The 110,454-nt window shown below is 33.7% G+C and carries 126 protein-coding genes and 2 tRNA genes; 72 read left to right on the top strand and 56 right to left on the bottom strand.

The features are described from left to right. The 7 genes from AB671_RS05500 to AB671_RS05530 form a co-directional block, all read right to left on the bottom strand. The coding region (locus AB671_RS05500; protein WP_157444148.1) for a transposase at positions 1-347 on the bottom strand (347 nt) is incomplete at its 3' end. 88 nt (positions 348-435) lie between these two features. Next, positions 436-1,059, bottom strand: a complete 624-nt coding sequence (gene traK / locus AB671_RS05505; protein ID WP_066674568.1) for a conjugative transposon protein TraK — start codon at positions 1,057-1,059, stop codon at positions 436-438. 13 nt (positions 1,060-1,072) lie between these two features. Continuing rightward, positions 1,073-2,065, bottom strand: coding sequence for a conjugative transposon protein TraJ (gene traJ / locus AB671_RS05510; protein WP_066674565.1), 993 nt, complete (start codon positions 2,063-2,065; stop codon positions 1,073-1,075). A gap of 1 nt (position 2,066) precedes the next feature. Continuing rightward, complete coding sequence (locus AB671_RS05515) at positions 2,067-2,684, bottom strand: DUF4141 domain-containing protein (protein ID WP_228390877.1); 618 nt, start codon at positions 2,682-2,684, stop codon at positions 2,067-2,069. 35 nt (positions 2,685-2,719) lie between these two features. Continuing rightward, the gene (locus AB671_RS05520; RefSeq protein WP_066674561.1) at positions 2,720-5,227 is read right to left on the bottom strand and encodes a TraG family conjugative transposon ATPase; all 2,508 of its coding nucleotides are present in this window, start codon (positions 5,225-5,227) and stop codon (positions 2,720-2,722) included. After that, the gene (locus AB671_RS05525) at positions 5,224-5,556 is read right to left on the bottom strand and encodes a DUF4133 domain-containing protein (protein ID WP_066674559.1); all 333 of its coding nucleotides are present in this window, start codon (positions 5,554-5,556) and stop codon (positions 5,224-5,226) included. Before AB671_RS05525 ends, AB671_RS05520 begins: the two co-directional genes overlap by 4 nt. A gap of 10 nt (positions 5,557-5,566) precedes the next feature. Next, on the bottom strand, positions 5,567-5,872 hold the full coding sequence (locus tag AB671_RS05530) for a DUF4134 domain-containing protein (RefSeq protein ID WP_066674556.1): 306 nt from the start codon (positions 5,870-5,872) through the stop codon (positions 5,567-5,569). Positions 5,873-6,042: 170 nt separating this feature from the next. Here AB671_RS05530 and AB671_RS05535 point away from each other — a divergent pair, with 170 nt between their 5' ends. Beyond that, positions 6,043-7,257, top strand: coding sequence for a Shedu immune nuclease family protein (locus AB671_RS05535; protein ID WP_066674549.1), 1,215 nt, complete (start codon positions 6,043-6,045; stop codon positions 7,255-7,257). Between the two features lie 17 nt (positions 7,258-7,274). On the opposite strand, the gene AB671_RS05540 is transcribed toward AB671_RS05535, so the two are convergent. From AB671_RS05540 to AB671_RS05550, 3 genes are read right to left on the bottom strand one after another with little or no spacing between them, the layout of a single operon-like run. After that, complete coding sequence (locus AB671_RS05540; protein WP_066674547.1) at positions 7,275-7,904, bottom strand: conjugal transfer protein TraD; 630 nt, start codon at positions 7,902-7,904, stop codon at positions 7,275-7,277. 2 nt (positions 7,905-7,906) lie between these two features. Further along, positions 7,907-8,344 carry a DUF3408 domain-containing protein gene (locus AB671_RS05545; protein ID WP_066674545.1) on the bottom strand — a complete coding sequence of 146 codons (438 nt, stop codon included), beginning with the start codon at positions 8,342-8,344 and terminating at the stop codon, positions 7,907-7,909. 2 nt (positions 8,345-8,346) lie between these two features. After that, positions 8,347-9,114 carry a ParA family protein gene (locus AB671_RS05550; RefSeq protein WP_066674543.1) on the bottom strand — a complete coding sequence of 256 codons (768 nt, stop codon included), beginning with the start codon at positions 9,112-9,114 and terminating at the stop codon, positions 8,347-8,349. A 698-nt stretch (positions 9,115-9,812) separates the two neighbouring features. On the opposite strand from AB671_RS05550, the gene mobA reads away from it, so the two are divergent. Further along, on the top strand, positions 9,813-10,244 hold the full coding sequence (gene mobA / locus AB671_RS05560; RefSeq protein ID WP_066674537.1) for a conjugal transfer protein MobA: 432 nt from the start codon (positions 9,813-9,815) through the stop codon (positions 10,242-10,244). Positions 10,245-10,250: 6 nt separating this feature from the next. Further along, complete coding sequence (mobB, locus tag AB671_RS05565; protein ID WP_066674535.1) at positions 10,251-11,540, top strand: conjugal transfer protein MobB; 1,290 nt, start codon at positions 10,251-10,253, stop codon at positions 11,538-11,540. A gap of 3 nt (positions 11,541-11,543) precedes the next feature. On the opposite strand, the gene AB671_RS05570 is transcribed toward mobB, so the two are convergent. The 11 genes from AB671_RS05570 to AB671_RS05610 form a co-directional block, all read right to left on the bottom strand. Then, positions 11,544-12,281 carry a hypothetical protein gene (locus AB671_RS05570; protein ID WP_066674533.1) on the bottom strand — a complete coding sequence of 246 codons (738 nt, stop codon included), beginning with the start codon at positions 12,279-12,281 and terminating at the stop codon, positions 11,544-11,546. After that, a complete protein-coding gene (locus tag AB671_RS05575) occupies positions 12,278-12,526 on the bottom strand; it encodes a hypothetical protein (protein WP_066674532.1) in 249 nt (82 codons plus the stop codon). Before AB671_RS05575 ends, AB671_RS05570 begins: the two co-directional genes overlap by 4 nt. Positions 12,527-13,224: 698 nt before the next feature. Continuing rightward, a complete protein-coding gene (locus AB671_RS22725) occupies positions 13,225-13,827 on the bottom strand; it encodes a hypothetical protein (protein WP_228390875.1) in 603 nt (200 codons plus the stop codon). Next, on the bottom strand, positions 13,752-14,051 hold the full coding sequence (locus AB671_RS22730) for a PD-(D/E)XK nuclease family protein (RefSeq protein ID WP_228390876.1): 300 nt from the start codon (positions 14,049-14,051) through the stop codon (positions 13,752-13,754). The genes AB671_RS22725 and AB671_RS22730 overlap by 76 nt, the downstream gene beginning before the upstream one ends. Continuing rightward, the gene (locus AB671_RS22735) at positions 14,048-14,263 is read right to left on the bottom strand and encodes a hypothetical protein (protein ID WP_228390874.1); all 216 of its coding nucleotides are present in this window, start codon (positions 14,261-14,263) and stop codon (positions 14,048-14,050) included. The genes AB671_RS22730 and AB671_RS22735 overlap by 4 nt, the downstream gene beginning before the upstream one ends. A gap of 588 nt (positions 14,264-14,851) precedes the next feature. Beyond that, on the bottom strand, positions 14,852-18,007 hold the full coding sequence (locus AB671_RS05585; RefSeq protein WP_066674529.1) for an AAA family ATPase: 3,156 nt from the start codon (positions 18,005-18,007) through the stop codon (positions 14,852-14,854). Next, positions 17,994-18,545, bottom strand: a complete 552-nt coding sequence (locus AB671_RS05590; protein ID WP_066674518.1) for an ABC-three component system middle component 1 — start codon at positions 18,543-18,545, stop codon at positions 17,994-17,996. Before AB671_RS05590 ends, AB671_RS05585 begins: the two co-directional genes overlap by 14 nt. After that, positions 18,532-19,821 (bottom strand): trypsin-like peptidase domain-containing protein, encoded by a 1,290-nt coding sequence (locus AB671_RS05595; protein ID WP_066674515.1) that lies wholly within the window; start codon positions 19,819-19,821, stop codon positions 18,532-18,534. Before AB671_RS05595 ends, AB671_RS05590 begins: the two co-directional genes overlap by 14 nt. Then, a complete protein-coding gene (locus AB671_RS05600; protein WP_066674512.1) occupies positions 19,818-21,035 on the bottom strand; it encodes an MBL fold metallo-hydrolase in 1,218 nt (405 codons plus the stop codon). Before AB671_RS05600 ends, AB671_RS05595 begins: the two co-directional genes overlap by 4 nt. A gap of 391 nt (positions 21,036-21,426) precedes the next feature. Then, positions 21,427-22,185 carry a DUF2971 domain-containing protein gene (locus AB671_RS05605; protein ID WP_066674509.1) on the bottom strand — a complete coding sequence of 253 codons (759 nt, stop codon included), beginning with the start codon at positions 22,183-22,185 and terminating at the stop codon, positions 21,427-21,429. A gap of 45 nt (positions 22,186-22,230) precedes the next feature. Next, entirely contained in the window at positions 22,231-23,301 is a 1,071-nt protein-coding gene (locus tag AB671_RS05610) for a hypothetical protein (protein WP_157444137.1), read from the bottom strand. A 351-nt stretch (positions 23,302-23,652) separates the two neighbouring features. Here AB671_RS05610 and AB671_RS05615 point away from each other — a divergent pair, with 351 nt between their 5' ends. The 6 genes from AB671_RS05615 (at position 23,653) to AB671_RS05640 (ending at position 30,769) form a co-directional block, all read left to right on the top strand. Further along, a complete protein-coding gene (locus tag AB671_RS05615; protein WP_066674499.1) occupies positions 23,653-23,934 on the top strand; it encodes a helix-turn-helix domain-containing protein in 282 nt (93 codons plus the stop codon). 105 nt (positions 23,935-24,039) lie between these two features. Next, a complete protein-coding gene (locus tag AB671_RS05620; protein ID WP_066674496.1) occupies positions 24,040-25,494 on the top strand; it encodes a DUF3945 domain-containing protein in 1,455 nt (484 codons plus the stop codon). A gap of 51 nt (positions 25,495-25,545) precedes the next feature. Next, positions 25,546-27,663, top strand: coding sequence for a type IA DNA topoisomerase (locus AB671_RS05625; RefSeq protein WP_066674493.1), 2,118 nt, complete (start codon positions 25,546-25,548; stop codon positions 27,661-27,663). Between the two features lie 74 nt (positions 27,664-27,737). Then, the gene (locus AB671_RS05630) at positions 27,738-28,283 is read left to right on the top strand and encodes a DUF4062 domain-containing protein (RefSeq protein ID WP_185114055.1); all 546 of its coding nucleotides are present in this window, start codon (positions 27,738-27,740) and stop codon (positions 28,281-28,283) included. Then, the gene (locus tag AB671_RS05635; RefSeq protein ID WP_066674487.1) at positions 28,273-29,781 is read left to right on the top strand and encodes an ATP-binding protein; all 1,509 of its coding nucleotides are present in this window, start codon (positions 28,273-28,275) and stop codon (positions 29,779-29,781) included. Before AB671_RS05630 ends, AB671_RS05635 begins: the two co-directional genes overlap by 11 nt. Before the next feature lie 151 nt (positions 29,782-29,932). Continuing rightward, on the top strand, positions 29,933-30,769 hold the full coding sequence (locus tag AB671_RS05640) for a hypothetical protein (RefSeq protein ID WP_066674485.1): 837 nt from the start codon (positions 29,933-29,935) through the stop codon (positions 30,767-30,769). A gap of 53 nt (positions 30,770-30,822) precedes the next feature. Here AB671_RS05640 and AB671_RS05645 read toward each other — a convergent pair whose 3' ends face one another. From AB671_RS05645 to AB671_RS05690, 9 genes are all read right to left on the bottom strand, one after another. Next, positions 30,823-31,815 carry a DUF2971 domain-containing protein gene (locus AB671_RS05645; RefSeq protein ID WP_066674482.1) on the bottom strand — a complete coding sequence of 331 codons (993 nt, stop codon included), beginning with the start codon at positions 31,813-31,815 and terminating at the stop codon, positions 30,823-30,825. Between the two features lie 372 nt (positions 31,816-32,187). Continuing rightward, positions 32,188-33,144 (bottom strand): restriction endonuclease, encoded by a 957-nt coding sequence (locus tag AB671_RS05650; RefSeq protein WP_066674480.1) that lies wholly within the window; start codon positions 33,142-33,144, stop codon positions 32,188-32,190. Between the two features lie 61 nt (positions 33,145-33,205). Continuing rightward, positions 33,206-34,537: a hypothetical protein gene (locus tag AB671_RS05655; protein WP_066674477.1), complete on the bottom strand. Its 1,332-nt coding sequence runs from the start codon at positions 34,535-34,537 to the stop codon at positions 33,206-33,208. A 70-nt stretch (positions 34,538-34,607) separates the two neighbouring features. Then, positions 34,608-35,294 carry a HEPN domain-containing protein gene (locus tag AB671_RS05660; RefSeq protein WP_066674474.1) on the bottom strand — a complete coding sequence of 229 codons (687 nt, stop codon included), beginning with the start codon at positions 35,292-35,294 and terminating at the stop codon, positions 34,608-34,610. Between the two features lie 614 nt (positions 35,295-35,908). Further along, positions 35,909-36,811, bottom strand: a complete 903-nt coding sequence (locus AB671_RS05670; RefSeq protein ID WP_066674468.1) for a bacteriophage abortive infection AbiH family protein — start codon at positions 36,809-36,811, stop codon at positions 35,909-35,911. 76 nt (positions 36,812-36,887) lie between these two features. Then, positions 36,888-37,922 carry a hypothetical protein gene (locus tag AB671_RS05675; RefSeq protein ID WP_066674465.1) on the bottom strand — a complete coding sequence of 345 codons (1,035 nt, stop codon included), beginning with the start codon at positions 37,920-37,922 and terminating at the stop codon, positions 36,888-36,890. A 34-nt stretch (positions 37,923-37,956) separates the two neighbouring features. Beyond that, positions 37,957-38,820, bottom strand: a complete 864-nt coding sequence (locus AB671_RS05680; RefSeq protein ID WP_066674463.1) for a hypothetical protein — start codon at positions 38,818-38,820, stop codon at positions 37,957-37,959. A gap of 173 nt (positions 38,821-38,993) precedes the next feature. Further along, on the bottom strand, positions 38,994-39,932 hold the full coding sequence (locus tag AB671_RS05685) for an RES domain-containing protein (RefSeq protein ID WP_066674461.1): 939 nt from the start codon (positions 39,930-39,932) through the stop codon (positions 38,994-38,996). Between the two features lie 46 nt (positions 39,933-39,978). Then, positions 39,979-41,151 (bottom strand): restriction endonuclease, encoded by a 1,173-nt coding sequence (locus AB671_RS05690; protein WP_066674459.1) that lies wholly within the window; start codon positions 41,149-41,151, stop codon positions 39,979-39,981. A gap of 85 nt (positions 41,152-41,236) precedes the next feature. Between AB671_RS05690 and AB671_RS22195 the strand changes: the two genes are divergently transcribed. Continuing rightward, positions 41,237-41,392 (top strand): hypothetical protein, encoded by a 156-nt coding sequence (locus AB671_RS22195; RefSeq protein WP_157444138.1) that lies wholly within the window; start codon positions 41,237-41,239, stop codon positions 41,390-41,392. A 79-nt stretch (positions 41,393-41,471) separates the two neighbouring features. Here AB671_RS22195 and AB671_RS05695 read toward each other — a convergent pair whose 3' ends face one another. Continuing rightward, positions 41,472-41,768 (bottom strand): hypothetical protein, encoded by a 297-nt coding sequence (locus AB671_RS05695; RefSeq protein WP_066674456.1) that lies wholly within the window; start codon positions 41,766-41,768, stop codon positions 41,472-41,474. 652 nt (positions 41,769-42,420) lie between these two features. Between AB671_RS05695 and AB671_RS05705 the strand changes: the two genes are divergently transcribed. From AB671_RS05705 to AB671_RS05715, 3 genes are read left to right on the top strand one after another with little or no spacing between them, the layout of a single operon-like run. Further along, positions 42,421-45,414, top strand: coding sequence for a SusC/RagA family TonB-linked outer membrane protein (locus AB671_RS05705; RefSeq protein ID WP_066674452.1), 2,994 nt, complete (start codon positions 42,421-42,423; stop codon positions 45,412-45,414). Between the two features lie 40 nt (positions 45,415-45,454). Continuing rightward, positions 45,455-46,831 (top strand): RagB/SusD family nutrient uptake outer membrane protein, encoded by a 1,377-nt coding sequence (locus AB671_RS05710; protein WP_066674449.1) that lies wholly within the window; start codon positions 45,455-45,457, stop codon positions 46,829-46,831. Next, on the top strand, positions 46,831-49,323 hold the full coding sequence (locus AB671_RS05715) for an alpha/beta hydrolase family protein (RefSeq protein ID WP_066674445.1): 2,493 nt from the start codon (positions 46,831-46,833) through the stop codon (positions 49,321-49,323). Before AB671_RS05710 ends, AB671_RS05715 begins: the two co-directional genes overlap by 1 nt. Positions 49,324-49,337: 14 nt before the next feature. Here AB671_RS05715 and AB671_RS05720 read toward each other — a convergent pair whose 3' ends face one another. From AB671_RS05720 to AB671_RS05730, 4 genes are read right to left on the bottom strand one after another with little or no spacing between them, the layout of a single operon-like run. Continuing rightward, positions 49,338-49,613 (bottom strand): DUF6520 family protein, encoded by a 276-nt coding sequence (locus tag AB671_RS05720; protein WP_066674442.1) that lies wholly within the window; start codon positions 49,611-49,613, stop codon positions 49,338-49,340. 21 nt (positions 49,614-49,634) lie between these two features. After that, complete coding sequence (locus tag AB671_RS05725) at positions 49,635-51,152, bottom strand: MauE/DoxX family redox-associated membrane protein (protein ID WP_066674440.1); 1,518 nt, start codon at positions 51,150-51,152, stop codon at positions 49,635-49,637. 25 nt (positions 51,153-51,177) lie between these two features. Beyond that, positions 51,178-51,342 carry a hypothetical protein gene (locus AB671_RS22455; protein ID WP_164463443.1) on the bottom strand — a complete coding sequence of 55 codons (165 nt, stop codon included), beginning with the start codon at positions 51,340-51,342 and terminating at the stop codon, positions 51,178-51,180. Positions 51,343-51,352: 10 nt separating this feature from the next. Next, entirely contained in the window at positions 51,353-51,595 is a 243-nt protein-coding gene (locus AB671_RS05730) for a hypothetical protein (protein ID WP_066674437.1), read from the bottom strand. A gap of 276 nt (positions 51,596-51,871) precedes the next feature. Here AB671_RS05730 and AB671_RS05735 point away from each other — a divergent pair, with 276 nt between their 5' ends. Further along, positions 51,872-53,584 carry a helix-turn-helix domain-containing protein gene (locus AB671_RS05735; RefSeq protein WP_066674434.1) on the top strand — a complete coding sequence of 571 codons (1,713 nt, stop codon included), beginning with the start codon at positions 51,872-51,874 and terminating at the stop codon, positions 53,582-53,584. 46 nt (positions 53,585-53,630) lie between these two features. Then, positions 53,631-54,476: an RteC domain-containing protein gene (locus tag AB671_RS05740; protein WP_066674431.1), complete on the top strand. Its 846-nt coding sequence runs from the start codon at positions 53,631-53,633 to the stop codon at positions 54,474-54,476. A 63-nt stretch (positions 54,477-54,539) separates the two neighbouring features. Here AB671_RS05740 and mobC read toward each other — a convergent pair whose 3' ends face one another. Next, positions 54,540-56,534 carry a conjugal transfer protein MobC gene (gene mobC / locus AB671_RS05745; RefSeq protein WP_066674430.1) on the bottom strand — a complete coding sequence of 665 codons (1,995 nt, stop codon included), beginning with the start codon at positions 56,532-56,534 and terminating at the stop codon, positions 54,540-54,542. 828 nt (positions 56,535-57,362) lie between these two features. Here mobC and AB671_RS22200 point away from each other — a divergent pair. Further along, complete coding sequence (locus tag AB671_RS22200; RefSeq protein ID WP_157444139.1) at positions 57,363-57,524, top strand: DUF2624 family protein; 162 nt, start codon at positions 57,363-57,365, stop codon at positions 57,522-57,524. An 18-nt stretch (positions 57,525-57,542) separates the two neighbouring features. Next, the gene (locus AB671_RS05750) at positions 57,543-59,114 is read left to right on the top strand and encodes a recombinase family protein (protein WP_066674429.1); all 1,572 of its coding nucleotides are present in this window, start codon (positions 57,543-57,545) and stop codon (positions 59,112-59,114) included. A gap of 140 nt (positions 59,115-59,254) precedes the next feature. On the opposite strand, the gene AB671_RS05755 is transcribed toward AB671_RS05750, so the two are convergent. The 7 genes from AB671_RS05755 to AB671_RS22205 all read right to left on the bottom strand — a co-directional run bounded on the left by AB671_RS05755 (position 59,255) and on the right by AB671_RS22205 (position 63,128). Further along, positions 59,255-59,563, bottom strand: coding sequence for a hypothetical protein (locus AB671_RS05755; protein ID WP_066674428.1), 309 nt, complete (start codon positions 59,561-59,563; stop codon positions 59,255-59,257). 251 nt (positions 59,564-59,814) lie between these two features. Next, positions 59,815-60,447, bottom strand: a complete 633-nt coding sequence (locus AB671_RS05760) for a DUF4760 domain-containing protein (RefSeq protein ID WP_066674422.1) — start codon at positions 60,445-60,447, stop codon at positions 59,815-59,817. 102 nt (positions 60,448-60,549) lie between these two features. Continuing rightward, positions 60,550-61,128 (bottom strand): hypothetical protein, encoded by a 579-nt coding sequence (locus AB671_RS05765; RefSeq protein ID WP_066674419.1) that lies wholly within the window; start codon positions 61,126-61,128, stop codon positions 60,550-60,552. A 42-nt stretch (positions 61,129-61,170) separates the two neighbouring features. Continuing rightward, positions 61,171-61,707, bottom strand: coding sequence for a hypothetical protein (locus tag AB671_RS05770; protein ID WP_157444140.1), 537 nt, complete (start codon positions 61,705-61,707; stop codon positions 61,171-61,173). A gap of 3 nt (positions 61,708-61,710) precedes the next feature. Continuing rightward, positions 61,711-62,154, bottom strand: a complete 444-nt coding sequence (locus AB671_RS05775; RefSeq protein WP_066674410.1) for a hypothetical protein — start codon at positions 62,152-62,154, stop codon at positions 61,711-61,713. A gap of 282 nt (positions 62,155-62,436) precedes the next feature. After that, positions 62,437-62,964, bottom strand: a complete 528-nt coding sequence (locus AB671_RS05785) for a hypothetical protein (RefSeq protein ID WP_066674405.1) — start codon at positions 62,962-62,964, stop codon at positions 62,437-62,439. Further along, a complete protein-coding gene (locus AB671_RS22205; RefSeq protein ID WP_157444141.1) occupies positions 62,961-63,128 on the bottom strand; it encodes a hypothetical protein in 168 nt (55 codons plus the stop codon). The genes AB671_RS05785 and AB671_RS22205 overlap by 4 nt, the downstream gene beginning before the upstream one ends. A 247-nt stretch (positions 63,129-63,375) precedes the next feature. Between AB671_RS22205 and AB671_RS05790 the strand changes: the two genes are divergently transcribed. From AB671_RS05790 to AB671_RS05800, 3 genes are read left to right on the top strand one after another with little or no spacing between them, the layout of a single operon-like run. Continuing rightward, on the top strand, positions 63,376-63,672 hold the full coding sequence (locus AB671_RS05790; RefSeq protein ID WP_157444142.1) for a hypothetical protein: 297 nt from the start codon (positions 63,376-63,378) through the stop codon (positions 63,670-63,672). Beyond that, positions 63,632-64,174 (top strand): hypothetical protein, encoded by a 543-nt coding sequence (locus AB671_RS05795; protein ID WP_157444143.1) that lies wholly within the window; start codon positions 63,632-63,634, stop codon positions 64,172-64,174. The genes AB671_RS05790 and AB671_RS05795 overlap by 41 nt, the downstream gene beginning before the upstream one ends. Position 64,175: 1 nt before the next feature. Beyond that, positions 64,176-64,418, top strand: coding sequence for a hypothetical protein (locus AB671_RS05800; protein WP_157444144.1), 243 nt, complete (start codon positions 64,176-64,178; stop codon positions 64,416-64,418). A gap of 11 nt (positions 64,419-64,429) precedes the next feature. Here the strand turns inward: AB671_RS05800 and AB671_RS05805 are convergent, their stop codons facing one another. Beyond that, a complete protein-coding gene (locus AB671_RS05805; protein WP_066674397.1) occupies positions 64,430-64,885 on the bottom strand; it encodes a hypothetical protein in 456 nt (151 codons plus the stop codon). A gap of 151 nt (positions 64,886-65,036) precedes the next feature. Between AB671_RS05805 and AB671_RS05810 the strand changes: the two genes are divergently transcribed. From AB671_RS05810 to AB671_RS05945, 29 genes are all read left to right on the top strand, one after another. Then, positions 65,037-65,306 (top strand): hypothetical protein, encoded by a 270-nt coding sequence (locus AB671_RS05810; RefSeq protein ID WP_066674395.1) that lies wholly within the window; start codon positions 65,037-65,039, stop codon positions 65,304-65,306. Beyond that, positions 65,303-65,521 (top strand): hypothetical protein, encoded by a 219-nt coding sequence (locus AB671_RS05815; RefSeq protein ID WP_066674393.1) that lies wholly within the window; start codon positions 65,303-65,305, stop codon positions 65,519-65,521. Before AB671_RS05810 ends, AB671_RS05815 begins: the two co-directional genes overlap by 4 nt. Next, positions 65,518-65,754, top strand: coding sequence for a hypothetical protein (locus AB671_RS05820; RefSeq protein WP_066674391.1), 237 nt, complete (start codon positions 65,518-65,520; stop codon positions 65,752-65,754). Before AB671_RS05815 ends, AB671_RS05820 begins: the two co-directional genes overlap by 4 nt. Positions 65,755-65,765: 11 nt before the next feature. Then, on the top strand, positions 65,766-65,948 hold the full coding sequence (locus AB671_RS22210; RefSeq protein ID WP_123873352.1) for a hypothetical protein: 183 nt from the start codon (positions 65,766-65,768) through the stop codon (positions 65,946-65,948). Further along, positions 65,932-66,075: a hypothetical protein gene (locus AB671_RS22215; protein ID WP_157444145.1), complete on the top strand. Its 144-nt coding sequence runs from the start codon at positions 65,932-65,934 to the stop codon at positions 66,073-66,075. The genes AB671_RS22210 and AB671_RS22215 overlap by 17 nt, the downstream gene beginning before the upstream one ends. Beyond that, positions 66,062-66,316 (top strand): hypothetical protein, encoded by a 255-nt coding sequence (locus AB671_RS05825; protein WP_066674389.1) that lies wholly within the window; start codon positions 66,062-66,064, stop codon positions 66,314-66,316. Before AB671_RS22215 ends, AB671_RS05825 begins: the two co-directional genes overlap by 14 nt. Before the next feature lie 10 nt (positions 66,317-66,326). After that, positions 66,327-68,336: an AAA family ATPase gene (locus tag AB671_RS05830; RefSeq protein WP_066674388.1), complete on the top strand. Its 2,010-nt coding sequence runs from the start codon at positions 66,327-66,329 to the stop codon at positions 68,334-68,336. Positions 68,337-68,355: 19 nt separating this feature from the next. After that, a complete protein-coding gene (locus AB671_RS05835; RefSeq protein ID WP_066674386.1) occupies positions 68,356-69,390 on the top strand; it encodes a recombinase RecT in 1,035 nt (344 codons plus the stop codon). Continuing rightward, a complete protein-coding gene (locus tag AB671_RS05840) occupies positions 69,390-70,127 on the top strand; it encodes an MBL fold metallo-hydrolase (RefSeq protein WP_066674384.1) in 738 nt (245 codons plus the stop codon). The genes AB671_RS05835 and AB671_RS05840 overlap by 1 nt, the downstream gene beginning before the upstream one ends. 2 nt (positions 70,128-70,129) lie before the next feature. Next, positions 70,130-70,690, top strand: a complete 561-nt coding sequence (locus AB671_RS05845) for a hypothetical protein (protein WP_066674382.1) — start codon at positions 70,130-70,132, stop codon at positions 70,688-70,690. Positions 70,691-70,695: 5 nt separating this feature from the next. Next, positions 70,696-71,142, top strand: coding sequence for a hypothetical protein (locus tag AB671_RS05850; protein ID WP_066674379.1), 447 nt, complete (start codon positions 70,696-70,698; stop codon positions 71,140-71,142). A 6-nt stretch (positions 71,143-71,148) separates the two neighbouring features. Next, a complete protein-coding gene (locus AB671_RS05855; protein ID WP_066674371.1) occupies positions 71,149-71,415 on the top strand; it encodes a hypothetical protein in 267 nt (88 codons plus the stop codon). Positions 71,416-71,490: 75 nt separating this feature from the next. Further along, positions 71,491-71,760 carry a hypothetical protein gene (locus AB671_RS05860; RefSeq protein ID WP_066764747.1) on the top strand — a complete coding sequence of 90 codons (270 nt, stop codon included), beginning with the start codon at positions 71,491-71,493 and terminating at the stop codon, positions 71,758-71,760. Positions 71,761-71,772: 12 nt separating this feature from the next. Next, complete coding sequence (locus AB671_RS22985) at positions 71,773-72,039, top strand: HNH endonuclease (RefSeq protein ID WP_066674367.1); 267 nt, start codon at positions 71,773-71,775, stop codon at positions 72,037-72,039. Then, positions 72,029-72,247, top strand: coding sequence for a hypothetical protein (locus AB671_RS05870; RefSeq protein ID WP_066674364.1), 219 nt, complete (start codon positions 72,029-72,031; stop codon positions 72,245-72,247). The genes AB671_RS22985 and AB671_RS05870 overlap by 11 nt, the downstream gene beginning before the upstream one ends. 7 nt (positions 72,248-72,254) lie before the next feature. Next, positions 72,255-73,157, top strand: a complete 903-nt coding sequence (locus AB671_RS05875) for a hypothetical protein (protein ID WP_066674362.1) — start codon at positions 72,255-72,257, stop codon at positions 73,155-73,157. Continuing rightward, positions 73,157-74,653, top strand: a complete 1,497-nt coding sequence (locus AB671_RS05880; protein WP_066674360.1) for a replicative DNA helicase — start codon at positions 73,157-73,159, stop codon at positions 74,651-74,653. Before AB671_RS05875 ends, AB671_RS05880 begins: the two co-directional genes overlap by 1 nt. A 164-nt stretch (positions 74,654-74,817) precedes the next feature. Continuing rightward, complete coding sequence (locus tag AB671_RS05885) at positions 74,818-75,237, top strand: hypothetical protein (RefSeq protein WP_066674359.1); 420 nt, start codon at positions 74,818-74,820, stop codon at positions 75,235-75,237. 838 nt (positions 75,238-76,075) lie between these two features. Further along, positions 76,076-76,339 (top strand): hypothetical protein, encoded by a 264-nt coding sequence (locus AB671_RS05890; protein WP_066674356.1) that lies wholly within the window; start codon positions 76,076-76,078, stop codon positions 76,337-76,339. Between the two features lie 87 nt (positions 76,340-76,426). Next, on the top strand, positions 76,427-76,759 hold the full coding sequence (locus tag AB671_RS05895) for a helix-turn-helix domain-containing protein (protein ID WP_066674353.1): 333 nt from the start codon (positions 76,427-76,429) through the stop codon (positions 76,757-76,759). Positions 76,760-77,491: 732 nt separating this feature from the next. Next, positions 77,492-77,564: transfer RNA gene (locus tag AB671_RS05905), tRNA-Phe, on the top strand. Positions 77,565-77,695: 131 nt separating this feature from the next. Beyond that, complete coding sequence (locus AB671_RS05910; RefSeq protein ID WP_066674348.1) at positions 77,696-78,181, top strand: hypothetical protein; 486 nt, start codon at positions 77,696-77,698, stop codon at positions 78,179-78,181. A gap of 51 nt (positions 78,182-78,232) precedes the next feature. Beyond that, positions 78,233-78,311: transfer RNA gene (locus AB671_RS05915), tRNA-OTHER, on the top strand. A 169-nt stretch (positions 78,312-78,480) separates the two neighbouring features. Further along, positions 78,481-79,260, top strand: coding sequence for a DNA-packaging protein (locus tag AB671_RS22740; protein WP_228390873.1), 780 nt, complete (start codon positions 78,481-78,483; stop codon positions 79,258-79,260). 2 nt (positions 79,261-79,262) lie between these two features. After that, entirely contained in the window at positions 79,263-79,763 is a 501-nt protein-coding gene (locus tag AB671_RS05925; RefSeq protein ID WP_066674344.1) for a DNA N-6-adenine-methyltransferase, read from the top strand. Between the two features lie 102 nt (positions 79,764-79,865). Continuing rightward, on the top strand, positions 79,866-81,326 hold the full coding sequence (locus AB671_RS05930; protein ID WP_082987244.1) for a hypothetical protein: 1,461 nt from the start codon (positions 79,866-79,868) through the stop codon (positions 81,324-81,326). A gap of 9 nt (positions 81,327-81,335) precedes the next feature. Then, complete coding sequence (locus AB671_RS05935) at positions 81,336-81,527, top strand: hypothetical protein (protein ID WP_066674339.1); 192 nt, start codon at positions 81,336-81,338, stop codon at positions 81,525-81,527. Between the two features lie 5 nt (positions 81,528-81,532). Then, positions 81,533-82,945, top strand: coding sequence for a phage portal protein (locus tag AB671_RS05940; protein ID WP_066674337.1), 1,413 nt, complete (start codon positions 81,533-81,535; stop codon positions 82,943-82,945). Between the two features lie 4 nt (positions 82,946-82,949). Then, entirely contained in the window at positions 82,950-84,002 is a 1,053-nt protein-coding gene (locus AB671_RS05945) for a hypothetical protein (RefSeq protein WP_066674335.1), read from the top strand. A 12-nt stretch (positions 84,003-84,014) separates the two neighbouring features. Here AB671_RS05945 and AB671_RS05950 read toward each other — a convergent pair whose 3' ends face one another. The 7 genes from AB671_RS05950 to AB671_RS05980 are packed head-to-tail and all read right to left on the bottom strand — an operon-like array spanning position 84,015 to position 86,427. Further along, complete coding sequence (locus AB671_RS05950; RefSeq protein WP_066674334.1) at positions 84,015-84,386, bottom strand: hypothetical protein; 372 nt, start codon at positions 84,384-84,386, stop codon at positions 84,015-84,017. Continuing rightward, positions 84,386-84,814, bottom strand: a complete 429-nt coding sequence (locus tag AB671_RS05955) for a hypothetical protein (RefSeq protein WP_066674332.1) — start codon at positions 84,812-84,814, stop codon at positions 84,386-84,388. Before AB671_RS05955 ends, AB671_RS05950 begins: the two co-directional genes overlap by 1 nt. A 3-nt stretch (positions 84,815-84,817) precedes the next feature. Beyond that, on the bottom strand, positions 84,818-85,264 hold the full coding sequence (locus AB671_RS05960) for a tape measure protein (protein ID WP_066674330.1): 447 nt from the start codon (positions 85,262-85,264) through the stop codon (positions 84,818-84,820). A gap of 7 nt (positions 85,265-85,271) precedes the next feature. Continuing rightward, on the bottom strand, positions 85,272-85,493 hold the full coding sequence (locus tag AB671_RS05965; RefSeq protein WP_066674328.1) for a hypothetical protein: 222 nt from the start codon (positions 85,491-85,493) through the stop codon (positions 85,272-85,274). Next, entirely contained in the window at positions 85,475-85,792 is a 318-nt protein-coding gene (locus AB671_RS05970; protein ID WP_066674325.1) for a hypothetical protein, read from the bottom strand. The genes AB671_RS05965 and AB671_RS05970 overlap by 19 nt, the downstream gene beginning before the upstream one ends. A 24-nt stretch (positions 85,793-85,816) precedes the next feature. Next, positions 85,817-86,206 carry a hypothetical protein gene (locus AB671_RS05975; RefSeq protein WP_066674324.1) on the bottom strand — a complete coding sequence of 130 codons (390 nt, stop codon included), beginning with the start codon at positions 86,204-86,206 and terminating at the stop codon, positions 85,817-85,819. Continuing rightward, positions 86,203-86,427, bottom strand: coding sequence for a hypothetical protein (locus AB671_RS05980; protein ID WP_066674322.1), 225 nt, complete (start codon positions 86,425-86,427; stop codon positions 86,203-86,205). The genes AB671_RS05975 and AB671_RS05980 overlap by 4 nt, the downstream gene beginning before the upstream one ends. 262 nt (positions 86,428-86,689) lie before the next feature. On the opposite strand from AB671_RS05980, the gene AB671_RS05985 reads away from it, so the two are divergent. Next, positions 86,690-87,178 (top strand): hypothetical protein, encoded by a 489-nt coding sequence (locus AB671_RS05985; RefSeq protein WP_066674320.1) that lies wholly within the window; start codon positions 86,690-86,692, stop codon positions 87,176-87,178. 10 nt (positions 87,179-87,188) lie between these two features. Here AB671_RS05985 and AB671_RS05990 read toward each other — a convergent pair whose 3' ends face one another. The 3 genes from AB671_RS05990 to AB671_RS06000 all read right to left on the bottom strand — a co-directional run bounded on the left by AB671_RS05990 (position 87,189) and on the right by AB671_RS06000 (position 88,230). Then, a complete protein-coding gene (locus tag AB671_RS05990; protein ID WP_066674317.1) occupies positions 87,189-87,596 on the bottom strand; it encodes a hypothetical protein in 408 nt (135 codons plus the stop codon). Between the two features lie 83 nt (positions 87,597-87,679). Continuing rightward, on the bottom strand, positions 87,680-87,934 hold the full coding sequence (locus AB671_RS05995; protein WP_066674315.1) for a hypothetical protein: 255 nt from the start codon (positions 87,932-87,934) through the stop codon (positions 87,680-87,682). Between the two features lie 8 nt (positions 87,935-87,942). Next, complete coding sequence (locus AB671_RS06000; RefSeq protein WP_066674313.1) at positions 87,943-88,230, bottom strand: DUF3850 domain-containing protein; 288 nt, start codon at positions 88,228-88,230, stop codon at positions 87,943-87,945. A gap of 210 nt (positions 88,231-88,440) precedes the next feature. On the opposite strand from AB671_RS06000, the gene AB671_RS06005 reads away from it, so the two are divergent. The 18 genes from AB671_RS06005 to AB671_RS06090 all read left to right on the top strand — a co-directional run bounded on the left by AB671_RS06005 (position 88,441) and on the right by AB671_RS06090 (position 106,418). After that, on the top strand, positions 88,441-89,049 hold the full coding sequence (locus AB671_RS06005) for a hypothetical protein (protein WP_066674312.1): 609 nt from the start codon (positions 88,441-88,443) through the stop codon (positions 89,047-89,049). A gap of 29 nt (positions 89,050-89,078) precedes the next feature. After that, complete coding sequence (locus AB671_RS06010) at positions 89,079-89,450, top strand: hypothetical protein (protein WP_066674306.1); 372 nt, start codon at positions 89,079-89,081, stop codon at positions 89,448-89,450. Between the two features lie 20 nt (positions 89,451-89,470). Continuing rightward, on the top strand, positions 89,471-90,577 hold the full coding sequence (locus tag AB671_RS06015; RefSeq protein ID WP_066674304.1) for a major capsid protein: 1,107 nt from the start codon (positions 89,471-89,473) through the stop codon (positions 90,575-90,577). A 4-nt stretch (positions 90,578-90,581) separates the two neighbouring features. Next, positions 90,582-90,908, top strand: a complete 327-nt coding sequence (locus tag AB671_RS06020) for a DUF6706 family protein (RefSeq protein ID WP_123873349.1) — start codon at positions 90,582-90,584, stop codon at positions 90,906-90,908. Next, positions 90,905-91,228, top strand: a complete 324-nt coding sequence (locus AB671_RS06025; RefSeq protein ID WP_066674300.1) for a hypothetical protein — start codon at positions 90,905-90,907, stop codon at positions 91,226-91,228. The genes AB671_RS06020 and AB671_RS06025 overlap by 4 nt, the downstream gene beginning before the upstream one ends. Beyond that, positions 91,219-91,695 (top strand): hypothetical protein, encoded by a 477-nt coding sequence (locus AB671_RS06030; RefSeq protein ID WP_066674298.1) that lies wholly within the window; start codon positions 91,219-91,221, stop codon positions 91,693-91,695. Before AB671_RS06025 ends, AB671_RS06030 begins: the two co-directional genes overlap by 10 nt. Then, positions 91,692-92,090 (top strand): hypothetical protein, encoded by a 399-nt coding sequence (locus AB671_RS06035; RefSeq protein WP_066674296.1) that lies wholly within the window; start codon positions 91,692-91,694, stop codon positions 92,088-92,090. Before AB671_RS06030 ends, AB671_RS06035 begins: the two co-directional genes overlap by 4 nt. Before the next feature lie 19 nt (positions 92,091-92,109). Continuing rightward, positions 92,110-92,610, top strand: a complete 501-nt coding sequence (locus AB671_RS06040; RefSeq protein WP_066674295.1) for a hypothetical protein — start codon at positions 92,110-92,112, stop codon at positions 92,608-92,610. A 59-nt stretch (positions 92,611-92,669) separates the two neighbouring features. Then, positions 92,670-93,200, top strand: coding sequence for a hypothetical protein (locus AB671_RS06045; RefSeq protein WP_066674292.1), 531 nt, complete (start codon positions 92,670-92,672; stop codon positions 93,198-93,200). After that, positions 93,197-93,406 carry a hypothetical protein gene (locus tag AB671_RS06050; RefSeq protein ID WP_066674290.1) on the top strand — a complete coding sequence of 70 codons (210 nt, stop codon included), beginning with the start codon at positions 93,197-93,199 and terminating at the stop codon, positions 93,404-93,406. The genes AB671_RS06045 and AB671_RS06050 overlap by 4 nt, the downstream gene beginning before the upstream one ends. Beyond that, entirely contained in the window at positions 93,406-98,199 is a 4,794-nt protein-coding gene (locus AB671_RS06055) for a tape measure protein (RefSeq protein WP_066674288.1), read from the top strand. The genes AB671_RS06050 and AB671_RS06055 overlap by 1 nt, the downstream gene beginning before the upstream one ends. After that, positions 98,199-98,690, top strand: coding sequence for a hypothetical protein (locus AB671_RS06060; RefSeq protein ID WP_066674274.1), 492 nt, complete (start codon positions 98,199-98,201; stop codon positions 98,688-98,690). Before AB671_RS06055 ends, AB671_RS06060 begins: the two co-directional genes overlap by 1 nt. Continuing rightward, entirely contained in the window at positions 98,687-99,706 is a 1,020-nt protein-coding gene (locus tag AB671_RS06065; protein WP_066674272.1) for a hypothetical protein, read from the top strand. Before AB671_RS06060 ends, AB671_RS06065 begins: the two co-directional genes overlap by 4 nt. 7 nt (positions 99,707-99,713) lie before the next feature. Continuing rightward, positions 99,714-101,948 (top strand): sialate O-acetylesterase, encoded by a 2,235-nt coding sequence (locus AB671_RS06070; RefSeq protein ID WP_066674270.1) that lies wholly within the window; start codon positions 99,714-99,716, stop codon positions 101,946-101,948. A gap of 63 nt (positions 101,949-102,011) precedes the next feature. Beyond that, positions 102,012-104,765, top strand: a complete 2,754-nt coding sequence (locus AB671_RS06075) for a phage tail protein (RefSeq protein WP_066674268.1) — start codon at positions 102,012-102,014, stop codon at positions 104,763-104,765. 51 nt (positions 104,766-104,816) lie between these two features. Beyond that, positions 104,817-105,332 (top strand): hypothetical protein, encoded by a 516-nt coding sequence (locus AB671_RS06080; RefSeq protein ID WP_082987243.1) that lies wholly within the window; start codon positions 104,817-104,819, stop codon positions 105,330-105,332. Then, on the top strand, positions 105,298-105,864 hold the full coding sequence (locus AB671_RS06085) for a hypothetical protein (protein ID WP_157444147.1): 567 nt from the start codon (positions 105,298-105,300) through the stop codon (positions 105,862-105,864). Before AB671_RS06080 ends, AB671_RS06085 begins: the two co-directional genes overlap by 35 nt. After that, positions 105,861-106,418, top strand: coding sequence for an N-acetylmuramidase family protein (locus AB671_RS06090; protein WP_066674258.1), 558 nt, complete (start codon positions 105,861-105,863; stop codon positions 106,416-106,418). The genes AB671_RS06085 and AB671_RS06090 overlap by 4 nt, the downstream gene beginning before the upstream one ends. A gap of 46 nt (positions 106,419-106,464) precedes the next feature. On the opposite strand, the gene AB671_RS06095 is transcribed toward AB671_RS06090, so the two are convergent. Further along, positions 106,465-106,989: a hypothetical protein gene (locus AB671_RS06095; protein ID WP_066674256.1), complete on the bottom strand. Its 525-nt coding sequence runs from the start codon at positions 106,987-106,989 to the stop codon at positions 106,465-106,467. Between the two features lie 389 nt (positions 106,990-107,378). Here AB671_RS06095 and AB671_RS06100 point away from each other — a divergent pair, with 389 nt between their 5' ends. From AB671_RS06100 to AB671_RS06115, 4 genes are read left to right on the top strand one after another with little or no spacing between them, the layout of a single operon-like run. Then, positions 107,379-107,849, top strand: a complete 471-nt coding sequence (locus AB671_RS06100; RefSeq protein ID WP_066674252.1) for a LexA family protein — start codon at positions 107,379-107,381, stop codon at positions 107,847-107,849. Next, on the top strand, positions 107,846-109,102 hold the full coding sequence (locus AB671_RS06105; RefSeq protein WP_066674250.1) for a Y-family DNA polymerase: 1,257 nt from the start codon (positions 107,846-107,848) through the stop codon (positions 109,100-109,102). The genes AB671_RS06100 and AB671_RS06105 overlap by 4 nt, the downstream gene beginning before the upstream one ends. Positions 109,103-109,146: 44 nt before the next feature. Next, complete coding sequence (locus AB671_RS06110; protein WP_066674247.1) at positions 109,147-109,773, top strand: SOS response-associated peptidase family protein; 627 nt, start codon at positions 109,147-109,149, stop codon at positions 109,771-109,773. A 1-nt stretch (position 109,774) separates the two neighbouring features. Then, positions 109,775-110,140 carry a hypothetical protein gene (locus AB671_RS06115; RefSeq protein ID WP_066674244.1) on the top strand — a complete coding sequence of 122 codons (366 nt, stop codon included), beginning with the start codon at positions 109,775-109,777 and terminating at the stop codon, positions 110,138-110,140. A 9-nt stretch (positions 110,141-110,149) separates the two neighbouring features. On the opposite strand, the gene AB671_RS06120 is transcribed toward AB671_RS06115, so the two are convergent. Continuing rightward, complete coding sequence (locus AB671_RS06120) at positions 110,150-110,365, bottom strand: hypothetical protein (protein ID WP_066674241.1); 216 nt, start codon at positions 110,363-110,365, stop codon at positions 110,150-110,152. Between the last annotated feature and the right edge of the window lie 89 nt (positions 110,366-110,454).

Genomic DNA, 110,454 nt, shown 5'->3' on the forward strand with positions numbered 1-110,454 from the left:
CCTACCGATTCTCCTCCTGTTTTACTTCGGGTATGGCTTCCATCCAATTGGACACTGGAAAGATCTAATTTCCTTTTATTATTTTGAAGAAGAGAAATCCAAATTCTTTTGAAAGAACCGTCCTTACACCATTTATTGAAATAATAATAGACTAATTGCCAGCTTATTGTTTCTTTTGAAAAATATTCTTTGAGGCTTAATTCCCGCCATTGGCAGCCTGTTTTCAATCGTTTTATAATGAGTTTAAAGATTTTTCCTAAATCAAATCTCGTGGAAAACCCTCGTTTGCCTTTGCTTAAATGAGGTAAAATCCATTTTTCCAGTTTATCTTTGCTTATGAGTTCCAGATTTTAGTTCTTTTTTTTTGCAACTCTAAATTGCTAATTTTCTGGAAACTCTTTTTCTAAATAAGTTTAGACAAGTTCAATGTAAATTTTAGCGGTTAACAGTTTCGATATCTTTATTTTCAATAACATTGAATTTTTCCATCGTAAATCCTTGCGGATTATTGTCAGACCTTACAGAGTTGACAAGCATACAGCTGGTAATTAAACTTCTCTTGGTCAGATTGCTGGATCTGTAGATAAACTGCTTTGCGAATGTCTGGACCTGATACGGATAGCTGTCAAAGTTGGCAGAAACACTGTCTATCTCAATTCTCTGTTGGATATTCCCTGAAATAATTCTGTTGTAATATCCTTTTTCTGAAAGGTCTTTGTAATAATTAAAAGCAGACTGGTCAGCTAAATTGAATGCTCTTTTTACATTGCTTTCAATCGCATTTTTATCCGGTGCAATCGTGAAGAAAAGTTCATGAAAACGTCTGACATGCTCTCTTGCTTCGACAGGTCTGTTAAGAGACATGTCCTGAGATAAGGCAACCATCAATGATTTGCCGTTATCTAAAACATAAATTTTCTGACGCTGTTCTTCAGCAAACTCGTAAGATTTGTATACAACAACCCCTACAACTCCGAAACATAACAGGGCAAAAATAAAAGTGAATAATCTGATTTGCCTGAAACTGGTTTCGATATTTTTTAAGATTTTAAATTCCATTTTTTTGTTTTAATTATTTTAATAACCTTCCTGAAATATTTCCTGTTGCTGAACCGGCAGCAGCTCCTGCAATGTTTCCGGACTTTGATGCGGTCTGATTGACATTCCGCATAAAGTTTCCTGCACCTCCCGCCTGAATAACCCAGCCTGTTACGGTTGGAACGGTGAAGTAACCTATGATTCCGATAATCATGTAGATGATGTAGACGGTGTTGGACGTATCCGGAATAAAATTAGGATCAGCGAGCATCTCTATGTCCCGTTCCAAAATCAACGTCTGTATTTTTGCAAGGATAGCGCTGAAAATATCAGCAACAGGTAACCATAAATACACACTGATGTATCTGGTCAACCATTGCGTGAGTGTTGATTGAAATCCATCCCAAACTGATATGGCAAAGGCAATTGGGCCGAGTATGGACAGAACAATTAAGAAAAAGGTTCTGATGGTATCAATAACCAGTGCTGCTGCCTGAAAGAGAATTTCCAGAAATTCTCTAAAGCCGTCTCTGATTTGTTTTTTAACTTCAAACATCTGCCTTTCCATATACATTCCTGACATCGTCACCAGATCTGATGGAGACCATCCCAGTTCTTCCAGTTTTTTATCAAACTCATCATCTGATATCAGATAGGCCATTTCAGGATTTCTGAGCATGGCTTCTCTTTCCAATAAATCCTTTTTCTGCTGAAGTTCATTCATATCTAAAACCTGATCCTCCAACATGGAATGACTGCCTTGAACAACGGGGCTTAAAACCCCGTTGATACTTCCTAAAACCAATGTTGAAAAAAACATAATACAAATTCCGATGGCAAATGGTCTCAACATAGGAAACAGATCAATGGGTTCAGCACGGCTTAGTGCCTGCCAAACTTTAATGGCTACATAAAAAAGTGCTCCCAATCCCGCAACGCCCTTTGCGACTGCTGCCATATCTGCACACATCGGCATCATCTCATCATAGACGGTTCTTAAAACTTCGTGTAAGTTTGTAGGCTCCATCTTACCAGTATTTTTGATTCGACGTTCCGTAAAGATTAAGCACCCGTTGGGTGTTGTTCTGCTTCTTGGCTCTCAGGTAACTGACAGAAATATTCTTGTTCGTGTAGTAGCGAACCAGATTGTGATAATCTTTAACAGCCTTGTATACTTTATCAATGATATCCATTCTTTCTTTATCATTTAATGAAAGACTGCTGGTATTGACAATCTGTTTAAGCTCTTTTAAAAGTTCTGTACTTTCATTCAGTAATGTTGAATAGCCGTTCGCAATAGCAGTCAGTTCCTGAGCATTAAAGTTGGGATCATTCAACATTTTCCCGAAATTGTTCACATACATTTCGGAAACATCGCCAACCAGTAATACAGTCTGCTGAACTTTTCTTGCATCCTTGACGAGATTGTTCACAGCTTTAAGTTTATCATAATATTCCTTACCTTGTTCGTAGACTTTCTTGACTTCATTGAAGTTTTTGACCACATTGGAAACTGTATTGGATGTTTGAACAATTTCATTGGCTGAATTCAAAATTCCTGAAGCCAGATTGGCTGGGTCTGTCACTACAAACTGTGCTTTTGCTGTGGAGGTCGACGCCACCGCCGTAACCATCATCGTGGTCATGATTAAATTTTTCATTGTTATAAAATTTTAAATGATTAATTTTCTTTTGTCGATTTGATTCGCTTTAGCGAAATCCTCTTGATCGCATGCTCGACATTGCCATCCAGTTCGGAAGCCAGATTCATGACTTCCATTTTTTCGGTTTCTTCGGTCGTGTATGCTAAGTATTCTTCAGTGGAAACTTCGGTAGCGTAAACCGCTGAATGCGTTCCTCCCAATCCAATCCAGACTTCTTTGTAGAGCCTTCTCGGATCATTGTTCATATTGATGGAAAGTACCTGAGCTTTTTCTTTATCCGTTAAGCCCAGCATCGCCTGGATATCATCAAATTTGTTCATGTACTTTCGCTGATCCAGTAAAATCTTACAGTCGGAATTGTTGATGATACTTTCTTTGACAATCGGAGACTGGATAATATCATCTACTTCCTGGGTAACTACGATGGCTTCGCCGAAGAATTTTCTGACGGTCTTGAACAGATATTTGATGTATTCCGCCATGCCTTCTTTGGCAATAGCTTTCCAGGCTTCTTCGATGAGAATCAGTTTTCTGATTCCTTTGAGTCTTCGCATTTTGTTGATAAAGACCTCCATGATAATGATGGTCACAATAGGAAATAGGATTTTGTGGTCTTTGATTGCATCGATCTCAAATACAATAAACCTTTTGGATAAAAGATCAAGCTGCTTGTCTGAATTGAGCAGATAATCATATTCGCCTCCTTTGTAATAAGGCTCTAAAACATTAAGAAAGTTCGCAATGTCAAAATCCTTTTCTCTGACTTTCTTTTTTTCAAGGACAGATCGATAATCTTCTTTTACAAATTCGTAAAAACCGTTAAATGAAGGATAGTCATTGTTATTTTTAATCTTTTCGATATATCCGCTCACTGCGTTGGACAACGCAACTTCCTCTGATCTTGTGGGCGGTTCGTCATCTCTTTTCCATAGAGTTAGGATTAAGGTTTTAATACTTTCTCTTTTTTCAATATCGAAGATGCCATCATCGGTGTAAAAGGGATTAAAGGCAATCGGATTGTTTTCCGTATAAGTAAAGTAAACGCCGTCTTCGCCTTTGGTTTTACCTTTAATTAATTCGCAGAGCCCTTGATATGAATTTCCGGTATCAACCAATAAGACATGAGCTCCCTGTTCATAATACTGCCTGACCATATGGTTGGTAAAGAATGATTTTCCGCTTCCGGAAGGTCCGAGAATAAACTTGTTCCGATTCGTAATAATTCCCTGTTTCATTGGAAGATCGGAGATATCCAAATGAATAGGTTTTCCTGTCAATCTATCTGCCATCTTGATTCCAAATGGAGAAGGTGAATTCTGGTAATTGGTTTCTTGCGTGAAAAAGCATAATGCGGGTTCTATGAACGTATAGAAACTTTCTTCTGCAGGAAAATCTGCTGCATTGCCAGGAATACCAGACCAATATAAAGTCGCTGTATCTGTTGTGTTATGGCGGGGCTTACATTCCATAAGGGACAACGCACTTCCTGTATCATTTTTCAATTCCTTTAATTCCACGGGATTATCAGACCAAGACATCACATTGAAATGAGCACGGATGGATTGCAGTCCATACGAATGAGCTTCATTCAGGTATTTTGTAATCCATTCTTTATTGATCTGATTGGCTCTGCTGTATCGTGCCAGCGAGTGCATATTCCTTGCAGACTTCTCAAATTTTGCCAGGTTTTCTGCGCTGTTGTCGATAAACAGATACTGATTATAAATGTGATTGCAATTGAGGAGCAGTCCCACCGGAGATGCAAATGACAATAAACAGTCGCTTCTGTCTGTGCTTAGTTTTTCATAACGGCTGTGAGAAGAGACGGTTCCCGGTAAATCGTCCGTATCAGAAAGCGTATGCAGACTGATACGATTATTGCCGACTCTCATTTCTTCTGCTCCTAAATGTAAATCCTGAAGGGAAGGGTTAACGTCTCGGGATAAAGTAAGGTATTGTTCAAGTAATCCCGATTGTTTTTCTGTTCCGGTAATCTCATTCTCCGTCATCCGTTCCAAATGAACATAACCACTGTCATTCATGATTCTTTCAAACTGATCGACGGTTTCCATAAATCTGCCCATCAGCTCCTTATCCCTGATTTCCTTTGGAATAAGCTTTCCTTTGCAGAGCGATGAGAAATTACTCTGCATTCTCATTCTTTCTTTGCTTGTTTTGGTAAGAAAGAGGTAGCAATAATGATTCAAAAATGGACGCTCATTAAAATGCCTTTCAAACGATTTGGATAAAAAGCTTTGATCGTCTTTCGATAGGTCAGGATGATAATTTTCTTTGATGAACCAATCCTGCTTATGAACAATCGTGAAGTCAGGCAAGGTTTTAATGGCTTTAAACCAAGCGGAATGAATGGCTTCATATTCAGAGGAAGCAACGGTAAACAATTCCGGAAGGCTTACTTTAAAACAAACCGTAACATCAGCATCTTTTGATATAATACAGCTTTCTTCTACTGCCAGCAGGGGAAACTTACTTTCCAAAGTAGCGGCTTTCGATTGATTTCTCATGCTGCAGCTTTTTTGGAGTTGGATTTTAGATATCTGAAGATGGACTTTCGGCTGATGATGTATTGAGGATGCTTTTTGTTTGCACCCAGTTTCATCAATCCGTGTTCTCCATATTTTCTGTTGAGGGAGAAAGTCTGCCAGATCAGTAAGCTGGCACTTATACCTCCTGATCCCAAACAGAAATAGGTACTGACTCCTGCCATGTACATAATCATCACCACAATCAAAAGACTTAGCAGACCGCCAGCGAAAATGAAGAGGTACTGCGCTTTTAATCCTTTGAACTCTACGGTTCTTCCGATTCCTTTATTGATGTTATAGGTATTCATAACTTTGATTTTAAAGGAAGAATGAACGGAGAATAGTGGCTGCAACAATTAGGAAGATACAGGCTCCGAACCAGCTTGCAGCGGTTTTGCTGGTGTCAGGGTCGCCACTGCTGAATTTGTTGTACACTTTTACTCCTCCAATGAGTCCGACGACGGCTCCGATAGCATAGATAAGCTGGGTTGCAGGCTCAAAATAGGAGGTGACCATTTGAGTGGCTTCGTTGATTCCGGCAGTGCCGTTTCCCTGAGCGGATAGATTGATGCTCAGGAGTAAAGCGACTGTTGAAGTCAGAAGCTTTTTTCTTTGTTTTTCCATAATGTAAACAGATTAAATTGTTAGCATAACCCACAGTATGTGGGCTTTGGAGACAAAGGTGTAGGGAAGGGGGATTATTTTTATGAATATTGCAGTACGAGGAATGATTTGGCTTTACTTGCGTATTTTGAATCTTTAAATTACCTAAATTCGTCCTGAAGTATTATACCATGGAAACAATAAAAATTATAAAAACTGAAAAATATTTAGTTTTAAAGTATGAAGGTGAGCAGATCAATGATGATTGGGTACGTAATGCTCTTAAAGAAGAAGGTGAGGTTACAATTAAAAGATTTTATTTTGAAGTTTGTGATTTATTATATGAACATGATTTTGATGATAAAAATAATGATGAAGATGCCGAAGTTCTTCCTGTAGAATTTATATTAGCAGAACGAGACGGAGATTATTACAGAATTAAGAAAAAAGTTTTTTCACTAAATAATCACTTTTATTTTCATAGTTCGTTAAAGCTTACAAGAAAGCACTTTATAGCAGAAACAAAAATATCAATACTCAAATCTATTGATTCTTTAGTTACAGAAAATATTAGAATTGGCGGAAGTCAGGAAAGTCAAGAAATATTCATGCCTTTTGAAATGTATGAAGACATGATAAAAAATTTCCCCACAACTCACGAGAAATATTTATACTCGCAAGCTAGAGTAGCTTCTATTATAAAAAACTATTTCAATTCTACCACGGATGCAGAACATAAATTTGAAAAATATCTAAACAATAAAAGTACTATAACAGGAACAAATCTTACAAAAGTTTTTAAAAAGTATGAATTAGTTAAGTACGAAACAATATATGATAAATTGACTTCAATGTTAAACAATGAAGTAGGATACAGTGAAGATCAATGGCAAAATGAAATTCTACAAATAATTTTACTACTATACCCTAAATACATTTTTGCAACTAAAACAGTTTATGTACCTATTGACGGGAATAAAAAAAAGTTTTTAGATTTTATTTTAATTGATAGTAATGGGAATGTAGATGTTATTGAAATAAAAAAACCTTTTTCTAAGGTAATTATGACGGAAAATCTGTATAGAAATAATCATACACCACACAGAGACTTAATAGGAACCGTTATGCAAGTTGAAAAATATCTTTACCATCTTAGCAGATATGGAGCTAGAGGAGAAAGAACTCTAACACAAAAATATAGCAGTGAGCTTCCTGAAAATTTAAGCATTAAGATTACCAATCCAAAAGGATTTATCATTATGGGTAGATCTAAAAATTTAAAGAATGGGCAACTTGCTGATTTCGAAATTGTGAAAAGACAGTACAAGAATGTTATTGACATTATTACTTATGACGATTTATTACAACGCCTAAAATTTACAATTACTCAGATTAAAAAACTCTAAAATGTTGTTCGGCATGTTCAGATAAATCTTTCAATATCAAAATCTTTATAATCGCTCTCCAGAAAAAAAGAAGAATCAGAATTGTTTTCTGAAGAAAGGCTTCTGTCTAATAGCTCAGCAATTTTGATGGAAGCCCCTTCAATAGAATTTTCTAATAAATTGAATAATTCGGTTCCCTGTATTTTTTGAATAATATTTGCCGCTGTTTCCTTTTGAGATAATTCTGAATTTTGATCTTTCAGAAATGCCTCCACGGTATTTAATTCTTCGAAGGTTACCCCTGTGGCTAAACCGTTATCATTATCGAAAATTTGATATTGACTCCATTCTTCTTCCATTTCCTCAAAATCTGGAGTACTTCTGAAAACATCATCTAATTCTTCCTGCGGAATTTGAATATCAACTGTTTTATCGTTGATTTCTTCTTCAAAATTAGAAGTTCTATACTTTTGTTTTTCAATACGGGACTCTACGTCGTTGTTTGGCAACGTCTGGCTTTTTGCAGATTGAGACAGTCCCATAATACTTGAAGGTGGTTTGGTATTTTCAGACGTCAATTCTTTTTCTGATCTTTTTTGAAAGACCATTTTTTCTTTCATCATCAATACAATGATAATCAGAAGGCAGACTAATATTAAAATTTCCATAATTAAAAAAGGGGTTTAAAATGTTCATTGAAGTCCGAAGTAATAGCTTCCTCAAATAGTTCAAAATGATGTTCAAGAATATTATCCAGATAAGCATAAAGAGGAATTTCATCCTTTCCTATAACCTGAATGATTCGGGATAATCTTTCATGAAATTCTTTGCGGATGTAAATGGTTTTGTCTCCTCGTTTTTTCATCGAATGGCTGACAAGAAATTGTTGACCATAGCTCTCCATATTTTTCAGCTTTGAACTCTTTTTTTGATTTTGGACAGCTTTTTTTTCAAGAACAATCTTTTCATTAATTTCTGAGTTTTGAATCCCTGACTTATCAGTTTCAAGAATCTCCAAACCTTCTTTTTTTACACCATCGACCATCATGTTCATCATCAGTTCTTCGTTAATATCTGGAGTAATGTTTTTCTTGATTTTTTTTTCCATAACTAGATTTGAATGATTTTTAAAAACTCAATGAGGAAAAGGTCAAACCTGCAGGCTTTCAGTAAATTTTCATCCGCAGGTAGCAAAGTGGACCGGAAAACTGTTTTTGAATTTTCTTCACTTTCTTTCCTGAAACGGGTAGAATTTTTAATATGACTATCCATTAAATTTAAACCCAGTTGGTGGATCAAGTCATTGTAAATGTTATACAAAGGCGTACTCTCTCTGCCATCGACCTGATTCCAGAATAAATGGATACTTTTAAGGGATGTTTCTCCTTTTTTCATAATAACATCCTGTAAAAGTTGGCTAAAGACTAGTGTGCTTTCCATAACCAACCGGTCTGCTGTGATGGGTGTAAAAATATGATGCATTCCTGCCAAAGCTTTTAGGATTCCCGGAGTATTAACGGTTCCCGGAAGATCAAAAAAGATGATATCAATAGGAATAGGTGATGTTTCTGAAAATTCGTGTGCAGCTTCTAAAATATGATCTGCCTTATATTGCAGAATGGGATAAGCTTTTTTGTTGATGGTTGTAAATTGCTTGTAAGCCAGTTTTTTTAAGTGCAGATTTTCCATAACCATAGCGAGATCACGGGTTTTCATTTTCATTAAACTGTGTTGTGGAAAGTCTGCATCGAATACAGCAATAGTATAACCCAGTCGATAATGTAAGATGCTCGCTAAAAGAGTCGTAAAGGTACTTTTTCCTACACCTCCTTTTTGTGATGAAAAAGCAATAAATAAAGGTTGTTTTTTGGTGTCCATATTTTAAAAATTAAGATTTAAAAATTATTAATTTCATTTTTTAAGCTTGATTTCCAGCTTTCATGCATTCAGTCTTATACTCACTTTAACTGTCAGTCAGTTATGAAAGCGATCATGATTTCTGAGCTTCAGTTAATCTGAGAATCAATATTTCTTGATTGCAGGATTGCTGGTTTCTTAATCTGCTAGTATTCTGGACGGCGTGATTGAATTCCGGCTGTCTTTCTATAATTTCAGGATTCCTGCTTTGTTGATTACCAGAATGTTTGCAATCCGGAATTCTTTCTATTCAACTGTCATGATTGCTGGACTGCTTTATTGCATTCTTTAGCAAAGAACTCATCATTTTCTTTCACTTTCATTAAAGTGGTTGTGTTTGACTGTGAAAGGTTGGATTTGCGTAATCTTCCAGTAGATTGTTTGCTGTTCACTATGTTTTACTTTGTAAAGCAATAACATATAAAATATAACATGAGTCCTTCAAATGAAATTTTTGAGATAAGTGATAAAAGCATAAAGCTTTCTAAGATGGTTATAATGGTCTGTCCTGATGATAGATTTTGGTGTTCGAAAGAACACAGCAAGTTGTGTTTTGAGTGCCTCATAACTGTTTTTTGTGCCTCAAAACAACTTGCTCTTGCAGAGGGCTGGAAAAAACTTCCGAAGTCAGTTTTTTTATGAATTAAACTTAAAATGGAATGGAACAGAAAAAAAATGTAAAACAAAATAAGGGTGGGAGAAATCCTAAGATTAATCCGAGTATCCACCGTCATGTTTTTCGGTTGACTGATGATGAAAATGCTCAATTATTAAGTCTTTTTGAAGCTTCCGGAATGAGCAATAAAGCCAAATTTATTATTTCATTATTGTTCAATAAGGAAATTAAGACAGTGAATATTGATAAAGGAACATCTGATTTTTACATGAGGCTGACCTCTCTTTTTGGGCAGTTTCGTGCCGTTGGTGTAAATTATAATCAGGTTGTTAAACTGTTATACAGCCGTTTTACTGAGAAAAAAGCAGCCGCATTTCTATACAAATTAGAAAAACAAACTGTTGAAGTAGCTAATCTTTGCAAGAAAATTATCGATTTAACTGAAGAATTTAATCAAAATCATCTTCAAAAATGAATTAGTATGATTGCTAAAATTGGAAGAGGAAGTAATTTGTTTGGAGCTTTAGCATACAATCAGCTGAAAGTTGACAATGAAAATGGGGAAATATTATTGATGAACAAAATGATTGAAACGAAAGATGGAAATTATACCGTTGCCCAATTAGTAAAATCCTTTGAACCCTATTTAATTGCCAATAAGAATACAGAGAAAACAACATTGCATATTTCTCTTAACCCAGATCCTAAAGACAAAGTTTCAGATGAAGATTTTGTGCAAATTGCTCAGGAATATATGAACGCAATGGGTTTTGGTGAACAGCCGTTCGTGGTGTTTAAGCATACAGATATCAGCCGTACCCATATTCACATTGTAAGTATTGGGGTTGATGAAATGGGGAAGAAAATATCGGACAAGTTTGAAAAAAAAAAATCCATGAAAATTTGCCGTGAAATTGAAAGAAAATATCGTCTTTCCAACGTTGCAGATAAAAAGCTTACTCAAAAAGAACAGATTTTCAGTCCCGTAGATTATCAGGAAGGAAATATTAAAAGTCAAATGGCTTCTGTAATTCGGAATATTTCGAATCATTATCAATTCCAGACGATGGGAGAGTATAATGCTTTACTTTCATTGTATAACATTAGCTCCGAGAAAGTGAATAAAATAGAGAATGGAATTTTGAAGAATGGACTCTTATATTTTGCTTTAAATGATAAGGGCGAGAAAGTAAGTCAACCTTTTAAGGCTTCTTTATTTGGTAAGGATGCCGGATTAAGGGCTTTGGATAGTCATTTTTTGAATTCGAAGAACAAACTTAAATTAAGCTCTGTTCATGAGACTTTAAAAGCCGCTTTAAAATTGGTAATGGATACACAACCAAATGAATCTGAATTTAAAAGTAAACTGCAGGATATGGGAATCAGTACCGTAGTCCGACGTAATGCATCCGGAAGAATCTACGGAATCACTTTTATCGATCATCAGTCTAAGTCAGTTTGTAATGGTTCTAGGCTGGGGAAGGAGTTTTCCGCCAATACTTTTCATCAATATTGGAATAGGGGAGTTGAATCGAAAGAAGAAGTGAACAGTAAACATGAAAAATATAATATAAATAATGGCAATTCTGAAATTTTACAATCTGAAAAACCTCACGAATTATTTAATTTTTTACATCAAGATTCGAATTCTCTAATAGAGGGATTTGGTAGTATCATACCTGAAATTTTGGGTGAAGACTATGAAGAATTGGATTTTGAGAATCGAATGAAAAGGAAAAGTAAGAAAAATAACAGGAGATTTAGAGGATAAGTTTTATTCTCTGTTAATAAGATATTTTAAGAACCAATTGGGAATATGATCTTCATCAACATGTAAAGTAATGATTTGATTTTCCATTTCAGCAATCATATTCATTTGGTCAGAATTGTCAAACAAATAGGCTTTATCAACCAATTGCATGGCAGGATAAAGATTTTCAAGAGTTTTAATATATCTTTCTTTAATGCTTAAATCGGGTACCGCATGTCCTCCTTTTACTACCCGGTTATTTACTCTCGAAACATTTACATCAGGATCGTCAATGCACACAAAATAAAGATAAGTTTTGTAATTCAGCTCCTTTGCTAATTTTAATTCATAGAGTTTAGAAGGATGACTCATGACAGATTCGAAAGAAAATGATCTATTGTCTAACATTAGATGCTTTCTTATAAAAGAGGATATAAGTCCAGCAGAATAACTGTTTTTGTTTTTTGAAATATCTAAAATTACATTTTCTGAAATTTTGATTTCAAGAGAAAATCCTTTAGTTTTTGCTTTTTCAATTAAGGTTATTGAATTAGGTTCTGTAAGAAAACTATCTAAATCAGTTTGTGTGAGATCGAGGTTAAAAGAAGATAGATCTAAAAATTTTTTTTCTGAAATTTCTGATTCAATATTATCTGAATTGACAAATAATCCTGGATTGAATTTATTCTTAATGAATTCTGAAAATAAAGTAGATTTTCCAGAGCCATTAGGACCACAGAATATGCGAAGTCTTTTGGTCATAAATGTATTTTACTTCCTTTCTTTAGACCTGTTTTTTCTGAAACCACTTTAGAAATTATCCCTACCTCCTTGGTTTTATCACCTTCGATACGGTAGATTTTACCATCTCTGATTACCTCATACGAAATACCTAAAGCTCTTGAAATTCTCTGAGAATTTTCCGAAGCTCTTCTTGCAGATCGTAAAAGACTTCTGGTAGTACTTTGCAATATTCGTTTCGTTCTTTGTTTTCTTCTGTCTGACATTATTGAATAAATTGTACTTACGAATATACGAAATATTCTTTAAGAGATAATTTTGATGATTTACAAAGGTTTTGATGTAATGAAATTTTTTAAATAATTCATTTTTTTAGAACAGATATGTGTTCTTCAATGCTTCTTTCCATACGGAGAATTAATCTCTACGGCCTTATCACATAAAAGGTAGGTGAAGTACGACTTTTCGCCGGTCTTCTCATCCTCAAAAACTTCACTGTCCCATGTTATCGTCAGTTGCCAGCTGTCCCACATTCTCATTGTATGAACATAAGTCAAGTCGACGAAAAGGAAAATATATCACGTTAAGGATACATTCTTTCACATATAAGAATATAATAAATTAAGCTATTTAATCTAACTTTCTTACAGCGTTTTTCTCTAAAAAATAATTATGAAATTAATTTTTATCACCGGTCAGTATTTATTTTGTATTTAGCTCGTTAAAAAACATATATTTAGAGAAAACAAAACTAACGATTAAAATTAAGGCAATCTCAATAAAATCTTAATGGGGTACTGTATCCTATTTTTTTCCTTTATACATTATTTAGCTAAATTATAGTTTTTGTGAACACTAAATATTAGTTCTTCTTTTTTCTTCACGATGGTATCACGGAAACAAACATACCGCTGAAAAGCTAGCAAGGTTACGTTCAACGGGCATTCATTGAAAGAACGAAAGCTTAGTTATAATATGCCGTTTTATTCGGTTCTTCAATTATTTTTCTTAAGAAACTTACATAATCCGTCAATGTTTTTATGATGGTCTCTTTATCTATTGTTTGGTTGTCTGCACCTAACCAATTTTGCCTGTCAACAATAGCAACTGTCATATAATTTCCGTTTCCAAATCTGTTTGGTCGTCTAATATGTTCAAAGCCGAATTTTTCAGCTTGGTTTAGTATCCAGTTATGTAATTGATTTCGGATTTCGCCACGTTTAATATCTTCAGGCATTTCAAGTTCATCTGGGTCAGTTGAAATTTTGAAACATAATTTCCCCTCTTCAAGTTGTATATAAGCGGGATAAATGTTCCAACAATCCCAATTTAAAACAGCGTTCCAAAAACCACCGCTTGGATTATTTACGTAATTCCAACTTACGATTTCAATTTCTTTTTCGAGGAACTGAAAAAATCCTTGCCAATCATCACCGTTCCATTCTTTAATGAATTTGTTTTCAAATTCATTGTTTGATTTTTCAATTCTTTTCAATCTTTCGTAAAAGTCTGTAAAAACATCGTTGTCAATATCTTTAAATTCATCAAATAAATTGATGAAATCCAACCTACTGAAAATTGCAAAGCCTTGTTTTTGATATGAACTAAGCCACTTTGACTTTCATTCCCTGTCTTTAGATAAATGCAAATTGGCTTTTCATAGTTGTTGTTTTCGCACCATTTTTCAGCGTTTTCTTTATAACGAGCTAATTGGTTTGAATGATGTGATGAATAAGTTTTGTCTTCAATTATAATTAAATACTTGTCGTTGACTTCTGCCCAAACATCTATGTTTTCCCATTGTCTTCCGCTTCTACTTTAGTAATTTGGTCGTCAAATGAAATTAATTGCTTTTTTATAAGCTGTTTTGCAAATACTTTTCCACAACCATTAAGTTTTGGGTCAGCTGATTGATATTGTGCGTCAGCAAATTGCAAAAGCCATGTTATAAAAGCATCTTGATTTAGTTCTTTTGTTGCAATGTCAAAAATATTTGGCTTCATTTACTTTATTATTTTAATTATTCTCATAAGATATTAAGTGCAGATTCATAGTGACATATTCCTTACAGAAATAAGGCATTAAGTATTATTTGGGAAGACTAAATTCAATCGTTTTTTGAGATTAAATTTTATTTTCTGCAGCCAAAAACTAGAAGTGAGATCACTCTGATCAGTTGGTCATTTTTTTTGATATTGAATGTTTATCCAAAGATGATTTTCCAAGCAATATATTGACCTATCATCTTGTGAGATTTAATTGATTATTATTAACTTTTAAGCTTACCGAAATGGCATTAAAATAATATTCCGCTTTGCAAGAAAGATTATGAATAATAGCTATTAGAGAAATTACTCAAATTAGGAGGTGAACCTTCTTTTATGCCATTCTTATATCGCTTTGTTTGCATCTTAAAAGTGTTAACCTTAATAAACAAATTACACTGCTAATTAACGTCTATAAATAGATCTCTGATCCTCAAAGATTTTAATTAGCAATAGTACCGGTGAAACCGCAACATAACCTTCTCTGATTATAATAAAGTATCATTCCAAATAGAATTTTCATATTCTCTATAAACCACCTATTAATTATTTAACATGAGTCGCTTTACCAAAACTTTGAATTTCGTAATAACGAACGTTAAAAGCATCTGACGGCATTTTATTTCGCATAAGTTTGTAGAAATTTTCGTCATGTGAAGAAATTACAATTTGCCTGTTATACTTAGTTATCATTGTTCGAATAAGATCAATAAAGGAGAGTATGTTAATATCACTTAGGTTTTGAATCGGATCGTCCATGAAAATGGTATCTATCTCATCATTTCGTGTTTCAAATGCTTTGGCCAAAAATATACTCAAAGATAAAACGTTTAGCTGACCAGCGCTTAAATATAAAGAAGGATCTAATTCTTCGTCATTACTGATAGCTTTAATATTCAAAATAGGTCCTTTTTCGGTAACTTTAGGACTAATTTTTATTTGGTTAAGATTTGGGTGAGGCTCAATCCTAGAATATATCTGATTAATCACCTCTTGATTAAAGTATTTATTGATTTCCCCATTAATGTAAGTTTCAGAAGTTTTTCTTGCCTCTATGACTTTGTCGAGTGAATCGTCTAATGGTTTAATCTGCAATTCCCATTTCTCCAAATCTTTTTCCAGTGTATTTTTCAAAACATTCTTTTCTATAACCTTCAGGCTTACTGCCAAATTCTCAAGATCTTTAACTTCTATAATCAGATTTTGATGGTAGAGTTTAAGTATCTCTAATTCATTACGGAAAAATTCTTCTGACGGCTCCCCGTCTTGTGAAAACTGTTTGAACTGATTGATATAAGTTGAAGTCTTTTGCTGAATATCATTGATTTCGTTGTTCTTGACTATTTTTAAGCCAGGAATTTCTGCCTCATTGTACTGAATGGAAAATGAACTGATATTGTGTCGAATCTCTGCGATTTTCGCTTCATTTTCCAATTTTTCGTTTTGTGCCTTGGTCAACTGATGTGTAATCTCATCTAACCTACGCTGCAATTCTATTTGATGAAAACTATCACTCGGTAAATTTAATTCTTTCACTAATTGCTCAGCTTCAACCAAAAGTCGGTCAGCACGAGAAATTGCGATATTGTTTTCAGCAGTTGAAATCCTATTTTTTAAGATCGAAATATCATTTTCAATAGAAGAGATTTTTTGAGATCTATATTTTACAACATTTTCTAGTCTTAAAAATCTTAGTCTAATTTTAGATAGTTTTGACTTCATTTCTGATTTAATAGTTTCAAAGTCTAATGGGGTATTTAAGTCATCAACAGTAGTTTCAGGTCTAAGTTGTAATAAACTTAGATTTACAGATCGAGTTGAATTCTGCAGAGCACTTTGTACATTAGTTATTTCACTTGAAGTTTTGTCCCTCTCAATTTGCAATTTCGATATTTCCGTGTTGCAAAGTTCAATTTCTTGATTGATAAAAGTTAAAAACTTCTGATCAAGTGCACCGATTTTTTCTTTGATCAATATTTCGTCCGACTTTGCTATATCTAGTTGCGACTTTAATGTAACAGTTATTGTTTTAGAAGTCTTTTGTTCCTCAATTTTTGCTAATAGATTAGAAACTTCATTAAAATCTGTTGCGCATAGTGGACAGTGGTTAATGTCTGTTTTCCTAACGTAATCCTCTCCCCATTCAATAACTCTGTCAAAAATTTCGTCCAAATTCGCACTATTATCAAGATCATTCTGTAACTTGTCAATATTAATCTTGTTGGCAAGTAAATGTTTAACCAGCTCGTTTCTTATTGTAAAGTCATAGGAAAGTTTTTCTTTGTCCTGAACTGGCAATGATTCAAATCCTTTGCTTTCAGCAATTGATTGTAGCAATTGACGAGAAGAAAGTTTTAAAGATAAAGCAGATTCTTTTTCTGAAAGTTGCTCATTTAGTTCTTTAATTTTAGCTCTCCTTTTTTCAGCATCTGTATTCCAAAATCTGTAGTTTTCCAGCTCTGTATCCCATTCTTTTAATTTACGATCAAGTGCATCACGTTGCTGCTCCCATTCTTCTAAAGTTGATTGCAGAACAAGATTTGATGATTTTGAAGTTTGTAATTGATACAGGTGTTTATCGATATCCCGACGGAAATCATGAAGGACATTTTGTTGCTGAGTAATATTTTTATAAATAGTATCAACTTCGCTGACCAGCGATAATAAACGAGTTATTTTTTGACTAGAATTGGAAATAATTAAAAAATTTGCTTCCATAGAATTTCCTGAAGCATTGTAAGTATTAAGGTCGGTATACAATTTCTCCAACTCAGAAAGCTTATTGAAATCTTCATTTAAGATGGGATGGCTTTTTAGCCATATATGATACTCTGGCATTGCCTTTTGGAGAGCTTCCAGCATAGAAATTTGTGCAAAAGCTCGTTGTTCGATGAGTTTCGCTCTTTCGATATAGGTTTGTGTGGTACTTAAAATCACTTGGTAAGTCTCTCTATTGACATTAGATGCCAAAGCCTCCATTTTAAACTCTGTTGAAGTTTTTTCAGTTAGTTCCTGAATTGCAGCATTAATTGGTCCAATTTGATCTCCGGCATTTAAAAAATCCTTAATTTGTTTCTTTGCATTATCTATATTTGAGATGATTTCACTCTTTTCAATAGTCAACATGTTCTGATAACTGTCTATCTTTTTGAGAATGGAAAGAGCACTTTCACCTTCTGGCCAAAAATTTTGCAATTGAAAAAATCTTTCATCAGGTTTAGTATGGCGTAAAAATTCATCTATTTGATCCTGAGTCAAAATATTAGTTTTAACCAACCGATCGAGAACATCTTGCGCATAATCAGAATTTAAGCTACTGACCGTCCGGTAATCATATTTGTATTCAAAATTTTTAGCTTTTCGCTCGGTGGCTGTTCGTTCAATTACTTTGTCGTCTGTAGTTAGAATTTTCACTGAACCGCTTTTCCCATTTTTATAACCTTGCCTATTTGTAAGCAAGATTTTATCCCCACTTGAATAGTCTCTACGATTAATTTCCTGACCGAGTACATCCGATTCAAAGCGCCTGAGTTTACTAGCATAGCACCACTCAACTGCATCAAAGAACGACGTTTTGCCGAAGCCGTTCGGTGCATAAATTACCATTAGATTTGAAATCGATTCATCATTAACGAAGCTAAACTCCTGTTCTTCGTTATAAATTCGAAAATCATTAATTTTAATATTTTTAATTTTGCTCATCGCTTAGAAATTTAATGAGTTGTTTTAAATTTTCTCTAGTATTCATTGCATCTATCTTTTCAATAGCAGCTGCAACTTCAGGATGGCTAGCAATCATTAATTCTTCAAGCCTATCAATCGACAACTGTCTTTCAGGAATATCAATATCAATAAGTGTTTTACTTATTATGCTATTAACGTATTCATCAGTAATTTCATCGTCTCCTGTTGAACAAACCATTTTTCTGGCTGAAAACTTGTCTTGAAGAATTATCTGTTTAAGTTCTTGAGGTACGAACTCTTTCACTAAATACAAAATATAAAGGTTCCAACGCTCAGCAGGATTTTGAAGTGTTCTACTTTGGAAACTTATGGCTACATGATCACGCAATTCCTTGTAGTTCTCTTCAAGATCCTTCACAGTTTCGTAAATTGTTGAAAATACATATAGATGTATAGTTCCTGATAATGTCTTCCAACAATCCGTACCAGATGAACTAAAGTAATCATCAAATTTTGCTAATTCGTCTATTATTTGTTGTGATTTAACTAATTGCATCATTAAATATTTTAGTAAGATTTTGGGTCGCCTCTGCGATGGTTGTGCTAGCTGCGATACCTAACGCCAATTGTGAAAAACTTAAAACTCCATAATCAATATTGCCAGCAATATTTAAACCGGCGTCTGACTGGCTATAAATGTCAAAAACGATGTTTTTTTTGTCTTCCTTTGTGAAAGGGTGTAAACCAAACAACGTTTTATGTGAGTGAAAAATATGACAATGGTTATTTTGTAAAGTCCCAGCAATAGATTTATCTAATAGATGCTGTTTAGCTATAGAGAAATATTGAGCCTCTTCAGTAAAGAAAAATTTCAGAGTTAATTGAATATCTTGAACTATTTTTGTTTCGACACCCTCGATAAATTTTGACACCTCTGTGTTTGGGAGAGAAATATATACAGCATTGATATCACCATATTCTCCTTTCAGCATTTGTACGTAACTTAAAAACTCTAACCACGCTTTCCACAACTCATTATTTACGTCAACTTGATTTTTAAGAAATTGAATTATCTTATTCAATGAGCCATCCAGTTCTGGAGTCATTAATTTACCATGTAAAATACTCGCTATTGCCTGAGGAGAAGTCTTCTTAGCTACTTGTTTGGCAAAAGCTATCCCAATTGATTTTAAGGGTTCTTCTGCGTAATCAAATGCTTTGGGCATATAAACTGAAAAATCATCTAATTGATCATCAATAACTGATATACCATTTTTCTTTAAAAAGTTTTCTGCTTTTTTTATACTTACCGAGCATAAGTTGTTTACATCTTTATATCGTAACACTGATGTTATTTCCTGCCTTGCATTTATTACTCCTGAGCCTGAAAATCCGCTATATTCATTGCCCAACTTGATTCCTGGGGTTTCTAATACGAGGTCGTGAGTGTGCTTTACAGATATGATATCAAAAATGGTTCCTTCCAATTTACTACCCACTACTAACCCTTCCTTAGTGGCCGGAAATCCAAATGCGGACCATTCAGCCTTTAATAAGGGCTCCTCACTACATAAAATAACAATATGTTTTGAAATATACTCGTCTGTAATCAAAATAGCAAGATCATTTTCTTTACAATGGTCTTTAACAGAAACTACAATCTTATTCTTTTGACGATTTTCTACATGAAATTTTTTGTCCATAAAGTCCTCAACAGCATGTAGAGATGTTACCAACATATTTTCCTCTGCGAAGAAAGCGGTACCTACAGGAAATCCTTCATTATCCAAGACTTTCCATGTACAATTCTGTAAATTTTTAATATCTATCATGGCAACTTTAATTCGTTGGAAACTTCAGCAGTATAATTAAATTCCTTCATTAAGTCTTCATCAAAGATCCGAGCAAGATGTTTAGGGAAATAATTGAAAATTAATTTCCTGTTAGTAATAGTTCCACGTAAAGGCCGGTGAATAATAAATGCAATTGTTTCAATGTCAGGATGCATATGAGAAGGATGCCTTCCATTTGTTGAAATAAGATAATTAGCACTATCGATTAATTCATATAATTCTTTTGGATTGTTTCCAAAGCTTCCATGGTGGCTAACTTTTATTGCATCAAAAAAAAGACAAGGCTGATCAGGATACAGACTTTTTAGTTGTTCCATCACAGGTTCTGCATGTGCATCAGCAAGCATTAGTATTTTTTTTCCATCTGCATTTAAAATAAATGATATAGAGCTTCCATTTCCGACCCGTTTGTCTGGTTTATATTCTGATTTAATTAATTTAATGCCCTCTGACGTTATTGGCTTTCTAATTGAGCCTTTAATAACGCCACTATAAGTCTCAATATCTTTAGCACTAAGCGATTTTATAAACAATTCAAAAGCATCATCAACAAAATGCGTATCTGCAACTTTTATACCTTGTGCTTTTAGAGCTTTTTTAAACTCGTTATCAATGGATTCCAGTTGCTGCTTATTAGGCCCAACTAAAGTAATCGACACGTTATCGTTTACAAAGATTGTTGTGGCATGTTCAATGCAAACGGCGTTGCCATTAAAGTCCTCATTCCATGAGTAATTTTGTGAGAGTAATTCCTTACCTAATTTTGAAGCTTGTTTTGCACCAATTTCAGTTTGCTTTTTGGTAGTGTCAACTTTTTGCGAAGCAATAAAATTCCTTAGTAAGTTTAGCTGATTCTCATCCGGTACTGGAAGTTTCTTCTTTTCAAATTGCAGGTGTTTGTATGCATTAAGCCATACCTGATCTATCTCAATTATTTTAGGTCTTTGTGCTGATCCATTTTCTTTGATGAATTTTGCGGCACTATTAATATGATCATCATCATAGTGAGTAATTATAAAACGATGAAGCTTTTTTCCTGCCTTATGATACTTATTTAGTATAGGAAGAATTTCTGACTCAAAATTAAATCCACAGTCAATCAATATATTAGTATTAATTTTTTTTCCTTCATCAAAAGCATCGATAAGGATAGTGTCGCCATAGAGAACAGGTAATAAATGTACTGTGAGCATTAAATGGTTATTAGATGATCATAAATATATAATTATTTTTGCATTTTGAAATACGTTAAAGGGTAATTTTTATTCTTAATCAAGAAGATATTTATAGTACATTACCATCACTTCGTTTAAGTTTGAGACCAATAAACTAAAACTTATCTCATCTAAAAGTTGTTTCAGTAAATTTACAATTGATTAGTATATTTCAATGAAATGTGATCAACCAATACTTAATACAAGTACATAATCAAAGGTAAACTATATATAAAAACTCATAATACGGATTCCCGTAATATGAGTTTTCAGTATTATTTTCAAAATTTATACTATTTTTTACTTGACATTTCTCGGATTTCCTCATCCGTGTGATTGTCCAGAATTTTAGCATACCCGTAACTGTCTGTCAAAAAGTATCATATAAAGTAGATTTATTTATTTTTCCATTATAACCAGCAGATCTGAATATGTTTGAATATAAATCTTTTTGATTTTCATTAATTCTGGGATCTAATAAAATTTCTTCAATAAAGTCATTTGGATCTATTGGAAGTTTAACAAATTTCCTTTCACCATCTTTATTGAAATCATCTTCTGTTTGACCTCTTTTTTGAATGATTACCCTTACCTCATGCTCATGGCTAAATTCATTTCTTTTGATAAATAATGAATCGAAAGCTATCTTTGCGTCTGGTAGGGCTAAACACGAATACTGATGAATCACATTTTGCATTTTATTTTTTGAAAAATACGCCACAGGTGCAATGGCCTTACGCCAAGTATCAAATCGGTCTTTCAATAGTGTTTCTGAATCAAATACCGCTTTGGCAAGTTTTGAAATTTTCGTTTTAATAATGACGGACTGTTTTGTCGGTGAATAGATTCGCCATATAGCGTCTGTTTCTTTTTTCATTGTCCAACATTGCCCATAGAGGGAATCCGTAAATGAGCCCAAAGATGTGTAATGCGAGCCAAATCTTATCTTTGTTTTGAATAAAAAATTCTCGTAGGGATCTTCCCACATTTTAGTTCTTACCAAGACTATGTTTTTCAGTGACAGCATTTCTAAAAGCCTTTCAAAATGAATGCATCTGTAAATTGGCGTATTGTAATTTTTACTAATAATTGATTGAGGAAAATTTCCCATTTTTATATCACTTTTCATCTTTTTTATTGATGTTTAATTGTTTTATTAGAATGAAATTCCAAATTACAAATTCGAATTTTTAGGACTTAAAGGTAAAGTATGTGCAGATTCTAAAAATGCTTTTAACTTGACAGGAATATATTTATTATAGAAGTTTTCATTCATCAACCAATTATCTGATACATATAATAAAGATGATAAGATAAAGTTTAATGTCGAATCTATATCTAATCTATCCAGTAGTTTTTTAAGAACGCCGAAATTTTCATTTTTTGTCGTAAAAATTAACTTAGTACTTTCTTTAAATGGGTGAATAATTACGCAAGCCATGTTATTAAATTCTAAATCCTCATTCTTAATTGTCAGATTACCCAGATAGCAAAAGAAAATAGGAATCACTTTATCTATTTCAATGGTGTGAGAACTTAAATTTTCATCCTTATTTAATTCAATGTCCTTCCAGGCCAGTCTTTTAAATATTAAAGTTTCTTTAATTGTCTTCTTCCTTTTCTTTAAAAATTGGTCGAAATCGTTATGTCTAGGATCTGTAAAATGAAGATCCTTTAATTCAATATTCAAAGCCTTAAATAAACTTCGGTATTTTCCATTTGTGGATCTCTCGAATTTTTCATGCCTTTTCTTAATAAGTTCATTGATAGAATTTTCTGTTTTTTTTAATACAATTTCCCAATAGACATTATGATAACAAATTGCTTTATAGATTAATGTTCGTAGCTCATGTTCATAATCAAGTTGTTCTTTTTTTTCATATTCGAACATATTCTCGTGGGTTTCACAAAATCCAGGAAATGTTAGGGCTTTATTTATTCCAATTTTACTGATCTTTATTTTTTTCTTATCGAGATCGGATGCAGGATAAATAAAATGTCCATTATGTGAATTTTTTCTAAGAATTGATTCTTGAAATAAATGTGATTTTACTGCTTTTTTTCTACAATATTTTACAGAACATTTTCTGTTTTCAGAAAATGAATGCAAATAGACTTTGCTGCTATATACTAGTTCTTTTATCTCTGATTCATTTAACTCCATAGAACTATATTCTCTATACGCTTCATCAAATATTGTATTAAAAAGAAGCAATGCTTCTTCAAACGAAACTTTTTCTGACATTACTATCATTTGTTGATTTAGATCACTGTTAAATTATATTTTTATAAACAAATCTACTGTTAAAGAAGTTCTGTATCTATTATTAATATTAACTCAAAGATAAAAACAAATAGCTATTTGAAAAGTGCTAAAAGCCTTTGTTTTAAAATTTATGATAACTAATAAGTTTGTTTTTTTTGAACCTTTTTAAGTATTTTATTCCTATTTCAAAAATTTGATTACCAAAAATATTTTCGGTACTACGAAAAGGTAGTGATTTTATATGATTCACGTTAGTCAATTTTACAAAAACAAAAATGATCAGCTTATCAATTCAAATATTATCTGATCATTCAATTAAAATTGATTGTTATGAATATCGAAAGAACAGAATTTATTGCGTGGATGGAGAGAATCTTAGAAAGATTCGACATTCTTAAAGAACAAATCATATCTAACCAAGCGAAATACATTGAGATTGACGGAGAGGTACTGCTTGATAATCAGGATGTACTGCAACTCTTAAAAATAAGTTCACGATCATTACAGCGTTACCGTACTGATAAAAAACTCCCTTACTATACCATCAGTGGAAAATTGTACTACAAACTTTCTGATGTTCATCAACTGATTAGAGAAAGTCTGCGCAAATGAATGATGTTAAGTTCAACACCATCCACTTCCAAACAGATATGTTGACTGCCAACCTTTAACCATCTTTCAATCTAGCTTTTATTTTCACTTCTATAAATAAATGCAATGGAAGAAGATATAAAGCCTCAGGAAGTCAGCCATCTTAAACCCGTATCTGATACTTTATTGGTTCTTAATATCAATACCAATACTGTGGAAATGGTTAAGGGAGTGGATAAAGACGGCAATCTGCAAAAGTTACCTCCCGAAGAAAAAAAAGATAATGAACAATTAATTCGTGTTGATAAACATGGAGATGTTTTCTCCAATTTCTTTTCCAATTTCTACAGGCAGTTAAAAAATCCTTCTCATTTCAATTTTTTCAAAGTGTCCGAATATGATGCTGTCAACACGGCAAAAGAGCTCCAGCAGTATATTGATCAGGCGTCACCTGCAGAATTGGAGAAACTAAAAGAGTATATCGTTTCAACAAAAAATAACAACAATATAAAAAACAGCAATACAATGGAACAAACCAACAAAGACAATCAGGAATACCGTTTTCAACCGGAACAGATCGACTGGAAAACGATGGAAAAATTCGGCCTCAATCAGGAAAAACTGGAAAAGATGAATGCCTTAGATCCTTTACTGAGGGGTTTTAAAACCAATAATTTGGTTCCCATCACCATTAATCTGGGAACTGCTGTAAGCAGGATGGATGTAAGATTATCATTACAAACTGCCGATAACGGAGAAGTTGCCGTTCACCTGCACGGAATCCGTAAAGAACCTAATCTCAATCTGAAATTTCTCGGTCATGAGTTCTCTGAAGAGGATAAAAAGAACCTAAGAGAGTCAGGAAACATGGGTAGGGTAGTCAATCTAGTGAATCCAAAGACCGATGAAATCATCCCTTCAATCATCAGCCGTGACCGTCTGACCAATGAGCTCGTCGCTTACAAAACAGAGTATATGAAAATCCCTGATGAGATTAAAGGTTTCAAGCTCGATGAACATCAGCAACAGATATTATCTGAAGGCAAACCTCTTTATCTCGAAGGCATGACCTCAAAAAAAGGAGAATTGTTCAATGCTACCGTTCAGTTCAATGCAGACAAGCGTTATGTAGAATTTTTATTCAACAATAATCAGTCACAGCAACTGACTCAACCGAAGAATCAATCCGGTCAGACGTTTCAGAACAAAGATGGGGAAGCACCTAAAGTTTTCAGAGGACATGAACTGGATGATAAAAAATATGAAAAATTCAAAGCAGGAGAAACAGTGTATGTAGATGGATTAGCAGACGGCAAAGGCAAAGCTTACCAAGGCTATATTACTTTCAACAAAGAAACCTCCAAAACAGATTTTTCTTTTACCAATCCCAACAAACTTAAAGAAAAATCTCAACCTTCAGAAGACAATAAAACCCAGAAGGCAGTCAATTCTGATGGTAAAACAAATGAGGCTACTAAGAATCTTAAAGAACCTTTACAGCCCAAGCAACAGCAACCGGCTAACAAACAGCAGGAAGATCAGCAGAATAAGCCTGCTAAATCTAAAGGACGCAAAATGTAGCTACCAACAATCCATATCACATCAATATCAATAAATAAACAAATCCAAAATATGAAAGCAATCATTGTAGAAAAACCCAGTGTTGCGAGAGAAATCGCCCAAATATTACACGTAAATGAAAGAAAAGACGGCTATCTCAAAGGTAACGGCTATTATGTAACCTGGGCATTGGGTCATTTGGTGTCATTGGGAATGCCGGAAGATTATGGTATAAGAGGCTTTGAACAAGCCTCTTTACCGATCTTTCCAAACCCATTTATAGTAATCCCAAGAAAAATCAAAAAAGCAAGTTATTATCAGCCCGATCCATCCGCTTTAAAACAGTTGAAAGTAATACAATATGTTATAAACCAATGTACAAGTATTATCGTTGCTACCGATGCTGGAAGGGAAGGCGAACTGATTTTCCGATATATCTACGATTATCTGAAATGCAAAAAGCCTTTTGTAAGGCTTTGGATTAGTTCATTGACTGAAAGAGCCATTCGTGAAGGTTTTGAAAAATTGCAACCCGGCTCAGATTTCGACGGATTGTATCGGTCTGCTAAAGCAAGAAGCGAAGCAGACTGGCTTGTCGGAATCAATGCCAGCCAATCATTGAGCATTGCTGCTAACAAAGATGTCTATTCTTTGGGAAGGGTTCAGACACCTACACTTTCTCTTATCTGTAAAAGATTTGAAGACCATCAAAATTTCACGCAAAAGAAATATTGGCAAATCCGGCTAAAACATCGAAAGGATTATTTGGATTTTACAAGTCTTTCCAATCAGCAGTGGGATGATAAGAAGGCAACAGAGCAAATTCAAAAATCCATAGAAAGGGAGGGAAGGGCGACTGTAGAAGATGTATCAGTCAGTAGTGTAAAAGAACCAGCTCCATTGCTTTTTGATTTGACGGAACTCCAAAAAGAAGCCAATAGAAAGCTTGGATTGTCTGCTGATGAAGTCTTGCAGACTGCGCAAAGCCTTTACGAAAAGAAATTTATTACCTATCCAAGAACCGGGAGCAAATATATTCCCCAAGATCTTTGGGCAGAAATCCCGGAATTGATTAGAATATTGAAGCAAACTGATCCATTCAAATCAGCCATCACTACGCTAAAATTCGGAAACTTCAACAAACGTATCGTCAACGATCTGAAAGTAACAGATCATCACGGTCTTTTACCCACAACAAAAATTCCATCCGCTTTAACAGCCAGTGAAAAATCTATTTATCAGATGATTGTATACCGATTATTAGAATCATTGTCGGAGCACTGTTCCAAACAAATTACTCATGTAACAATCAAAGTCCATCACTATGAGTTCAGTATAAAAGGTTCAAAAATACTCATTAAAGGATGGCGTGCTATCAAAGGTATATTGTCTGATGATACTCATCCAAACCAGACTCATAATTCCGACAATGATACAAAACTCTTGCTTTTGGAACTTCCGGAGTTCAAAAAAGGAGAGGAACTAAAAATCTCAAAAACAGAACTGCTGGAAAAACAGACCTATCCTCCAAAACTCTTTACGGAAGCAGATCTTTTATCTGCCATGGAAAATGCAGGAAGACATATCGAAGACAAGGAACAGCAAAAAGCCTTAGCCAGTATCGGAATCGGCACTCCTGCAACTAGAGCTTCGATTATTGAAATATTGATCAACAGAAATTATATCACAAGAAAAAATAAAACACTGATTCCTACCAACAAAGGCTTACAGGTCTATCATCTAGTAAAAGACAAGAAAATTGCCAATGTCCAGATGACCGCAGAGTGGGAGATGGCATTTAATCAAATCGAAAAAAATGAACTCGATCCAAAACAATTCATTAATAATATTAAAGATTATACCGCAGAAATTACCAAAGAACTTTTATCGCTAAATATCCCCCAAAAAAATATTCCCGAACTCAAATGCCCTAAATGTCAAAAGCACAACCTTATCATCAAAGAGAAAATCGTTAAATGCCCAGATGAACAGTGTAATTGGATTCTCTTTAGAATGATATGCGGAGTACAACTCAGTATTAAAGATCTTACGTTATTATTAACTCAAAACAAAACATCATTAATCAAAAACATGAAGAGTAAAAACGGTAAAAATTTTAATGCCTATATTGTTTTGAAAGATGATCTAACTACGTCTTTTGAATTCATAAATCCAATTTTAAAGAAATAATATAGAATTAACTTATATTTGTTACAAACTAATATTATCGGTTACATATGCCCACCAAACCTAAGATCAAAATAATGTTATCTTCTACTGTGCATGGTAGTCAACATATTATTGAATCAATATATGCTACGTTGGTACGTTTTGGATACCAGGTTCTTTGTTCGCATATGGGAACTGTTTATCCAAAACCAGGTCTGTCTCCTGAAGAATCTTGTTTAGCCGCTGTAGAAGAGTGCGATTTTTTTTTCGGAATTATTTTCCCACATTACGGATCAGGAATTACTCATAAAGAGTTTGCTAAAGCAGTCGAGCTAAATAAACCAAGAGGTTTTTTAGCTCATTCTCATATTCCGTTTTTAAGAACTTTACTTAGAAAAGTTATGTATGATGAACATGGAAATAGAACAGAGTTCAAATTAGATAAAACTACTGTTTTAGATAGTTTAGAAGTTATAGAAATGTATAATTTAGCTATAGGACATGGGCTTCCTTTACAAAATAGATTGTGGACACAGGAGTTTAGTAAGTATGAATTAGATGGAAGTCCGTTTATTAAGACTTTATTTGAAGATTACCCAAGATTTGAAAAAGATTTAAATGAATTGAAAAATGGAAAATAGTAATCTTAAAAATTTAGTTCAAAAAGGAGAGAATGATACCTTGGCATTTCTTGAAGATTTAGATTTAAATCAGATAGCTATAACTCTTTCTAGTCTATTAAATCATAAAGGAGGAAATTTAATTGTCGGAGTTACTGATTCAGGTAAACTTAAAGGTATTTCAAATCAATACAATCTTAGTGATATTAAGTCTTTTCTAATAAATACAATTATCCCGGAAAGTCCTATTGAAGTTTTCGAAGAATTATTCAATGGTAATTCATTTTTAATATTTAAAGTTTGGGAAGGAACAAGACAGCCTTATATATTTAATGGTGATATCTATTACAGAAAAGGAAAATATACCAGTAAAGCAGACTCTAAAGAGCTTTCAGCATTAATACATGACCGCCAGAAAAGTGAACTTCATTGGGAGAGACAGGCTTCTTTAGGTTTTGAATGGGAAGATTTAGATCATAAAGGTATACAGTCAGTAATGAATGATGCTAAAGTAAACAATAGAAGCAGTTATCAGGGAGAGGATGAATTAGAATTTTTAAGCCATTACGGTTTATTTAATAATGGATCCTTTTCTAATGCATGTATTGTACTTTTTTCCAAAAACCCTGGGCAGTTTTTACCGCAAACCCGAGTACGCTTAACTGAATATCCAAGTAATAAAACTGGAGACAGCTTAGTAAGAGATGAGCTACTAGAAGGAAATTTATTTGTTATCAGAGAAAAGTTAGAAAAGTTTGTTTCTGGTATGGGAACAAAAAGTATATTCTCACATGAAGAATGGAGACGTTTTGATTTTCAATATCCTGAAAAGGCATTACAAGAAGGTATTATAAATGCCTTAATTCACAGAGATTATAGTAGGTTTAACAGTCATCTGACAATTTCAATTTATCCGGATTCTTTTGTAATTGCAAATAGTGGTAATCTACCTGAAGATATGAAGGTTTCTGATTTAAAGAAAAATCACCGTTCATTTCCAGCAAATCCAGATATCGCACAAATTGTATTTTTATTGGGTTATATTGATAAGTTAGGACGTGGAACAGTTAAAATAATTGAAGAATGTAAAGCTTCAGGGCTTAGAGAACCTAAATGGACTAATAAAAGCAATGAGGTTGTATTAACTTTTTACGGTCCTGTTGCTAATACTGGTAACGAGTCAGAAGATAGAGCTAATAATAGTAAGGATGCTTATGTTATTAATGATGCTGTAGATGATGCAGTAAATGATGCAGTAAATGATGCAGTAAATGATGCGGTAAATGATGCAGTAAAGACTAGATTAAAACATACAGTTAAACTTATGTATACCGAAAACTCAGTTACTCTAAAAGATCTGGTTTCCCGCTTTAACAGCTCCAGAGCAACAATTCAAAGAGATCTTCTATTATTAAACGCAGGTAATTTAATTACAAGAATAGGCTCAGATAAATATAGAGAATATACTTTAAATGATGCACTAAAAAAACAATTTGATGCGGTAAGAAATAATAATTGATGCACTTAATTTGATTCTAAGCATGAAAAAAAAGATTTGACTTTTTAAAAAAAATAACATAACTTTGGCTTCAGAATTACATATATGTAATTCTGAAGCCGTGTTAATTGTATTTAATGGTTAAGTCGTTGATAGTTAATTAATTATATTTATGGTTAAAGATTTAGAATATTATTTACCCACAATGGAATTCTATATTTCTAAGATCATTATCCCGGTAATCAATGATAGTGAACTCAATGATGTCATTTCTGTGATTAAAGACAGTAGAGGTTTAAAAAGTCGCAAGAGGGAAGAAGTAAAGGATTTTGTTATTAATAAATTTGTTAAAGAAAAAATTTTAGGAACTCCTAATCTATATTGTTTCAGCACTGATGTGGATATTTTAGAAATATATTCGGCTGTCTCCAGAATTTCTTTTTTCAGCTACCAAACTTCATTATACATTCATTCATTAGTAGAAGAACTTTCATATGATATTTTTATGGTCAAAGAAAGGAAGCCTTATGACCAGCAATCAGAAAATGTGTTGACACAGCATTCAATAGATGCATCATTTAAAAAAGATCCAAGATTAGCAACAAATAAGAGAGTGCTAAAAGGTCATCAAATCAATATTATTACCGGGCAGTTTCAAGATAATATAGGAGTCAAGAAATCTCAACAATATTTTATTGCTGATCTAGAAAGAACATTAATAGATTGCACAGTCCGTCCATTTTATGCAGGAGGGTCACACAGTGTGCTAAAAGCCTTTGAATCAGCAAAAGGAAAGCTTAATACAGAAGTATTGTTTGAGTATTATTCAAAAATGAATTTTACTTACCCATATCATCAGGCCTTAGGATACTATCTGGAACAATCAGGATATGAGGAAAGTCAATTCGAACCCTTTTTAGAGTATGAGCAGGAATTTGATTTCTATCTGGAGTATAACATGAAGAAAAAATCATATGACAAGAAATGGCGTATCTATTATCCAGTCTAAAAAAATACAATGGTAAAATCTGACATTATCAAAAGCTTTAAACCAAGCTTTCACTATATTCGATAAGGAATCTTTGATTTTTTAATTATTACATTTTCATATTCCAATTTTTTCAATAATCCTTGCAATGATGCCTTTGTAAGATCAAAATCTAGAGAGGGACCCACAATAATTTCCTTAATGGGAAGTTTTTTATTGATAAACGTATGCTCAACCGTATCGCCACTTTCTGCAATACGTTTTTTGTATTCTGAATATTTATTTTGCAGAATTACATAGGGTACCAGCATTGTTTCAGTAGCTCTGTAAAGTACTTCATCATCACCATGTTTAACAAAATTTCCATCAATACTATATTCCAGCCTGAATTCTTTTTCTTCTTCAAAGCCATCACTCTTATAACTGGATACTATTCTATGCAGGAAATCAATGATTGAAAGTCTTGCAAGTCTTTCATAACCATAATCACTCCAGTCAAACCTATCTTTTATCTGTTCATAGTTTTCAATAATAATCTTAATAATATCTTCTATAGTTTTCAGTTGCTTTTGATTATTGTATAAAACCGGTGAGCCTTTTAGTGGCTGCTCAATTGAGTCTTCGAGGCTGTGTAAATCGAATCCAATAGAAATTCCCTTTCCTTGATTTGCATAAGCTCTCCATTGACTTAGCATATCACCTTCTTTCGAAAAACAAGTTACGAAACGTTCCGTTTTATAAAAATCTTCAATTTTTTCCTTAACCTCATTCAAAATTGAATCTGAATAATTTTCAAGCTGTAATTTATCAATAACTTTCAAAACCTGTTCAACTCCGAATTTAAACTCTTTTTTATCGTTCAAATAATTCAAATTAGTACAAAAGAGTGATTGAGACTGAATAATTGCGCTGAAGCTCGGTAAAGAGGCATAATGATAAACGATTCTACCAAGAGGTTCATTGGTATTAAGATTTTCTTCTTTAAAAGCATATTTCAGAATGATGTTGGCAAGGTCATGTTCAAAATTTCTCCATAATCCACTTGTCATTTTGGTTTTGTTATCCATAGATTTTTTTCTCTAATTTCTAAAATGTTACACTATAAAATTAAGAAAATTAAAGCCATTATCAATAATAGAGTGCGAATTTTCCCACATCAATTTTACTAAATATTCTTATAAAAATTCCATCTTTGACTGAATTAATGTATTATAAAACTAAATTTTAATTTTCAGATCAATACATTTATTGTAATAATTATTATATTAGAATTAAAATGTTTACAGTGAACATTCACCTTGTATTAAATCTAAAATTCTTAATAAATCAACGAGATGTTCAGCTTTTGTTCTGTTGGATATTTGAAAAAGATTTATTTGTTTAGTTGATATTTACTCGTGAACTAGTAATCAATGAAAAATCTTTGTAAATCGAAAATTTTAAAAGGTCTTTTCAAAAAGTATTTGTTCCAGATCTTCCAAGGGAGTCCAGATTCCGGATTTTACTTTTAAATAAGTTTTACAGAGTGAGACAATCTTATCTTCAGTCCCAAATCTGATTTTTTTTCTTTCTAATTCGGTTAAACCTTCGAAAGCATTGACACTGAAGCCGAAAGTCGATAACAATAATCCGCTTTCCTGCGTTTCATTACAAATTACTTTCAAAAATTCTTTTACATACTTTTGACCCAGCTTCTGGGACTTCCAATGTTTAATTTCAACCAAGTACCTTTTTGCAATTCCTCTTTTGTTTATTTGTAGAATCAGATCTTTCCCACCATCTTTGCTCGAAGGTGTCAGCTTTACCTCAAATGCTAAGCCTTCAAAAACTTCTGCAATCATTTTTTCTAATTCTCTCCATTCTACTTTCAAAAGAAAGTTAGAATCTTCAGCAATTTTCTCAATAAATGTTTTGCTTAGAATTTTAATAATATCTTCATAATCCCGCGTATCATTCTCAGTTTCTATTTCTATTTTAGATGTCCAAGACTTAAGGTCATCTAAGGTTAACAGTTCTACTTTTAATGGATCTGAAATATTTACAAAACGGTAACACGAATTTGAAAATCCTGCAGGAGCGAACATTATAAGACGATCGTAAGGATAGTTGAAAGCAAACGAGACTCTCTCATGAACTCGTTCCTCTCTAACATTTTTATCAGTGTTCTGGAGAGAAATACATATTCTGTCACGTGAATTCTCTTTGAAACACATAAAGTCGAAGTTACTTCTATCAGTGCTTGGATTAAGAATAGTTTTAAAACCATCGTTGGCTAAAAGCTTTGAAATAACCTGATGAAATGTAAAGCAAATTTCACGGTCATCCTTCGGGCTTGTTATAGAATTCTCTAAAACAAGAATGTCGCGAACAAGTTGATCTTTTACGGTGGGTGTCATAAATAACGTCTATTGCCAATTTTAAAAATAAGTAAGATTTACACAATTATAATATTAAAATTTAAAAATCACAATCCAGCATTTCGATTTTATGAAAAAATAAAGAATCCATATATCTCCATATACCTCCGGGTTGACCGTAAACCATATTCTCACGTTGCTCGCTCTGGTAAAGCATTCTTAAAAGTATTTCTTTGCAATACTCAATATTATTAAATGATACCATCACTTTCACAACGACTTGTGCAATTGCAGGCGCCTGATGTTCAACCGATAATATTTCGAAAGTTTTCAGGTTTTTTGTTTCAAAAACTTTTCGAATTCTTCCGGCTTCTTTACCGATATTAAAATCATCAGAAAATAAAAATATCTGTTTTGCCATCAGACCATAATTTTTATTCAGCCAGTTGGTTAAAAATAGTACAGCATCACGCTCTGGGGTAAATTCTGCATAATCTTCAATTATTCCATTTGAGGGGAAATCGACATTTAACATAGGGTTTCTAGATTTCCAATAATCCATATATTTGTCAGTTTCAGCACGTTTTTCTTTTTGAATTCTATAGTTAATAGTAGTGTTTTTCAAGTCTGAAAATGCCTCTCTAAGAGTAGTTTTCTTAGTTTCTTTTGGTGGTTTTTTTTTATTTTTTTGTAAAGCTTTAGCCCAATCATTAATAGCGAATAATGTTAGCCATGCTTTACCTGCAACATATTTATTAGCATAAGAAAGGTCTCTCCCGTGCAATATTCCATTACGGTAGGGGAAAAATATTTCTTCAGTAGTTGTTGCCTTTCGTGTGACATTTAAAATATCTCTAAGCTTGCTGAGACCTGAACTATGTGCCGCTATAGAATCCCAGGCGGTCAAATCTGTGTTTTCAGCAAAAAAACCTTTACTTTTACTGAGATCATTGACAGTACCATCAATAATCATCAGTAGTAGGGGAATAGCTGAGTGAAATCTTTTGGCTTTAGTATCTTCGTAGGCTGCATTAATCAAACTATTACGGATTTTAAACTCAGGAACACCATAAGTTGCTTTCACTAACCATTGCATTTCCTGAGTAGTGTAATGATCGGCAAGTTTCTCTTCAGCCGCTTTAATATTATCAGCTTTTGCTAAACTAATGCATTCTAATATAAGATTGTGATTACCAGATTCATGAGCAATCCAACCTAATTCGCTGAAGTAATGATTGAATTGGTCAGGACTTTTAGAAATTTCTTCAAACTGCTTTTCAATATCATCAAAATATTTCAGGTCATGCAAAATTCCTTTCGCTGTTGAACTGAAAGGAGCTAAAAATGATGCAATTTTCTTAATTGGCTTTACTCCCTTTAAATTATTTCTGAACTCTTCAAATGACGAATTATCTTCAATTTTATCACTCATGATATAAAAGTAATTTTACTTAAAATGAATTTACAAAATATGGTAGACGCTCTAAAATTTTACCTAAATTTCAATTTTTCCAATTTATATTTTCTATCTGTGATAAACATATAGCTAACGACTTAATGAAAATATCTAATTTTAAAACGATAGGATTAGTCTCAGAAAAATAATCTACAGGATTTTCAATTTTTTCGCTGTTATACCTGTAACTATCTAGCTTATACTTTGAGCAGAGACATGAATTTAAGAATAGCATTCTGATAATAACAGCACCGACATTTAGTTGATTAAAAAATTCCTTTGCCATTTTATTATAATAACTGTTTTCTTCAATTGTTGATATGATGTCTTTTTGAGGGAAATCTTTATCAGCAATATATATGCGAAGATTCTGAAAATACGACAAGTTAAAATCCAGTTCGTACAGATTTTGAGTACTTTGCTCAATTTCTAATAAAGTTTTATTAACTAGTTGCTCGTCAGTTAATTTTTTTATTAAGGATACAAATTCAGTAAGCTCTTCGTTGTGAAAAACCTTTTCCACCTCATCTAATATCTTAAAAACTTTAATGGGTTCATGTCCTATTTTCTTTAAAGCATTATTGTCAATTATGCCTATCTGCAAGCCCAAATATTTCACTGCCTTTTCTACAGCCTGATGATAAAAATATATAGCATTATGGAATATCTGTAGTTGAAACAGTAATTCTGCACTTTTTAAATCGACTGTGGCTAATTTTATTAAGTCATTCATAATTAAACTTTATGGGAGATTTTAAATATATAATTACAAAATAAAGGCTTAAGTATGCAGTGTATTTGCGTAGTTTTAAAGTTTATTATAATTTACAGAAAAATAGTGATGTAATTGTCAAATATGACAAAATTGTTGATTTGTATCGGTAGAGATATAGTTTTGTTTCTATAATCTTCGGGTTTCTTAAATTAAGATTTTATTATCACATTATTTTATTTGATCTCAAACAGCATTTCCCTTAACGTCTACTGTTTCAGATTTAATGCTACAGATCAGTGTGTAAAGATTATCTATTAAATTATTAATATCGAACTCTGCTTGTAAAGATATTCCAAACGTTAGCCAACTTTGATTTAATAACTTTGGACTTTCACTGGTAAATAATTTCATTATTTCAGTAGATTTTTCAACTATCATATTCATCAGAGTAAGAAACATTACTTTTGATAATGAGTTCAAGCAAATGATCAGAATGTTGTTGATAGAGTTGATCTAACTTTAAAATTTAATTGACTTTTAGATTGATTTGTCAGAAAGGTTTTGAACTTGGAAACTTTGTAAATTTTCCCACTGAAAGTATATTCCATAATAATCAGTAATTTGAATATTTGCTATAACACATCATAGTCAGACATTTTGAAAAATTCTATTCTGCTTTCATCAATTCCAATCTTTTTAAGACTCTTAAGAAAGGTTGTTTTATCGTCATTACTGTAATAACTGACTTTCCATTGTACTGTTTCAATGCAGTGTTTTTTTATCAATCTAAAGTAAGGCATATCGATAGAATTAAGAGAATGTCCTAATATTATAATCTCATTGATGTCTTTTAGGCTTTTAAAGAAGCTTTCATGTATGTGAATAGTATCTTTTACTGGTTTTTTCAATCCAAAAAAAGGTTGTTGAGCATTAGCTTCTGAATCTGAAAACGGAGTTCTGGTGCTTTCACCATTTTCATCAAAGAGGGGTTGTGACTTTAAGTTTTTGTTGTGACCGAATATCATGCTTCCCTGATCATTTTCAACATCACCGTGGATATGAAGTATTTTGTCACTTGGGATTTGATAGACTTCCTCCAGTGTCATAGTGTAATTAAAGGTAAGGAAAACAGAGGTTTCTTCTAAATCAAGTTTTCTTTTGGTTGATTCGAGATTGAGATCAATCAACCAATCTTCGAATGCCTCTCTGATTTTATTCACTAAAATTTCTGTCTCCTCTTCCAGTTCATCTTCAAGACCAAACAATGAACTTGGGTTGAAATTCTCGTGCAGTACATCAATATTATTTATTTCAGCAAAGAAAGCTTTCCAATTGAATGTGCCTAAATCATATTCAAAGTTTGACCACAAATATTTCTTATCAGAGTTTTGTTTTGTAGTTAAGGTAAAATATTCTTCAAAAATATTTTCTAAATCTTGATTATTTTCAATAACAAATAAGTGAAAATCACTATAGGTAGTTGGTAAATTGTGATATCTATCGAATCCGTTTCCTATAATATAAAGTGTATTCATATATTAATTTTTAATCAGGTATTTGTAAAGCTAAGTAATGTAAACACACTGTGCAATACTAGATGGATTCTTTACATTACTCAACCGTCCCAGTCATATTTTTTTCAAAAAGGTAAATACCTTGTTTTTGTTCTAAAAATTCACGAACGAAATATGTAATTCTTACAATCTCTTTTACATGATAGGGTGCATTGCCAGGAACTTCAAACTGAGCAATCTGGTCGTTATAATTATTCATTTCGCTTCGAAAATTTAATATCCCAGCTTTTTTATCCTTTTTTCTGTAAGGACTTACAAAACTTAAATTTAATGTTTGAACTAAATTCCAAGAATTTTCAATTTTCTTTTTATTAAAATCTTTGTGCTTAAAATACAGATTAGTAAACAACACCATATCAACATTACTATACTTATCTTTACTCTGAAAAGAGTCCTTAGTAAACAATCCTTGGGACGCATAAAGATAGCCAACCCAGCTTTGCATATCTGCTGGATCATCACAACCTACAAGTAAAATATTGATTTCATTTTCGTCTGAATCAGGATTAAATTTCTGATGAGCAGACTCTAAAAAATCCTTAAGATTATTGTCCATATTTTTCAGTATTTTGTGTGGTTTTAGTGGCTCTCCTTTATTGGTCGATCCTTCATCAATAGAATTTGAAATAAACCCCATCACACCTATCATATTATCAAATCTACCTGATGACAGATATTTATAATAATCAGATTTTTGCACCTTTTCCTTATCTTCGAAAGTAGCGCACTTAACTTCTACATTATAAGTAAAGCCATGAGATTTAAATTGAACATCGATATCCTTTTTATTTTCAGGATTCACTTTTACTTCAACCTTAAAATCTTCTTTTTCACAAAAATAAGTTGCTACGGACAACTCGCAAGCTGACTGAATAAAAGCTTTTTCATCAAATTTCGCTTTGTTCAGCTGCATTTTATCATCCCAAAGTATTTTAAAATCTTTAGAAGACATGTAGTTTTTAACTTTTGAGACGGATTCCATAAATTCATCAAAATAATTATTGCCGGAATCTTTGGCAATTTGCAAATAGTGATTGTCTGAAAGCTTCAGAGTATTAAATTTTTCAATCATGTAGTTATTAGTTTATTTTGGAAATGTTTAATAATTATAAAAGGTTTTCAATGTTACGAGATACATCCGCAAATTTTCTAATATCCTTATTAAAAACCTCAATAAGTTTAGAAGTAATGGAATCCATATCCAGATAAGCAGAATTTATTTGGTTTGCCAATAAATTGACATTATTCGCTTTTTCACTTTTTTCAATGAATGGAAAAATATTTTGGGCTAGAGGACGTATATGATTTTCCACCAAAAACTTTCTACTTTTTAATGAGGTTGGTTGATCTCCCACAAAATTGAACACCTCTCTATCTTGATGAAGTTCGTTTACCCAGTTAGAATAAAAATCTTTATATCGCTCCTCTTCATGTTCATCCGTTATGCTCGAAAAAAACACGTTTGAACGAAGAAGTTGCCAAGTAGAATAAATTTGCTCTTTATCCAAATATCTTTGTCGAAAGAAATTCAGTTCATTAGTAAAATAATTTTGATAGGTACCAAAGAAATCCGAATCAATTAAAAACTGTTCAAGAACTGGAATTTTAGCAGTGTCATTTTTTGTAATATGTCTTTTAAGATCAACTAAATTGATCTTGTCGATAATATTATTATTTAATGAGGTTGGAATAACTGGATTTTTAAAATCGCCACTTTGTAAACTGGCTACAAAATCCTGTAGATTTTCTATAGTGGCTTTAACAGCTTGATTTAAATTCGGAAGCGAGTTGATAAAAAAATCAAATGCATCTTGAGCAGCATCTCTTCTTTGTTTAAAATATAATATAAAAGCGACGCTGAAACCAACTAGTCCAATGATTATAGTAGAAATTCCAATAAATATAGTCCATTGGTCTAAATTAAAATTCCAATTTTTACAAAGAACATAGTATGTATTTGTAGTATTCATAGTTAAAGTTTTTAGGGATAAAAAATAATAAAATAAAAGCACTTTTTGATTATCAATACAATGGATGTGAAAATTTATTATAGTATTAATCGATAATTAGTTTTTGCAACAGAATTTTCAAGTAGCTTTAACAGACGTAATTGCTCACATCATTGCACTACCATTTAAAGGGATTAACAATAATTTTTTAATTCATCTAGAGAATTTAGTTTAATCTGTTTTAAACACTCTAACTGATGATTATTAGGAAGGTCAATTAAATCAAACTCATCTTCATTATTATTAAGTTCTATCACAGCATCATTACCGACTACAGCATGATCTTTATGCTTATATAAGGAACATTCGCCCGCAACCACGAGCTTAAGTTTTTTAGTAGCTTCTGGAGTAATTGCAATGTTAAATCCTTGACCATTCACTCTAACACTTGGATAGAAAATGCCATCAAATCCCTGTTTTATGGCAATCTCTGAAAAAATTGCGGAAATCATATAGTCATAATCAGCAGAAATATTTTCTTTTGAGAATTGCTTTGCTAAAAATGTCTGAATTTTTAAAGACTTTTGAATAATGTCAGGTACTTTATTCAAAATCTCTTGTGGAATATTTTGAGTAGCTGAATTATAAGAATATACAAGTTCTCGGGTATAACTACTTTCTTCAAAATAATTATCTTCATGAATAATTGACAATAGCTTTAAATCCTCAACAACTTGCCATTTTCCAAATGAAATTTTTTTGTACAGACTAGAAGATTTATCTCTTAGTTGCGGAATAGATTCAGTTACTCCTATAATTCTCAGATTGTCAAGTTCTCCAGGTTCGGGTTTATCCGGTACAGCCGTTGCATAGAACATTGTCTGATATGGGGTACTCGCCCTTTGATACGTTTTATTAAATTTCTGAGGTTTGTAAGAAAAGTCACCTTTTGTTCTGTATCTGATGTCCTCAGATTCATGGGGACGGGCTCTCATTACAATTTTTCCAGCATGGAAATTAACTTGCATAGAACAAATGATTCCGATTTGACTTAAGAGGTATTTTATTTCTTTTTCAGGATAAGTAGAAAGATCCAAACTCTGAAGGTCTTCTATAATTTTTTCTATTTGCATTGCTTATTAGTTTTTTGATATTTACTTTTTAGTAATTTAAATTTAGTTAATCAGGTTTTGCTGTAATGCCATCTTTAGATTCTAAAATGATTCTATATAAATCTGATGGTATATCTGGATAATCCATACTAGGACGATCTAAATCATTTTTGAAGATATTTACTAATTTGCGGGCGTTTTCTAAATCTTTCCTTTCTGGTCTGTTTAAAGTATCTTCTAAAAATTTATAGTATAGATCAACTTCTTTAATTAGTTCCTTAATATCGTGTTCTTTAGCGAATCTATAAATATATTTCCAGATTAAAAGACCATTAATAGCAATCTGGAAATTATCAATCCATATAAAAGAGTCATAGATTAGGTTATAAGCAAGATGAACGCCTGTTTTTCCATTTTCAACTAATCTTTCTGAATCATAATCTCTCGAGCTAGGAAAATATGTGTAAACTAAAGAATTAATTTCTTCGGAAACTTTTATGCTCTCGGAGCTTCTAATGGATTGAGATACAGAATACAAAAAATCTAGTACTGAATGAGCTATTTCTTCGTTTCTGTGTTTATAAAATTTGAGTAATTTCTTGAGTAATTTAATTTTTTTCTTTATAGATTTACTATTGAACTTGTCTTCTATTTTATCAATTTTCAAAATGATCAGCGCAGTTTTAACAACAGCTAAGTTAGTCTCATAATCGAAGGTTGTCTTAGAAAAATCATTTTTAATATTTAACTGCCTGTATTTATCATAAGAATTTGGAAAAAAATTTGCAATTATCGCTGCAGATTGGTTCATCGTAAGTAGCTCACTTGAAATTCTTGCATTGTCATAAATAATATATTTAAAACCTTTACTATTATTTTTTAGACTTTGGAGTTTATTCGATAGTCCTGAAGAAGCAATTGTAGAGTAAAATCCTATGAAGCCATCACAATCAAATTTCTTTACTCTGTCAGAAATATCTGGTTCATCGGTATCAGTAACCGATCTGTTTGAATGCGCTTTATGCTTGCAACTCACTAGCCACATTGTTTCAGATGTTCCGCTAAAACCTTTTTGTATTTCCTTGACCAACAAATCTTTTTTCCCGTCGGGACCTCTATCAGGTCTTTGGACTATTTCAAAACCTTTTGCTTCTAAAAATGCACATGCGAATTGTTCAAAAAAATCTTGGTATTTACCACCTTTATTTGACGGTGGAATATCAGCAAAATTAACGATCATGAATAAAATTTGTATTTCAAATATACAAATTTATCACATCCTCTAGATATCTGTGATTTTTACTATATTTACAAAAACCACAAATATGAAAACACTAAAAATCTACAGCGCAATTGCAACAATCTTAATCATTACTTTGTCTGTACTACTTTATCAAAGCTATACAAAGCTCGACACTTCTAAGGAAACATTAAAACAAAAGGAGATAGCATTGCAACAAAAAGCTAATCTATTAAAATAAACAGAAGAGGTTTTACAACAATGTTCTGATAGGTATTATAATGAAATTACCAAATAATGTAAAATCTGAAGTTTAGATTCTAATCTGGAATATTGATGCCTTTGGCATTTTCGAATTCTTTAAAGAACTGTTCTAAGGAATATTGCTCATGTCTAAGAACATTATAAATAGTTGACATGGGAATATTATAACCTTCCGGTAATTTTAGTTTAGAAATTGTAGACGACGTTATTCCACAAAGCTTAGCATATTCATTTTGTGAAATGACTTCGCCTTTTTGGTTATGATACTCACGTAGGAATTTACTTTCGATAAAATTACACAGGTGCTTATTCACAAGTGCATTCTTATTGTTTAAAACTTCTTTATCTAGCATCAAATCTTAATCTAGATCAAAAAAATAAAATAATATAAAAAATACTGTTCGCTAAAGCGAATGATTTGCTTTTTTTTATTATATTTGGAAATGTTTACTTATTAAAGTAAATTTGCGATACTTCAAAGAAATTAATGAAGCTATTGCTTAGAATCTCGACTTGAAAACTGGTACTTTAAAAGCAGCGAGAGGATAAGTTTGCGGCTCACGACCTAGGCGTGGGTCTCTTCCTCTTATCTGTTGCACGGTATACCAGTACCTCAAGTCGGATAATGTAGAGTTCCATGCCGTCTTTTTTCAATGCTGTTCGCTCATTTCTACATTACAATCTAAGCCCTGCTTACAAAATAGTATCATGCACGATACAATAGGAGGGTACAACCTATTGAGGCAATAAAATGCCAACTTGGGACACAGATTTCATTCATATTAAATTCTTTCCGGTGCCTTGCGGTCACTGCTTGCAGAACCTCACCAGTCCTTTTTCATACCGAAGGGCATCAGGAAAGTCTTTACATTATCCACGTGAATCAACAACAGCAAAATTAAAATCAGAAGAAAAAAAAGAAAAAGCCCCTTCCCATACAGTTTGACGACATAGGGAAAGAGCTGAAATCAGTTATTTAATTAAATTAAAAACCTTTACAAATCTATGAAAAAATCCTATTACAATATAGGAGGTATTTTCTTTGGCCTTATGCTGACAACAGTAAGCATCAATATACAGGCTCAAAAACGCGCCATTTCCGGTACGGTCACTTCATCAGATAAACCCCTTGCAGGAGTTGTAATCTCTCAGGAAGGCAGTGATCAGGTAACACTTACCGGCAATAACGGAACCTACCGACTGGAGGTTAATACAGAAAATCCCATCCTATTGTTCAGACATCCTGATTATGCAGAAGTAAAAATTACAGCAAATAATCAGACCGTCGTAAATGTCAGCTTAGAACAAAAAGTAAAGGGAATCGAAGAAGTTATTCTCAACGCAGGCTACTACAAGGTTCGAGATAAAGAAAGAACCGGTAGTATCGCCAAAGTTTCAGCAAAAGATATAGAAAATCAGCCTGTTACCAATGTACTTGCCAGTGCCCAGGGTCGAATGGCAGGAGTAAGCATTACCCAAAACTCAGGAACTCCCGGAGCAGGTTTTGATATTCAGATACGAGGCAGAAACAGTCTTCGCACACGTGCGAATTCGGATACCGACGGAAACCAACCCCTATATATAGTGGATGGTGTTCCGATTGGAGGAAGTGTTACCTCAAGATATGGAGCCGGAATTTTACCGAATGCCGATATCAATCCTTTAAATGCAATCAGCCCCAACGATATTGAAAGTTTTGAAATTCTCAAGGATGCTGATGCCACCGCCATCTACGGTTCGCGTGGAGCAAATGGAGTAGTACTCATTACCACCAAAAGAGGAAAGAGAGGAAATGTTAAACTTTCCCTGAATTCTTCTTATGCTCTGAGTCAGACTTTATCCAACCTCAAGATGATGAACACAGAACAGTATATTGCCATGAGAAAACAGGCTTTTGCCAATGACAATATTTCTGTGTATCCTGCCAATGCCTATGATGTGAACGGTGTTTGGGACAGCAACCGTTATACTGACTGGAGGAAAGAACTGATCGGTAATTTTGCCACTCTGTCCAACACACAGCTTTCATTAAGCGGAGGAAGTGAAACCACAAGTTTTCTGGTAAGTTTAGGACACATGGAACAGACTACTGTATTCGGTCAGGATTTCAGGTACAGAACCAATACGGTTTCCGGAAATATCAGCCACCGCTCTCAGGACAGAAAATTCAGTTTTAATTCATCCAGTTTATTTTCATCTTTAGATAATAATCTGATCAATTCTGATATCACAAGGAATGCGTACAGTCTTTCTCCTAATGCACCCGCCTTATATGATGCCAATGGAAATCTGAATTGGGAAAACAATACGTTTACCAATCCCGTTGCCGCTTATGAGAATTCATATTCCAATGATAATCTTCAGTTGATGAATAATATGAGTGCGGAATATGAAGCATTTGAAAATGTCAGGATTAAGGTTAATGGAGGATTTAACTATAATACCCTTGAAGAATGGTCTTTACGCCCAAGTACAGCCTTTAATCCTTCCACAGGAGCAACTTCGCTTAATTCACAGTCTTCCAAAAGCAACATGAACCGTTTTTCTATGGTCGTCGAACCACAGATCACCTGGCTGTTTAAAAAAGGAAAACATCAGCTGGATATTTTGGTGGGAGGAACTTATCAGAGAGATACCAACGGATCAGGTGCTATTCAGGGAACCGGTTATGAAAGCAATGCCTTTATCAATAATATCGGAGCGGCACAGACCAAGGTCATTCTGGATCATATCACCACAGAATACCGATATGCAGCATTTTTCGGAAGGGTTAATTATCAGTTTGATAAAAAATATATTGTCAACATTACCGGTAGACGGGATGGAAGCAGCAGATTCGGAAGCAATAACAAGTTTGCCAATTTCGGTGCGGTAGGAGCAGCATGGCTGTTTTCAGAAGAGAATTTCTTGAAAGATAGTTCATGGTTGAGTTTCGGAAAACTGCGAGGAAGTTTTGGTTCCTCAGGTAGTGATAATATCGGAGATTATCAGTATCTGAATACATTCGCAACATCAACACTGATTTATAACGGAACATCAGGACTCAGCCCAACCAAATTATTCAATCCTGATTTCAGTTGGGAAAGAACAGTGAAAATGGAAGCGGCTCTTGAACTGGGATTGTTCAAAAACAGACTGAACCTTACGGCGGCATATTACAGAAACCGCTCCGGAAATCAGTTGGTAGGCTACCAGCTTCCTGCAGTTACAGGGTTCAGTTCGGTTTTAGCGAACTTGGATGCGGTTATTCAGAATACAGGCTTTGAATTTGAATTGAGGGCAGATGTTCTGAAATCTGAAAACTTCTCGTGGAACAGTTCTTTTAATATAACATTTCCTCAGAACAAACTGATTTCATTTCCAGATCTTGAAGGTTCTACCTATGCCAACAACTATATTGTTGGAGAACCCATTTCAATCATTAAACTGTATCAATTAACGGGTGTAAATCCCGCTACAGGATTATACAGCTTTACGGATTTCAATGGTGACGGAAGAATCTCATCATCGGACGATCGCCAGATTGTGGAAAATATAGGTCAACGGTTTTTTGGAGGATTCAACAATGAACTGAGATACAGAAACTGGAACTTATCTTTCCTTTTGCAGTTTGTAAAACAACAGAGCCGAAATTACAACTCAATTATATCATCAACGGGTATTATGACCAATCTTCCAGTGGAAGCGCTCAATGTTTGGTCTCCTCAAAATCCAAACGGACTTTATATGCCGTACCGATCTGTGAATTCATCTTCTAACATTCTTTTTCAGACCAGTACAGCCAGTGTATCTGACGGATCGTTTATACGCTTGAAAAATGTTCAGATTAATTATACCATTCCTATGCGCTCATCAGTATTTCGGGAAGCTAAAGTCTACTTTCAGGGACAGAATCTTCTGACATGGACGAAATATTTTGGAATTGATCCTGAATTTACATCCGTAGGTTTCTTACCACCTCTACGGACTTACTCATTGGGAGTACAGCTGACCCTTTAATTAAATGATCTTGAATTTGAATTATTAAAACAAAAAGAAAATGACAACAAATATTAATAAAATAACAGCAATAGCAGTGCTTTGCGTCCTGACTATACTGATGTCGTGCGAAAAAATGCTGGAAGTTGAGCTTCCGGAAAATCAGATGCTGTCTGAAACAGTGTTTCAGGATGCCCAAACCGCTAATTCAGTACTTTCGGGATTGTATGCCGGACTTTGGGAGGCTTCCCCGATTGCAGGAGATCAGAGCGGCAGAATTCTGAGTCTTTACACCGATGATCTGACGTACTACGCAGTCAACGCAACCAACGGGCTTCCCGAGATTTCTAACAACACATTGATAGACACCAATCAATTCGTAAGCTCAATATGGTCTGCAGCCTATCAGAAAATATATGTAAGCAATTCCATTATCGAAGGACTTGATAGCTCCAGTTCTATAGCAGCTGCTGAAAAAAACAGAATGACAGGGGAAGCTTTGACCATCCGTTCTTTGCTCTTTTTTTATCTGCAGCAAATTTATGGTGATATCCCGTATCCCGTTACCACTAATTATCAGATCAATCAATCCATTGCGAAGACAAATTCTGAGGAGGTTTTACAGCGAATTGAATCAGACCTTAAAGAAGCAGTGGAACTGTTACCGGATCAATACCGTTCTGCAGAAAGGATTTTCATTAATAAAAAAACGGCTCAACTGATGCTTGCAAAAGTTCAGATGCAAAGATCAAAATATGCTGAAGCTGAAACTACTTTAAAAGCAGTCATTCAAAGTCCTCTGTACCAATTTCAGAATGATATTACAAAAGTTTTTCTAAAATCAGGAACTCACATAATCTGGCAACTCAAACCAAAGAACAGTGGTGATCCTGTCAGAGAAGCTACCCTCTATTATTTTGCCAATGTTGCACCTTCTTCTATGTCCCTGTCTCCATCTCTTGTCAGTTCATTCCAGACAGGTGATCTTCGTAAACAGTATTGGATGGCACCTGTTACCGTAGCAGGAACGACCTGGTATCGTGCAGAAAAATATAAAGCAAGATCTGCTAATACAACGGAAAACTCTATCGTTTTCCGACTGGAAGAGGCTTATCTTCTTTTAGCTGAATCTTTGGCTAAACAAAATAAGACTGCGGAAGCGCTTCCTTACATCAATCCTATAAGACAGAGGGCAGTTCAACCCCTTTTGACAAGTTCAGTTTCACAGAACATTCTCCTAGATGAAATTCTGAAAGAAAACAGAAAAGAGTTTTTTACGGAAATGGGTCACCGGTTTATAGATCTGAAAAGAGCGGGGCAGTTGAATATTTTGCAAACGACTAAGCCAAATTGGAAGGACTTTCATAAAGTTTGGCCTCTGCCGCAGAAGGAACTGTTAATGAACTCCAATATGAACCCTCAAAATACAGGATACTAATGAGAACCGTTTGTCTTTTATTATGGCTTTTCTCAGGTATCCTGATCAAAGCACAGAAAACTGATGCCGAAATGGATCAATGGATGTCTCGTTTTTCAACAGCAATAGGTGGCTTGCAGGTAACAGTTGATCAACGGTTTGCCTCAGTAACGAAATATTACAGGAAGAATTCAGATACAATTCTGATTTTTGATACAAAATCAGAGAAAAAGATTGTAGATACTCTGCTAAAAAAAAGCAAAGTAACATTTCTGAATAACACTCTTTTATTTGCCGTAGGTAACAATACAGCAGAACTGATAGAGCTGCCGTCAAAAAAGAGCAAGAAGTTTGATCAAATAATTAGTGGAGAAATTCTGTCAGTATCAAAACAGGTGGTTCTCCTTGATTATGCTAAAAGTATCAATATCTATGACTATAAGGGAAAACTTCTGCATTCTTCAAAAGGAGTGCAGGATCTTATTTCGGATGGGGACGGCAGAGTATATCTGGTTTATAAAAATGGTAGCACCTCTGAAATTGCTGTATGGAATGGTAAAACTGTAAAAACGATACATACAACGAGCAATGGTATTAAATCAATAAAGTACCTGCCATCAAAAAAGTTCATTTCATTGACAGAAGAATATCGGAAAGCAGATGATTTAGAATTAAGTATTTCTTTAATCCGAACATCCGATAATTATTTCTTTAAGAAGAAGGAAATAAGTTCCGGTGGATTTGAATCAGTTAAAATATCTGAGGTTCATGATTCAGATAAGTTCCTGATTGATTTTCAGCATATCCAGCAACCACAGAAAGATAAAATGGTTGAGGTATGGTATAGTGGAGATAAACGGCTACGGGACAAAAAAGACGGAACAAAGCATCATCGGTACTTACACTGGAACATTTCAAAAGATGAGATCATAGAAATACCGGCAGATCGTTTTTCTGATTATATCGGGATGAACGATGCCCGCTACCTTTGGGCATATCATACGGACGAAGAATTCACCTACACAGGGTATCGGAGTTTTAATGTATTCAGATATGATACACATAGTGATAAGGCTGAACGTATCTTTGACAATGTCGAAGAATTGGTCATGAGTGAGAACCGCAGATTTACACTTGCATACCGTATTGACAAAAAAATGTGGATCTTATATGACCATTTTCTTAATAAGACAAAAGACATTGAGACTACTGAAAAGCTTAGCAATCCTGTGATGATGTCTGATCAGGCAGCCTTATTTGAATGTGCAGACGGGTTGTTCAGATATGATCTGATAAAAGGCAGTTCAAAAAAAATTATTGTTTCAAAAAATTCAAAAGTGACCTTTCATAATTTACTCGGAAACATGATCTATCATTTAAGTAATTTTAAATTTGTCGAAAGAAGTGCCGATGCAACGAAACCTTTAATATTACAAGTAAAAAGAACAGATCATAATGATAACGGCTATTTCACATTTCTGAACGGAATGATAAAGAATATAATTCCTTATGCTCCCAACAGAATAAAAGACTTTAAATATTACAAAAAGAAAAACAAAATATTTACTGTAGAGGAAAATTTTAATGTACCCGCTAGTTTGTATTTAAGTGAAAAAGGTGATCCCGAAAAAAAATTATTGTACCGTACAAATTTGCATGATCAAAAAGCAAAGCTTATCAAACAGGATATTCTATCTTATAAAAATAGCGCAGGAACTTCTTTAAAAGGAATTCTTACTTATCCTGTAGATTTTGATCCCTCAAAAAAATATCCTGTCGTCGTTTATATTTACAGTTTACTTTCCGGAAGTGCGGATAAGTACATTTACCCTGACTGGGGTAATACTGGTTTTAACAAACGTATCCTTTTGGAGAACGGCTACTTTGTTTTTCAGCCTGATATCGTATACGATAAAAGAGGAACAGGTATATCTGCTCTGGATTGTGTGAACAGCGGTTTGGATGAAATTGTAAATCATCGAAATGTGGATGCATCCCGTTTAGGGTTGACCGGTCATTCTTTAGGAGGATACGAAACCAATTTCATTGCAACACATTCCAAACGCTTTGCAGCATACGTTTCAGGTTCCTCATTGGGGGATATTCCTCATTTTTACTTTTCGTTCAGCGATTTTTTTAATGTTGCCAACTATATGCGGTTTGAAAACGGTCAGTTTGAAATGGCATTTCCATATGCTGCTAATAAAGACCTGTATTTCCATAACAATCCGATTAATTATGTTGAAAATGTGAGTGCACCGGTCTTGATATGGGCAGGAAAAAAGGATACTAATACTCCTTTGGATCAGCCTATGAGTTTCTTTATGGGATTGTTGCGAAATGATAAGATGGCTGTGGCTTTACTGTATGATAAGCAGGAGCACTCTTTAAAGGATGATTCTGAGGAAATCAAAGACCTTAATAATAAGGTAATGGATTGGTGGAATTATTTTTTAAAAAAAGAGGAAAATATTGACTGGATTAGTCAGGAAATGAAAAGGGACGCTCAATAGCGTCCCTCATCTTTCTATTGTGGAATCTGATAAAGTTCACTTCCACACATAGTACCGGACCCTTCACTATGAAGGTCAGTAGTACCATCAACTTCCCATTTACAGACAATGCCAGTATTAACATCACTACACTGTTGCTCAGCATTTTGACATTGGAACTGTCCTCCTCCTACGCTCACAATTCTGTAAGCAGGTACTAAAGCTTTGTTACTCTTTTTTGCTAGGTTGGTAGCAAGTGCTGACCCTGTGCCCACTAATACTAGGACAACAGGAAAAAGAAATTTTTTCATAATAAAGAAATTTGATTGTGCCTACTCTTGGATACGGTTTTCGGCTACCCCGTTTTTAAAATATTTTATCAAAGAATTTGTCAGGCGGTACTGAATGAGCTGATTTCCGGCAATGACGTATAAGTGCTTATCGGTAACTGTAAAATCTGACATCTCTGAATCTTTGTAATGATCAATGTAAATACTTCCGATATATTCCTGCTTATTGATGTTGTAAACATCAATTGTTCTGCTTTCCTTCCATCTTTTGACGTGTTCATGCTGGCCTCTTAAGTAGGCAGGATTAAATAAAAGTCCGTTGAAAATTTTCGCATTCCCATTGACAAGCAATGCTGGTTTAGACATTTTAAATCTTCCATCGGATAGGGGAGTTACCTTGATCTGGGCAATAGTTGTTGTATCAATAGTTGATAACCTCCGTTGAAGTTCCATTGTGGAATCCATCACCAGAAACTGATTACGGTATGCATGGATGTAAGTCACTTGAGCTGATTTTGGATTTGAAGAAAGATAACCGTCCGAATCAAATACCCCATCTGATTGTTTTTCCAGAAGTTGTGGAAATAACTGCACCTCATTTTTCCCATTTCTTCCAATCTTCAATACACCAAGTGTAAGATTTTTAGTTGTTGATGACAGTGCTCTGATTGCCATTCTGTTACTGTTGATAATTTCTATCTGACTGAAAAAAGCATCCTTATAACTGATGACTTCCGTTTCAGGACGGCCTAACTGCCCTCTTGATATTACAGGCACTGTACCGTCGTATATAAAATAATTGTTACCATAGACTTTAACCTCAATCTTTCTATATGGATATTTTTTAAGATCCAGATCCATTTTTAAATTGGGACGTTTTTTAAGCGATGAGTCAACAGTCAGTAGATTTTGTGGCATGGTTCTGTTTCCAAGATATACCTTTTGATTATCAGATCCTGCAAAATAGTACGTGTTGTTTTCGAGAGCAATACTTTTTGTTTTTAGAACAGGATGCATTAAAAACCTTCGTGTAAAATTATTTTCCTTCTTAATCACATAGTCTGATCTTAAAAATAAAAAAAGAATAAGGACAGCACTTAGAATATTGGAAGTTACGAGTGATAGAATAACAGTTTTACGTGGATATTCTTTCTTTGTATATAAAAAGACAGCTACAATTCCCAGCACTACAGCACTGATATTAAAAATAAGGTGTTCTGTCCATCCCAGCTTTTCCAAAATACCTCCGCATGAACAGGGAACGAAATCACTATAATTTAAAATTAAATAGATGTAGACCGTAAACGCTGTCATCAATGCGGTTGATGAATGTAATCCCAAGAGAAATGTTTTCGGAAAAATCAGCATCAGTACGATGAGCAGTTCTGCAATAATTACTGCATATGATACAAATCCTGCATAAGCACTTAACAATGGTGACTGTCCGATCTGAACCTGGAAATTCTCAAAATCCATCATTTTACTTATACTTGCATAAATAAACAAAAGAATAAAAAAGTAGGAGATTCCGGTTACGATAAAACGAGTTGATTTTTTCATGTTTTCATATGTTATGGATTAGCATTTAGGAAAGCAACAGTTTCCAACAGGTTTTTCTTCCACAGTATGCAGGCATTACTTCTCCTTTCATAATGGTAATTGTAGTTTTAAAATTCCCCATACTTTCCCAAATGCCGCTCGCCGGACATGGTAAGCCTGTGGCAATTGATATGTAGGTATGAGGAATCATAGGTCATATTTTATTTGTTATTTTTATTTATCTGCCGCCAATTGTCACCATCTCTTACAGGTTCATCGGGTTCATCAGGCGGATCGGGATCTAAGATTTGTCCAGATCTTGCAGAATCATTTCGCATCGTAGCGTTATTACTTACAATTTCTGATGTTACACGATCTGAAGTCACGTCTTCATCTCGCTGAACACAGTTTTGTAGAAAAACTGTACATGTCACTAAGCTTAAAATTGGGATAAACTTTTTCATTTTAATAATTTAATTTGGTTATCCCGGCCGGATTATATTAGAATTCTGATGTCAAAATTATAGGGCTGGCGACCAAAAAAAAACTGTTCTGAGGTGCGATTTTAAAATTGAGACGTCTCAATTTTAAAATTGATACAAGCACAAAAACACCGTGGATGCTTATCAATCAGTAAAATGTGAGGTTTGGGTGTTTGAGGATCTTCATTTCTCCACAACCTGATTTATTTAAACACAAAATGTCTATTTTTGAAATGGTGAGGTTCTTAAAATAAGCATATGAAAAAGTACAGTTGCTTTCTCGTTCTGTTTTCTCTTCTATCACATCTACTATTTTCGCAGCAAAAAGAAGAAAACACTTACAGGGAAATCAGAAAAGGCTATGAAAAAATGGCTATCGACGACATTGATGCAATGCCGCAGGTAAGACATTATATTCAAAAAGCAATAAAAGAGAAAAATTTCCGCAAATTGATTCAGGGCTATCGTGATGCAAGGCAGTTTGATCTTCAAAACAAGATGAAGTACGCTGATAGTGCTATTCAAGTCAGTTTAAAACATGGATCTTCCGATGATATTAGTAAAGATTATTTGAGTAAGGGAATTATATATTACTTCTATCAGAAAAAATATAAGTTGGCTTTAGATGAATATCTAAAGGCCTATAAATATTCAAAGGGATCAGAAGATCAGTATAACAATTATAAAGTAATTTACCATCTGGGCATTGTAAAAGCGCACTTAGGATATTACGACGAAGCACTGGAGCATTTTAAGGAGTGCCTCACTTTCTACAGTTCAGATCACGCAGAAAACTTGCATGCCAATGAAAAGTTCAATTACAAAAGGGCGTATCTGAACAGCCTTCATCAAACGACAGTTATAAACAGATATCTGAAAAATTTTGAAAAGAGTGACAGCTTAAGTAAAATTGGATATGAAATGACTAAAAACAACAAAGACTTCAGTTTGGAAAATAGCTATTTTTTGAAATGTATGGGCATTGTTGAATTTCAGAATAAAGATTATGAAAAGTCAGAAAGATCCCTCAATGAGGCTCTTCCTATATTGCTGAAAAGAAAAGATTTTGCATGGTCTTCGGTTGTTTATTACTACTTAGGTAAAATAAATGAAGCGCAAAATGATTCTGATCATGCGATACTTAATTACCGCGAAATTGATTCAATTTTCCATAAACATCAGGTCATACTGCCCGAAGTAGTGACAAGTTATAGTTATCTCATCGGATATTACAAAAATAAAGATATCCAAAAGCAATTATATTATACCAATCAACTGCTCAGAGCGGATAGTCTTTTAACGAAAGATTTTTCTTACCTCTCATCTACACTTCATAAAGATTATGACAGAAGAACTTTGATCGATGAGAAAGAGCAAATTTTGAGATCCGGAAATAAAAAAATAATGATAGCACAGATTCTTATATTTTCTGGTTTTATAATAATCATTTTTTTCACTGTACGCTTTTTCAGAGACCGGAAGATTAAAAGAAAATATGAAACTCTTCAAAAAAGGATTGCTGACGGAACCTATTACTTGAAGGATGTGGTGAAGGATATTGTGGAGGAAGATCCTGAAGGGTATCTAAGAAAAACATCCATCAGCCCTCAAATGACATTGGAAATAAGAGATAAGCTGAAGAAGTTTGAAGATGAACTGCAGTTTAAAAAGAAAGGTTTAACTCAAAAAAGTATTGCTGTAAAACTGGGAACCAATTCTCATTATCTGTCGGTTTATATCAATGAAAATAAGGGTATGAATTTTAATAAGTACATGGCAGAATTGAGAATCAATTATATCACAAACCTTCTTAATACCAATCATAAATTTTTGAATTACACGATTGAAGCATTAGCTGAAGAATGCGGAATTGCAGCAAGACAGAATTTCTCAAATCTGTTTTTTGAAATCAATGGAATTCGTCCGACTGATTATATCAAAAACAGGAAAAAAGAGCTCGGGTTGTCGTAAATAAGTCTTTGATAGAGGAATTTTTGTAAATTCCTAAAAAAAGGACATGGAGACAAAAACAATTTTTAGAAAAACTACACAGCTTCTCGAAAATTTAGAACTTAAAATCAACGAAGTTAATGACGACTCTGATAATATAATAAGGATTTCAGAAATCTCATTAGGCATCATCGATGAATTTGTTCGAAAATTAAAAGAGATGATCATTCCGCACGAGTTTGAAAGTGTAGCCGAAGAAGTATACTTTTTCAAAAAACTAAAACCTACTTTTATATCTAAATATATTTACTATTCATCAGTACTGGAAATAGAATCACAAAAACCAAAAGCGGGAAATAAAATATTGAAAAAGTACTACGAAGCAGAACAGGAAAAACTTAAAGTATTTTACTCAAATCATTCAGAGTTTTACAGTTATTTCACCAGGGATGCAACATATTTAGATCATAAAGTGTTTGTGCGAAATTCGTATGATTTAAAGATGAAATTATCTTTGGGGTTATACAATTTTGACAACAATTTCACAACCTCTCACGATCAGATTATATCTCAATTTGTTGCTTATGAGCAGTTAGATCAATACCTCAAGATTCAAATTGAAAATCTTTCTGAGAATTCTGCAACTAAAATTGTATCTCCATTAAACTGGTCTGCTTCAAAAGTGGGACTCATTGAACTGACCTATGCCTTGTACAAGATGAAATGTTTTAATGGAGGAAATATTGAGCTCAGTGAAGTTATTAAATTTGTGGAAAAATCTTTTGATATGGATCTGGGCAATTTTCATAAAACTATTTTTGAAATCAAGAACAGAAAACAAGGACCAACTAAGTTTCTTCAATTAATAAATGATAATTTGAATCAACATTTTATCAATATAGATAATGAATAGTTTAGATTCTTAAAGGTCTCAGAGATTAATATACCGATGAGACCTTTATACTAAATTTAGCAGTCATTTTACTAAATGCTGCAAAGTAGGATCGTTTTTAATTCGGTCCATTTCACAAACGATGATACTTAGAATATCGGCTTTTACTTTTTTGTAATTATCATCTATTACTTTTTTCATGCAGTCATTCCCATTTTCATCTTGAAAAGACAGAATTTCAGGAATTTTTAGATAATTTTTTATTTCATTTTCTACTTTAGCGTTATCTACAACAATTTCTGAATGAAAAATTTTCTGTTCGATTCTTTCATCAAAATTATCAGACACAGCCCCTACGAAAAATCCCTGAGTTAATGTTGAAATCTTTGAAGCTGGAATCAAGCTATCCAATTGGGTAGAAATGGAAGTTGAAGTGTCATTACGGTTTATAGATATACTTTGCCTTTTCTGCAAGACCTTGCCAAATCTTTCTGATAAAGTTTTTGCCGTTTCACCAACAACCTGTCCGCTAAAAATATTTCCTACTGTATTCTGAATTACTTTACTTTCTTTATCTCCATAATCTCTGCTTAGCTGTGAAAAGTCCTGAAATCCTAAACACACAGAAACTTTGTTACTTCGTGCTGTAGCGATTAAATTATCTAAACCTCTAAAATATATTGTAGGTAATTCGTCTATGATGACAGAACTTTTTAACTGACCTTTTTTATTAATAAGTTTTACAATTCTTGAGTTGTATAAACCTAAAGCAGCAGAGTAGATGTTTTGACGGTCGGGATTATTTCCTACGCATAAAATCTTTGGTTCCTTGGGATTATTGATGTCTAAAGAAAAATCATCTCCAGTCATAACCCAGTAGAGTTGTGGAGAAATCATTCTTGATAAAGGAATTTTTGCAGAAGCGATTTGCCCCTGCAATTGATCTTGTGCACCTCCCTGCCAAGCATCCATAAAAGGAGAAAGGTAGTTTTCTAATTCTGAGTAAGAGGTTAAAATAGTAAATACATCTTCATATTTTTTATTAAGAAGTTCTATTGCATGGGGAAACGTGCAATATTTACCATGTTCATATATTTTTAGAAACCAAATGATAGCTGCTAAAAGAATGATGGGGCTTTCTACGAAGAAGTCTCCCTGTTTCTGAATCCAGCTTCTGTTGAGATTAAGCATGATTGTATAAGCAGCCTCATACGCATCCGAAATATCCGTCATGAAATCGGGATTAAGAGGATTGCAGCGATGACTTTTACGGGGATCATCAAAATTGATAATATAGAATTTTGGTTTGATCTGATAATCTTTGGAGTTATTTAAAAGATGATTATAAGCGATGGTTGACAGGTCGTCAAACTTAAAATCATAAATATACATTGCAAAACCTTTCTCAATATGCTGTTTGATATAGTTGTTTACCACAGCATAAGATTTTCCTGAACCGGGTGTTCCGAGAACGATTGTTGCTCGGAAGGGATTTACTACATTAATAAAACCATTATTCCATTTTCCTTCGTAGTAAAATTTAGTGTGAAGATTCACAGAATACTCATTGTTCATCAGTTTTGTTTCCTGCATAAAGCTTTCATTTTCATTATTGAAAACATCTCTCATTAGATTTGTTCTTAGAAGACGGCTGATCCAAATACCACTAACCATTAGACAGACATATCCGACAGAAGTCGTTAATATGTAGAAATGGATTGAATATCTAACATGAGAATTTAATAATGTATTATTAAAAAAGAAAAGTATTAGTCCAACTACCATCGTAGTATTAATCTTTCTCCAAGTAATTTTTTCGTTTTTAACACCTTTAGTTCCCAAACAACTGAGAGCAAGTAAAGTGAGTGAAAAAACTTTTGTAAATAAAGGATGAGAAAATAGTCCTGCGTTTTTTTGAAAATTTGATAGAATTCTATTAAGTATATTTAAAACCAATCCACGTTCAAGAAAAAAGGAATAGCAAAACCAATAAAAATGCATTAAGACTAGCATAATACTAACTGCCCTCATAAACCCCATGATTTTAGCTAGACCTCTTAAATCATCTTCACCTTGCATAACACTATATTTTAATTATCGTTCACTAAAATAATCCGTCGCCTGAAGGCTTTTTTCTATTGTCTTTCGTTGGCTCTCATTTTCCAGCTCAATCACTGAAATAAATTCGAAGGCATAGTTTTTCGGTCTGAGAAAAAACCTTAATAGTAAGTGTTTTGTTTAATCATAAAAAGAAAGTTTTTTAGATAGTTTTAAAATCGAAGAACTGCAGTTTTTATTCTGTTTTTTGTGGCATAACGAGGCTAATTATTGACGTTGAGCGCCATTTTTCATAACTGATTTACTGACCTAATAAATTACAAATGTTGAGCATAAAGTTCTCAATTGATCATTGTGAAAACAGAAAAGTGAGAAAAAAAAGAAGGATAATTGAAGAGTCCAGTGATTTGTTACGCATGATCATAGCTTAAAAGCGAATCAAATTTAATTATTTCAGCATCGCTTTACAATTTTGCTACCTATCAGTAAAACAACATTTTAAAAATTAGGTCATGAGAATTTTAGCATTCGATTGATTATTTGTAATTTGGTTGAATCTAAGAATGATGAATTTCTTCGCAACATTTCTTGTTGCCACTATAAAAATAATTTTAACGAAATCAATATATTGTTATTATAACAGATTAAGTTAGAATCTCTACTGATGCATTTGCGGGAGATTATTGCTTTCAGAAACTGCATCTTTTGAGTAAATGATTTAAAGTGCCTTGTAAAAGTACGAGTTTGAAATTCAAGAGTAAAAGCATATCTAGGCCAACTGTATCATTTAAATACATTAATTAATCGTAATTGGATAAGCCGAATATTTTTATTTAAAAAATTTCGGTCATGGAAAAGAATATTGAAATTAAGAATATAACCATTAATGAGGTTATCAAAATATTTAAAGAAGAGGAGGGGGTTGAATTGACAATTCAGGAAGCGGAACAAATTGTAGAATTTCTAAAAATGCTTTTAACAATTACCGTAAAGCGTTTTTTAGATGAATAATATTTTAAGATTGTAGAGATGAAAAAAGCTGATTTATACATTCGTGTTTCAACCGATGAGCAGGCAGATAAAGGGTATTCTCAAAGAGATCAGGAGGAGCGATTGAGACGTTATTGTGAAAATAATAGTATCCATGTCGGACAGGTCATTTATGAAGATTATTCAGCTAAGACCTTCAACAGGCCTGAGTGGGTCAAACTCTTAGATACGCTTAAGAAAAAGAGCTCCAGAACAAATCTATTGCTATTCACAAAATGGGATCGTTTTAGCAGAAACGCCGGCGACGCCTATCAAATGATTAATATCCTGAAAAAGCTTAATGTTGATCCGCAAGCCATTGAACAACCTTTGGATCTTTCAATTCCTGAGAACAAGATGATGCTGGCAATCTATCTTGCTGCACCGGAAGTTGAAAACGACAGACGTGCCTTGAATACCTACTATGGAATGCGTCGTGCTAGAAAAGAAGGAAGATTGATGGGAAGGGCGCCCTATGGATATGTCAATAAGATCACTGAGAATGGGAAGAAGTATGTCACTCAAAAAGAGCCTGAGGCTTCCAATATGACATGGGCATTTAATGAAATGGCGAAAGGCGTTTACTCAGCCAGCCAGATCATGGATATGATGAACAAACGGGAAGGGAAAACTGTAAAAGTCAGTGCTTTTCTTGCCGGCTTAAGGAATACTGCATATTGTGGAAAAATTTATGTAGAACAATACAACGACGAAGAGGCTCATTTTGTTCCAAGTATTCATGAACCTTTGATCAATGAGGAATTATTCGAAAAGGTTCAAAATATAATGGATGGCAATGCAAACCTTGCAAGACCCAATGTAAAAGTATTGTCTGACGATAATCTTCCCCTGAGAGGATTTCTAGTATGTCCGGAATGTGGTCATTTAATAACCGGTAGTGCATCTACAGGACACTCTAAGAAATATTATTACTACCATTGTCAGTCACCATGCGGATATCGTTATAAAGCAGAAATTATTAACAATAAATTCTTGGAGTTACTGCAAGCATTAGAGATGAAGGATTCCATTAAAAAATATTTGAGAAGGGTTTTGAAACAAAATTTTGAGAAGTTTATCGATAATCCTCAACATCAAAGAAAAAAGATATTACTTGAAATTGATGGGCTGAATAACAGGTTAAAGTTGGCAAGAAACAAACTGTTGGAAGATGTGATTGATAATGAGGAATACTTGGAAATTAAGACTGATTGCAAGGACAAAATTGAAAAGTTAGAAAGCAACCTGACCAAAGTAAAAGATAAAAACAAAATAGATTTTCCGAAACTACTTGACCATGCATTATCGAACGTTGTAGATCTTGCTAAAGTCTTTAGTAGTGGGGATATCACATTAAAACGTCAAATAATTAGTTCGATATTCCCTGAAAAATTGGAATTTTTTGAAAATCATTATCGAACTATTAGACCCAACGTTTTGATGTCTTATATCTATCAGATTAACAATGAGTTACGAACTAAAAAAAACCGGAAAAATAGTGAATTATCACCTCTTTCCGGTCTTGTACCCAGGACCGGGATCGAACCGGTACTCCTAAGAACTGGTGTTTGAGACCAATAGGTTGAGTAAGTTAATTCTTTAATGTGCAGTAAATCAATTTGTTATAATTTACACATAGGTTGTTTTACCTGTTTTTTTATATATTTTTCCACTTTTCCTTACACGGATGTGACAAGCTCAAACAATGGTCATTACTTCATTTTTCCTTCCCCAGTCAATAGCCATTTAGCGGAGTAACCATATTTCTTCACCAAAATACTAAAGTATTCAACCTTGATATTACGATGTGGTTCTTTGATTACCTTTTCTAGATTTCTCCCGTCAATTCCATTTGCTTTACAAAAATTAGTAAAATCAGTTTCTAATTGACGAGCAACAATATCAAATACAGCAGCAAAGAATCTTCTGTGGTGAGGGTATTCTTCAGGAATATTTTCTGCCTGAATTTGGCGTTTTGTTTTTTCGCTATATCTCCCGGTATTAATCTTTTTTTCTTCCATTGAATTGTAACTGTAATCAGTTTACAAAGATAAATAAAAGTTTTATGTACGTTGGAACTATATATAAAAGAAAAAACCTCCTTAGTTGGAGGTTTTAAATATTGTTAATAATTGTTTTGCCTTTTTTAAGACTAGATACCATCGTAGTCTCTTTTAATTGTGTTTGTCATATCTATTTAATTTAAATTGTGTTACAACTTTTTTATTACTTTTTTTATGATATTTTTGAATGCTCAAATATATACAAAAATTTAGGATTTTTCATCATCAATCCATTTTTTTGCAAGTTTTTCAAAGTTTATCCAACTTTTAGGAGCTTCTTCTTGCCTGAAATTAATATAATGTTGAAGCTTCACATAATATCTTCCAAATAGCTTGCCAAATAACCTTTTTACAATTTCATCATCAAGATCGCCCACTAAAACCATTGCAGAAATACTTTCAAAATAATTAAGAGTTATTGCTAATGCTTGCCTTTGTTTAATATTCTTTGGATCGTCAATAAATAATGAAAATTTTGAAATATTTTGAGATTGTAAATTGTCATTTTGGTCACGAATGAGACACCGAAGGTGTTCGTTAATTTCCATCATTGTTGGCCTTCTAAAGTCTGCACAAATATCATACGTATATTTAGAAAGATTCTGCTTGTTGCTTTCTTCTTGTGTTCTAATTTGATTTTCAAGATTGTGAATATGATAAATCAAAGTTAAAAACGCCAACATTGCTAAAGTGATTTTGGCGGTGTAGTCCAGGGAAGACGCAAAACTCCAATTTGCAATAAAATGAAAACCTAAAAAAACAAAGCAGAAAATTACTGCCAGTCCTATTAATAGAATCCATACCAATTTAATAGAATATTTCTTGTTGAATAAGCCTTTCATGTATTAGTTTTCAGCAAATATAAAAAATTGTTTTAAATATAAAATAAGGTTTACCGTAATAGAGTAGTAGGTGCAGTGGTTTATTGAAAAATTAGCTAAAGACTATTTATATTTATTACTTACTCTTTTAATTGCTTCAGAAGTGGTAATAAGATTTCCGTTTAAATCTGAAGTAATTTTTAAAGTATCTTCCTGTATGGTCGCATTTTTTTTCTTGATTTTTACAAACACCTTATTTAACAGATAGATTGGTTTTATTGTATCAAGTTTTGGCAGTCTTTCTGTTATTTTTTGAACTTTTAATAGTAGGTATTGAGCAGAATCAAGATGAATTTGGCTTTTCTCCTTGGCATCCTTAAAGACATATGAGTCTTCTTTTTCACCCATATTTATACTTTTATATAGATTAGCTTTTTCTTGTTGTAGCTTTACTATTTCCAAATTAATATTTATGTCTTTTTTTAGATGTTCATGATACATTAATGACTCATCGAGCTCAGTAAGACTATCTGAATTTATAAATTTAATAGATTGTATTTCACCTCCATCCTTACTGTTTTTTAATTCTTCATTAATATAAGTTCGCGTATTGTCCGTGATTAGATTTTCTAGCCTTTCCTTTTTAGTTTTGCAGCTAAATATTAGAAACAGTATAATTAAGAAGCAGATATTTGTTTTCATATTACCAGTCTTTATAGCCTTCGTATTCTTTTTAAAGTATTTTTACTTGGTAGTTAGTTTATCTAATCTTGATTTCCATTTAACATATTGCTGAGGTTGTTTTCGAATAAGAATTTTACACATTTTTATTTCTTCTCTTGTCTGAAGGGTTTTACTGTAAAGAATAACAAGTCTTTCTTCGGGGCAAAAATTTCCTACTGTAGCATATAAACATTCCTCATATAAAGAGATAGCAGCATAGATATTTGATTTCTCTAGAGACTTAGCTGTTTTCATTTTTAAAGTAACGTCGTTAAAAGCGATTTGAAATTCCCTACCTATCTTTTCTTGTTCAGCTATTTTTTGATCAAGGAGTTGAATATCATCCTCGATTGATTTTGAAAATTGTTTTTTTGTTACAACTTTCTTTTTTGCTTTATTATTTAGATTATTGGAATTATGATTATTTTTCAATTCAGTTACTCTTTTCTGGATTCTAATATCCATTTCATTATTAGATGAATTACTAGATGCATAACGAATTACTACGAACAAAATCGCTATCGATATAATAATAGAAAAGATTATTATTAACGTCATTTTTTATTCTTTGTCATATCTTTGATCATAACCGCTTTCAAAAACAATAGCTTGATTTCCTGTGAGATCTTTTAAAATTATTGTTCTGTATTTATTCACTCCTGAAACCTGATAAGTCAATGTTAAATATGCGTTGTTTGTTTTTGTTGCAGGAGTTATAGAATATGTTCCATTTTGTAATTCGTTTGAGACCTCGTGTTTGAATGAGTATTTATTGTCAGTTGTAAAAGTGTAATATCCCTTGTATATATCTCCGTTATATGACCAACAATTACAAGATGGTGATTTGTGACCCCAATAATTCCACTTACCAAGCATTTGAGACTTGACATATTCTGCATTTTCAAAATTATTCATCGATACTTCTGTTTCATCTTCTTTATTTGAACAACTTGAAACTGATATAACTGATAATGCCAGGGTAGTAATTAGTAAGAATTTCTTCATATTTTAATTTATTTCCAACGTATTATGTACGTACGATTGGTAGTTTTCATATCTTTGTATGAATGTTATAGTTTATATATTATGAAAGTTATTAAATCGATTATTAAATACTTTGAACCTCTTTACGGAATTGATATCGAGTCAATTTCCATTGGTGAAGCTAGAAAGTTGAATCACATAGCAAATAAGCGGAGTATGTACTTAACTTGTTCTGCTTTAGTCATTAGTATAATTGTTATTATTGTAAAGCTTATTCAGATTAAGTTTTAAGCACAAATTTTATTATTTATATTTGTTTTCCGCTCCCTTTAAAACCTCTTTTGCAAGGACAATATTTCCTGATAAATCGGTAGTGACTTTGAGGGTGTCTTTTTCGACTGTAGCGTTTTTTAATCGAATTTGTGTGTAAAATATTGTTTGTAAATAAATAGGTCTTATTGAATCATATTTAGCGAAATTTCTAATTATATCGCTTGCTTTTTGAGCATAGTACGTTGAAGAGTCTAAAGAAATTTTTGAGCTTATATTATCATTTCCTTCATTTAATTCAGCTAATCGTAAGTTGAGTTTACTTCGGTTGGTGAGGTATGAAACGTACATTAAAGCTTCATGAAGCTCTGAAATAGTATCTGTCTTGATAAATTTCAAGCTATCTATACTTTCGTATTCATTATCTTTTAAAATTTCTGAAGCTAAGAAGATTTCTGTGTTTTGCTTAATCTTATTACGTAATTTATCTGACTCCTTATTACAACTCGTTACTATGGTAAATATTGTAAAACTAGTTAAAATAAATAAAATTTTTCTCATTTTTCGTTTTTTTCGTCAATTATTTTTTTAGCCAAAATTTCCAAATAGTAGTTAGTTTGCTTTAGCGCATCTTTCATAGCGGTTCTTACAATGTAATAAGTAATTGTACTTCCGATAATTAACCCAAATATCCACGCTCCTAATAGCGGTCCCGAATTGTCCATAATAAGATTTTATTTTTTTTCTCCAACGTATATGATACGTTAGTTTAATTTTATTTATATATTTGTAATCGCAAATGTAATAATACAAGTTTAATTCTATTTATGGGTATCCGTAAAAATACGGAAAGTTTAAATATTTGATAAGAATAATTCTTTTATTTTTGAAATATTTATATATTACAGCCGAATTTTACACGTATGTTTTTGCAAATAAGTACTTTTGTTCGAATTTAAAATTGATAATTCGATGAAAACAAAAGTACTATTTATTGGCGCAATTTGCGCTTTGAGTGTAATTTCTTGTTCGCCTGATAGGGAAGAGCAATTAAATGAAAATCCAGAATCTGCAAGGAAATTGGATGTGAAAAAACTAAAAATTAATAACCGAGACCAAGGTCAAGAAAATAAAATTGAAAGTGATACAATCAAAGGTTTTACACCTTATGCTTCACCTTTGAATAGCACAAACCCAGACTTTGGCACAGACCCAGAACCAGATCCAAATGAAGGAGGAGATCCTAAAAACTTACCACCAAGAAAGTAGAATTAAAAAATCTATTTCAACCTTTATTGGTTCGACACTTATAATAGTGTCGACCATTTTACCTTGTTTAGATCGGATTTTAGTATGGAGATATCCTGAGCTTGATGTTTTAACTGATAGCCGAGGTGTATTAATCAGCAGTAATATATGGATTGGATCGGTTTATTTATCTCCCGTACTTATAATTACTTCATATTTTTTTAAAATTAATCCAAAACTATTATTTTATCCACTATTGGTATTTTTTTATAGTGCGATCGTTTATTACTCTCCTATATTTGGATATGATGTTAAATTTCTAAAATTAAATAGCTGGCTTGCGCTTTTGTTATCTGCTGCATCAGCTTTTGCTTACATTTTAGTATTTACTCATATGAAATGGTTGAAACTGGAAGAAAACGCCAATGAGGTGATGGTTGAAGATTTTAGAAATGAATACACAAAACTTGTAATTGAGAACGAAAGTTTGAAAAAAAAACAAAATACACTTGAAAAAAATTAATATGAATGATCCCGAATATTTGATATTGAAAAAAATGCTTGAAAAAAATAGGCGTTTGTTTCAGACCCAGGTAATTGATTTTATTGAGTATATAGACAATCACCTTATGATAATGGAAAGAATGAAAAAATCAATTATTAAATTTGAATCGTCTGATTTTAATTTTCTTGCAGCTATAGATACTGAAGAATGTATCGATAAATTTCGAAAAGGAATCATGATTGTTAAAGTAAATTTAAATTAAAAAGGAAATCATTATTTGATTTCCTTTTTTTTATCTATTGTATTTAATTTCATGTAATCGAATACCGGCTTTAAATACTCCTCGACAAATTCGATTATTTTAGCTGTATTTTGGTTGTACATATTTGTTTGTTCATGAAGTTGATTTCGTAGTGAATTTACCTCATGAAGCAAAAGAACCATTTGATCTCCTATGGGTAGATTTTTAAAATTTTGAACGTTTAAGTTATCGCTATTTTGATTTTCCACAACAGTTGTGTAACTTTTTCCACCTTCATATTCATTTTTTACATACTCATAAATTGAAGAAACCGTTTTCCTAGATGGTTTTTTAGTATCCCCATCTATAATTTTCTGAATTCCAACACTAGAGAATCCTGTGTTTTTAGCTATTTCATAAGCTGTTAAACTATGTTTTTCAATCTTTTTTAGCAATTCGCTAAGACTTACTTCTTCTTGAGTACCCATAATTTTTACAATTGATTATCAATATGTTATAGTTTAGTTATATAAAAGTTGTATTAATTATTTGCATAAGTTACATAACAGTTATATATTTGTATCATAGTTACAACGAAATAACTATAAAAACAGTTCAAAAATACAAATAATTAAGCATATGATAAATATCGGAGCAACTATTCCACAAGAAATCTCTGAGTATCTCAGAGAATTCACCCACAAAGATGAATGGGGTGACGTGGCAAATATAGTAAACTGCAGCCCCTCTACAGTTAGAGATGTTTTGTATAGAAGAAACAGTGTTTCTGAGAAAAGCCTTGAAGCTTTGAAATATTTGTTTCCAATTGCCACTAAAAATGCAGATCAAAAGATTAAAAGCGCCAGAAACTGTAAAAAGGCTGTAAAAGAAATCCTAGACTGCGTATGAAACCAAACTTAAAAACAGCAGATCCATTTAAAGGAATGGGAGGTTTTGAAAAGCAATTTGTCTTTGATTCATTTCTCTTCGTAATGAAGGAAACAACAGACAGAGAAACCGCTGATAGAATGCTTTACAACGCTTACACTTTGAAAGCCACGAACTATCACGAGATCGAGCAAGAATATCACAGAAAATTTCCATCAGAAAATAAAATATCATGAGCAGAACACTGGAGAAAGCAGTTCACGCACTTAGAGTAAAGCAATGGAGAGTAGAAGTTCAACAAAGAAATGCCAATGCACAAGTCTGGGAGCAGATAGAACAATTAGAGAAACAAATAGCACAAGAGAATAGCGGAGTGGATGCCGCGCAAAATCTTTCTCCAAATGTTCAGCTATTGTTAGCACAAGCGGCAAAACGCCGAGGATGGGATAAAGCACCAAAACAAACTTAAAACTCAATCAAATGAAAAACTTTTTAAACTTCCTTCTTGTTCTCAATACAGTCTATGTTTTAGCCTGTTCTGAAAACCAAAACATCACGGTCTTTTTACTTCCGGCTTGTGTGTATTTAGTGGTTGGATTTCTAAGAATCTATCACAAAGAATTTTCCAACTTCATAAAATATGGCCATGAACATCAGAATTGAAAACATCGGAGGGATATGGTTCGTTAATGCGAAACGAATTGGATATGACACTTTAACTCACGCAGAATTAACCGCTGTAAATGAGTTTATCAAAGAGATTAAGGATTTGCAAAATGAAAAACTTTAAGAATTTACAAACTAAACTGACAATGGCAGGTTTAAACCACGGGAAAAGCTTCAAAAGGTTTAAAGAAGAAAAATTTCCTAATGAAGAAGGAGTTTTCTACAGTGAAGTTTCAAAAAAATGGGTTGTTAGAATGGAAAATAAGAGCATCAATAAAACTAAATATCCATTTGTATCTGTAGCTCAATTTGAAACTGAAATCGAAGCAAATAAAAAATATCAAGACATAAAAAAACAATTTTAAAACTATAAAGATGAACAATGTACAATTAAAAAGACTATCCGTATTAAACTTCAAGGGTCTTAGAAATCTAAGTATTGATTTCGACAATAACACGAATATCTTCGGTGATAATGGGACCGGAAAAACCACAATTTTCGACAGTATTTTATGGCTTTTATTCGGTAAAGACTCAACAGACAGAAAAGATTTCGAATTGAAAACTTTGGATTCTGAAAACAATGTGATTCCAAAAATCGACCATGAAGTTGAAGGCGATTTCCTTGTAAACTCAGAACTTGTAAGGTTGAAAAGAGTTTTCCGTGAGAAATGGGTAAAAACCAAAGGGGCTTTAGAATCTGAATTTTCAGGTAATGAAACTTTATACTATTGGAATGATGTTCCGATGTCTCAGAAGCAATATAACGAGAAAGTAGGCGAAATTATCGATGAAATAGTTTTCAAGCTCATTACTTCGCCATCGGCTTTTAATTCTTTGAAATGGCAGGATAGAAGAGATGTTTTAGTGAAAATTGCTGGTGAGGTTTCAGATGCTGATTTAGCGGAAGGAAATGAAGAATACATCGCTTTAGTTGCTCAATTGACTAACAAATCTCTGGAAGAATTTAAAAAACAGATTGCTGCAACAATCAAAAAAGCGAAGGATGATATAAAAATGATTCCTACGAGAATCGATGAGGTGGAAAGAAGTAAGCCAGAAGCGGTAAATGCTGAGGAAATCAATGCTGAAATTAAAGCAAAAGAATCTCAGATTGAAAACATCGAGAATCAATTACTTGATAAATCTAAAGCTTTTGATGAGGTTATCAACCAGAGAAATGCTAATCAGGATGAGATTTTCAAACTTGCACGAAAAGTAAATACAATTGTTTTTGAAATTGCTGAAAGAGCTAAAAACGAAGCTAATTCCGGAGATTCTAAAGCAGATCAAATTCTAAAGCAGATCAACGATAAAAAATCGAATGAACTTCAACCTGCAGAACAAAAGATCGTAAGATTAAAATCTGAAAAATCAACCCTAGAAAACAACACATCTAATTATGAAAAATCTATCAAAGAGAAAAGAGAGTTGTGGGAAGTTGAAAACGCTAAGAATTTTATTTTCTCAGAAGATAATGCAGTGTGTCCATGCTGTGAAAGAGCGCTTGATGCGTCTACGATAGAAAATCAGAAAGCTGAATTACAGACTAAATTCAATACGAATAAGAAAAGTATTCTTGATGGTATCAATGCAGATGGAAAAGCTATTTCTGAAAAGAAAAATAATGCAGTTGCTGAATTATCAGAAGTTAATTTAAGAATAGAAAGCGGTGAAAATTTTATTGCTTCTGTAAAAGAATCTATCACTGGATTGCAAAGTGATTTTGAATCTGCGAAAACTAATTCCGAAACTAAAGTTTCAGTAGAAGATTTAATCGAAAAATATACCGCTGAAAACACTGAATTACCTGATTTGAAATCTCAAATAGCAACTTTAGAAGCTAAGGTTTTTGAACTTCCTGATGCAAACGCAAACAATGATCTACGAACTCAAAAACAAACTATCAATTCTGAAATTCAAGTTTTAAGAGATTCTTTAAAAGCTAATGATCAGATTAATGCTGCAGACGTTCGTATTAAAGAACTTCAAAAAGAAGAATCGATGCTTGCTCAATCAATCGCTGACGTTGAAAAAACTCAGTATGTAATCGAAAACTTCATCAAGTTGAAGATCGATACAATCGAAGATAGAATTAACGAGAAATTCTCATTCGTAAAATTCAGATTGTTTAAAACTCAAATCAATGGAGGTGTTGAAGAATGCTGTGATGCTCTTATAAATGGGGTGCCTTTCACTGACGCAAACACGGCTTCTAAAATCAATGCGGGTATTGATATTATAAATTCCCTGTGTGAGTTCTACAATGTTTCTGCGCCTATCATTATCGACAACAGAGAATCAGTTGTAAAGCTTATCGACAGTCCTTCACAAATCATCAACCTTTTCGTATCACCGGAAGATAAAAAATTAAGAATAGCATAATCTTTAAAACTATAATAAAATGTCAGAAAACAACACACAATTAGAAAAAGCTCCTGAAAATACATCTTTAGCAAATCAGGAAAAAACATTATCACCATCTGAGAAATTCACTCAGACAGTTTTGAAAGAGTTTCATAATCCTGGAAGCGAGCCTTTGGAATTAACAAACTTCCAAAGAAAGCTTATTAATAATTACTTCATAAAGCTTGATAGTGTTTTGATCGACAGTGAAGTTAAAAGAATGTCAAAATCAGAACAATATAGAGATCCATTAGCATTTGCATGGGGTAATGTGAATCTGAGAAAACTTTCCAGAGATGTAGTCGCTTATTCAATGATTGGATTAGATCCTTTACAAAAGAATCACATCAATCCAATTCCTTACAAAAACGGCAAAACCAATAAATATGATATCACTTTTATTGAAGGTTTTAATGGACTTGAGATCAAAGCGAAAAAATACGGATTTGATGCTCCGGATGAGGTTCTTTTTGAGTTGAAATATTCTACTGATAAATTCAAATCATTTAAGAAAAACATCAATAATAAAATCGAGAGCTATGATTTTGAAATCATTGACGACTTCAACAGAGGGGAATTACAGGGTGGTTTTTATTACATGATGTATGAGAACAAAGAGAAAAATAAGCTTGTAGTTCTGAACAGAGAGCAGATTGAAAAAAGAATCCCAGAGTATGCTTCTGCTGAGTTTTGGGGAGGTGAGAAAGATGAATATCAGAATGGTAAAAAAACCGGAAAGAAAATCAAGGTCGAAGGTTGGGAAGAGGAAATGTTCATGAAAACTTTAAAGCGTCACTGTTGGAATTCAATTAATATCGATTCTCAGAAAATTGACGATTATTTGATGCAGATAATCACTAATGAAAATGATAAAGTTCCGACTGAAGTTGCTGAAAAAATATCTCAGCACGCCAACAAAGAAGAAATAGGATTTGAAAATATTTCTGATGTTGATTATGAGGAAGTGAAAAATGTTGTGGAGGTTTCCGCTGAGGAAGTTAGAGAATTTGCAAACGAAGGACCATCTTTCTGATGAAGCTGAAAGTAATTGGTTCTGGGAGTAAAGGCAATGCATACCTCCTCGAAAATGAGGAGGAAGCATTACTCATCGAGTGCGGAGTGAATATCATGGATATTAAAAAAGCTATCGATTTCAAAGTGAATAAAATCACGGCTTGTTTAGTTACGCACGAGCACGGCGATCATGCAAAGAGTATCAATGAAGTTTTGGGATCAGGAATTAATGTTTATGCTACTGCAGGAACTTTTCAAAACTCAGCTTCAAAGAACACAGTAAGCTCCAGAAAGGTTGTGATTCCGCAAAAAGGACAATTCAAAGTCGGAAACTTCAACGTGATTTCCTTTCCTACGATACATGATGTTGCTGAGCCTTGCGGATTCTTAATCAATCACAAAGATTGCGGAACGGTGCTATTTCTTACTGATACGGTTTATTGTCCTTACACCTTCAAAGGTCTGAATAATATCATTATCGAAGCTAATTACGATGCTGATATCATCAATGAAAAGTTAGGAGATAAAAAGTTTTTGAGAGATAGAATTTACAACTCTCATATGAGTATCGAGACGTGTATGGATTTTCTACTCGCAAATGATCTTTCACAGGTAAACAACATCGTTTTGATTCATTTATCTGACAGCAACTCACATGAGATAAACTTCGCAAAGAAAGTCTCAGGAATCACAGGAAAAGAAGTTCACACCGCAAACGGCGGAATGACAATAGAATTTAATAAAACACCTTTTTAATTATGGAAACCACTGAAAAAAAAATAATAATGTACGACAGCCCAAAAGCCGCCACTTATCAAACAAATGTAGAGGGGTGGGTGAGTAGTGATGGTAGATTTTGGGGTAAAGGAGAGCATAATGAACATATGGCAAGATATACAGGTTCTACTCACAGAAAGTGTGAATGTGGTGCCATCATCGAAACAAGAAGTTATTTAAGTTGTGAATCATGTAGGAAAAAAAAGCAATTAGAAAACTACAATAAGCTTACTTACAAGGCTTATGATGGAAGTCCGGTAGTAACCGCTTTTGATGATCAATATTTTTTTAACGAAGATGATCTGAATGCTTATTTACTTGAAAATAATCTCGATTCTATTTCACTTTTATTCTGTGAGGAAAACAATTGGTTTAAAATCGAAGGTGATTATTGGGCTGATATTATGCCTGAAAATTCAGATGGCGAACTTCCAGATAATTTGCAAAAAGCGTTGGATGAACTTAATAAAGTTATTTCAGAATTACCTCCATGCTCTTACACTTCCGGAAAAATTAGAACTTTTTACAGTGTAAAAAAGTAAAGACTATGATTTTCGACTTATCCAACCCAACCATGAAACAGAGAGCTATCAGGAGAATTAAACATCTCTTTGAGAAAAATGCAAAGATTGAGGTTTTGGAAAAGAAGAAAAACAGAACCTACTCGCAGAATAATTATCTGCATTTAATTTTAAGTCAATACGCTTTAGAATATGGAGATACGCTCGCTGAAATTAAACTGGAACACTTCAAAAAGAAAGTTAATCCGGATATCTTCAAAACGACACATGTAAACTTTGTAACCGGAGAAGAAAGAGAAGATTGGAGAAGTTCAGCAAATTTAAATACAGAAGAGTTTTCGCTTGCCACTGAGAGATTCAGAAACTACTCAGCTCAGACTTTAGGACTTTACCTTCCGGAACCTAAAGATCTTATCCACCTGGAAGAAATAAAAAACAAAATCGAAGAACACGAGAATCAAATTTATTTGTAAAAAACTATGAGAAAATTCAAAAAACGAATAAACATTGAAAATGCCACTTGCTTCAAATTAGAGTACCAAGATGGCTCTGGTGAATTGAAGGAAAAAGAGTTTTCATCTTACAAGTTAATGGAGCAGTTCCATAATCGACAAGAGGCATTCTTATATCAGGATCTCCGTCGGTTTGCAAAAGTAGGAGATAAATGGTACCGGTTTTTAAAACTTCGTTCACCTTTTGTTTTTCAGGAAGAATTAGAATTTATAAACAAAACATTCACTGAATAAGTGAATCTAAAAATCTTCAAAACTATAGAATTGAATAAAATTGACATCAAAAAATAACAGTCAAAATATACTAAAATGATACAAGTAATTAAATATAAATGTTGCGGGAATATTTTCGCTGCTTGTTGTGAGCCTGAATGCTATACAGATATGGATTGGTTAAAAGAATTGAAAAAATATGTTGAGCGAGGTAATAAAGTTGAAATGATTCCGAATGGTGGCGTTCTTCAGTTTAAAAGATGTGAATGCGAGAAGGAAAGTAAAAGCAAAGAACAGCAAAAGGTTATTGAAAGTCTCTTTGACGATGAAGTTTTAGTGCTTGACAGTATAGATCAGACAAATTAAAAACTGTCTTAAATGGAAAAGCATACGAAAGTATACACTGAGTATTTTCCTTCTCATTCGGGGTTCTACCACTGTGAAATATGCCATTGTCAAGCAACCGAGATTCATCACATAATTCGGAGATCAGAATTCGGCAGCAAAACAAAAGATCAGCAAGATAAAATTGAGAATCTTATCGCACTGTGTAGAACCTGCCATGAGAAAGCGCACGCAAATATTTTCACCAAAGAGTTTTTAAATGAAACTCATCAAAAAACAATGAAAATCTATGAAAGTTAAAGAATTAGATATCGATCAGGAAGTAATTATCAATGTTACGCCTTACAAATACAAAGGCATTAAGAAGGTTAACTTCACAGGAATAGGAAAGATTCAGAAGATCGTTTTTGAGACGAATTTAGGCAATCGGTACGATTACAAGTATTTTGATCTTCCGGTCGGAAATAAGGAGCTAAAAGAGGTTGATGGAAAGTTGGAATTGAAATAAATTAGATATGAATGTTTATGATTTATCCCGTGTATTTTGGGATTACGCTTTCGAAAATCCTGATAAGATTAAACCTAATCATATTGCTATGTATTTCTTCGCTATAGAGCATTGTAATCGTCTTGGTTGGAAAGAAAAATTTGGATTCCCGGCAAGTATGGTGATGGAAGCGATTAGTATCAAATCATACAATACATACATTAAAACTTTAAATGAGTTGGTTGAAATAGGATTTATTGAAATGATTGAAAAATCAAAAAATCAATACTCTGCAAATATAATTGCCTTATCAAAAAATAACAACGCAAATAACAACGCACTTGACAAAGCGTTAATTAAGCACAGTACAAAGCAAGTTGAAAGCACTATACAAAGCACTAGTGAAAGCACTGTACAAAGCATTGATAGTATAGATAAACCAATTTACCAATATACAAATACACAATCCGTAGTAGGAGAAACCGATTCGGATTTGCAGAAGATCTCTGATTTCAAAAACTTCCTTAAAACTCAAAAACCAATTCAGATGGATCGCTTGAAAATGGCTCACAACTTTTCTGACGATCAGATGAATTTAAAAATCGATGAATTTGTTGAAAAGAAAGTTTCATGGAGTGATGATAATTGGCTAAGTGAAGGTGATCTCTCAAAAAACTTTGAATTCTGGCTTGCTAAAAATCCTAAACTACCTTTCACGGGATTTACGAAATGGACCAAAGAGGAATTTTTCAAGGACATCCAAAGCGTAAGCGGAGGTCAGCAGATTTCAAAAGCAACGTTGCAAGAATTCTTTGATCACTACCGAGAGCCAACACCGACCGGAGAAATGTTGTTTCAGAGCATGAAGGCTTGGGACACACGATCGAGATTGAAAAAATGGTTAAACAACAAAAAACAATTTGCTAAATAATGGCACAAAAAGAAACTTTAACCTCACTAATTTCAGGGGATTTTGCAAAAGAAATGGCTTTATCTACCGGAAGAATACCGCCAAACGCTATTGATTTTGAAAGGTTGGTGATTGGTACCGCTTTGATTGAAAAATCAGCGATTGAGAAGATTAAAAAACGTTTTGCGGGGAAAGATGAGGTTTTCTACGACCCAAGACATCAGGCAATTTTTAAAGCTATGATCGATTTGCAATCGAAAGATTATCCGGTAGACATCATGACGGTTATTCAGGAGCTGAGAAGAACTGAGAAGCTGAGCAATGCAGGAGGTGACCAATACGTGATTGAGTTGACAATGGGAGTAAGTTCGGGAGCTCATTTGGATTATCACCTGATGATGGTTTTACAGAAGTATCTCGCTCGAAAAATGATTGCTAATTGCTCTCATGCCATTGATGTTCTTTACCGAGAGTCAACGGATATATTCGAGGAAATCGATGCTCACATCGGAAGAATGAACGAAATCGAGGAGGTTATAGCTCAGCAAAAGGAAGATAAAACTTCGTTGCAACTCCATCAGGAATTAATTGAGCAGCAGAAATTGAAAGTTATCCCTGGAATTCCGAGTAAGCACAAATCTGTTGAGAGTAAGTTGAGAGGTTGGAGAGATGGAGATATGATCGTGATAGCAGGAAGACCGGCAATGGGGAAAACAACCTTCGTTTTGGATGATGTTTTCCATGCAGCGAAAAAAGGTCATCCGGTTGCTTTCTTCTCACTGGAAATGAGTGCAGGTCAGCTTCACACGAAAATGGTAAGTAATGAAACCGAAATCGGTGGGAATGCATTCCGGGATATGAGTTTATCAGATTTGGAAATGCAGAAGCTTTATGAAACATCAACATTCGATAATCTACCATTTCACATCATTGAAAATACGAATAATCTCAACCAGATACTTGCTAAAGCAAGATTGCTGAAAAAAGAGAAGGGGGTTAAAATGATTGTGATTGATTACCTGCAGTTGATTGAAATTTCAGACAGCAAAGGGAAAAGTGATAATTCGGTAGTATCGGTTATCTCAAGAAAATTAAAGCTTCTTGCTTTAGAGCTTCAGGTGCCGGTGATTGTTTTATCACAACTTTCAAGAGAAGTTGAAAAAAGACCAGGAAAAAGACCTCAGCTTTCAGATTTACGAGATTCGGGGGCAATCGAACAAGATGCTGATGTTGTAGGATTTCTTTTCCGTCCGGAATATTACAAGATTGATACTTGGGATAATGACCCCGATGGAGAAGAAACGAGTACGAAGAATGAAGCGGAGTTTATGTGTGCGAAGTTCAGAAACGGAAGCATATTCGAGTCGAGATTGAGTTTCAGAGGTGATATTTCGAAATTCTTTGATACGGGTACTGATTTCGGTGGGTATGAAAACCCTTTACCATTTTCGACACCTGCACAGGCTTTTGATGCTCCAGAAAATTTAGATGATGACAATGATGGATTTAGATTTTAAGATATGGAAAACACTATAAAAATTTTAAAGTCAGTTTTGAAAATCAAGAATAAAGCTTTGTATTTCTTCAAACGAAATCCTACATCTGAAAGCTTTGAGATTCGAAGGAAGTATGAAACTGAAATAATTGAGATAGAAAAAGCAATTGAAATTTTGAAGAGAGTATGACTTGGAGCAAATCACTTCTCCAAAAATTGGAAAAAGAGGGGAGAATAAAGAAAGTGGATTTTCCTAAAGAACCAGAAAAGAAGATTGTTATCCCGAAAGAAATCGGACCGTATAAACTTCACATCATCTCGGTTCTGAAAAAATCAGGATTAGAGTTTCAGGAAGAATTCAGATTTGATGAGATCCGAAAGTTCAGGTTTGATTGGGCTATTGAAAAATATAGAATTGCGATTGAGTACGAGGGAATCTTCTCCGAAAAATCAGGACATACAACAATATCAGGTTACACGAAGGATGTCACGAAATACAATCTCGCAACAAAATTAGGATGGCAGATTTTACGATACACCGCCGATAATTACCTGGAAATAGAAAACGATTTAAAACTATTAATTGAGAAAAATTATGACATATGATTACTTAAGATTCAGAGATATTACCTAAATATGTTTAAATATTTTAAAAGCTCCGTATGGCTTATGAATACAATGAATATGTTTAATTTAGCAATATTTTAACAATAAGTTATCCACAAAAAAGTATATTTTATTTTGGAAAGTATTAATTTTGAAAAAGAAAACCACCCCTTATCAGAGGTGGATTAAATTAAAAAAATAATTCTTTTATTGATTGACAAATACCTAATAGTAGGGCAAGTAAGTTAATACAAAATAAAATTATTTTAACAATTTTTTCATTTGGAGTTTTTGTCGGTTCCATGAATTATAGATTAAATTGTTAATACTTAGGGCTTGGGTTAAAAAGTATTACGAGTACTTATTTTCCTGAGCCTTTCTTCTACAAAGATAAATAAGGTAGACTGATTTTAAAAGGGGTAAAGAGTAATTGACTGGCTTTTAAGCCTATTAGTTATCCACATTAACATGAAACTCCCTTTGCTATTGGACAATGGAAACATCTATAACAAAATCTTAAATTAACACACGATTTTAACTAAACGCTTGTTCGTATTTATTTAGTGTTTAGTTCTTTAAGTGTTAAACGGTTTGTTTTTTTTAGATATTTTCTAATCTTGTGACTGTCATAATTATATAAAATCTACTATTTTGTTTTTTTTATTTTCTAAACTGTTAGTAATTAAGGATCATACTGAATCCAAATATTCTCTTCGATTTATACATTATTAAACTAATGTTAAAACTTAACAGAATGAAAAAATATTTCTTTCCATACGGAAGCCTGTAATCATATCCAATCTTAAAAAACAATTTTAAAACATTAGAAATAAAATCAATGGAAAGTAACAAATTCAACTTCTACCAATTTTTAGAAGAAAACGGATACGAGAAGGAAGTAATCCGTGAAAGGTCTGGAGAAACCTTTTGTACAAACTACCAGAAAAACATCGCTCCTGAAACCTGGAATGCTATCACAATTCATAAAAACAAGACCTTTTCAGCTGCTTCTCCTTCTTTGGGATTGGTTTATAAAGAGCGTGAACAACCTTCAACAGCGGAAGAGGCTAGGGTTATTCTTGATGTAATTGAAAAAGAATAAAAAAATTTAAAATTCCCAACGTATTATGTACGTATGAAAGAAAATAATTATTATATTTGTTATCTAAATCAAAGTATTGATTTGTAGATGAGTAAAGATGTTCTTTTAAAAGTTTGTAAAATAGTTTCTGATGAGATGGGGGTAACTCCTAAGGTGCTTAGAAGCCAGTCTAGGAAACAACAATTAGTGTTCGGAAGAATGATTTTCGTAATCATTTGTAGAAATAAGTTTAATATCAAAACTAATGATATTGCTGATTACTTCGAGTTAACTATTGGAAGCATTTACGCTTATTTGAAAAACTGTACGATTGAACTTAAACACAATGCAGTATTCAGAAAAGATTATGAATCGATTCTGGAAAGGATAAATAAAAATAAAGCACTTACGAAAGGAGTAAAATCCAATCAGCGCAGGTGAAAGTGCTTTTTATTTTCTTATGAACTTCTATGAATAAAAGTATAAGCCTTCTGGATATATGTATTTACTTTTTCAGCTGATTCGGTTGACCAGAAAGATTTATCATTTGATAAAAATATTTGACAGCCTTCATCAACCGGAACTACATAGATAATATGTTCGGTATTTAAGTAAACTATTTGATCGCTTTGTAATTGAATTTTAATTGTCATTAGTTATGGTTTACATGTTTAAATCAAATTTAATAATTTTTTTTCATATAGATATTTTGTGGTCAGTTCTCTGCTGAGATTGTGAATTGCTTTTATGATTATTGTAGAGAACTGTTTTTAAAAGAAATCGTGGCGGAAAGTGGTAGTAAGGTCGAAAGGCAACTAAAACACAAGGTAGACGCCCCTCTTGGTTGAGCGGTAATAAGATTCAGGTTCGAATCCTGACGATTTCACAAACATTTTAAAGAGCGCTGTTCCCAAATAAAAACAGGTCGACCACCTGGAGAATTGTACAAGCTTAGAGTTTGGGAATAGCCATAGCGGGGTGTCTGGGTTTAGGAAGTGAAAATAATAAGCTTCAAAGGTTCGACTCCTTTATCATCCACATAATCCCCTGATTAAGGATTGAGAGGTAATAAACAGGTAAAAGCCCTCCCGATGTGCGACCGGTTATTGTATTCAAGGCGAAATGAAAAGCAAGCACATATTGTAGCCTGACTGATAGGAAAGACTATCAAATGGAAATGTAGCTCAGTTGGTAGAGCGGTAGATTGAAGCTCTACGCGTCGGAAGTTCGAATCTTTCCTTTTCCACGATTCTCATGTTTAATTGAGTTTTCATGGTTATAGTTTTTACCCGGCTGACTATCGTCGGTCGGGTTTTTTAATTCTAGCGTAAGCCGAAAAGCTCATAGAGTAGGCAATATTTATAAAATAAACTTTAAATGAAAAAGCTATTTACTTTAGCATTAATCGGAGTTTTCTCCACATTATTAACTTCTTGCAGCAATACTGGAACTGCGGATTCGTTCCCAGAAGAAACTAACCAAATTAAGCAAAGCGAAATGAAAGCTTCGGCTAAGGAATCAGGCTCAGCTTCTTTGGAAGAGGCTATTTTAGTGACTTCAAAAGATGAAAATCTTGTTGCGATTAACCATGAAACACTTCAATTAGTTCATAGGGGCGAATTATTAAAAGAATCAGATTTTGAGAACAATATTGTTTTGAATCCTGAAATTGAAAGAAAAGTTAAAACAGTTTGTAAAGCAACCGACTCAAATGGTTACACTGTTTCGATTGTTCATGTTTATGATAATCACTACTCAGGATATCAATTAGTAACCACTTCGCCAAGAGGTTTTTCATCAAGTTCAAGTATAAACTATTTTCCAACAGATTGCTTATCTGTATGGTCAATGGGATGGTTTTAATAAAATAATAAAGAATATAATCAGCTTGCAAATGTGAGCTGATTTTTAAAAGAGCTGTTGATGTAATTGGTAAACATATTCCTCAGACAAACGGGGTTAATTTTTGAAGGTTCGAATCCTTTATAGCTCACAAACATAGTACACGTTGTATTGTTGAAGTTCAGCATAAACCTTGCACCTCAACTCGAAGGTTGGTTAAAACACAGAGATATTGCCATCAGGGAACTTCGTAAAAATAATTACTGATAAATATCTCACGAGCGAGTTTCAATGCGAGAGTTTGAATTTTTAATAAAATAATGCAAAAGAAACCAACTTCTAAAATACCTATTAAAAAACCAACCACTCCAAAAAAAGCAGTGGTTAAAACTGTTAAGGCAGCAACGGAAAAAACCGCACCTGCAAATGATTCTACACCGAAAAGAACTACAAGAGCAACGACAATTAAAAGCAAGGTGGAAACAACGGTTAAAGCTCCCGTAAAACCTACGACACGAAAACCTGCTGCAAAAAAGACTACAACTAAAACTCTGGCAAAGAAACCAACAGCTCGAAAGACTACTCCCGCAAAACCTGCTGAGGTTGAAGTGAAGACGAATCCGGGAAACTTTCCAAAAGGAAATCAATTCTGGATGAACAGGGCTAAGCATGGAAGAGATAAACTCTTTGGAACTCCAGTGTTGTTATGGGAAGCTGCTTGCGAATATTTCAGATGGGTTGAAGAAAATCCTTTGTATGAAACAAAGGTCTTTAATTATCAGGGCACTATCGTTACAGAAAAAGTTCCAATCATGCGAGCGATGACGCTGGCGGGGCTTTGTTTCTATCTAAATTGCAACGAAGCTTACTTCCGACAGTTCGAAAAAGACAAAGAAGAGTCTGGCGATTATTCTACGGTCATCACTGATATCAGGACGGTTATCTACCGTCAAAAGTTCGAAGGTGCTGCCGGAAACTTACTAAATGCCAACATTATCTCAAGGGATTTAGGCCTTGCTGATAAGAAAGATATCTCCAGCAATGGCCAAACTCTATCATTTACTAATTTCTTAATACAATCTTCCGAAGAGGAAGAATAACCATGAAAGATAAAAAAAGTGGAATAGGATCGCATCATTCAGCAAACATGAAAAAAGATGAATGGTTAACTCCTCCTGATGTTATCGAAGCATTAGGACGATTTGACTTAGATCCTTGCTCCCCAATTAATAAACCATGGGCGACTGCCAAAAATCATTTTTCAATTAAAGATGATGGACTTTCGCAAATCTGGTCTGGCAGAGTTTGGTGTAATCCCCCTTATGGTCTTGAAGCTGCTAGATGGTTAAATAAACTTAAAAATCATAAAGATGGTATTGCTTTAATTTTTGCCAGAACTGAAACTAAAATGTTTTTTGATCACGTCTGGAATGATGCTGATGCTTTGTTGTTTATTGAAGGTCGTTTATACTTTCATCATGTCGACGGATCAAGAGCAAAAGCAAATTCTGGTGCTCCGTCTGTTTTAATAGCATACGGAAAGAGCAATGCAGAAATACTTAAAAACTGCAAAATAAAAGGTAAATATATTCAACTTTCGTAACCTATGAGCAAAGACCTCCATCAAAAAGCGTTAAACAAATTCACCGAATGGCGTGCGCCGGGCGGATGGAATAAGTTTGCTTATGATGTATTGCTTGCAAGGATGGACCCTGAACAGCAAGCAATTATTGATTCCGTTCAAATGAATCCGAGAACCTCGGTGATGTCGGGAACTTCGAGAGGAAAAGATTTTTTAAGTGCTGTTGCCGCTATGTGCTTCATGTACTTAACGCCAAGATGGAAGAACGGAAAACTAATCCACAATACTAAAGTTGCAATGACTGCTCCGACAGGTAGACAGGTAAATAACATTATGCAACCGGAAATCTCAAGACTTTACAACAATGCTTTAAGCCAAGGAATTGATTTACCTGGTAGATTGGTCGGGAATGATATTCGTACCGATTGGGATGAGTGGTTTTTGACAGGATTTAAAGCCGATGACAATGCAACGGAAGCATGGACGGGATTTCACGCTGTAAATACTATGTTTGTTGTTACTGAAGCCACGGGTATATCAGAAACAACCTTCAACGCTATTGAAGGTAACTTGCAAGGTAATTCCAGAATGCTGATTGTTTTTAATCCAAACGTCTCAACCGGTTATGCGGCAAAATCTCAGAAGGGAGAAAGATGGAGTAAATTCAGTTTAAATTCTTTGAACGCTGTTAATGTTGTTCAAAAGAAAATGATTATTCCCGGGCAAGTTGACTACGAATGGATTGTTGATAAACTAAACGAATGGTGTACGATAATCTCAAAGAATGATATCCTGATTGAAGAGGATGATTTCGAGTTTGAGGGAATCTGGTACCGACCAAATGATTTATGCCGAGCAAAGATTCTCGGTAAGTTCCCGAAAGTATCTGAAGAAGCGCTTATACCTCAGCAATGGGTAGAATTAGCAAATAAACGCTGGACTGAATACCAAAAACTAAACACTAAAACCCATAAAAAGAAACATAATCTTATCCTTGGAAGCGATATTGCCGGGATGGGGCGTGATAATACCGTAGACTGTTACCGGTATGGAAATTATGTTGAGAAATTCACTACAAAGCATTCTGATGGTAAAGCCAATCATATGGAAGAGGCGGGAAAAATTGCTAATACTCTTCGTATTGATCCGAAAGCGGTTGCGTCTATTGATACCATCGGAGAAGGTGCTGGGGTTTATTCGAGGTTGGTAGAGCTTGGTCTTGAGAAGCGTGTTATTTCCTGTAAGTATTCCGCCAAGCCTGAGTTCCGTGGTCGTAAACTTAAAGACAGTACTGAACAGTACGAATTCCTAAACATGAGAGCGTTTTTGTTCTGGTCCGTTCGTGAGTGGTTGGACCCGAAAAACAACAACGATGCTATGCTTCCGCCTTCCGAATCTTTCCTTGAAGAAGCTACGGAAATCAAATGGTTTTTCCGGTCAGATGGTAAGATTCAAATGGAAAAAAAAGAAGATATAAAACTAAGATTGAAGCGTTCGACTGATGAGTTTGACGCTTTAGCAAATACTTTCCATCCTATTTCTCCTGTAATGAGTGCAGAGGGATTGAGTGGGATTTTGTGGTAAAAAAAACTTATGAAAACAATAGTGAAACACTCGAGAACTAAATCAGCTTGGAATGTTGTAAGTACAACTATAGGAACTAAATATAAAATTGCTGTTGTTCCATATATCCTGACTGACGATGAAATAACACAAACAAAAGAGAAGAATGAAGCTTTAGAACATGCTGAATTTATCTCTAAATGTTTTAACAAAAAGATATAGTCCTCATGAACATAGCAGAAATAACAGAAAAAGCTTCACCAGCGGAACAAATCGAAGTTCTAAAGGTTGACCGCTCGACAAAACCAAAAATCGAAGATCTAAAAAAAGAATGGAAGGTTTCGGAGCACCGAACTATTCAAGATAAAACCTTCCTTCCGGATAAAGAGATTAAAAACGAAAAAGGAGAGGTTCAAAGAACTAAACCCGTAAATAGAATTGCAATTCCAGTTCAGAAATACATCGTAAACAGTGCTGTTTCATTTGGTTTTGGTAACCCTGTTACGATTAAAAGTAATGCCGAGGAAGGTAGCCAGGAAGAGGTTGTCGAAAAAGCTATTGAAAGGATATTGTTCGAAAATAAAGCCAATATCAAAAACAGACAGATAGCAAGGGAGCTTTACAGATCAACCGAAATCGCTGAGTATTGGTATTATCAGAAAGTAGATACTCATGAAGATTATGGTTTTCCATGTAACTTCAGAATTAAATTGAAGCTCTTTGTTCCTTGGAAAAATGATGTTCTTTATCCGATGTTTGACGAGTTTGACAACATGGTTGCGTTCTCTCGGGCTTTCACTTTGATTGACAAAGAAAGAAACACGATCGAATACTTCGAAACTTACACAGATACCGAAGTAAGACGATTTAAAAAAGCAGATGCGGGATGGATTGATGAGGTTATCGAAGGAGCAGGGAAGAATGTCATCGGAAAAATCCCTGTTGTTTATGCTTCTCAGGAAGAAACAGAGTATGAAGACGTAAAATACGATATTGAACGTTTGGAGCTTTTGTTTTCCCGTCATGCTGAGATTAATGATTATCATGCAGCGCCAGTAACATTCATTACTGGCACAGTCACATCTTTACCACAGGCCGGGGAAGCAAATAAAGCTATTATGGGAGACATAGGTTCTGATATGAAGGTTATTTCTTGGGAAGCGGCTCCGGAATCTGTAAGATTAGAGATTGAAACAAGGCTCGAAAACATACATAAATTCACTAAAACACCTGATTTGTTTAGACAGGTTAAAGGAATGTCTCAAGTAAGCGGAATCATGCTTAAAATGCTGTTTATGGATGCTCACTTGAAAGTAATGGAGAAGAATGAAATTTGGGAGGAATATTTCCAGAGACGTTTTAATATTCTGAAGTCTTATGTTGGTAATCTTTTAAATTTAAAATTAGCTGATGCAACAAACAATCTGGAACTTGAACCGGTAATTAAGCCTTACATGATTCAAGACACGAAAGAATGGGTTGAAACGCTTATGACGGCCAACGGAAACAAGCCTTTAGTTTCTCAGGAATATTCTGCTGAACTTGCGCAATTGGCGCCGAAAGAAGATTGGTTAATTCTTGAAGCTGAGCAGGAGAAAGCGAAAACTGAGAGTGTGTTTAATAATCCTGTAGAGTTGTAAAATAATGGCTGATCTTCACGATGATATTTTTGATAATACTCACTTCGAAAGAGGTGAGTATAACGTTCGTAGGATAAAAAGTTTTTATCAAAAACTCATCGAAGATATTGTAAAGCTTATCTCCCTCGGTCAAATAGATACAACAAAACTATTTTCATTTAAAGACTATCCGCAGCTAAAGCCACAAGTAGATAAACTTTTCGAAGGCTTTACGAAAAACGTTTCAGCGGAAATGTTCAACCAATTCGAACAGAGTTGGAAGTATGGAGAGAAAAAACAATCAGCTTTAGTCAATGAAATAGCGTCAAAAATCAATCTTCCTAAAGAAAAGGTGAAAGAATACCTAAATCCGAATTCGGATGCTTTAAAAGCGTTTCAAAATCGTAAGATAGACGGGTTGAGGTTATCTGATAAGATTTGGAAATTATCTGATCAGTTTAAAAAAGAAATTGAGCTGGGTTTGGATATCGGAATCGGGGAGGGGAAATCAGCATCCAAACTTGCAAGAGAATTAAAAGCAAACCTTACGGATCCTGATCGACTCTTTCGAAGAGTTAGAGATAAACACGGAAATTTAGTATTATCAAAAAATGCAAAAGCTTATAAACCCGGACAAGGAGTTTATCGATCTTCTTACAAGAATGCTGAACGATTAACCAGGACGGAAAACAATATTGCTTATCACGAAGCTAACTTTCAAAAGATGCAGCAGTTTGATTTTGTGAAGGGAATCAGAATTAAATTATCAAACAATCCTAATCATTGCCCGTTTTGTGAAGCGATGGCGGGGGAATATCCAAAGGACTTTAAGTTTTGGGGATGGCATCCACAGTGCAGATGTACTGTTATCACCATTTTAAAAACTTGGGCGGAAATGGAAAAGGATAATGAGAGAATTTTCGCTGGATTAAAACCTTTAGAACCTGCAGATGCAATTACAAAACTTCCGCCTCAATTTACATCTTGGGTTTCGGAGAACAAGCAGAAGATTCAAAATGCTAAATCCAAGCCTTATTTCATACTGAATAATCAAGAAAAAGTTAGCCATCTGTTGTAGATGGGTTACTTTTTAAATTTTATAAAGCATCTCACCTACCCATTTCATAAATACGTTTTGTAAAGTATGAATTTTTAAAGTGTGTTCTAAAAAATGTTCCTGAAGCTCATCTTTATCATCGTAAACGGAAAGATATTCTGCTTTAAATTTATGAATTAGAATTTCAAATTTATAATTCTTAGTATTAAGCCTATAATATGATGTATCTACGGTTTCAACTTCTTTTGAAAAGCCAAAATTAATTAACCATTCATCAGTAATGTTTATAGGTTTTAAATCTTTACTCTCATAAATTTTTAACTTGCTAATAGTTTCGTCATCAACTAAAATAGCTTTATTATAAATTGAAACATAGTTACCAATGAAGATTTCTTTAATGTCCATTATTTGTTTTCCTTCAAAGTTAACTCTTTTCCTGTAAGTGAGAAATATAAATTTTGTAGCTGGTGAACATATTCAATATTTGGTAAATCGTGATGATTGCCACCATCTCTCCAATCTTCATTTTGTTCTAGTCTCCACTCATTCTTATCAAATGTTAGGTGTGAATCGATGTTTTCTAAATACAAACCTATTAATTCAACATTTCCGTGGTATTTTAAATTAATATTTTTAAACCCGAATTTAATCAACCATTCTTCTGTTAAAGGAATGGGATGTATATTATGATATTGAACTTCGCCTATATCTGTTATCGATCTTTGATTTGAAAGAAATAATCCGTGCATTTTTATTTCTTCAACTATATATATCACAGTTCCGTCGATTGAAGTGCTTACGAAATTACCGATTCTTAATTCTTTACTTTCCATGGATTAAATTTTTTCAAAATTTTCTTTATAATATTTTTCTGCTGAATAATCATCAAGACCTTTATTTTCAGAATCAACCCATCCGGCATTGTATGCTTTCATAATAATCTGTTTCAAAGCTTCCTTGTATTGATATCCCCATGTTTGCGATTGCTTCTTTTTTAGCTCATAAAACATTCCACCCTCATTAGTAAGATATAGGAAAACGGCTCCAAAATGCTTAAAATCAATTTCACCATTTTGAACCATTAACTGAATTTCGGTTGTGGTTTTGCCGTATAAAGCAGCAAGCTCTCTAACCATAGGTATTCCTATTTCTGTCAATTGACGAAGGTCATCACCTTGTATTATGCCTTTTGATTTTACATTATCGTAAACTAATTTTATTTTTTCCGCAGAAACAGATAAGCCAATGGCTATATCTTCTATTCTTGATTCTATATTTTCCATTTAAATTCTATTTATTATTCAAAACCTCTTCTTTCTTCACTACACAAAACTTCGTTCTATATTCATCACCTGGATTAAGACTTTGCTGATATAAAGTCTGTCGAGCTACTCCAATTTGTTCAGTAGTGAACATATTGTAAATAGCCGTTATAGAGCTGAAAAAGAAATCGGCTTTACCTTCTGTCGGTTCGTGGAGTTTAACGTGGTAGATTACTCTGTTTCGTTGCATGATTTTAAAGGATGCATTATTAATGCTCCATTACTGAAAACATTACTTTGAATTATTGCGACAAAATTTCTTGCAGATACTTTTTTATCTTTTATAAGTTGTAAAATTTCAGAAATATTCTCAGTTCCTTTCAGTTTTTTCAATTCTAAATCTATTGGAAAACCGAGATGTAATAATCTATCAAAATCCTCCATATCCATGAAGTTCTTTTCATTTATCTGCTCTTGAACTTTTACGAATTCTGTTTTATCTAATAAGCCATTTTCGCAAATTAATGTTATGTATTGATCTAAATTCATTTTATTTATTTTATTGTAAATATACTAAACTTCGCTCACCCATTTAAGTAAACAGTTTCCGGAAAAGCTTTCTATCCTAAAAACCATCAATCTATTTTCATCAAAAACAGTAAGAAATAAACCGTTTAAATCGCCTTTGATTTCAATGTAAGCGAATTGCAATCCTCTGTCGTTAGAACCGGAGCAAACAGTTTGATAATTGAAATTTTCGGGCAGTTCCTGATTCCTGATAATCTTCTCTATAATAGCAGTTTCATTATCATTTGCTATTTGCAAATTATTTCCTCCTTCCGAACCTTTTTTAGAGTCGAAATTAACCTTTATTTGATGCTGAGGTTGGAAGTGTTCAGATTCTCTTTCATCCGTGCAAGATGTGAAAAGAATTAATGTAAGTAAAATTAGTATAGTCTTCATGATATTGTTAGATTGATGTCTAGTGCTAAGTAAAAAAAGTGTTGAGTATTGATTTCTCTTCCTTCTTTAGCTGTGAATATTATTTTATTGTTGAAATATGATTTTCTTTCTATTTTGATGTCGTAAAGCTTTCGCAAACCTATCCCTGAAGAGTTGTATTTTAAAGCCCTGACAACCTCAAGTATTAAGTTTGGTTGTCCTTCAATTTTAAATTCTTTCATGCTATAAAATTAAGTTGATGTTATTGTTTTTCATTGCGGTTTTCCGTAGCCGAGGATAAAAAATTGTTGAATAAAATGATTTTCATATTTATGTGAAAAATTATTTAAAATGTATAATATAGAATTTTATCAATTTATTGGAGGGGTTTTAATTGGTTTGTCAGTTGGTTTTGTTGTCGGGAAATTTTCCAAGAATAAGAGACAGTAAGATGTCGGCTTAAATTTTTGATTTATTTTTTATATTTGAACAAATCTAATTTCCATGTCTGATAATATTGAATATTTTAAAGCATCTCTCCCAATTGCAGCACTTATAGGGGTTGTTGTAGGCGCATTCCTGAACTCACGATTACAGAGAAAAGATAAACTTCAAGAACACCTTTTTACTTATAAAGTAAAGTCTTACATGGAAATTGCTAGGATCATTACCGAAACCATAAGAAGAATGGAAAAGATCAGAAGCTCTTATTATTCCAGAAAAGATGGAGAAAGTTTTTACGAGGTATATAATAACTTAGTTGATACAATATCGGAACAATCGCTTTTTATAAGTTCAAGAACAAAATCAGATTTAGATGAATTGTTAAAATCTTTACATAAAGTTTATGACAGCGAACTATTTAGAGAGGATTATGATGTTCGTATTGTTCATTATATATCATCAATATACGAATGTAGACAATTCCTCCAAAAACTTCAAAATGATATTGGCTATGAAAAGAAACCTTTAATCACTCGTAAAATTAAGTGAGCAGTATAGTTTACTCAGACTTTAATTTAATCCAGCCGTATTCCTGCAATTTTCTAACTGATAAACCATTCCAGCTTGTCGCAAATCCTAATTGTCTTAGGCCGTCTATATCAACAGCAAACAAACATCCTTTGTCTTTTTTAGAATTGTAATATTTTTTAAAAGAATCAATATCTGACCATCCCAACTCTTGAACATCTTCAGCTGTAATTAATGAAATTGGTTTGAGTTCTAATGCAGTATGCTCCGTTACTGGAATCCAGCCATCACATTCAATCCCTTTTAAACTTACAGAAACTAAAGTTGTGTGAATGATGTCGTTTCCGTTTTCGGACCTGAAACAATCTGAATCAATAATCATGTTTTGCCCTAAATGTTGAGCGTAAAATTTCAATCTGTTTTCTTTTGTATTTTCCATATCGTTTACCTTTTTTGAACATGTGCATAAATTGCACGAGTTAGTGTATTAAAATGTTTATTTTAGTTCCAATTCCTCAAAAATTAAAGGAGTACAATGTTTTCTTCTATGTTAATCTCTGATTGCTTAACATAAGATGTTTCATTTTCAATTATGCTGGTTTTTTCACTCGCTTTCTCCAAAGAAGCCTGAGAACATTCCTTTGCGTACATTTTTACGAGTTCGTCTATTCTTTCATTTGCGTGTTTGAAGTTTGCAGTATCAAACCAAAGTTCTTTCCAAGAATCAAATCCTTGCTGAACTGCATATTTTTCTTTCAGCTCTTCTAATCTGCTCATAATAGTATTTAAAAATCGTTTATAAATTCAGAATCCCCGTAAATAGCGCCATTCGGGAAATATCCAAACACTACATATCCATCTTTCAAACCTGCTTCAAAATCACGTAAAACATAGGAAATAGAACCATCAATCAATCTGCCTGTATAATCAGGCTTTTCTTTATCCCATTCTCTCAATGTAATTGTATCACCAGAAGCGAAATCTCTATCATTAAATCTTACTTCAAACTTCTTCTTTCCGGAAATAGCAGGTTCAAAGAATTGAGTTTCTAATTTTAAATCGTGGTGTTTCATCTTTGTTTTTATTTAAGGGTTTGCGTGACTCTTATTCATTCTGTAACTATTTAATTATTGATAAAAAAGATGATAAAATCACGGTCTTTTATTTATTTAATCCATTGAAATAATACACATATCAATATTTCAACACGACAAATATACAAATTTCCAACGTATTAAATACGTTTGAAAGCATTATTTTTGATTCATTAAAATGAAATCAAAATGATTAACCCAATCGTAAAAAAACATTTCCTAAAAAATGGGCTTTCCGAAAAGGCATTACAGGGATTATCTGATTCTATTACGGGTTCTCTTGGAGAAAACGCAACTGATGAAGAAATAACTGCTCAATGTGTGGTTTTCGAACCGCTTGCTAAAACTTTTCAATCAGAGATTGATGCGAGAGTGACAGCAGCAACTAAGAAGAAAGAACAAGGTGGAAATTCTGGTGAAGGGGCAGCAGATGAACCTAAACCAGAGGAAGGTAAAACAACTGATCCTATGCTTTTGGCAATTCAAAAACTTACAGAGACTGTACAGGGTTTGAAAACTGAAAAAGCAGTCGAAACAAACAATCAAAAAGTAGTTGCAGGACTTAAAGCTTTGAAAATGACAGATAAGGAAATCGACTCTGTTATGCTCGGAAGAAGCTTTGAAAATGACGAGGGAATTGAAGAGTTTGTTACTAAACAAGGAGAGTTTTACTCCGAAATTTTACAAAACAGAACGGAAGCTGAAGCCGGAGAAGGATATAAGCCCGCAAGTTCGGTTGGGAATCAGACTGAAGCTCAAAAGAAGGCAGACATTGAAGCTTTCAATAAGTCATTCTAAGAGCATTAATCAATCTTAACAATAACAAAATGGGATATTTAGATATTACCTCAAAAACAGGAACGAGAACGATTCCGATTTTCCAGAAGATTCTGGAAACTGCACGAGGTGGTTTTTCATTAGACATGACAGGGTTAACAGTAGGTGAGACAATTTCCGCTGGTACACCTATGACGTTTGATGAAGCTACTAGAAAAGCAAAGAAAGCAACCCTAACAGGGGATGAACCTGACGAGGTGTCAGATGCTAAAGGTCTTTTGAAAAATGATGTAATCATTGAAGATGCTGCTCCTGTAGATGTTGTTCTGAGAGGAACGGTTTACGCAAGAAGAGTTACACCTTCAATTGACCAAGCTCATAGAGATGTCTTACCTCTAATTATTTTCTCTGAATCTCGATAATCTCTTAAAAATTAAACAAAATGGCTAAAGAAGCATCAGTTTTTGGAAGTGTCGCTGATCAAGAGACAACCCAAATCATGATCGATACAAGGCTTGAGAAATTCAATCAGCCTTGGTATTCAAAATATTTCTCATTTGCCCTGCCGCAAATCTCATTAACCTACACAACAGTATTGGGTAATTCAACAATTACTCCTGCTGCATCTTTCGTAACTCGTGACGGTGAAACTCCATTGAGAAGCCGTGAGACTTTACAGTCTTTGACAGGTAAAATCCCACCAATTAAGGTAATGAGAGACTTGGATGAAGAGAAATACAGAAACTACATGGTTCTTCAGGACATGAAGGCTATTAAAGACAACGAAAAAAAGAACCAAGCTTTAAAATTGATTTGGGATGACTTGAAATACGTTACTGAAGCAGTTGATAAAAGACTTGACTATACCGTTGCAGAGGCAATTTCTACAGGAACAATTACGATTACCGCAGACAATAACCCCGACGGTATTGTGGTTGGTACTATTGAATTGGAAATGCCTACTGGGAATAAAATCAACGCATCTGTTGATTGGAGCGATACCGTAAATTCAAAACCAATTACAGATATCACCAATTTGGTAAATGGTGCTTATAGTAAAGGTAAAACATTTGCTAAAATGTTGATTGATAATACCGCTTTTCTTCAGTTCATGCAGTCTAAAGAAGTAAAAGAAACAGTAGGAACATTTTTCGGACTTTCGGCAGCAGCAAGAAATTCTCAAACAGCTCCATTGACTTCTGATAGAATCAACGAGTATATGACAGCTGCAAAGCTTCCTGTTTTCGAAATTGTTGACATCCGTGTTCCAATCGAAAAAGATGGAAACGTCTCAATTTTACAACCTTTCAAAGCTGCGAATATCGCATTTATTCCTGAAGGTAATTTGGGAGAAATCAAAAATGCTTTAGCGATGGAAGAAATGAAACCTGTTGAGCATGTTACCTACAATAAAAAAGGTAGAACACTTATTTCTAAGTGGTCAGCAAATGAGCCTTGGGGTGAGTGGACTAAAGCGGAATTGAACGCATTCCCGGTAGTTGATACTATCAAGTATATCTACTTACTGAGTACAACCGGAGATTTCTAAGAATATGTCAGTAACAAACAAGGAATATTTCCAAAGTAAGCTTAGACGATTGTCTATCACTATGAGTGATGCAGATCTGGACGTTTTTTTTGCTTCTAAGCAAATCGACGGTGCTTTTGATTTGACAAAACCCGATGATATGGATAAGCTTTTCACGGAAATAATCCTTGAGTTATTGATAACTCCCGATATATCTGAAGATGATTATTCAGTCAAATATGACCGAAAAGCTTTAGAAAGCTGGTATGCTATGGAATGTATCAGATTAGGAATCGAAGATCTTTTAAAAAAAGGCAAAGTTCAAGTTAAGGACATAAGCTATTTAGCATGACACAATATCCCCACGATTTGTATGTGGTAAGCAATACTGAAGGCGGAACGGATCCGGAAACAGGTTTTCCAATTCCTTCCGAACCTACGGAGGTTTTTCACTGTAAATGTAGAGAAAGAGCAGCAGGACCAGGAAATATCATTGCAAAAGAATCTGGTGAAGTTGTGAATTATTCTTCAAAAGTGGTGATGCCGAATGGAACTGCAAAAATTCCAGCAAATACTAAGATTATCATCAAAAATGGAGATGAAGTCATTCTTTCTGGTGATGTAATAAGATTTTCAGATGCTCCTCAATTACACTGTAGATTATGGGTATAGAAGCTAATTTCAAAATGTCTGAAATCAACTCATATCTGCAAGGCAAGGTTAAAATGCTAGACGAGTTGATGATTAGAAATCTCAATTTTCTCGGTATGGAGTGTGTAAATCTTGCAAAAAGCTTAGACACTTATACAGATAGAACCGGAAATCTTAGAAACTCAATCGGGTATATAATTGTAAAACACGGAAATGTTATTTCGTCAAAATTCGAAGCCGGGCAAAGAGGACCTGAATTCGATTCGAAAGAAGTTCCCGGAGAAAGAGTAGGAGAAAATTTCGCTAAAGAAATTGCTAAAAACTTTCAGGTTGGATATGCGCTTATAGTTGTTGCAGGAATGGAATACGCAAGTTATATCGAGGATGTTAAACACCTGGATGTTATTGCACCAGCAAAAAGCTTAGCAGATGTCAGAATTAAGCAAGTCGCACAAAGTATTGTCAATTCAATGAGAAAAGCACAATGATAACATCTTTTGAATTAAAATCTATCGCATACGGAATTGTCGCTTCGAGTCAATTTAAAACCATCATGACAGGTGATGTTTATATTGATCAGAGACCTTTCGATTCTACGAAAAATGATGTTGTTATCGGAGCTTTACTTGTTCCTGACTTGGTTTTATATCCTTCTACAATTCTGATAAACATTTACGCAAGCGATTTAAAATCCGGAACATCTTACAGACCCGATTTAGCAACGCTTAATAATGCTACAAAATTACTAATGCCTTTTTTCGATGAAATTTATTTACCAAATAAAAAAACATACATCGAAATCGAGTCTCAGCGTGATTATAAAGTCGATGGAAAGAATGAATGGGTTTCCGTCATCAGACTTAAAACAAGAACAATTCAATAACAATTAATCAAAAATAAAAATGGCTTGGACATTCGGTGTAAAAAAAATTCTATCAGGCGACAAAGCTGTCGATGGAGGTATGGGAACCGTGCTTACAGAGCACGATGAACACTTGAAAGGTACGGTAGTTCTTGAAACTACTGACGAAACTATTAACTGGGTTGAAACTGAAGAGAAAGGGAAGAGACTGGCGCTCAGTCAAAATGACGCTGAAACTACTTTGACTTTTGAAATTGCAAACCCTTCATTAGCGACTATGGCTTTCTATCTGGGGGGTACAGTTGAGGAAGTAGGAGGTAAAGATACTTATTCACCTCCAGCAGTTAAAGATATTATTGAGAAATCAGTAACACTTGAAACTAAAGTAGGTTACGACATTGATATTCCGAACGGGAAAGTTATGGCAACTCCACTTGGTGGAACTGTCGGAACTGATGGTGTTATGACAATGAAAGTCGTAATCACTGTTCAAGCTCCTGAAAAAGCGGGTGTTGAAGGTATTACTTTCAGAGAGAAATAGTATTAAAAACTAATTAAAATGCAATCCGTCTGCATTCTGTAGACGGATTTTTTCAAAATATGGAAAATCCTGAAGATTCAATATTCAAAGAATTTATTGCAGAAAATACTTTCGCAATCGAAGCTGAAGAAAAGGAAGCGGATCTGCTTATAGAACACGGTTTTAAGATCAATATTGGAAAACGTGAATTCCATATTAAACCCTTGCATTTTGGAACAATCACTCAAGCAAACAAATATGCTGTAAAACTCAAGGTAAATCTTCTTTCAGATGATAATTCATCGGTTTTCAAAGAAATGGAGAAGAATATAGATCCTCTCATGCGCTTTATAGCAGTTAGTATTCTTCATGATTACTGGAAAGTAAAATTATTTACTGGTTTACTTTCAAAGTATCTCAAGTGGAAATTGAATCCACAAATAGCATTAAAGATGAGTATTGCAATACTCCAGATGTACGACATCAAAAATTTTATAACCTCTATCAGAATAATAGGACAGATGACGATAACAAGTCCGAAGGAGACGAGTCTGGTAGATGGGAAAACACCGGTCTCAAATCTATCTACGGAACTGCAGGATTTGCAATGAAAACATTAAACATTTCCTACAAAGAATTAATGTGGGGAATTCCGTGGGGAACCATTCTACGAATGTTATCTGACTTACCGAGTCAAAAATACGTAGACAATAAATCAGAAGGCAAGCCGAACGAAGAAGTGAAAGAATTAACACCTCAGAATACTTCAGACTTCGCAAAACATATTCAAGAGCTTAATAAGCGAAATATAAAATAATGAATCAGGGAGCTTTACATTTCGATGCACTTTTATCCGTTAATAATTTTGATGCCGGTATCACTCGTATCAAAAATAGCATTCGTGAAGCTTCCGGAGTTGCAAAAAGAGAAGCTGAATCAATGGATTCGGCTTTCCGTAATTTAGGTACCGCCATCGGTGGTTACTTTTCCGCTCAAACACTATTCTCATTTACAAAAGAGCTTATCAATGTAAGAGGTGAATTCCAGAAAACGGAAATTGCATTTTCTACAATGCTTGGAAGTGCTGATAAGGCTAAGGTATTGATGGGGCAAATGGTTGATCTGGCTGCTAAAACTCCGTTTTCTTTAAAAGATGTATCTGTAGGTGCGAAACAACTTCTTGCATTCCAGGTTCCTGCGAAAGACCTTTTAGATACTTTAACTAGGATCGGAAACATTTCCGCAGGGGTTTCAGTTCCTATTGATAGAATTATTCTTGCATATGGTCAGGTAAAAGCTGCCGGAAGATTAATGGGTACGGAAATGCGTCAGTTCACCGAAGCTGGTATTCCAATGTATGCTGAATTAGCCAAGGTTCTAAAAACTGATGAGACAGCTATCAAAGGTATGATTGAGGCTGGCAAGGTAGGTTTTAAAGATGTTGAGCAGGTAATCAAAAATCTGACAAGCGAGGGAGGAATGTTTTTCGAATTAATGGAAAAACAGTCTACCTCAATGTCTGGAAGAGTTTCGAATCTTGGCGATCAATGGGATCAAATGCTAAACAAAATTGGTCAAGCTAATGAAGGTATTCTTTACGACGGTATTGATGGATTAACACATTTAGTTGAGCATTATCAAGAGTTATTCGAAATAATAAAAACTCTTGTATTGTCGTATGGAGCATATAAAGCAGCTATAATGGTCACTTCAGCTGCTCAATCAGTAGCGAATAAAACATTAGCAACGGAAATAGGGTATTTATCTTTTTCGCAAAGGATGAAACTCGGCCGTGCAATAGTTACGCAAAGACAAACTGCTGCAACTCTTGCTGAAGCCCAAGCTGAAAGAGCTGCTTTAACGACTAAATACGCAACGCTTCAAGCTGAGGTTTCTTCATTAGCTGTGAAAAAGCAAAAAGCAATTGCTTTAGCTATCGAAAAAGCACAAGCTTTAGGAAATGCTCAGGTTCAACTTGCTTTAGCTAAAGCAGAATTAAGATCTGTTCAAGCAAATGGTTCAGCTAGAGAGGTTTTAATTGCTACGAAAAATGTTGAAAAAGCTCAAAACACTGTGCAAGCAGCGCAAGAGAATGCTTCAATAGCTAGAAAGGGAGCTTTAACTACAGCGACTGAATTCCAAACAACACAAACTCAACTTAAAAATACAGCTACAAGTTTATCAGCGGTAACTAATACGGTAGAGACGGCTACTGAGATTGAGCAAACAGCAGCAAAAACGCTTAATACTTTATCAACTCAAAGATTAACATTCGCTCAAACAGCACAAACTCTTGCCATGACGGCAGCGGCAAAAGCTGCATCATTCTTAAATGCAACATTGTTTGCTAATCCGTATGCTTTAGCAACGGCCTTGATTATAGCATTGGGATATGCTATTTATAAATATAATACTGCCTTAACGGTTGCTGAAGAATCGCAGAAAAGAATGAATGACGATGCTAAGAATCAGATTTCAACAATTACTGAACAAGAAGCAAAAATAAAGGCTTTAATTAAAGTTGTTGAAGATCAAACCTCATCAGAAGATACGAAAGCTGCCGCCTATAAAAGAATTGCATTACTAACTAATGGAAGACTTGATCAATTAGATGCAGAGGCTGTAAAAACTGGGAAAGCTACAGGAATGATTCAGAAATATATTGAAATGTTGAAGCTTGAAGCCGAGGCAAAGAGATATGTTAATGAATTAGGAAGGTTAGAAATAGATACTGAAGATTTAAAAAACACTCGAGGAGATTTCGGTCTTGGCGATATGTGGGATGATTTCACAGATTTCGATAGTAGTTTTAACTGGAGTCTAAAAGAAAGAAAAAAGGAGCGTGTAGATAGAACTCTTAAATCTAAGGAAGAAGAAAAAAAAGAAATAAATAAAAAACTAGAAAATCTCGCAAAACGAGGCGTAAATATTACAGAAACAGAAATTACAGAAGATAAATCTCCTGCTAAAAAAGGTTGGGCTCAAAAAATAAAGGCTCAAATCGAGGAACTAGAAGCAGCCGCTGATAGTGCTCCGACTCAAGCTGCATATCAGAAGATTAGAGATAAAATAAAATTGCTTCAGGAATTATTAAATCCTAAAAAAGAAAAACAAGAAGGTCAGTTAGCTGAAATACTTCCTAAAGGATCCATTAAAGAACTTCAACAAAGAGCATCTTTATTACAAGATGCCTATGACACCGCACAAGATGGTATGGTAAAGCTTCGTAAGCTTGATAAATTCGGGAAGGATAAAGATAAGAAAGGTAATCCTTTTTACACTGGTGAGGTTGTTTCTGCGGAAGAAGCAGGAAAACGTCTTGAGGCAATAAATGATGAAATTAATAAAAAGCAATACAAGTCTTTCCAGGAACGAATTGACGAATCAGAACGTCAATGGAATAATTACTATAAAATGTCTGAATTTTATGGTAAGGAAACCGCTGATGCTCAATATAAAGAGTTATTTAATGGTGCTCAAAACTATCTTGAATATTTAGAAAAACAAGAACAGGTTTTAAGAGCAAAACAAACTACCGGACTATTAACAGAAAAGGATAAAAAAGATATTCTTTTTCTTCAGCAAAAAATCTCTGAATTAAACGGCTCTGAAACTCCTTTTGAAAACATCAAACGTGAAATTGATAGTGCATTAAAATCAATTTCTTCTCTTTTTGACCAGCAAGAATTTTTAGAAAAATACACCACCGGATTATTTGAGAAAGAAGGTAATTCGAAACTTTTCCTTGATGTAAATAAATATGCACAGGATTTAAATCGAAACTTATTACAACAGAAAAAAGACTCTTTTACTGAGTTTTTAAAAGAGGAAGAAAATTTCCAAAAAAAACAAACTGATATCATTGCTAAATGGGATGATATTAGGAAGGAATTACAGGAGAAAGCAGATGTGTCTCCCGAAGAAAAAACTAAGTTAAAAGATCGTTCCTATAAATTACAAGGAGAAGAAATATCAGCGCTTTCTTTAAAAAACCTTCAAAAAACCGACTTATGGGTTAAAGCGTTTGGTGACCTAGATCGTGTTGGAACTAAATCTCTTTTAAAGTTGAGAGATGGTTTACTTCAATATTTGGCAGTTAATAAAAATTTAGCTCCTACTGAATTAAAGGCTATTCAAGAGCAAATTTTAAAAATAGAGGAGACTGTTGGAAAAAGAAATCCTTTCGAGGCAATCGGCATAGCTGTTCAAAACTATAAGAAAAAAAGAGAGGAACTGAATGAAGTAGAAAAGAAGTTTGGTAAAAATAGCCAACAGTATAAAGATAAACTCAAAGAATTAGAATTATCATTTGTCGGAATTACGGAAGTTGCTGGGGCTGCAGCAAATGCAATGATTGACATTGTTGTAAATATTGGTGATGCTTTCGGGGGGCTTTCAGACGACTTAAAGCAAACGCTTGCTGAAGTTCAACAGTTGGTTGATGGTATTGTGAATACTGTGGTGGGCTACTTCTCTCAAAATTACGGACAAATGATTTCCGGTATTGTTCAAATTGTTAGCGCTGCCTCTAAATTATTAAATGGGGATAACGATAAAGATCGACATGTAAAATCATGGCAAAGAGCGGTTGATGACTTAAAACTCTCTTACCAACAATTACAGTATGTAATAGAGCAAACTGCTGGCGAAGGGCAAATTGAAAAACAGCGTGAGTTAATTGCAAACCTAAAAGAGCAGCAAAAAATTCTCCTAAACATGAAATCAGAAGAGAATGCAAAGAAGAGCGAAAATCAAGATAAAATTGAAGCATATAGTCAGCAGATAAAAGAAATCAATCAACAAATACAACAGTTAATTGATGATTTTAAAACAAGTGTAACAACTACAAACTTTAAGGATTTATCTGAAAACATAGCAAAAGCTCTGATAGACGCTTTCGGAAAAGGAGAAGATGCCGCAAACTCATTTGAAAAAGTAGTAGATGATGTAATGCGAAATGCCGTTGCTAATGCTTTGAAGATAAAAATATTACAACCAGCAGTAGAAAGCATGGTGGATCAACTATATGCTTCAATGGGGTATGGCAGTTTGTCTGGAGCAACGGCAGAACAAGCTAAGCTATTAAAGGATATGAAAGATCAAATAGCAGAAATAGACAAACAATTACCAACCGCAAGTTCATTTAAAGCAGCCAGTCTCAATGCCACTAAAAAAGATTTATTAGAGAAAATAGCTGTTCTGAATCAGCAAATTGCAGCCAATGTTGTTTCGGGGTCATTTGACGGTTTGACAGAGGCTGAAAGAGAAGCGACAAAAGCTACTGGAAAAACTGCTATGCAGCAATATATGGATGCTCTCAAGCAATATGAGGATTTATTCGGTTCCGCCGCTGAAAACGCTCAAGGTATGAAAGGTGACATCAAAGGAATTACAGAAAAGACCGCCGGAGCACTGGAAGCACAATTTAATGCTGTTCGTATTAATGTCGTTGCAATCCTAAAAATTCACCAGGCTAATCAAAACACCTTCAAAAATCAGCTTAATGTTTTAAGTCAAATTGAAGTTAACACTAAGAAAATGGCTAATGATCTTGCGGATTTAAATTCTAAAATCAAGAAAAACGGAGGCGGTTTAGCCGGTATACCATAATGGAAAATAAAAACATTTTTAAATCGGCTGTTAAGTTGAATTTATGCAGAGAGTGGCAGGAGAAAATGAAAAATGATTCTTCTCTGGAAAGTCTATGTAAAATGTACTTCGCTGGCGACGATTGGAGTATGGAAAACGACTTTCCAAATCTTGAAACTTTAAGAGCTTTCAAAGGTAAATCTGATGTATTTGGAATTCATACAGATTTCATTGGAAGTAATGTAAATGAGTTTGAGGCTGCTTATTTCGGTGATTCTGATGTAAATCTTAATTATAATAAGTACTCAGTAGGTAAACTAATTCTAAGACACAATACGAAGGCGAAAATTCAAACTAAAGACAATGCTGTTCTTTTTATCAATTTACTTGATAATGCTGAGGTAGAAATCGAATGTTTAGACAAAGCTTTGGTAAATGTTTTCTGTTATGGAAATCAAAATTTGAAAAGCATTGGAAATGTAAAAGTACAATCATCAACTTTCAAAAAATGAGTGAGGTAAAGTATTTTGTCAACAATAAAAACTTTCGTGATTTTGAAGTTTATGTTTCTGATTCTATTGGTCTCACTGATGCTTTGGAAAGAAAAAACGTACAGTCTTATGATTGGGCAGAATATCACGGTACCTCTCCGGATTTACGAAACGTAAAATTCAAGGAAAGAAAGATTCAATTAAAATGTTTTGTTGATGGCGAGAATTGGGAAGTGATGAATGCTCGGTTTTTAGATTTTAAAAATCAATTTACCAAAACAGGAACTCAAAGACTCCATATTGTTCCTTTTGAATTTAAAACTTTGGCTTACGAAGTTTACATGCAGGAAGATATTGCCTTGGAGAAAACATTCAGAAAGGGTAGAATGGTGGGTGTGTTTACTATTAACCTTATCGAACCGAACCCGATTAAAACCATTCTAAAAACATCTCTTGATAAGTTTAAACTTTCTTACGAGTCTACAACCGAAACAGAAATATTCTTTGGCGACGGTACGAAGCAGATAGCCAGAGGAAATGTAAACTTCACTAAGAATTACGAATCACCATCTTATGAAAGCTCAGGAATCAATCTGATTTCAGTAAGCGGTGTAAATGCAGATTTCTATGAAGCATACACGATTCCCACCGATGAAACGGCTTTCAGATTTTCAGTTGAAGTGGTTCTTACTGCACCGAAAGATTTGATTTTGGTCGTAATTGGAAGAAATCCAGACAATACCTATCAAGCAGTTGCTCTTTCTGAAATCACAAACGGAAAAACGGGATATAACTCTCTTGAAGCTTTTACTGAACTTAATATGTCTGATTACGGAAAATTCATCTACAAAGTTCTGGATTCCGACGGAAACGAAATCAGCAATCTTACTTACGGAAATGCAAAAGTAGAAACAGCCGAAATAATCGGAGAATGGCAAGATATGATTGGAAAAGAGAAGATAATCATCATCGCCGGAAACATAGAAGAAATTAAAAATTTACAAACCGAAGCGGAAATTCTTTGGGAAAAAATATAGAAAAACAATGGCAGACTTAAATCAAATAACAGTTAACGTAAACGATATTATTCCTCCTGATAACTTTGCGACAGTCGATGCAGGTTCAAAAATTGGCTCTGTGTATACAAAAGAGCAGGACAACGCTTGGAGAAAAGAAGTTGAAGCAGCTACGCAATCGGGAATTAAAGGCGAGGCAATTCCTTCAACAATTCCCACGCCTTGGGCTTCTGGGCAACCAGACTTGTATGAAAAGTATGATGTTAAAGTAGCGGGTACTTTTACAAATTTTAAAGATTCCGGAAATAATTCTATTGTAATATCATCTGGTAATTTAAATGGAAACTTAGTTCAGTTATGGGTGAAAAATGGAGTTACTGAAGTAAACTTAAAAGCAATGCCTCAAGCTAAAAAGAGCATTGTCAATTTCAGTGACATTCCATCGGGCGATTTTCCTCTTCAAAATTCTGGAAGTGAGAAAGTGCAAACCATTAATAATGGTGGTTTATTTCAGCTTAAAGATGGAGAGATTGCTACGATTTTAGATGTGCCTGGGGATAGCTATAAATGGAAATTCTGCGATGGATCCGATAGAATATTTAATGTTAAAAATTGGGGTGTAAATTTAATCACAGGAATTACGTCAGGATACTGGGGAGTTACCAACACCGCTCAGCATAATAGTAGCACTCAGTCAAAGACTAATATGATTACGATTGATTTTACATCATTCGTTTTATCGGGCGTTACAGCAGCACAAATTACAGCCACGGGATCAGCCTTTAACATTCGCTATTATAAAGCTGATGGTACAATGGTATCTACTCTTTATGGTACGGATTTTAATATTCCAAATGCTGTTGCAGGTGGTTGGAGATTCATCCCGCCTGCTGATGCTAAGTTTGTTGCTGCTTCTTTTAATAATGGTATGGCAGCTACAATTGTTTTAAAGACAGGGGAATTTGTTGGTCAAGAAACTGAATATAAGTTTAAGCTAGATTTAATACCTGATGGAACTTTTTTAAAAAAATCTGAAATTATAAATGTTCCAATCGAATTAATAAACCTATTTACCTCTGGATACTTCAACAGCTCTGCAACAAACAAAACTACCATTACTGCATCAAGCTCTATATACAGAACTAATTTCGTAAATGTAGTAAAAGGCAGTAAGTATATAGTTCAAAATATTGGAAATACGACATTGGGCTACAATCCTTTTATCACTTTTTTTGATATAAATGGCGATGTGGTGGGTAGAATAAACGGTAATGCTTTGACTGTTGTTACAGGTGGTTATTCGTTTATAGTTCCGAATGATGATAGAATTATCGAGTGCGTGTTTACGGTAAATGTAAATGAAAGAACATTATCTGTTAAAAAAGGAAATAGCGTGACAGAGGTAAATTACGGATTATTAAAACCTGAATTACTTCCTGAATCAACATCTCCTGTTGTTGATAGTTCGGGAAGTGTTGTGGCTTTGGATTTCTTCAACAGGGGAAATTCACCTTTACAGATTATTACAAAAAAGAAAGCGTTCTTAATCATCGGACAAAGCAATGCGCATGGAAGAGCTGATTCGGTAGAGCAGCCGCAATGGTTCATAGACTCAGGAAGGATTTTGCCTTATGTGAAATTCACAAATTCATCAAATGGTGTTTTCTCTAATTTTAACCTCGCAAGTAACGATATGTTTGCGTTTGATTTAGAATTATTTAAAAAAATAAATACAAAAATTTCTTCTGATTTTTATGCAATAAAACTTGCGGTCGGAGGTACTTCTATTTCGACCTTATCAACTGTTTCTTCGGGATATTGGACGCCAAAATTTGAAGACATACCAACAGGCAAACGAAAACTTTCATTGGAATTTAAAACTATGATATTGAATGCTATTAAAACAGCAGGAACAGAATTTGAAATCGTGGGGGTCTTAATGCATCAGGGAGAAAGTGATAAAGTTGACGTAGATAATTATTACCAAAATTTAAAAAATGTTATATCATTTCTTCGAGGGGTCGTTAATAATCCTACGCTACCTTTTTTCTTGGGCGGAATTTCGACAAAATCAACAGATTGGAGATACGGAGTTGAGAATGCAAAGGTGCGACTTGATACAGAGGATGCATATGTACATTACGTGCCTGTTACTAATGACATTTCTCTTTTGAAATCTGATGTTTTACATTTCAATGCTGCTGGAAATTTGGATTTGGCAAATAGTTTTTTTGACAAGATGGTCACTACCACATTGATTTAAGTTTTAATTCAACTTTATTAATTAATTAATTAATTAATTAATTAATTAATTAATTAATTAAAAATGAACAATATAACATTATATAGAAACAGCTCACCTCTTTTCAATTTAGTTGAAAGAGGGAAGCGTTCTGTTGAATCAGCGGCAATAAGTAGAGCTTTGCTTTCTGATGATACATTAACCATCCGAATGAAATCAAGTTCTGTTTTAGATATAAAAATCAATGACTACTTTGTTCTTTTTGGCTCAATTTACAGGCTGAACGCTTTGCCGAATGTCAATAAAATCAGCGATACAGAACATGAATATGATATTATTGCTGAGGGATTGATGTATGATATGAAGCGTTGCAAGTATTTCAACGCTGACGGAACTGGGCAAAAATTCAATTTAGAATTTCCCTTAATCGGAACTATTGAAACGTTTTTGATTTGCCTTAAAAACAATATGCAGAGGCTTTCTTTGGATTGGGAAATAGGGAATTTTACCAATGGAGAAACCAAGACAATAACTTTTGGTGATGATTCTTGCCTTTCGGCTTTGCAAAAAATTTGCGATGAATTTAAAGTAGATTTTTGGGTAAAAATTGAGAATGATAAGATCGTGATTCATACAGGGGATTTCGGGAGAAAACTACCGCTGACATTCGAATATGGAAAGGGTAAAGGATTGTACGGATTAAACCGCTCAAATGTTGACGACAACGATATTATCAATAGGCTTTACGTTTTAGGTGGTACCGAAAACATTCCCAACGGCTATAGAAACTTCTCAATGAATTTAATGTTACCGACTGCTGATTTTATTGAAGATCAAAGTTTAATTGCAGGATTCGGATTGAAAGAAGGCTCAATCACATTTGATGAGATTTACCCTAAAAGAACTGGAAAGATTTCCGCTTTAGGAGATACAAAATTCAAGTTTGTTGATAGTGGGATGGATTTCGATTTGAATGCAAAAGAAACGGATGGAGTTACCACGAAATACCTGATTGCCGGAACATCGGCAAAAATTCACTTCAATACAGGAAACTTTGCAGGATATGAATTTGAAATAAAAAAAGGCGGCTACAGTCATGCTTCAAAAACTTTCGAGATAATTCCATTCACAAATGATTCTGGCCAGAAGTTCCCAGATGTAGATTCTGAAGCTTTCCAATTTGCTTTAGGTGATGAATATGTGATCTTGGATATCGTCATGCCACAGACTTATATTGATAAGGCTGAAAATGAATTATTGGTAAAAGGACTTGAACAGTTTGAACTTCATAAAAATGCAAAAGTTTCTTATGATTTGGAAGTGGATGAAAACTACATGGAAAAAATAGGTGTCGGAAACTTTGATATAGGCGATTATGTGACTGTTTTTGATTCCGATTTAGGTATTAATAAAATGCTTAGGATAAATTCAACGACTGTAAATTTCATCGAAAATGGAAAATATAATCCATTTAGATACAAAGTTACAATTGCTGATTCTTATGAAATCAATTATGCTTCACAAGTAGTTTTGGACGTGAAAGAAATTAAGAATATTCTTTCGATTACCAGCCTCGGAAATATCAACTATTCAAAGCTTGGATTGAAAACTACTCAGGAACTTCAAAATCTCGCTTTTGATACTGATGGTTATTTCTGGCCGGAAAACATCAAACCCGAATCCATTGAAACTAATATGCTTTCTGTTGGGGCAAAATCCCAGCAGGTAAGTTGTTCAGTAGTTTTTGAATTAATGGTTGACGGAAATAAAAACAAAGTCAAAGCAAATGCAGGTGTGATCTATTCGCAAACTTTCGATAAGACTTGGAATATTGCAGAAAACAACGTCGTTCTTTCCGATGATGAATATCGATATGTTTATGCTGTTTGTTCAAAAACAGGAACAGATGCGATAATCGAATTTACTCAAGAACAAATAAAATTCGATGATAATGTTAATGATTTTTATTTTTTATTAGGTCTTTTACATCCTGTTTTTGAAGGGCAAAGAGTCCTTTCCATTAATATCGGAACTACTACGATAAACGGAGGTCTTATTCGTACAGGAATCATTTCTTCGTTGGATATGCAGACTTACTTCAATTTAGATACCGGAGAAATAAAAGGTAAAATCAAGTTTCTAAATGGCTCTGATGGATTTACTTCTATTGATGGCGGATTACTAATGTCTCAAATTATTGAGGTTGGAGATGAAACCGAAAGAAATGCCTTTATTTCAAGCATTACAGATAATGGTGATGAAAGTATAAGAATAGGAGCAGGTGCGCCATATTCCGATAAAAACAATGCACCTTTCCGTGTTTTAGATAATGGTAAAATGATTGCTGAAAATGCTGAGATTAAAGGGAAAATTAATTCAACCGAAGGTAATATTGGTGGATGGCAAATAACGCCAAAATCATTAACAAGCCAAAACGGAGAGTTATTTTTTGGAACAAGGGATAATTCAGGTGATTTAATTGATGGTCTTGTAATAAGTGCTGATGTTAATCAAAATTCTCAAATCTATAGTAATTTCAAAATTAGAAGCAATAAAAACTTAGGTTCAAATAATATAAATGAAGCAGCTTCAATTTTAGCAACTGGAAATAGTATTTTAAATACTGGATTGAGCTTGAATGCTTTTGGAGGCACTGTAAACAATGCACTCGAAATAGGTTCCGGATTCTTGTTTTTAAATAATATCGATTCAAACGGCTTTAAGGGCATTAAGGTATATGTGCCTCATTTGGCGGGAACGTTACAAGAGGGATTTTCAGGTCAAAAAAATATTGGGGGAACAATTTGTCATTTTCAGAATGGACTATTCATCGGATAATAAAACATCAACAAAAAGATAATGATTAAACAATTTGTAATAAACAATTTGATGTCAATTCACTCTGGTGGAATTGCTGGCAAAATGTGGTCATCTTTTCAATTGGCAATGGTTCCGGCTGTAGGGTTGACTATTTCTGAAAGGATTACAGGATGGTATTTGGAAAGCTATGTTTTCATTTTTGTTCTTGGATTAGCTTTGATTGCTGATTTAATTGCGGGAATCTGGAAACATATGAAATTCAACACTTTTTCGCCAAGGAAAATGATTACCGGATTTTCTCAAAAAATAGCATTGGTAATTCTTGTTTACTTTCTCACCGAAGCTTTTATTCAGATAATTTCAGATGCAGAGCTTGACAGCATCTACTTTAAAGTAGCCTCTAAAATAATGATATTCATTTATCCTGCAGGAAACGCTTTGGTGAATATTGGAATCATAACCGATGGTAAATTCCCACCATTGGCATTTTTAAAGAAGTTTGAAAAATTCAACAAAACATTAAATATTAATGATCTAAATCTAAAAAACAATGAAACAGATATTAATTCTGATTCTGCTGAGTAGCTTAATATTCAGTTGCAGAACAAGGCAAAAATCAGTTTCCTTTACAAAAGAAGGCAAAACTGAAGTTATAAGAGTGAAATTAGATTCTGTAAAAGAGGTATTCAAAAAAGAAGATTCAAAAAAGATTACAGATCAAAACACGCAAAACAAGAAGGAAGACTTTTCAGGAGATATTATAATAAAAGGGAAAAGCGATTCTTTAAATCCTTTAGTTTACCATAATATCATAGGTAAAGATACTATTCAAAGTATTTCTATTATAGGTAATGCGGAATATTCTATCAATAATCAATATAAAAAATCTTATGAAGAAAATCAGCAAACCAAAAAAGAAGAATCAACAAATATCATTCAGGATTTAGCGAAGACGGCAGTTTCAAAAGAAACTATAAAAGATGTCGCTTCTGCTGTTTCTGAAGAAACGAAAAAAATAAAAGCAAATGGCCCTCAAGCAGGAACTTGGATTGTCATTACAATCGTTATCTTTTTTTTAATCTTCATCTTTTTCACATATAAATATTTTAAAAAATGAAAACATTAACAGAACAAGACTATATTAATGCAGCCAAAGAATTAGGCTGTGAAGTTGCAGCGATTAAGGCGGTTGCAGAAGTTGAAAGTCGAGGCTTAGGGTTTCTTCCATCAGGTGAACCCAAGATTCTTTTTGAACGTCACCGATTTTATAAATACACAAATGGAAAATATGCTATTTCAAATCCAGATATTTGTAATAAGATTCCTGGAGGATATGGCAAAGAATCTGAACAGCATACAAAATTACAAAAAGCATCATTGTTAAATCGTGAAGCTGCTTTAATGTCTTGTTCTTGGGGAAAGTTTCAAGTAATGGGTGATAATTGGCAGAAACTAGGCTACAAATCGCTTCAAGAGTTTATCAACAAAATGTATGAGTCAGAATCTCGACAACTGGATTCGTTTGTGCGCTATATTAAGAATTTCGGTCTTCTGAATCATATTCGAAATAAAAATTGGGCAAAGTTCGCTTATCTGTATAATGGTTCTGAATATGAAAAGAATAAGTATGATGTTAAAATGGCAGATGCTTATAAAAAATACTCAAAGTAAGTTTAACCCAAAGATGTCTAATTTTACAACTTTGGGTTAATTAAAGTTATTGATTACCTAGATATATTCCAGGCATCGGACTAAACCCGCTAGTATTAATCTTTAAAAGATTATTAATACGTTCTTGAATATCTTTGTCTGTATCTATATCTTTAAGCCAATTTTTAACTGCCTCAATAATTGCTATACAAAACATTTTTACATTTAAAAAAAGAACATTATCTATTTTTATTTTATGAAGATTCATTGTAACGAATGAAATTTTATCAAGAGTTTCTTTAGCTCTTTGTTCGGAAATATCATCATTTGCTTCATGTAGGAAAGAACACCTTAGAGCATAACAATCATTAGCTGTTAAAAAAATATTTAATTCTCCCTGTTGATTGGACTGAAAATTTTCTTTTAAATATCTGTCAAACCATTCTATAAATCTAACGGACGACTTTTTCATGGGTGATTCTAATTTTCCACAAATATCTGGTAATGTTAAAGCTACAGTTAAAGCTGCATAATGATTGTCATTTTCGAAAGACAGCTCGATTGACTTTATTAATTGTTGTATCGTATTCATAATATTAGTTTTGCACTAATATAGAAATATTTATTAAATTTACATAGCCGGTTTTCGAACCGATTAGAATTCTTTTTAGGCTTCCTTTTTTTTAGGGAAGCCTAAATTTTGGTATATAATTTGAATAAGAGGTTTTACCATCCAACTATTATATATTTCAAATTTCAAGAGAGCTTCCAACATCAATCCGGAAGCTCTCTTTTTTTATAAAAAAAAGTATGGCATGTAAATTGTGGATTTAAAAGCAATTACTTCATATAATTGTTTGACAATCGACCTCGCATTTGCGGGGTTGTTTTTTATACGTCATGTTTTGTCGCATTAGACATTCATTTTTGCTGTGGATAAGTTTTAAATATCTGTATTTAAAAACGACATAACTTTGCAAAATGGAAGATGGTAATTTAGAAATATTTAAGTTAGACAATGCTGAGTCATTGATTTTGAAGCCTTTAAATGAAAGCTTGAAAGCAGGTGGTTATGGCTCGTTTCCCAGTGCAGCATTGGATTTTCCCGATGATAGTATTGATTTTTTAAAGCTTTTAGTGAAAGACCCAATCACTACTTTTCCGGGTAGAATTTCAGGTGATTCCTTAAAAGATATTGGGGTTCTTGATGGTGACTGGTGCCTAATTCAAAAGGGAATCGAAGCAAAGCCGAATGATATTGTAGCTGCAATTATTGAAAATCAGTTCTTCATTAAAAGATTTAAACCAAAATATGATGAGAATAATCAGCTTCAGGAATTAAAATTGAAATCAGAAAATCCTGATTTCTCACATTTCGACATTAACGACGAAACTGAATTCTTTTTGTGGGGAGTGGTTACGTGGACTTTTAGAAACTGGCGAAAATTATGATAGCATTAATTGATGGCAATAATTTTTACGCATCGTGCGAACGAATATTTCGGTATGACTGCCGGGATAAACCTGTTGTTGTATTATCTAATAATGACGGTTGTGCTATTGCCAGAAGTAATGAAGCCAAAGCTTTAGGCATAAAAATGGGTGAGCCCTATTTTAAAGTTAAACATTTCGAGAAATCAGACGGGCTTTTCGTTTTCTCCGCAAACTTTGTCCTTTATGGAGATATAAGCAATAGAGTAGTTCAGATTGTTAAGCGATATTGTAACGACATTGAAGTTTATTCAATCGATGAAAGTTTTCTTTTTTTAGATGGATATTCAGATCCAGAAAACAGAATGAGAGAATTAAGAAATGATGTTTTTAAAGGTCTTGATCTTCCTACAAGCATTGGAATTGCACCGACAAAAACGTTGGCAAAAGTTGCGAATAAAATAGCAAAGAAATATCCTGAAAAAACAGGATCTGTTTATAATCTCGATTCTGAAAAGAGAATCCAAGCTGCATTAAAATGGTTTCCTCTTGAAGATGTTTGGGGGATTGGAAGAAGATATTTTGAAAGATTTCAAAAATATGGAGCCAGAACAGCATATGATTTTACGCAATTACCAGACGATTTTCTTCGTGATGAAATGGGTATTTACGGGGTACGAATGAAAAAGGAACTGTTGGGAGATCAACAGTATGGATTGACTATTCAGGAGCCAAAGAAGAACATTGCTACTACCCGGACATTTGACAAAGGTAATTCAGACCCCGATTATGTGGCTGAAAGAGTTTCTACATTTGCTGCAGAATGCGCAAGAAAGCTTAGGGAACAAAATTCTTGTTGTAAGCATGTAACCGTATTTATTATGACGGATCGTTTTAAGATGGATCAACCTCAATATTCTAATTCATTCACGGTTACGCTTCCAAATCCAAGTAATTCAACAATAGAGATTTCAAAATATGCAAAAATAGCATTAAATAAAATATTTGTTGATGGTTTTAGATATAGAAAAGCCGGAGTGATAACTGGAACGTTCGTGCCGGATAATGAGAGAATGACAAGCATGTTTGAAGAAGATTTACACGTAAAACATGCCCCTATAATGAGTACAATGGATTTTCTAAATAAAAAATTAGGCACTCACAAGGTAAAACTTGCATCAATGGATATTCAAAAAACATGGAAGATGGATCAAAAACATCTGTCTCCAAAATACACTACTTCATTCACTGAATCAATCGTTTTAAAAGCATAAATTGATTAGCATATATTTTGTACATTTCGAAAAAATTAGACCCCATGTGCTACAATTTTAATTCAAAAGGTGTAAATCTCAAAAAGGCTCTTCAAGACTTAAACGCTGAAGATTCTGATCAGGAATATTCTTTACGAGATAATGTGAATGCATTTGTTAAACAAACAGTGCCTTCAGTTCCGGCAATAGTAAATCATAACGGGATAATTTTGATTAATACTTATTGGGGAACTCAGGAAAACCCAAATGCGCCAACTAAAGGCAAAAACCTGCAGTCCGAAAACACACATACATTTTACCGAAAGATAGAAAAGAATCGATGTTTGATTCCAGCAAGCTCTTATTACGAACATAAAACGGTATCGGTTCCTGGAAAGAAAACCCCTGTGAAGCAAAAGCATGAAATGTTTTGGAAAGATAAAGCTCAGTTCTACATTGCTGGCTTTTACGATATTTGGTCTGATGGAAATTTAGGCTTTGGATTGGTAACTACTTTGCCAAATCCAACTCAGGCAGAAATCCATAATCGAATGATAATTACTTTAGATGAAAAAATGGGAAGAGAATTTCTTGATCAAAAACCAATTGAAGAGTTTCAATTTCCAAATTATTCGCCAAATTTAATGTTTGAAAATTTAGAACCCGAAAAAACTCCTCTAACATTATTTTGATATGGACTTAAATAATGATACGATGATTATTCTGCAAGATATGGCAGAAGACTCTGAAAACTTAAGCGAGTTGTACTATGATATGGTTGGATTTATCCAGTATCAGGCAAATCAAAAAGAAATTGAGTTCGATGGATTTTTCAAAACTAAATGGAAAATCGAAGCCGAGCATCCGATGACATTTGATGAAAAGTATTTTGAAGATGAAAATAGAAGTGAGCTTTATGTTTATTTAGCCGCTGAAAAAGATAAAGATGTTTTATCATGGCTGGAATATGCATGGAATTTAACTCATGAAGAAAAACTAACAGAAAATATACTTCATCGAGAAATATATTTATTGAAAGAAAAAGGAGTCAGTTTTTGACTCCTTAATTTATTTCGGTAACATTATCATTCTTGCATTAGGGCCAATTCTTATGGCGATTTTCTTTTCATCTGCCATTCGTTTTAAAAACGCATTCCTTACCTCAAGTGACATATTTAATATATGGTCAAAATCAGCAAAACCATTTCCATTATTCCCGCCCGTTTCATTATGTTTCTTCTGTACTATTTCTAATATTTGACGTTCTAATTCTTCGTTTTCCATGAGGTAAAGATACTGAGAAATTAAAACGATACTTTAATTTTATTCCTCATTTTTAGGTTTGAAATTCCTGCCGACACCTTGTCGGATTA

Origin of the sequence: Chryseobacterium sp. BGARF1, from assembly GCF_001677955.1 — a bacterium.
In the GTDB taxonomy this organism is placed as follows: Bacteria; Bacteroidota; Bacteroidia; order Flavobacteriales; family Weeksellaceae; genus Chryseobacterium.

Coding starts and splice junctions, on each gene's coding strand:
- traK (WP_066674568.1), bottom strand. CDS start 1,059: ATGGAATTTAAAATCTTAAAAAATATCGAAACCAGTTTCAGGCAAATC.
- traJ (WP_066674565.1), bottom strand. CDS start 2,065: ATGGAGCCTACAAACTTACACGAAGTTTTAAGAACCGTCTATGATGAG.
- AB671_RS05515 (WP_228390877.1), bottom strand. CDS start 2,684: ATGACCACGATGATGGTTACGGCGGTGGCGTCGACCTCCACAGCAAAA.
- AB671_RS05520 (WP_066674561.1), bottom strand. CDS start 5,227: ATGAGAAATCAATCGAAAGCCGCTACTTTGGAAAGTAAGTTTCCCCTG.
- AB671_RS05525 (WP_066674559.1), bottom strand. CDS start 5,556: ATGAATACCTATAACATCAATAAAGGAATCGGAAGAACCGTAGAGTTC.
- AB671_RS05530 (WP_066674556.1), bottom strand. CDS start 5,872: ATGGAAAAACAAAGAAAAAAGCTTCTGACTTCAACAGTCGCTTTACTC.
- AB671_RS05535 (WP_066674549.1), top strand. CDS start 6,043: ATGGAAACAATAAAAATTATAAAAACTGAAAAATATTTAGTTTTAAAG.
- AB671_RS05540 (WP_066674547.1), bottom strand. CDS start 7,904: ATGGAAATTTTAATATTAGTCTGCCTTCTGATTATCATTGTATTGATG.
- AB671_RS05545 (WP_066674545.1), bottom strand. CDS start 8,344: ATGGAAAAAAAAATCAAGAAAAACATTACTCCAGATATTAACGAAGAA.
- AB671_RS05550 (WP_066674543.1), bottom strand. CDS start 9,114: ATGGACACCAAAAAACAACCTTTATTTATTGCTTTTTCATCACAAAAA.
- mobA (WP_066674537.1), top strand. CDS start 9,813: ATGGAACAGAAAAAAAATGTAAAACAAAATAAGGGTGGGAGAAATCCT.
- mobB (WP_066674535.1), top strand. CDS start 10,251: ATGATTGCTAAAATTGGAAGAGGAAGTAATTTGTTTGGAGCTTTAGCA.
- AB671_RS05570 (WP_066674533.1), bottom strand. CDS start 12,281: ATGACCAAAAGACTTCGCATATTCTGTGGTCCTAATGGCTCTGGAAAA.
- AB671_RS05575 (WP_066674532.1), bottom strand. CDS start 12,526: ATGTCAGACAGAAGAAAACAAAGAACGAAACGAATATTGCAAAGTACT.
- AB671_RS22735 (WP_228390874.1), bottom strand. CDS start 14,263: ATGAAGCCAAATATTTTTGACATTGCAACAAAAGAACTAAATCAAGAT.
- AB671_RS05585 (WP_066674529.1), bottom strand. CDS start 18,007: ATGAGCAAAATTAAAAATATTAAAATTAATGATTTTCGAATTTATAAC.
- AB671_RS05590 (WP_066674518.1), bottom strand. CDS start 18,545: ATGCAATTAGTTAAATCACAACAAATAATAGACGAATTAGCAAAATTT.
- AB671_RS05595 (WP_066674515.1), bottom strand. CDS start 19,821: ATGATAGATATTAAAAATTTACAGAATTGTACATGGAAAGTCTTGGAT.
- AB671_RS05600 (WP_066674512.1), bottom strand. CDS start 21,035: ATGCTCACAGTACATTTATTACCTGTTCTCTATGGCGACACTATCCTT.
- AB671_RS05605 (WP_066674509.1), bottom strand. CDS start 22,185: ATGAAAAGTGATATAAAAATGGGAAATTTTCCTCAATCAATTATTAGT.
- AB671_RS05610 (WP_157444137.1), bottom strand. CDS start 23,301: ATGTCAGAAAAAGTTTCGTTTGAAGAAGCATTGCTTCTTTTTAATACA.
- AB671_RS05615 (WP_066674499.1), top strand. CDS start 23,653: ATGAATATCGAAAGAACAGAATTTATTGCGTGGATGGAGAGAATCTTA.
- AB671_RS05620 (WP_066674496.1), top strand. CDS start 24,040: ATGGAAGAAGATATAAAGCCTCAGGAAGTCAGCCATCTTAAACCCGTA.
- AB671_RS05625 (WP_066674493.1), top strand. CDS start 25,546: ATGAAAGCAATCATTGTAGAAAAACCCAGTGTTGCGAGAGAAATCGCC.
- AB671_RS05630 (WP_185114055.1), top strand. CDS start 27,738: ATGTTATCTTCTACTGTGCATGGTAGTCAACATATTATTGAATCAATA.
- AB671_RS05635 (WP_066674487.1), top strand. CDS start 28,273: ATGGAAAATAGTAATCTTAAAAATTTAGTTCAAAAAGGAGAGAATGAT.
- AB671_RS05640 (WP_066674485.1), top strand. CDS start 29,933: ATGGTTAAAGATTTAGAATATTATTTACCCACAATGGAATTCTATATT.
- AB671_RS05645 (WP_066674482.1), bottom strand. CDS start 31,815: ATGGATAACAAAACCAAAATGACAAGTGGATTATGGAGAAATTTTGAA.
- AB671_RS05650 (WP_066674480.1), bottom strand. CDS start 33,144: ATGACACCCACCGTAAAAGATCAACTTGTTCGCGACATTCTTGTTTTA.
- AB671_RS05655 (WP_066674477.1), bottom strand. CDS start 34,537: ATGAGTGATAAAATTGAAGATAATTCGTCATTTGAAGAGTTCAGAAAT.
- AB671_RS05660 (WP_066674474.1), bottom strand. CDS start 35,294: ATGAATGACTTAATAAAATTAGCCACAGTCGATTTAAAAAGTGCAGAA.
- AB671_RS05670 (WP_066674468.1), bottom strand. CDS start 36,811: ATGAATACACTTTATATTATAGGAAACGGATTCGATAGATATCACAAT.
- AB671_RS05675 (WP_066674465.1), bottom strand. CDS start 37,922: ATGATTGAAAAATTTAATACTCTGAAGCTTTCAGACAATCACTATTTG.
- AB671_RS05680 (WP_066674463.1), bottom strand. CDS start 38,820: ATGAATACTACAAATACATACTATGTTCTTTGTAAAAATTGGAATTTT.
- AB671_RS05685 (WP_066674461.1), bottom strand. CDS start 39,932: ATGCAAATAGAAAAAATTATAGAAGACCTTCAGAGTTTGGATCTTTCT.
- AB671_RS05690 (WP_066674459.1), bottom strand. CDS start 41,151: ATGATCGTTAATTTTGCTGATATTCCACCGTCAAATAAAGGTGGTAAA.
- AB671_RS22195 (WP_157444138.1), top strand. CDS start 41,237: ATGAAAACACTAAAAATCTACAGCGCAATTGCAACAATCTTAATCATT.
- AB671_RS05695 (WP_066674456.1), bottom strand. CDS start 41,768: ATGCTAGATAAAGAAGTTTTAAACAATAAGAATGCACTTGTGAATAAG.
- AB671_RS05705 (WP_066674452.1), top strand. CDS start 42,421: ATGAAAAAATCCTATTACAATATAGGAGGTATTTTCTTTGGCCTTATG.
- AB671_RS05710 (WP_066674449.1), top strand. CDS start 45,455: ATGACAACAAATATTAATAAAATAACAGCAATAGCAGTGCTTTGCGTC.
- AB671_RS05715 (WP_066674445.1), top strand. CDS start 46,831: ATGAGAACCGTTTGTCTTTTATTATGGCTTTTCTCAGGTATCCTGATC.
- AB671_RS05720 (WP_066674442.1), bottom strand. CDS start 49,613: ATGAAAAAATTTCTTTTTCCTGTTGTCCTAGTATTAGTGGGCACAGGG.
- AB671_RS05725 (WP_066674440.1), bottom strand. CDS start 51,152: ATGAAAAAATCAACTCGTTTTATCGTAACCGGAATCTCCTACTTTTTT.
- AB671_RS22455 (WP_164463443.1), bottom strand. CDS start 51,342: ATGATTCCTCATACCTACATATCAATTGCCACAGGCTTACCATGTCCG.
- AB671_RS05730 (WP_066674437.1), bottom strand. CDS start 51,595: ATGAAAAAGTTTATCCCAATTTTAAGCTTAGTGACATGTACAGTTTTT.
- AB671_RS05735 (WP_066674434.1), top strand. CDS start 51,872: ATGAAAAAGTACAGTTGCTTTCTCGTTCTGTTTTCTCTTCTATCACAT.
- AB671_RS05740 (WP_066674431.1), top strand. CDS start 53,631: ATGGAGACAAAAACAATTTTTAGAAAAACTACACAGCTTCTCGAAAAT.
- mobC (WP_066674430.1), bottom strand. CDS start 56,534: ATGCAAGGTGAAGATGATTTAAGAGGTCTAGCTAAAATCATGGGGTTT.
- AB671_RS22200 (WP_157444139.1), top strand. CDS start 57,363: ATGGAAAAGAATATTGAAATTAAGAATATAACCATTAATGAGGTTATC.
- AB671_RS05750 (WP_066674429.1), top strand. CDS start 57,543: ATGAAAAAAGCTGATTTATACATTCGTGTTTCAACCGATGAGCAGGCA.
- AB671_RS05755 (WP_066674428.1), bottom strand. CDS start 59,563: ATGGAAGAAAAAAAGATTAATACCGGGAGATATAGCGAAAAAACAAAA.
- AB671_RS05760 (WP_066674422.1), bottom strand. CDS start 60,447: ATGAAAGGCTTATTCAACAAGAAATATTCTATTAAATTGGTATGGATT.
- AB671_RS05765 (WP_066674419.1), bottom strand. CDS start 61,128: ATGAAAACAAATATCTGCTTCTTAATTATACTGTTTCTAATATTTAGC.
- AB671_RS05770 (WP_157444140.1), bottom strand. CDS start 61,707: ATGACGTTAATAATAATCTTTTCTATTATTATATCGATAGCGATTTTG.
- AB671_RS05775 (WP_066674410.1), bottom strand. CDS start 62,154: ATGAAGAAATTCTTACTAATTACTACCCTGGCATTATCAGTTATATCA.
- AB671_RS05785 (WP_066674405.1), bottom strand. CDS start 62,964: ATGAGAAAAATTTTATTTATTTTAACTAGTTTTACAATATTTACCATA.
- AB671_RS22205 (WP_157444141.1), bottom strand. CDS start 63,128: ATGGACAATTCGGGACCGCTATTAGGAGCGTGGATATTTGGGTTAATT.
- AB671_RS05790 (WP_157444142.1), top strand. CDS start 63,376: ATGAAAACAAAAGTACTATTTATTGGCGCAATTTGCGCTTTGAGTGTA.
- AB671_RS05795 (WP_157444143.1), top strand. CDS start 63,632: ATGAAGGAGGAGATCCTAAAAACTTACCACCAAGAAAGTAGAATTAAA.
- AB671_RS05800 (WP_157444144.1), top strand. CDS start 64,176: ATGAATGATCCCGAATATTTGATATTGAAAAAAATGCTTGAAAAAAAT.
- AB671_RS05805 (WP_066674397.1), bottom strand. CDS start 64,885: ATGGGTACTCAAGAAGAAGTAAGTCTTAGCGAATTGCTAAAAAAGATT.
- AB671_RS05810 (WP_066674395.1), top strand. CDS start 65,037: ATGATAAATATCGGAGCAACTATTCCACAAGAAATCTCTGAGTATCTC.
- AB671_RS05815 (WP_066674393.1), top strand. CDS start 65,303: ATGAAACCAAACTTAAAAACAGCAGATCCATTTAAAGGAATGGGAGGT.
- AB671_RS05820 (WP_066674391.1), top strand. CDS start 65,518: ATGAGCAGAACACTGGAGAAAGCAGTTCACGCACTTAGAGTAAAGCAA.
- AB671_RS22210 (WP_123873352.1), top strand. CDS start 65,766: ATGAAAAACTTTTTAAACTTCCTTCTTGTTCTCAATACAGTCTATGTT.
- AB671_RS22215 (WP_157444145.1), top strand. CDS start 65,932: ATGAACATCAGAATTGAAAACATCGGAGGGATATGGTTCGTTAATGCG.
- AB671_RS05825 (WP_066674389.1), top strand. CDS start 66,062: ATGAAAAACTTTAAGAATTTACAAACTAAACTGACAATGGCAGGTTTA.
- AB671_RS05830 (WP_066674388.1), top strand. CDS start 66,327: ATGAACAATGTACAATTAAAAAGACTATCCGTATTAAACTTCAAGGGT.
- AB671_RS05835 (WP_066674386.1), top strand. CDS start 68,356: ATGTCAGAAAACAACACACAATTAGAAAAAGCTCCTGAAAATACATCT.
- AB671_RS05840 (WP_066674384.1), top strand. CDS start 69,390: ATGAAGCTGAAAGTAATTGGTTCTGGGAGTAAAGGCAATGCATACCTC.
- AB671_RS05845 (WP_066674382.1), top strand. CDS start 70,130: ATGGAAACCACTGAAAAAAAAATAATAATGTACGACAGCCCAAAAGCC.
- AB671_RS05850 (WP_066674379.1), top strand. CDS start 70,696: ATGATTTTCGACTTATCCAACCCAACCATGAAACAGAGAGCTATCAGG.
- AB671_RS05855 (WP_066674371.1), top strand. CDS start 71,149: ATGAGAAAATTCAAAAAACGAATAAACATTGAAAATGCCACTTGCTTC.
- AB671_RS05860 (WP_066764747.1), top strand. CDS start 71,491: ATGATACAAGTAATTAAATATAAATGTTGCGGGAATATTTTCGCTGCT.
- AB671_RS22985 (WP_066674367.1), top strand. CDS start 71,773: ATGGAAAAGCATACGAAAGTATACACTGAGTATTTTCCTTCTCATTCG.
- AB671_RS05870 (WP_066674364.1), top strand. CDS start 72,029: ATGAAAGTTAAAGAATTAGATATCGATCAGGAAGTAATTATCAATGTT.
- AB671_RS05875 (WP_066674362.1), top strand. CDS start 72,255: ATGAATGTTTATGATTTATCCCGTGTATTTTGGGATTACGCTTTCGAA.
- AB671_RS05880 (WP_066674360.1), top strand. CDS start 73,157: ATGGCACAAAAAGAAACTTTAACCTCACTAATTTCAGGGGATTTTGCA.
- AB671_RS05885 (WP_066674359.1), top strand. CDS start 74,818: ATGACTTGGAGCAAATCACTTCTCCAAAAATTGGAAAAAGAGGGGAGA.
- AB671_RS05890 (WP_066674356.1), top strand. CDS start 76,076: ATGGAAAGTAACAAATTCAACTTCTACCAATTTTTAGAAGAAAACGGA.
- AB671_RS05895 (WP_066674353.1), top strand. CDS start 76,427: ATGAGTAAAGATGTTCTTTTAAAAGTTTGTAAAATAGTTTCTGATGAG.
- AB671_RS05910 (WP_066674348.1), top strand. CDS start 77,696: ATGAAAAAGCTATTTACTTTAGCATTAATCGGAGTTTTCTCCACATTA.
- AB671_RS22740 (WP_228390873.1), top strand. CDS start 78,481: ATGCAAAAGAAACCAACTTCTAAAATACCTATTAAAAAACCAACCACT.
- AB671_RS05925 (WP_066674344.1), top strand. CDS start 79,263: ATGAAAGATAAAAAAAGTGGAATAGGATCGCATCATTCAGCAAACATG.
- AB671_RS05930 (WP_082987244.1), top strand. CDS start 79,866: ATGGACCCTGAACAGCAAGCAATTATTGATTCCGTTCAAATGAATCCG.
- AB671_RS05935 (WP_066674339.1), top strand. CDS start 81,336: ATGAAAACAATAGTGAAACACTCGAGAACTAAATCAGCTTGGAATGTT.
- AB671_RS05940 (WP_066674337.1), top strand. CDS start 81,533: ATGAACATAGCAGAAATAACAGAAAAAGCTTCACCAGCGGAACAAATC.
- AB671_RS05945 (WP_066674335.1), top strand. CDS start 82,950: ATGGCTGATCTTCACGATGATATTTTTGATAATACTCACTTCGAAAGA.
- AB671_RS05950 (WP_066674334.1), bottom strand. CDS start 84,386: ATGGACATTAAAGAAATCTTCATTGGTAACTATGTTTCAATTTATAAT.
- AB671_RS05955 (WP_066674332.1), bottom strand. CDS start 84,814: ATGGAAAGTAAAGAATTAAGAATCGGTAATTTCGTAAGCACTTCAATC.
- AB671_RS05960 (WP_066674330.1), bottom strand. CDS start 85,264: ATGGAAAATATAGAATCAAGAATAGAAGATATAGCCATTGGCTTATCT.
- AB671_RS05965 (WP_066674328.1), bottom strand. CDS start 85,493: ATGCAACGAAACAGAGTAATCTACCACGTTAAACTCCACGAACCGACA.
- AB671_RS05970 (WP_066674325.1), bottom strand. CDS start 85,792: ATGAATTTAGATCAATACATAACATTAATTTGCGAAAATGGCTTATTA.
- AB671_RS05975 (WP_066674324.1), bottom strand. CDS start 86,206: ATGAAGACTATACTAATTTTACTTACATTAATTCTTTTCACATCTTGC.
- AB671_RS05980 (WP_066674322.1), bottom strand. CDS start 86,427: ATGAAAGAATTTAAAATTGAAGGACAACCAAACTTAATACTTGAGGTT.
- AB671_RS05985 (WP_066674320.1), top strand. CDS start 86,690: ATGTCTGATAATATTGAATATTTTAAAGCATCTCTCCCAATTGCAGCA.
- AB671_RS05990 (WP_066674317.1), bottom strand. CDS start 87,596: ATGGAAAATACAAAAGAAAACAGATTGAAATTTTACGCTCAACATTTA.
- AB671_RS05995 (WP_066674315.1), bottom strand. CDS start 87,934: ATGAGCAGATTAGAAGAGCTGAAAGAAAAATATGCAGTTCAGCAAGGA.
- AB671_RS06000 (WP_066674313.1), bottom strand. CDS start 88,230: ATGAAACACCACGATTTAAAATTAGAAACTCAATTCTTTGAACCTGCT.
- AB671_RS06005 (WP_066674312.1), top strand. CDS start 88,441: ATGATTAACCCAATCGTAAAAAAACATTTCCTAAAAAATGGGCTTTCC.
- AB671_RS06010 (WP_066674306.1), top strand. CDS start 89,079: ATGGGATATTTAGATATTACCTCAAAAACAGGAACGAGAACGATTCCG.
- AB671_RS06015 (WP_066674304.1), top strand. CDS start 89,471: ATGGCTAAAGAAGCATCAGTTTTTGGAAGTGTCGCTGATCAAGAGACA.
- AB671_RS06020 (WP_123873349.1), top strand. CDS start 90,582: ATGTCAGTAACAAACAAGGAATATTTCCAAAGTAAGCTTAGACGATTG.
- AB671_RS06025 (WP_066674300.1), top strand. CDS start 90,905: ATGACACAATATCCCCACGATTTGTATGTGGTAAGCAATACTGAAGGC.
- AB671_RS06030 (WP_066674298.1), top strand. CDS start 91,219: ATGGGTATAGAAGCTAATTTCAAAATGTCTGAAATCAACTCATATCTG.
- AB671_RS06035 (WP_066674296.1), top strand. CDS start 91,692: ATGATAACATCTTTTGAATTAAAATCTATCGCATACGGAATTGTCGCT.
- AB671_RS06040 (WP_066674295.1), top strand. CDS start 92,110: ATGGCTTGGACATTCGGTGTAAAAAAAATTCTATCAGGCGACAAAGCT.
- AB671_RS06045 (WP_066674292.1), top strand. CDS start 92,670: ATGGAAAATCCTGAAGATTCAATATTCAAAGAATTTATTGCAGAAAAT.
- AB671_RS06050 (WP_066674290.1), top strand. CDS start 93,197: ATGAAAACATTAAACATTTCCTACAAAGAATTAATGTGGGGAATTCCG.
- AB671_RS06055 (WP_066674288.1), top strand. CDS start 93,406: ATGAATCAGGGAGCTTTACATTTCGATGCACTTTTATCCGTTAATAAT.
- AB671_RS06060 (WP_066674274.1), top strand. CDS start 98,199: ATGGAAAATAAAAACATTTTTAAATCGGCTGTTAAGTTGAATTTATGC.
- AB671_RS06065 (WP_066674272.1), top strand. CDS start 98,687: ATGAGTGAGGTAAAGTATTTTGTCAACAATAAAAACTTTCGTGATTTT.
- AB671_RS06070 (WP_066674270.1), top strand. CDS start 99,714: ATGGCAGACTTAAATCAAATAACAGTTAACGTAAACGATATTATTCCT.
- AB671_RS06075 (WP_066674268.1), top strand. CDS start 102,012: ATGAACAATATAACATTATATAGAAACAGCTCACCTCTTTTCAATTTA.
- AB671_RS06080 (WP_082987243.1), top strand. CDS start 104,817: ATGTCAATTCACTCTGGTGGAATTGCTGGCAAAATGTGGTCATCTTTT.
- AB671_RS06085 (WP_157444147.1), top strand. CDS start 105,298: ATGAAACAGATATTAATTCTGATTCTGCTGAGTAGCTTAATATTCAGT.
- AB671_RS06090 (WP_066674258.1), top strand. CDS start 105,861: ATGAAAACATTAACAGAACAAGACTATATTAATGCAGCCAAAGAATTA.
- AB671_RS06095 (WP_066674256.1), bottom strand. CDS start 106,989: ATGAATACGATACAACAATTAATAAAGTCAATCGAGCTGTCTTTCGAA.
- AB671_RS06100 (WP_066674252.1), top strand. CDS start 107,379: ATGGAAGATGGTAATTTAGAAATATTTAAGTTAGACAATGCTGAGTCA.
- AB671_RS06105 (WP_066674250.1), top strand. CDS start 107,846: ATGATAGCATTAATTGATGGCAATAATTTTTACGCATCGTGCGAACGA.
- AB671_RS06110 (WP_066674247.1), top strand. CDS start 109,147: ATGTGCTACAATTTTAATTCAAAAGGTGTAAATCTCAAAAAGGCTCTT.
- AB671_RS06115 (WP_066674244.1), top strand. CDS start 109,775: ATGGACTTAAATAATGATACGATGATTATTCTGCAAGATATGGCAGAA.
- AB671_RS06120 (WP_066674241.1), bottom strand. CDS start 110,365: ATGGAAAACGAAGAATTAGAACGTCAAATATTAGAAATAGTACAGAAG.